The following is a 92,030-nucleotide window of genomic DNA, read 5'->3' on the forward strand; positions in this document are numbered from 1 at the left end:
GGTAAATGACTTGATTTTCGGGCTGGGTTTAGTTTGGTGCTGTCATTTTCCCTGACTCCCTTGCTTTACGGCCAAGAAAATTTCCAATTCTCAAGAATCAGGGACTTGACATCTTACCGCTGGACTTCACAAGGTTTACCGCGCCGTTCTGGTTTTGCTGAACAGATCGTCCAAGCAAGTGATTCTTGCGATAGCAGTAGATATAGAAGTTGTAATCGCCAAGATGGGGGACGCAGCGAATATAATAGCGATAGTGAGTGGTTTGTAAACAGAAACCACAAACATCGGAATGCCATGCGCCGGGGATACGTGCTTCCGGGTGCCGTCTGCAATAGGCTCGCATCTCATTCAAATTGAGCAAAATTCCTTGCCATTGCAAATGTTGCACAAGTGCCGCCAATTCCTCGCGAAAGGCAAGCGTCCTCCGTTCCCCGGCATGATCCGACCATGACATCCAAAACTGATCGTCATCAGTGCCGAAATCTCCTCGCAAATGACCGATATAGCTGAGTTCCTTGCTTTGAGTCGCGATCGCTGAATAGAAGTAAGGTGTCTCTTCCGATGCTAACGGTTGAAGTTCGCCAAACATCGCCCGAACCTCCGTTTCCACTAACGTTGCTGTTCCGTTTTTTTTCTTCCTCCCGGCTGGTGAATTTAATGGGTACCTCCTGTTCCAAAGTCATCATAAGAAGACAGGTCGGCATGATAGAACACCACATCGCCGTCCTGCAAACTAAACGTTGCTCCATACGGGTCGACAAAGCGATGCTGAAACCCTTCTCGTCGCCATTGATTGCTGAGCGGTGCGTGGATATACTGCAAATGTGGTTGATTCACCTGCTGATTGCGAATCGTTTCAATATTGAAATTGACAATGATGTACCCGTCCCGCAAAAAAATAGGCGACTTATCGTCCAGCCGATTGGTGCGTCCGTACTCGGCCAAGTTGAATCCTTTGGGGACGACATACGGTGCGGCAGGTAGACTGTATTCGCCGACCCAGCGCTGCACTGACGCATGAGCACGCGAAACGTCGATGCCGGAAGGAACTTCCATACTGCCGATAAATGTCCGAAGCCGTGGCGGGAGCAACATGACATCATATCCGCCCACGTAAACGGGCTGCTGTGCATCTTTCAAAAACTGCTGAATAAACGTTTGCCGGTTGACAGACGCACCGTTCAGCGACCAAAGGGAAGATGCCGTGTTCGTCAGTTCCTGTTGGGACATATTGCGCAAGCGGGTGTCCAGCGTCACATGACGTCGCTCCACATCTGCACTGGAGCCAATACGAATAAACCGTTTATTCCCCGAATGATAGTACAAGTCCACCTCTTGCCGGTTCTTACCCTTGCTGTCGACAAAATAGAAGGTTGGCGTAATCTTGATCCCGTCGCCCGAACCAAACATATTGCCCATACTCTTCAATTCAAATTTAATATGATAGCCCGTTTTGACAGCCACGTTTTTCTTACCGGCATCCGGATGGCTCCCCGGTCGAATCGGCAACACGTAAGGAGGCTGATTACCCCGTGCTGCGCCGTCGATGCCCTTCGTCCCCACCCAATAAGCGTTGCCAGTCGGCGTTGCACTTCCTCGTTCTCTGCGAAATACGGTCTCCCAATTAAAGTCGGCAATGTCTGTGATGCGGAAATCATAGACACGGCCGATCACTTCAACCGGCACAACCTGTGTGGCCACATGGTGCGTCAAGTCTAAATTGGCGTTCATTTGTGACGTAAAGGAGGGAGGACTGTTTTCAGCAATGGTTCGGAATAGTACATCATAATTGCCCTCGTCCACCCAAACAGGTAAATAAAACGTTGTCTGAATCTGGCCGACCGGGATCGACGTCCATGTTTCTTTCGGGATCAGCGTTTTCCGATCCGCTTTGTACACGTCAAACGGAAACCATACTTGCTTGTCGCGCATATACTTGCCATAGTCGCGATTGCCGTAACCCTTTATATCCCGATGTGCTCCATTGGTTGGGATGATGACCGTAAATGGACGATCCAGAATAAGCGCGGCTCTCCCTGTGGTCGGCAGCGTTTTTTGATTATGCGCCTGATCGTCAGATACGGAAGCCTGATTGACGACCGGTGTATGCACCGTCACCGGATTAATGCCATCAATGGGATAGCTTTGGTTCTGGCCGCCTCCAATTCCTTCGATGAGCGTATAGAAGATCGTGCCGGAGCTTGGCTGTTCGGCCTTGTTGCTTTTGCTGGCATCGATCAACAAACCGCTGCTATACAGAACTTTTTGTCCGACCTCGGGCGGAGTCGGTATCTCCCTCGGGGGCGGGGCGGTTTCTTCCGTGATCCGGTTGTCCATGATCGTTTGCCCGTTAAAGATCAGTGAGTCATTTTTCACTTTGATTTTTCCGACAGCCTGTTCCGCTGCGTTGGTCCAATCCTCATTAGGAACGGACGGGCGACTGGAACCTCCTTGAATTGTCTGCCCAGGCAACGATACATTTTGATAGACAGGATCGGTGATGTGGGCCTCACGGGAAGTGTCGTGAGAAACCGAGACCCTCGGCGGGGTGTAGCTATTCGGCTGCAAGGCAACTTGTCCGCTAGGCAATGCGTAGTTGGAAACCTCTGCTTTTTGCAAGCCGTATACCTCCAGACGGTCAATGAGCCAGTAGCTGTACTTGCGCTCCACGGTATAGCTTTTCGTTACGGTTTGCGTATCCGAGCGTGAAACAGGCACTCTGGTCGGATTGCCTTCGCTGTCAAGGGGACCGGAAACGTATTCCGTCCAGCGCAGCGTGTATGTTCGGCTAACGGTAATCGGGTACGTCTTCGTCCCTTTGATTTCCGTAAATTTGTTTCGGTACAGATATGCTTTGGCATTCGCTTGAACATAGAGACTCTCCGATGTCGGGATGCCTTGAAGCACGTCGAAGCGTTCCGCACCGCGAGTATCCGCCCGGATCACAGCCGAAGCATCGGGATTCATCACTTCGTTTCCCTTGACAGCTCCAGGCTCTGTTTCGTCATCCGTATCGCCATTTCCCCCTTTGTATATGCTGATAAAATTGGAGCCTCCAGAACCGACAAAGATGGACCGATCCAGCAACTTGCTATCTCCTTTTTCCTGAATAAATAATTTCTCGTCGGGTTTGTTGTTGTTCGTGATATAAGACCGGATGATTTCATACGTCTGCCCGTCTTTGGTGAGCGTGGCTTCAAACGTGTGATTCACTTCATCTCCAGTCGCATGTTCGCCTTTATCCACCTCTTTCAGAACTTGGCCGCCTTCTGTCATATAAATCGCCTTCACCGTATTTTTCTCAGAGTATTCGGCGATTAGATTCGTTCCGCCAAGCGCGACCGTAAAGCTGCGAATGCGCACTTTTTCGTTCGTTTCCGGGTTTTCCTGCACCCATGTTTTTCGTGACGGGTCTTGCTTCGGTGATATATAGGAGCGAGCGATGGTATACGTTTTTCCATTGTCTTCGATCACCGCCGGAAATTCATGAATGATCGTTTCCCCGATCTCGAACTTTCCTTTTTCAAATGTCACATCCGGTCGGTCAATCACCCGTCCGTCTACTGTTTTAGCGATAACGTCCACCGGGAATTCCGCACTACGATATGGAATATGCAAGCCAAAGTAATCATCCAGATCGTCCGGAAATCTCCAGCCTTCCGCTTGTTTGATCCCGGACAACGTATAAAACGGACCTTTCCGCACCGAGCCGTCCGCATTGACCGATACCATCACAGCATAAAAGTAAAGATCGTCATTGTTCTGAATGCCTTCCATTCCTGCTTGCCAGAGGCGCTGCGTCACGATTTCTTCGGGGATTTCGTAGTATGATGTCAACGGTTGCCCCGGTACAGGAGGATCGGGATGCTGCCCGATTTGTCGTACTTCCTGATTCATAAACAAGGCATGCGGCCTGCTGCGCGAGTCAGCGCATTGTTTGGGCGATGTTGTGCTGCAAACTTGCTCCCGGGTCACCACCCAGCCCACCGTCCGATACCGAATCGAAGTGCTCGCCGCCGTGCTGGTAATTTCGAATTGAATCTTGCCGTCACGGATAATCACTTGAGGCGGTCCAGCCTTCGCTTCCTGAACTGCAAATATAGGCATAAAAAAAATGCATGCCAGCAGCATGCACAGTACTCGTTGATAAAGTTTTCTATTGTTCACCGATCATTCCACCTTTGAAATCGTGTGGTTGAAAAACAAGCTGGCCGTTGGCGAGACTTTCAACGTGCTTCCCCAATTGCCGCCGACATTGGTGACCATTTTGATGTCGGCGTACCCTTCATACCACACATTCTTCTCAAAATCTGTTTCCTGCGGAAACCAGTTATCATAAATCAACCGTTCATGTTGTTTAAACGAGAGGAATTGAACCCGAAACTTGACGCGAATATAATCCGCTCCAAACCCGTCATAAAAAATCATGGACGGTTCCGGGTCCAGATAACCCATAATGTGAATTTGGTTTTCCTTCACCCAATCCACGTATTCACGAATATATCTCAATTCTGCGTTCGAGTTTTGCATCTTCGTTGCAAACATCCCCTGCGCCCACGTATCATCAATCGTGCGGTAATCCACATTTAACAACAAAGCGCCAAACGCTTTTAAGTGTCCCATCCAGATGTCTACGTTCTTCTTGTTGTATTCGGGAATCGTTGCGTATAGTTCGGAAGACACTTTGCTGCCATCTGGACGCGCATAAGGATATTTCATCTCGTACATCTCATTAGGAACATCGGCCAAAATGTAGGGATAGTCCGCCGCATTTTTCGGAAGATCCGTCGTGCGGAGCAAGCGGCCCCATTTATCCGTGTCGCTCTCAGAGATGTCCTTCGTGTGAATTGTCACCGTTGACGTACTGCCGTCCCATTCCACCTCTGCGCCCAGCACCTCGCTGACAAAACGCAGCGGCACAAACGTCCGGCCGTCCTTGGTTACCACTTGCGTATCTAAAGCGACCTCTTGTCCATTGACAAGCGCAATATTTGAACCGATTTGCAGTCGAATCTGCTGGCCGTCCCGTTCAATCGGTACCGATTGGCTCGGAGCTTCCCAGCCAACCTTGGCACCGAGCGACTCTGTGACAAAGCGAACCGGCACTAATGTCCGCTGGTTCTCATCAACATAAGCTTGGGCATCGGGAAACCATATTTTCTTGCCGTCCAGCACCACGCTTACAAACGTAGGAGGAAGACTGGCAGCACTTGCCGTAACCCCGAACAAGCTGCTAACCAGGACGGCAATCGTCATGGCCATAAATCATTTCTTCACTCATTTCACCTCTTATTCAAGTAATCCTGACTGGACTGGTTGTACGTTACTACTAGCATAATGTGCATGAATCAGACTGTCCACCCTTAGAAAGAAGAACAAGAAAGCGGCATATAGCCCTGTTGCGCAGCCGCTTTTTCACTTGCGAACGTTTCTTCTATCGGATAGGAGTACGGACAGCTTCTGCGATAATATACTTTCATATTGTCTTTCATCGCTCCTACAATCTCCGTTTGCTTCATTACGCGGCTGCCGCCCAGTGCGTAGTTGTTATATTCCTTGCGTCCCATCGGAATTCCCTGCATAAAAGCCACAACGCCCACATCGGCAATCGTGTTGTGCCATTCCTCTAGCGGGATGGACGGCAGTGTAAACGTATAGGAAAGACCATTTCGAAGGGCGACCTCGTTATGCTTGTTGATCCGATAGGACAGCTCATCTTGTATTGCGCCCACGATGGTGCTGCGCCGCACTTCATTAAATAACGCCGCATCTCGTAACAACGGAATGTTGGCCTCCGCCTGAATGTCCCTGCGAAAACCTTCATGCCAACTGCGAGTCGCCGCGGCATACACCAGCACTTGTTCGTCCAACGTAAAGGAATAGCTGTTGCCGCTTGAATCGGTATACGCATACGGCCGTTTGGTTCCCCAAGCCGGTGCCATGACCGTTTGGCCGTTACGATCTGTCCATTCATCCTCGGCATAAACATAAAACCCATCGTATCCAATGACGACAATCACCGGAATGTAACGGTTCAAAACCCCTTGCGCAACCGGATCGCCGGATATGCCGAAATTGGCGTACAACGTCCGGTAAAACGCCGTGAGCGCTTCCTCCCTGTTGACCGCCACTCGCTTGACCGACTCGTAGCGTGACTCATGCTGCTGATCAGCATTGGTGATGAGTGCTTGTGCCGCCGCATCCACCGCTGCATCCAAGGCAGCGTCATAACGCAGCTCGAGCAGCATCGTTTGACGCATTAGTTCCACGTCAATCTGATTGATCGTGGCAAACGGGAAAAAGATCAGCACGCCGACGACAGCCCATTCAATCCACTTCATTGCGTACCACCCCGCCATAAGGAATGAATATTTTATCGTTCGGGCTGACGGTGCTGTTCAGAAAATCAAACAAGACCGTGCCGGGCGTACGGCTCACGTTATTGACCGTGACGGTGAACGTATCGCCCACCCGCAGTTTGTACCTTCTTGACGGGTCGTCTCTGGGGGCAGAGCTACCGGGAAACAGCACCGGCAAGATTTGAGCGTTGTAAAACGCATCGTAATGCACTTCATACGTGCCCTGGAACGTTTCCGGCCTGGTCGGATCGTCATATACCGGCACATATTTCTTGCTTTCATGTTCCATCTGCACATCGAAATCAAGGCCCGTCGCCTCAATGGCCTGTCTGAAATCGGTGTACATGGTCGGTGAAATATATCCTTTGTCACGTACCGCATCCACAAAAGCCGTTGTCGCCCGCAGGACGACTAATTCTGAAATATCATCCTGCTGCTGGAACGCTGTGTAAATCGGGTAGATGTAAAGCAGCAGTACGGCAAGCAGTATCGCAAACACTTTGATATAACTGTTCATGGCATTCTCCTCAACGTGTGACGACTACCAGGCGCAACAGCCGCCCGTCCGTGTCACGTTCGTACGAGACGCTGTAGCGGCCATGGAGTTGGATTCTGTCTGAAAACCATTGCTCCCGGTTCACCGGTGATGCGTATCGGACGCCATCCACCACGATTTCCGCTTCTCCTTCTTCCAACCGCGCGATGGCCTGAAACATTTCGGTTCCCGACATACTGCCATCACCGGACAAGGGAGACAACGTTTGCCGGATGGTCCGGTCCTGCGTCATACCGGAGAAATAAGCCGAATCGGCAAGCGTCGCGCCGTTTTGAAACAGCCATAGCCCGCTAACCACGGCGATCAAAAACAGGAGACAGGATGCACTCATCTCCAACATCGTTCGAGTCGTGTAATCCAATGGCTTCCTCCTTTCAGCAAAAGGGGGCGCCAGCTAGACGGACACCCCTTGGCTTCATTTCGTTTTCGTGCCTTATTGTTGGCGGAACACGATCCCGCGAATGACGTTGCTGCGATCCAGCACCAATTTCGCCTGAAACTTTCCGCTTGGATTGACATAGTTCACATTGGCTTCATCGACGGTATGCTCCAGACGTCCAGGCGCATCGCCAACGACCGATCCATATGTGATGCTGTCCATTGGAACGCCAATGTTGATGACTTTGCCATACCACTGTCCGGTCGGGTTTTTCCCGGTGATAATTTGAATGCCAAACTGCTCCTGATCCGAAAACTTGCGCAGAGCATTGACGACTTGGCTGCCCGAAAGTGTGGTGTTGTCATACACCGTAAAGGCCGTCTGAGATAATTCCGTTTGGATATTGCTAAAATTGCTTTGAGCTGCTTTTGTTGAATCTTGTGCGGAAATAAACAACACGACGGCGAGGGTAATGAGCGCAATTGCGAGGAAAATGCCCGCCGCCATTACCAGCGCCTTTTGTGCATTGGACATGGTCGATCTCTCCTTTAAATGTAGAAATAAAAAACGGTCCTTTCCAACATGGAAAGCACCGCTAAGGGTGAATCATTGAATGCGTTGCAATTGCTCGTAGTACACCGACATTTGGTTCAAGCTGACAACAATGAGCGGAATGACCAGATAACCGAAAATGAGCGCCATCATTGGTGCGAACCCGATCATTCTGCCCCAGCCCGCCTTGTGCTCAATCAATCGTTCGTACTCCTGCTTGCGTTCTTCCTGTGCATACACGTACTCGGACTCCAAATCATCAAACGCTTTTCGAATCGGCAGCGTGCTTGCCGCCAGTTCCAGCTTTTCCACCATGCGCACGAATGGCTGAAAAGGCGCATCCTCCTTGAGCTGCTCCAGCGCCTGTTCAGCGCCTTGATCAAAATGGAGCAGGCATGTTTGCAGCGGCTCTTCGAACACGCGGGCGAACTGCTCCATCCAAATTAGCAAATGCTCTACCGACATGCGATCCATATCGGCCAGCATCGCAATGACCGCCTGCAATTGATCCACTTCATGCTTCATTTCCATTTGCCGCATCTTGCGCTGAAACAGGCGAATGCCGACCGGCGCCCAGTAGCCGACCCAGCCCGCCAAAACGGTCAATAGTGCTTGCCACCATTTGACGTATTGCCTGTCGAGTTTCTCCAACTTGCCCATAATGCGCTGTGTATCCGCGCGAAGCGCTTCATCCGAACGTTCTCCTCCAGTCTCCTTTCGCAACAGCTCCAAGAGCGACTCCTCTGTAGGCCTCACCCCCTTTACTTTATCGATGATTCTCCGATCCAGCACGGCTGCTTCAAGCGCTTTTTCCTGCTCCTCAGGCGTCGCTTGACCAAACAGCGTATCAGCATACACCGGCGCGTACAGCACTTGATGCCGATCCGCATAATGCAAAGCTATGAATAGTCCCATTGCTGCAAGAAAAGCCATGCTTCCCGCCACGATTCGCTGGACATAAAACCATTCCAACCGCAAAGGAGAAGCCGTTTCTTTCAGCAGCTTCACCATCCGTTCCGCTTCCCTTGAGCCAGGAGCAGGACCCAAACGGTGAACGAGCCAACGCATCCAGCCCCGGCCGTGCGCCCATTTTTCCCATCTCTTTCGGCTGGTGATTTTCGGTGAGGTCTCCAAGTTCTGAATATGACGAAGCAGAACATAGGAGAGCCAAACGCCCCCCATCAAGCCGAGCTTTATGCTCCAACCCATCACACTGCTGTAAAAGGCGTCCATCGCCGAAAAATAATAGCTGGCCCATGCTTCAATCGGACGGGTAAACAAGAGCGGAAGCAGGGCAATAACGGACAGCCCATGCAACAAAAAACCAAGGCGTTCCCGGCGCAACAGTTCAAAGTTTAATTCACCGGCCAATTTTCCCAATGCCTTCAAATACAATGATCCGCTATCCGTTTGTTTGTCTCCGTATTCCTTCACCAGATACGACAATCCGGCCAAACCTTTCAAATAACGGTTCGGAGCCGCTTCCAAGTATTGTTCCAGTCGTTCTTCCGCGTGGCTGTCGGTCAACACTTCAACGATTTCCTGGCCGTGCAAAGTCATTTCATACGGCGCTTCATCCGTCGCTTCGTAAATCGCTTCTTCTACCATTCCGTGTCGGTGATAATGATGACGGACATCCCCGAAAAACTGGCGTAGCTGACGCAACAATCGCATTTCCAACCGTTGTACGAATACGTCTGTTAACATGCCGTGGCAAACCCAACCGCCAATCATCAGCATGACAAGTGTAAATACATCGCGCACCCAAAGCGTGATCGGCACAGCCGCTGCAAGCAACATGCCCCAGAGCCAAAGCGCCGTCCGCATCGTCTCCAGACGCAGCTTCCACTCATCGCCCAAGTGGAGAATGACCATGCGACGGCGGATGAAGTGCAGGTAGGTACGCAAGAGCGGCACACGAGAGCAGAGGGTATAGAGTTGCTGCATGCCGTTGTGCAATGCCTGCTTGTTGCTCGTTTTGGCAGGTTGACGCAAGGCTTCATATTTTCGTGCTGCCCCGGCTTCCCCATAGCGGGACAAAAATTGAAACGCTATGACCGCTGCTAGAAACAACAGCGTCACTCCGCCAAGCAACAGGGAAAGCCACTCAAGATTCATCGCTATCCCCCCAATTACACAAAAACGCCTCGAAAGCTGCCTGGTCCGGACCGGCAAGCCGCTCGGCAATCTCTTTGCGGCTTTGTTCGGACAACGGATGAACCGCAACATAACGGCCGTCCCGATATTCAATGACATTTCGCGCTTCATACAGTTTCCGATCCGTGGAGCGATGGAAGTAGTCCGTCACCGTCTCCATAAACGCATCCATCTTCTCATCCAGCGTCTTTTTCTCGCGAAAGTCTGTCCGGTAAGGCATTTCCTGTGCAAGCGGTACGCATTCCGTGATGCGCTCGATATAGCGGCGACCGTCCGCATCCCGTTTTAAATGAATATCAAAGTTGATGACGCTGACCACTTGCTGTTCTGCCACCTGTTCATTGGTAAACACGCCGGTTTTGAGCAATGAATTGCGCAAGGACAACACCAAATCGCGAAACGTTTTGGCGTGGTGGGTAAACAATGTAAAAAACGAAGCCACTTGCGCCATTTGGATCATCCAGGCCGCTACCGGATCGGTCGCCACCTCACCCAAAATGTTGACCGAGCCGTCCGTTTTTTTCTGTATGTCCAGCCCAGCCTGACCGGAGATCGTTTCGGTTTCCCGAAGGCTGAGAATATTGCGATTCGGATAAATTTTACGCAGTTGCAGTTCAAAGCTCATCTCCTGAACGCGAATCGGGAGCAGGGCGGATATATGACGAACCATGGCCATAAGCAGCGTCGTTTTCCCGCTGCCTTGCGCGCCAGTTATCGCCGTAATGCGCTCTCCCATCACAAGATAGCGAATCAGGGCAATCGGCAGTTCCGCATGTTCATCGCGAATCAGCTGTTCCAAAGTGGCATTTTGCACATCAAACTTGCGCACAAAAAAAGCCCACGACTCGGCAAATCGGGGGCGCAGCACCACGACACGAGAACCGTCGGCCATTTCATTCACCTTGTATCCGGTCGTTTCGGACAACTGGCCGGGAAAATTATGCTTGTAGATGTTTTGGCATACGCGCCGCAGTTCCAGTTCCGATCCAAAGGAGAGGAAACTAAGGTGGATGGATTTCCCTTCATAAAAAACCCACACACTGTCATGCGCGCGCGGCACTTCGCCGAGTTGAACATCCCCGTCCCAATCCCAAGTTTCTTCCCATACGGAAGGCGGCAAACCGGAAACTCCGCCGGACACGCCGTCAATGCGCATATCGCGCAGTTCGTCCACGACACTAAAGCCTTTGTAGTGCTGGTAAATGCGCTGCACCACGATTTGCAGTTTATCCTCTTCCGATAGCTGGACGTCCTCTTGTTCATAAATCTCGCCGATCTCCTCAGACGTAATACGGTAAGACAGCTCCTGTTCTTCATGGGCATCCGGCTTGGGCCGATCCAGATCATAGCGGCGTATGAGTTCGCTAAGCGCATGATAGCCGTGACGTTTTTTGTATACATGAAGCAAGATGTCAAACCGATCCTGATGCGACAACGATTCAGGGCAATCAAACGGGATCAACCGGTTCAGATGTTCATGATCCAACGTATAGTGCTGTGCAAGCAAATCGGTTATATATTGCTTGACATACATTTTGTCACGCAGATCGCCAGACGTGCATCCACGCAGCGCTTTTTTCATCTCGGCCCGCTTGTTTTTCCGTCGCCGGTACTCTTCTTCTGATAGACCGTAATCCGTCAGGTTGGCGCTTATCACGCCATGCAGTGCTCTTTTGACGTATTCTTCCATCGCCTTCAACGTGTACACCGGCGCTTCCTGCTGGCGTTCCGGCAAGGTTCGGCTCATGCGCAAATACAGGAACAATACGCCTATTAAGACAATGCCTCCGATCAACAGACCATGTAACGCGCCCATCATATCGGGGTCTCCTTCCCACCGAAAAAGGCATTGTGCAAGCCCGTTTGTTCAATCAACGCAAGTGCCAACGCTCGCACGTCTCGCATGAACAGATAGTTTTCATGTTCCCGCGGCACTTGCCGATTGCGATACATGTAAGAAATCGCCTGCCCGTTTTGTCCATCATCCAACCACCGTGTATTGTAACTGACCAAATATACTCGCAAATGCCGTCCATAAGGACGCAACAAATTTTTATGGGTCAAAGATGAGTACCGATCATATTTTCCGAACACGAGCACATGCTTTTTAGTTGCGAGCATCGCTTGAAGTTCATCCATCCGAAAAAAACGATGGACAGCCAACCGATTTTGCGGGAGGCACACCACCAGCACATCCGCCAGCCGCAGTAAACCGTTGGTCCATTCCGATGAATTTCCGCTGCCGCCATCCACAAACACAAGATCATACATCCGTTTCGCCATGCTTAGCAGCGGTTCCATCCAAGGCGTGGCCATGTCAATAAAACGATCATCCGGCTTGCTTGAACCCGGCAGCAAGTCGAGCCTGTCCTTTAACAAAGGCAGCGTGTAATCCCGAATCATGTTGGGTTGCAATTTTCGGTTTTGCAGCAGTCGCAATAACGCATCTACACCCATATTGACTGAGACATCCATGTCCATCTCCCGAGAGGCATGCGTTTGATAAAAGCATTGCTTCAAGGCGATATCGTGACTTTCACAATGACCCAGCAGCAACATATGTGCCGAACACTCCAGTCCCATGACCGAGGCAGTCGCTGCCAGATTGCTCGTTGTCCCGGTTCCCGATACCGGACTCCAAAACACGATTGTATGTCCCGTCACCGTGTCCCCTCCTTTTCTCAATCATTTTGATCAGCTTGATTAGCGACGGAAGGTAGCGCGTTCTTGGCGAAGTCGCTTCCATGCCTTGCGAACGGTTTTGTCGTCCCAATCAAACAACTGTTGTGCCATCTCCCATATCGTGCGGCGGTACGTTCCCGATAGTCCCTTCACATCGATGCGGCCATGATGCTGGTTTTCCAGCTCGGCGGATACATCATGCTCATCCAGCGGAAAACGAAAAACCGCTTCCTCCCAGCGAATGGTCTGCTGAGCAAAGGCGGAATCGAGATACGCCTCGGTGACAGTCAGAGGAACAACGGATAGCATCATCTTGTAAAACGATACCGGTTGATTCTGTGCTTCATGCAAGCATAACCGCTGCATCAATTCGACATTTCGCTGCATGGTCAATCGGTTGAAATTGCTGCACCAGATCCGCTTGTCGTAATGGGGTAACTCCCACCCTTTGACCATTTCGGTATGGTCGGTGTCCATCAGCATCACATCGTAATCCATGCCACTTGCTTTTTGATACAAGTATCGTTCCAACTGCGAAAACAAGATAAAACCACAGGCCACGTCTATGCCTTCAAACTCGTAGAGCGGAGCGCGTAATTCTTCCTGCGGCAAATATCCCTGTGTCGTTTGCGCGAGAGTAGAGTCCACCACCAGCACCTTGTAATCCATTGCGGCCAGGAGTTTGCCTAGCAATAACAGCACATGGCTTTTATCCGGCGCTCCTAAAAACACAATCTTTTTCATGGTTCCTCCTTATTGATTGAAGATTTCTGAATAATCCGGGTCCGTTTCTGACTCTGGCTCGGACGCTGGCGGTGGATCGGGCAACGTCGCTTCGGGCGATTCTTCTTCTACCACGACCGGAAGGGAAGAAGGCGGCTGTTCATCTTCTCCTTGCACCGACTCTTGGTCATCCTGCTCCGGGAAACTAGGGGGCTGTGGCATTTGCTGAGCGGCATTGCTTTGCTGTGTTGCGGCCCGTTCATTCATGAGTTGTTGCTGAACGGTGACATTGCCGTACATCACCCGCATCTTGTCCGCTTCACTCATTTCATTTAAGTTACTTTCCAACCTTTCGCGTTGCTGACGAGCCAGTTCAGTAGAAACCTGCTCAACTAGGTTCGGGTTTTGCTCCAATAAATCCAACACCATCGGATTGGCCGGATAAGTCGCCGTCGCTGCCTCTTGCAGTCCCGGTTCGATATAGGGCACCGCGTATAATCTTGCGCCTTGCAAATAGGCATCGATGATCGCGCTTGATGTGAGCAGCAGGTCGGTTTCATTCATCTCCAGCCAAATGACGGTTCCCTCGCGATCAAGCACCTGCTTTTTGGCAAGCACAACGAAATCTTCGCCAGTCGGGAAGTTGATCCTCACATCGATATACTGTGATTTTCCGAGATGCGACGGAAGCTGGATGATTTGAAACTCTTGTGTCCGCACATCCTTGGCAATTGGGTTGCCCTCATACAACACAGAAGCAAGAAGCGGCATTCCCGGGCGAAGTTCAACTTTGGCATGTTTACCGACCGCCTCTTCTTCCTTAACGATCATTTCGGGCGAAACCAATGCGGTCGGCAGGGTCATTGCTGTGACGTCTTCAGGTTCGATCTGGTCACCGGCCGGAATGGTTCGAGCCACGGTCCATACCGTTTGCAGCGATTCTTCTTTAATCGCTGTTAACTGTTCTATTTGCCTCTCATAATGGGCGATCACTTCCTGATGTTCCTGCTGTTGTTCAGCTTGTCTCATCAAGTGAAAAATGACAGCCGACACGAGCAAAAGAATGCCGAACAAAATGGCAGCGATCACCAGCATCTTGCGATGACGATAGATCCAAGACATGCTCACGACTCCTTTCTATACCAAATGAATTTCAACTTTCTTCCTTCTCATTGCTTTTCCGCTTTTCTCGCCTTCGTTTTCTCCGTTCCCCTTTAGCTGTGTTGGAACGTTCCGATTCATCTTCCGGTTCTCTGCGGTCGAAGCCGGGCCTTTCTTTCATTAATCGTTCGTATTTCCTCCGTTTACCTTCCGTAAAGAGCATCTCCGTCACCTCCTTGTAGGCACAAAAAAACTCCCCGGCAATGGAGAGTAAGGAATGGCTATTTTTGTTCATGTTGCTTAAGATTATCGTTCATGTTCGCGTTGCCGCTTGCGATACCAGCTTTCCAACAGTTGAACAATAAGGTCCTCCTTTTGTTTTTCAGTGAAATTCTTAGGGAAAAAGCGATCAATGCGCTCCCGCTGAATGTGCATTTTTTCCCTCTGATTGGGCTTTTCCTCCGTCAAAATAGAGAAGATAACATCCATATTGAGCCGTCCGCCCTGACTCAGTTTCTTCATACGCAGCGCCTGCGACAAAGAGGGCGTACAGTCTTCGGACTGTATCGTTTCATAAAGGTCTTGTTGCTCTTTTTCGGCCAAATAAGACAACTCGACAGCCGGATTAAACGCGATCCGTTTTTCATCTACCATTTCAAGAATGGATGGGATCAAATGAGTCAAGCGAATATACCGCTGAATTTGATTGCGACTTTCTCCAACTTGATCTGCTAGCAGTTCATCGGAACGTTTTTGTGTCCCAACTTGGGACACATTTTCTTTACTTGGTCTGCCTGCCTGTCTTTTCATCGCCTCCAGCTTCATCTTATAAGCAAACGCCTTCTCGCTAGGCGCGATATGCTCCCTTTGCAGGTTGCTGTCCACCATAATAATGGTCGCTTGATCGTCGTCCAGTTCGCGGACGATGCAAGGCATCGTTTCCATACCCACCAGCTCGCTCGCCTTTTTCCGCCGATGTCCGGCGACCATCTCATAACCGCCATCTGCCTTCGGACGTACTAGTCCAGGAACCAATACGCCGTATTGCTTCACACTATCTGCCATTTCCAGCATCGCTTCATCCGCCTTTACTTTGAATGGATGATCGGGGAAATCGCTGATCTCTGACAACGGGATGTCCATCACTTTTTCCCGCTGTGCATCGGCGCGGCTCTCATCGGTCGAAAACAAATCATCGACTGTGGTCAGCTTGATGCTGGCGCGTCTGTCGTCTTTCTTTGCCAATACCCTTCACCTCCTTTGTAAATGCCGCATACGCTTCGGCTACTTGTCCGTTCGGATCATGCTTATAAATGCTCTTCCCCTTGGCGCTCGTTTCCGCCGCACGGATGGAAAGCGGAATTTCCGTTTGAAACACACGCAGCTTGTCTCCATAATCACGCCGAAGAACAAAGGAAATATCCTTGGCAAAGTTGGTCCGGCTGTCCACCATCGTCAGCAGCACGCCATCTACCAGCAACTTCGGGTTGATTTGGCGTCGGACACGGGAAACGGTTTGCAAAAGCTGCGTCATTCCTTTCGCCGGTAAATAATGCGCCTGAACCGGAATGATGACGCTATCAGCGGCCGCCAGTGCATTGATGGTCAACATGCCCAAGCTGGGCATACAGTCAATAAGGACATAATCATAGTCCTTTTTCACCTTGTCTATATAGGAGCGCAAGATCGTTTCCCTGCTCATTGTATTGACAAGCGAGACTTCAACAGCAGACAATTCGATGTTACCGGGCATTAGGTCAATCCCTTCGGGATGGTGCAAAATGCCTTTTTGGGGCGGATACGATTCTTCCAACATATTTTTAACGAGCAGTGTAGCCAAAGAAATTGACAAATTATCCGGTTCGCGGTAACCCAACGCATCTGTCAAATTGCCTTGTGCATCCGCATCCACTAGAAGAACCTTTTTACCTTCAGTCGCCAAGCCAATACCCAAATTAACAGCCGTAGTCGTTTTGCCGACACCGCCTTTCTGATTGGCAAGAGCAATCACCTTCGTCATTCGCTGTTCCTCCTTTCATGAAAAATGCCGGCTGCCTGAGAGGGACAACCGGCTCTTTGAAGAAATATCTATATAAAAAGAGAACGCCCCGATAAGGACGCTCTCTTGGATATTCTTGTTTTCAATTAAAAATCACTAGGTGTATCTATCCATTCCAAGTCGAGAACAATAGAAACCTCGATTTTATCGTTTAACACCTTATTCCTGTAGTCCTTTCCATTAGTCGTAAACGAAGCATACTTTGCAGAATACTGATAATTCAGCACTTCTACGTATCGTCTCGACATATTCCTATTACGCACTCCACATGCACCGTATGCGGAAACATATCCACCGGCTGCGCCTCGGCGACGCGGTAGCCGCCGTCGGCGAGGGCGCGCAGGTCGCGCGCGAGCGTCGCGGGGTTGCACGAGACGTACACGATGCGCTCCGGGCGCATCGCCAGCAGCGTCTCGAGCAGGCGCGCGTCGCAGCCTTTGCGCGGCGGGTCGACGACGACGACGTCGGGCGACACGCCCTGCGCCTGCCAGCGCGGCATGACGTCCTCCGCCGCGCCCGCCGCGAACTCGGCGTTGACGATGCCGTTCAACGCCGCATTCGCGCGCGCGTCCTCGATCGCCTCCGGCACGATCTCGACGCCGTACACCTTCCCCGCGTACCGCGCGAGGAAGAGCGAGATCGTCCCGATGCCGCAATAGGCATCGATGACGGTTTCCGCGCCGGTCAATCCGGCGTACTCGACCGCCTTGCGGTACAGGATCTCCGTTTGCACCGGATTGACCTGGTAGAACGAACGCGCCGAGATCGCGAAACGCACGTCCCCGATCGAATCGTAGATGACGTCGCGCCCCCACAGCACTTTCGTCGTATCGCCAAAAATAACGTTCGTCCGCTTCGTGTTGACGTTCTGGCAGATGCTGGCCACGCCCGGCACCCGCTCCCGAATTCGCGCCACCCACTCGTCGGCGCGCGGGATGCGCTCTCCGTTCGTGACGAGCACGATCATCAGCTCGCCGGTGCGGAAGCCGATCTTGACGACGACATGGCGCAGCAGCCCGGTTCCGGACTCCTCGTCGTATGCCGCAATCCCGAGTTCGCGCCCGATCGCCTTCACCTGACGCACGACCTCGTCGTTATGTTCGTGTTGAATCAAACATGCTTCCATATCGATAATCCGATGGCTGCCGCGCGCGTAGAAACCGCCCACCAGACCGCCGTCCACGACGCCCACCGGCACTTGAGCCTTATTGCGGTAACGCCACGGATCGCTCATGCCGATCGTCGGATGCACGACAACGGCATCCGGAGCCGTGTCCCGATCCGTCCTGAATGCCGCATTCTCGCCAGGGCCGCTGATCTCCTGCAGACCGGCCGTTCCCTGATCCGAAACCGAACCGTCCGCTACCGCGAACTTCCCGATTCGCTCCAGCGTATCGACGACATGCTGCCGCTTCCAATCCAGCTGCGCCTCGTACGACATATGCTGCAGCTGGCATCCGCCGCATTGGCGGTATATCGGGCATGGAGCTTCGACCCGGTCCGCGCTTGCCCGCAGCACTTCAAGCAGCTTGGCGTAGCCGTACTGCTTCTTCACCTTCAACACTTTCGCGCGCACCTGTTCGCCCGGCAGCGCGCCCTGAATAAAAAGGGTATAGCCGTCCGTACGGCCTACCCCTTCCCCGTCATGCGTGAGGCCGACAATGTCGACCGTCACTTCCTCGTTTTTGGCGACAGGCACCCCGGACAAATCCGCAGCCCCGCCTCGTTGGCGCTTCCCGCGCGCGCCTTGCTTTCCATTCTTCCCGTTCATACGTTTATATCCGCTCCAACTGCTCTCGTAAGCTAATATCAATCACGATCATACTGTCGCCATGCAGCGACACATGAATTAATCCTCGGAAGCTCTGTCCGCATAGATCCGAATATGCGAAGGCAGCATCGTGAACGTGCAAGGCAGCGTGCCGCCCATCTCGCCGTCCAAATTCAACTGGACATGGCCCGGCGTTGAGACTTCCAACCGATTCGTCTGAAAATAAAGCAAATTCGGATCGCTGAAATGCTCTCCGCGCAGCGCCATGCCGGCGATGCGGATAAACTCGGCCAAATTGCATTTCTTGAGCATTAATACGTCGAACATCCCATCATCCACCCGCGCCTCGGGCGCAAGCCGCTCGAAACCGCCGACCGAGTTCGTGTTGGCGATCAGGAAGATCATAAACTCTTCCTCGAATTCCCCTACGCCGGCAGCGCGCACTTTCAGCTCGAACGGACGCAGATGCGTCATTTTCTCCAAGCCTTTCATATAATAAGCCAACTGGCCGATCATCGTTTTCAGCTTGCTCGGCACCTCGTACGTCAATTCCGTGAGCGACCCGCCCCCGGCAATATTAATAAAATATTTGTCGTTCGCCTTGCCGAGATCGATCGCCCGCGTCTCCTGGCGAATAATGAGATCGCAAGCATCGCTCCAATGGCGCGGAATCCCGAGCGCACGCGCGAAATCGTTCGTCGTCCCGAGCGGAAAAATGCCGAGCGGCGGCCGGTTCTCCCGTTCCGCCATCCCGTTGATCACTTCATATAACGTTCCGTCTCCGCCTCCGGCGAGTATCAAATCGAAGCCGCGGTCCACCGCATCGGCGGCCGCGCGGGTCGCATCGCCTTCGCCCATCGTCGCGAAGCAGGACGTCTCAATCCCGGCCATATCGAGCCGTTGCAAAATATCGGCGAGCCGTCTTTTTATTTCTTCCCTGCCGGAAGTTGGATTATAAATGAACCGTGCTCTTTTGATCATCCGAACGTCTCCGTTTACATATTATTCAACTTCAACAAAGCCGCCGCCTGCCGTTCGATCCACCGCGGTATGAGCGGATGGGGCAGCAGCGCGTTGCCGTCGTATCGATAAGCCGCGCCTTGCAGCCGCTCCGGAATGACATGGCCCGTAAAATATCCCGGACTTAAAAAAAGCGGCATAACAATGGGCGCAAGGGCCGTACTCTCCTTCCACAACCGCGCTTTCTCCCTGACTTGATCGGGCAGCAGCAGCGCATACCCGGCCGCGGCGAATCCGCCGCGTTCGGCAACATAGGCCGCCACGCGCCGCAGTCCTTCCTCCCATCTTGCCCGGAACAGAGGCAGATCGCTGCCATGCGCAACGATCAGTATCTCCTCCCGTTCGGCATGCACCGACAACGCCCGCGCCTTATCGACGATAATGTTCGCGAGCAAATCCGGATCCCCGTCCATCGGCTGCCCGAAATGAACGTTCGCGTCCACCCGAAACGGCGGCAAATCCGTCGGCGCGTCCGGAGCTTCCTTCGCCCCGAGAGCGTATGCAATTTCATCGACATGCGTGCTGCCGGAGGAGACGAAGAACGGAATGACGAACAAGTCGGTAACGCCTTGCGCTTCCAACCGATCGATGCCGTCCTGAATGAAGCGGCCTTCCACGATCTCAAGAAAAGAAACTTCGAAGGGTACTTCAAACGAAGAATTCCCCGCTTCCTCCCGGCGCTCCGCATCCGCCATAGCTTCAGATAGACGGACGTTGCGCGTTATCGCTGCCCAATTCACCTGGCGCACAGCCTCGTCGACGAGCCGAACCCAGCCCGGATCGCGGGAGCCGTGAGCGATAATAAGGAAGCCCGCTTTCATGATTACTGCTCCAATCGTTCTAATGCCATTCTATACCCGTCGTTGCCGTAATTCAAACAACGCTTCACGCGGGAAATCGTTGCCGTGCTCGCGCCGGTCTCCGCCTCGATCTGGTTATACGTGCAGCCTTTCCCGAGCATGCGGGCCACTTCGAGCCGTTGGGACAAAGATTGGATTTCGTTCACCGTACATAAATCGTCAAAAAATATGTAGCATTCCTCAACGCTTTGCAATGTCAATATCGCTTCAAACAATTGATCGACCGTTTTATCGTTTAATTTTTTCAATTGCATCGTCTTAGCCCCCTGCCGATTCTACTATCACTTGTAATTTAATTGTACTTAGTTTACAAGCCCTTTTCAAGCTGTAAAGTTTTCATGCTTTACAGAATTGAAAGGTGAACTTCACCGCAGCGAACCGGGCATACGTCCAATCCTTATGTTAGCCTACCACATAGGATAGAGCAAGAAAACTAATCGGGAAGGAAAGTGATCCCATGCCCCAAGAAGGAAATGCGATGAATCATTATCGCGAAACGCCTTATCAGGGCGTTTACAATCCATATAATGCAGTGAATACGACCGGTCTCGTTCCCTATGCTCCACCCCAGGAGTTGGGGCTTGTGCCATATGCGAACCCCGCTCCCGTTCAGGCTCCCGCTGCGGCTGCTCCGAAAGCCGGAGGTTTCCCCAATCTGGGGGACTTGAAGGGCATTATCGACCGGATGGGAGGAATCGAAGGAATCGTCTCCACGATGGGCAAAGTGCAAAAAATTATGTCCAGCGTACAACAAATGGCTCCCGTAATGCGACTGATGATGGATATGTTTCTCCCCGGCAAAGCCAAAGTCAAAAAAACGATAGATCCCGAAGTGGACAAATGGAGGCCGCGCCGCCGCAGACGCCGCCGCGCCGGCAGTTCGACGCGCCGCCGCACGGCCGGACGCAACGGCAGACAAGGACAGGGCGCGAAATACCATGGCACGAGCGTGAAGAAAACGAACGGCGCAAGCCGGAAACCGACAAAAAACGCCGGTGTGCGGCGCCGCAAATAAGCGGCCGCATACCGGCATTGCAGCACGTCGTATATGGCATAAAGCCAATGCGGCGTGTTTTTATGTTTTGCGTTCGCTCACAAAAAAAGCCCGCCCTTCGGCGAAGCTTCATCCTTATCTATATGAAAAACACGTCGATCAATTTAAATATAATCATGGCCAACGCGGCGGAAATAGGAATCGTAATGATCCATGAGGCGACGATTTTCCCGGCCATCGACCACCGTACCGCCGAGAAGCGCTTCGCCGAACCGACCCCCAAGATGGCCGAAGTAATCGCATGCGTTGTACTGACAGGCAAGTGGGTGAGCGTTGCGGTCAAAATAACGGAAGCCGCGCTGATATCGGCCGCGAATCCGTTAATCGGCTCGATTTTGAATATTTTCGTCCCCATCGTTTTAATAATTTTCCAGCCTCCGAGCGACGTTCCGAGCGCCATCGCCGTAGCTGCGGATAACTTGACCCATAATGGCACTTCCAGATGGTCCTGCACTTCCGCCGCCACCAAAGCGAACGTAATAATCCCCATCGCCTTCTGCGCGTCGTTCGTTCCATGCGTAAACGATTGGAACGCAGCCGTTATGATTTGCCCCGTTCGAAAGCCTTTATTCACCGTATGCGGACTATGCCGTCCGAATGTCCACTTGAATATCGTCATGACGATAAAGCCGACGGCAAACGCGATGAGCGGCGAAAAAATAAGCCCCTGCACGATCGTCTTGAAGCCGCCCAAATTCAAACCCGACATTCCCGCTCCCGCAAATACCGCGCCGGCGAGCGCGCCGATCAACGCATGCGACGAAGATGACGGAATGCCGAACCACCAAGTGACCAAATTCCATATAATCGCGGCGATCAAAGTCGCGATGACGATCTCGACCCCGTTGTCGAGCTTGGCCGGGTCGGCGACGCTTCCCCCTATCGTTTTGGCAACCCCGGTAAAGGTCAACGCGCCGACGAAGTTCATCACGGCGGCCAGCAGTACGGCTACGCGCGGCGGAAGGGCCCGGGTCGAGACCGATGTCGCAATGGCATTGGCCGTATCGTGAAATCCGTTTATAAAGTCGAAAGCTAACGCCAAAAATATAACGATACCTAAAACGATCATCATCGAATCCATAATGTATGTATTGCACAGAACGTTGTCAGGTCTTTCCGCGCAATTCTATCCTCCTCGCTTCGAAAGCATTCCTTGGGTTTCCTTACGAATTACGCATTATGATGGACTCCAACGTATTGGCAACATCTTCGCAGTAGTCGGTCGTTTGTTCCAAACGTTCGTAAATTTCCTTCCGCTTGATCAATTCGATCGGATCGGTTACCGTGGCGAACAGGCTTTTAATGCATGTGCGCAAAATTTCGTCGCCTTCGTTCTCCAGCTCGTTGACGCGAATCGTATGCTCGCGGATGGCCAGCAATTTTTTTTGCGACAAAAGGCGGATCGAATCCTGAATCTCGACGGCGCAACGCTGCAAAATACCGGCAAAAACGACGACTTGCTTATCGTGATCTTTCATTTGATACATATCGAAACGGGACACGCATGCTTCCACGCCGTCCATCACATCGTCCAGCGATGTGGCGAGCTCCATAATATCGTCCCGTTCGATCGGCGTAATAAACGTTTTGTTCAGTTCGGTTACGATCTTATGAACGTATCCGTCGCATTTGGATTCGTATTCTTTCATCACTTTGGCGAATGTCGGCAAATCGCCCGGATTTGCGACGCCTTTCGCAAAATGATCGATCGCTTGCACAATGGTGTCCGACATATTTTGCAACGTTTCAAAAAAGATATCGTTTCTCTTGAACATAGTTTGTCCCCTTCGCTCAAAATGCCTTTATGCCTGATTTTTTCCCTTAGTTATCTTATCACAATTGCCGAAAGTTGTGTAAAGGAAATGTAATGCTTTTTTTGAATTTCTTATAAAGTTTGCCGTAAAACGAACCGATCTATGTACCCGATTGTTCCTCATTGTCGGATGACGGAATAACGATATGGCTGTCGAATGTCGGCGAATTGGGAACGATGTGATAGTACGTTTTGCCCGGATAGAAAGGCAGTTCCCTGCCGTCTCTGCTAATGCGAATTATATCGCCCGGAGCGCGCGACCACCGGCATTCGATCATTTTGCCGCGCTGGAACAGAACGGCTTCGCCGCCTTGCTCCAAATTAATAGCCAGTCGCCCGATATCGTCCAACGTTTTATGATCCGCGCCGAGAACGACCAAATTCGTCGCCGTCAACTGCTCCTCCGTCTCCAAATCGATATGCGGCTTGCCGTCGATATAACGTTTGTACAGCTTCGTCTCCTCGTCGTATTCATAGGAAACGCGGTAGTTTTTCAATAGAAATTGCAGTTCGATCCGCTTTGCTTCCTCGCCTGACGGCAACGAATCTTCTTCCAGGAACGGATAGGCGGGGATCGCTGCGTCTTGTGCGTATTTCTTCTTCTCCGCCCCTTCTTTCAGTTTCGCGAGATCGGAATATAAGTTATGCGGCGCTTTGCGGGATTTATCCCGCCAATAATAATTCCCGGCATTCGTAATTTCATCCATATAATCTTTGCGCTGCTTCTGCAATATCGCATAAGCGTCGGGGCTGCCCCCCGCGTGCACCAATACGCCGTTGTAGCTCTCTCCGATATCGATCAAATACGGGCGGATGCTGCGAATCGGACCGATCTTGCCTTCGAATTGCTCCTCGCTTTGATAAATCGCGATAAGACGGGTAATGCCGCCTTCAGCCAACACTTCGTAAACGATATCCGCATGCGTCAATCCGGACTGCGGCCTTGCCTTGGACATATTGTTGATCATAACGGCGAACGGACGGCCGGTTGCGGGTTCCTCGAGCGGCATTCCCGTCAACGGCGCGACATGCTCCGGCTTCTCGACCTGCTGTTCGATTTCAGGCAATTCAGGCGCGACAGGAACCTCTTCCTGCAGCGTCTTCCCTTGTCCGCAAGCCGTTAGTAGAATCGTTACGATCATAATAAGCAGAGTGGCGTGATACCGCGCACTTGTTTTCTTCATGGAATGCCTCCCTCAAGCGTCTAGTAAATCCAAAGAAAATTATACCACGAAATGATAGATTTGCAGAAGGGACTTGAGCAAACGCGGGAAGGCGGGACTTTGTGAAAATGTGAACATTGTATGGAAACCGTCCGCAAAACATCAAAACTCGGGTGACTTTGTGATAAAAATCACATTGTAAGTATGATCTTCGTCATACAATAAAGACATAAAGAAACACCAAAGATTAAAAGAAACGGAGATGAGCGAGATGATCGTAAAATGGCTGAGAGAGAACGTTGTAGCATCGTGGTTACTGTTGGTGCTTCGATTATATCTTGGATACGAATGGATGACGGCAGGTTGGGGGAAAATTACGGGCGGGTTCGACGCCGGCGGATTCTTGACGGGAGCGATCGCCAAGGCGGGCGGCGACCATCCGGCAGTACAAGGGTGGTGGGCGGCCTTCCTGGAAAACTTCGCCATGCCGAACGTAGGTCTCTTTAACTTCCTCGTTCCTTGGGGCGAATTCCTGGTCGGGCTAGGATTGATTCTAGGCACATTCACTTGGTTCGCAGTATTGATGGGCATGGTTATGAACTTCGCCTTCTTGTTCTCGGGCACAGTCAGCACGAACGCCTTAATGCTCGCGCTTGAAATTTTCATCGTCGTCGCCGGTACGAATGCAGGCCGCATCGGTCTCGACCGCTACCTTATCCCTTATCTTCGCCGCTTATTCGGCAAGAAAGGCGAGAAGGGCGACCCATTCGTCAATCATACCCCTGCCGGTCAAATGTAATTTGCCGGCAGACCATCGAATATTCGCTGTTCCCCCCGCAACGAGCCGGTCGTCACGACCGGCTCGTTGCCTGTTCACCTCATGAAGGAAAATCGTCGGGATCGTCTTCCCGAATGTCGTACAACCCGTAGCTCTGCAAGAACAATTTGCGCGTCATGTAATTTTCCCCTTCATGGCCGGCATCCGCCACGGACTTCCCCGCATTCGGCACTGCGATATCGCCCGGTTCAAGATCGTCCACGTAACCGGGAGAATGGCTGTTGAACAATAGAGCTTTGGTCAATGCGTTTCCATGCTCGTCGTCTTGCGGCATATGCACCCTCCTAACCTGATTGGTACCGTAAAACCCGACTCTCGCTAAGAGTCTGTTCCTCGTCGATTTTACATTACCGTTAGTGTAGGGACATACGGCCGTTTTTTATGCAGCGCCGAGCGGACCTATATCGTCCAATGCTGCCAATCTTCCTGGCGCTGCTCGAGCCGGTTGAGCCACGACTTCGTCTTCTCGATCAATAGGCGCTGGTGGGGACCGGAAGAATACGTATGATCCGCTTGAAAAATAATTTCCTGATCGCAATGCCCTTCGCTGTATTGCCAGAATATTTTTTGATACAAATGGCAGTAGTCGACGGGAATGACGTCGTCGGAAGTTCCGTGCGCGAGCAGGACGTCTCCGCCGAACTTCCGCGCCTCGACGAACGGTTGATGCCGCGCCAGCGATTCGAAGAATCCCGCGCCGAACGAATACCCCAAATAATCCGCCACGCCTTGCATCGTCGCTTGATCGTAATTTTCCCGGCCGATAATTTTGACGATATCGTTGAACGGATACGCAACCGCCGACCAGAGGGCCAGCCGTTTTACCCTTTTATCCTTCACCGCAGTCAACAGCGCTATCGCGCCGCCCAAGCTGTGCCCGATCAACGTGACGCGAGTCGCATCGACGTTGCCGCAGCTAAGCGCATAGTCGATTACCGCACGCGTTTGGGCGATCATCGAATCCAAGCCGAGATAGCCGTATTCCCCCGTACTTTCCCCGCAGCCCGCATAGTCGAACCGTATCGTCAAATGCCCGGCTTCGGCCAATGCGCGCGCCGTCTTGACGAACAGACGGTCTACTCCGATGCGGTTGCCCGCGAACCCGTGGCAAATAATCGTAAGCGGAACGCGCGACGCCTGTCCATCCTGCGATGCCGCCCCTTTCGGATAATGGATTGCAGCCGCAAGCTCCAACGTTTCATGGCGAATTACGATTTGCCGTTCCATCGCCCATCCCTCCTGATTGCATCTATTTTAACTCGTTCGCCCTTAATCTGATAATTCCTATAAATTTACTATGTTTTATTTATACATCATTTTACCCGTCGGAGTCAATAGAGCGGTTAAGCAAAAATAACAATCGGTATGAACAGATTCGCGCAAGGGAAAAGTAAGCACAAAATACCGGACTTCGATCCGGACACGGAGGGGAAATTCCATGCTCCAAAATGCGCTGCAATTGCTTAAGACGTATTGGCTGCCTATTGTATTGATATGCGGCGTTGCGGTTGCAATGATTTATGTCTATGTGAAGCGCGAGCGGATTTTTTACAAGGAATAGCGATTCGGTTACGAATACCGGACATATACTTCGTCGTAGCTTTCGCCGGGCAGCTTCGGAATTTTGATTTGCAAATACGGCTCTTTATACAGCGCTCTGCTCTCCATCGATACGACAGGGGCGGGCAGTTTAATCATTTGCTCCCTGCCCCCCGGCAATCCTTCGATTTTGACCTGAAACGTATTGAGAAAGATGCGCAAGCTTTTGGGATTGATCTGCTTGGGAATCCGAATCCGGACGAATACAAAATGATGCGTTTCAAATACTTCGCAAGACAGCTGCGTTTCGCCGCTCCCGATATTCATCGTTGATACGCGGTTCAACACATCCTTCACATAATTTTCGATAGAGGACATATCCAATGAAAAATTATCGCCAAGCCCGTTGAAGGGGACGTTGTTTTTAAAAAACGGATCTTGGCCCGCCCACTCGAAACCGTCCGATTTTCGCCGCTTCATTCCGTTCATCTCCCTGTTTCGTCATCCATATATGATATGGAAAGGAGGCATTTGAAGTGAATGTTCAAAACATCAACTTTTGTAAAGGAGATTTTGAACAACCTTTTGAAGTGACAAATGGGCGGATATCCTCATACAATAAACATTGACTACGCAGACGACGGGTGGGATGTTAACAATGCCGGCAATTATCGGAAATATAAAAATCGTTAACGTCGGCCCCAGTTCCAACGTTCAAATGGGAGATACGGCTGCGATTGTACTCACAAGCAATTCCAAATCATATGCGGGCGCCAACTCCTTTACAACCGGCGATTCCATCGGAACCAACATCGCCAATAACCAAGGCAGCGGCACGAATACGAACGATCCGGATGTAGTTGACAACTCTACTGCGAAGGGTGTCTGACATGAATTTAACCGTGCATCAATGTATCACCATACAGCAGATTCGCATCGACTCCATTACGAATTCGTCTCACTTTCAAATCGGCACGGCAGGCGTCATCAAATCATTATCCAATTTGTATAATACCGGAGGATTTCCCGGTCCCGCCCCGCAACTTGGCCAGCCGCCGCCGTCGGGCGAGCCTCTGGTGCCATTGCCGTCCCCTGTAGTAAGATCGCAAAAAACGGCATAACGCATTAACAAGCCCTGCCCTGCATAGGATTGGAAGGGAAAGGGGGCGACACGATGCACCCGCATCTCTACGGACAAATGGCAAATCATCTCCATTGGCAGACGGAACAGCTCCGCCGGATGGAGCAAAGGGTTCAACATTTGGAACGTACGGTCAAACAGTTGAATGAGACCGTTTCGAACTTGGAACAGACGGTACGGCAATCGCAGGCGGATATCGATTCGTTGAAACAGCGCAGCCATACGACGATCGAACGAATCGAATACAAATTCGATCAATTGAAAATCGAAACGCTGGAAGGAACGTTAAACATCGGCATTGCGCCGGAAGGCGGAAAATCGATCGAAGAGTTCGAAGTAAACGGCCAATCGCTGGATCAACTGACGGGGCCGCAACAAACGGACCTATTCGACGGCGTTCAACAACAAGTTGTTCGATATTTGCACGAGGAAGTGCCGAGACAACTCGCCTTGGCTCAGCAGCGACACGCTCTTGCGCTTGAAGCGAACTATGCCGATACGGTCATTGAAGATATTCGCAAACAGATTGACGGGCGCATCCGTTATTATATATCCGGATCGGATTATGAAGCGGAGGGCGGCAATCCGGACGAAGAGATGTCGATGATCGCCGAGAAAGTCAAGCGCGACATTGACGAAGGATTGTCCCGACACATTCAGTCACTATTAGATCGGAAAGGTTGACGATTGATGAATATGACGGTAGTAAACAAAGAAATTTGCGTCAAACAGATTCGGGTGATCGGCGTGGCTGCTTCTTCCGTTTTTTTGATCGGGGATACGAAAGTCATTACTTCATCCACCGTATTCGACACTCCGCCGGAAGCCGTTCTAACCGGGCCGTTGGTTCCGCTGTCACCGACTCGTTAAGCAGGTGGCGCTCATGGGCAGAATCTCTTGTGTCGCCAATATTTATATCGGAACCGTCTCGGACGCATCGACCTTTCTCGGCGGGGATGCGATTGCGCTTCGCGCGCAGACCAACGCTTTGGCGATTCAGCGGGAAGTGTCCGTCTTCTTCGAGGATGAAGGCAATTTCGCGGATTGGCCCGCCTTTACAAGACCGATTCCGCAACCGGGGATCGAAGAAGATCTAAATCTTACGATATATGACGAATGCCCGTTGATTAAGGTCGGCGCGATCAAGCTGACGGCCGTGTCAACCGCCTCGGCGTTTCAGGTGGGGTCGAATGCGCGAATGGATTTGGAATCCAGGCGCAAACATATCCGGCATTTCGTCACAGGCGTCCCGGAGGAGGCAAAAAGGCGCAAAGAGACGATCGTCATTTAACGACGAATCGTCTCTTTGTTATGCCGTATTATGATTGATTATACCAACGCTTTATTGGCAATATCCGACCGTTGATGCTTGCCTTCGAAGCGAATCCGTTCCGCATCGGCATACGCCTTCGCTCTCGCTTCGGCAATATCTTTGCCAAGCCCGACGACACCCAGCACGCGTCCGCCGTTCGTGACGTAACGCCCTTCCCCGTCGCGGGCCGTTCCCGCATGGAACACGAGGCTATCCTGCACTTCATCGAGTCCGTCGATCGGAAGCCCTTTCGGATAGGAAGCCGGATAGCCCCCGGAAGCGAGAATGACGCAAACGGCCGCTTCGTCGCTCCATTCGATTTTCAACTGGTCGAGACGGCCTTCGGCGACCGCGAGGAAAATATCGGCGAGATCGGTCCTTAGCCGCGGCAGCACGACCTGCGTCTCCGGATCGCCGAAGCGCGCGTTGAACTCGATCGTTTTCGGCTTGCCGTCAGGCGCGATCATCAATCCCGCGAAGAGAACGCCGCGAAACGGGCGGCCTTCGGCTGCCATCGCTTTGGCCGTCGGCTTGACGATCGTCTCCACCGCTTCGTCGATTACCGATTGCGGAATATGCGGCAGCGGCGTATACGTGCCCATGCCGCCGGTATTCGGACCTTTGTCGCCGTCATAGACCGGCTTATGGTCTTGCGCCGCGACCATCGGGCGTACGACTTCCCCATCGACGAAAGACAGGATGGACATTTCCTGCCCTTGCAAAAATTCCTCGATCACAACTTGATTGCCCGCCGAGCCGAACACTTTGCCGACCATCGTATCATGCAGCGCCCGCTCAGCTTCTTCCATCGAATAAGCGACGGCAACCCCTTTGCCTGCCGCGAGGCCGTCCGCTTTAATCACGATCGGAACCTGCTGCTTCCGCAAATAAGCGAGCGCTTCTTCGTAATTGTCGAACTTCTCGTAGGCTGCTGTCGGAATGCCGTATTTCTGAAGCAAATCTTTCATAAACGTTTTGCTGCCTTCGATCAGGGCCGCATTTTTGCGGGGCCCGAACACCTTGAGATCCTTGGCTTCAAGGTAATCCACAATTCCGTCCGCAAGCGGATCGTCCGGACCGACGACCACCAGATCGATCGCATGATCCGAGGCAAACTGCGCCAGCTCTTCAAACCGATGTTCCGCAATATCGACGCATTCGGCGATTTGCGCAATGCCCGCATTCCCCGGCGCGCAATAGAGTTGCTTCACTTTGTCGCTTTTGGAGAGCGACCATACGATCGCATGCTCTCTTCCGCCGCGACCGACGACCAAAATACGCATCTGCTATGCCTCCCAATGCTTCCTTAATGTTTGAAATGGCGGACGCCCGTAAATACCATCGCGATTCCATGTTCGTTCGCCACATGAATCGACTCCTCGTCCCGGATCGAACCGCCCGGCTGAATGACCGCGGTCACGCCGGCTTGCACCGCAAGCTCAAGCGTATCGCCCATCGGGAAGTACGCGTCCGAAGCAAGCACCGAGCCTTTGGCTTTGCCGCCGGCCTGCTCGATCGCGATTCGCGCCGCGCCGACGCGGTTCATTTGGCCGGCGCCGACGCCGATCGTCATATTGTCCTTCGCCAGCACGATCGCATTCGATTTGACATGCTTGACGACTTTCCAGCCGAACAGCAGCTGTTTCAGTTCCTCTTCGGTCGGTTTGCGATTTGTCGCGACTTTCAATTTCGAGACGTCGAGGCTGTGCACATCCGTTTCCTGGATCAGCATGCCCCCGTCCACGGAAGTGACGGCGAAATCCGGTTTGCGTTCCGCCGCCGCGGCAAGCTCGCCCAGCTTCAGCAAACGGATGTTTTTCTTCTTCGTCAAAATATCCAGCGCTTCTTGCGTAAACTCCGGCGCCAAGACGATTTCGAGAAAAATGCCGTTCAACAGTTTGGCCGTTTCCTCGCCAATCGGGCGATTTGCGGCGACGATCCCGCCGAAGATCGATGTCGGATCGGCTGCGTACGCCTTCCGGTAAGCTTCGTGGATCGTAGTGCCGATGCCGACGCCGCATGGATTCATATGTTTGACCGCGACGACGGCCGGCTCGTCGAATTCTTTCACGATGGCAAGCGCCGCGTTCGCGTCGTTAATATTGTTATAGGACAGCTCTTTGCCGTGCAACTGCTCCGCCGTCGTAATATTGCCCGCGGAAGCGAGCGGCTTGCGGTAGAATGCGGCTTTCTGATGAGGATTTTCGCCGTAGCGAAGGTCTTGCACCTTCTCATAAGTAACGGTGTACGTTTCCGGTAGCGGCTCTCCGGTTTGCTTGGACAAATAATCGGAGATGAGCGCATCGTATGCCGCGGTATGGCGGAACACTTTGGCTGCGAGCCGTTTGCGCGTTTCCAGCGTCGTATCCCCGCCTGCGCGAATCTCTTCAAGCACATGCACATAATCGGCCGCGTCGACGACGACGGACACGAACGCATGGTTTTTCGCCGCCGAACGGAGCATGGTCGGGCCGCCGATATCGATATTCTCGATCGCGTCTTCATACGCTACATCCGGTTTCGCAATCGTTTGTTTGAACGGATACAGGTTGACGATGACCAGATCGATATAATCCAGGCCGAGTTCCTTCATTTGCGCTTGATGCTCCGCGCTGTCGCGCACGGCGAGCAGTCCGCTGTGAACGGCGGGGTGGAGCGTCTTGACGCGCCCGTCCAAAATTTCCGGAAAGCCCGTCACCTCGGATATTCCGATGACCGGTACGTTCTCGGATTCCAGCAAGCTTTTCGTGCCGCCGGTAGAGATGAGCTCTACGCCAAGGTTTGCCAGTTCGCGCGAAAACTCCACGATCCCCGATTTGTCGGACACGCTGATTAATGCTCTGCGTATTGCCATAATGGTTTGTTCCTCCTTATTTGCTCAAATCATGATTTATTTTAAATGCGTGTTCAAAAAGTCGGCTTTTCAGCACCGAGAAGGTTGCGAGAACCCGAAGAAAGAGGAGCGCAGTGTAGGCAAAACCTACATGAGCACCTGAAATGTTTCCGGAGGAAACATACTACGTAAGCATATGCTCTTCGAGGGTGAACGCGAGATTCGATGTCGAATCTGCCACCAGTCACGCTTCGTGATCAAAAGTTGATTTTTTGAACAACCTCTTGAAGATCGTTACTTTCCGGTCCGTCAACTTTATTTTGCCTTCGCAATACCATTGCACGACTTGCGGATAAACCTCCTGCTCGGTACGTTGGATGCGCGCGGCGAGCGATTCCGCCGTATCGCCCTCCTCGACCGCAACCGGGCGCTGCGCGATAATCGGTCCCGTATCCATGCCTCCGTCCACGAAATGCACGGTAACGCCCGTTATTTTCACTCCGTAATCCAATGCTTGTCCGATGGCGTCCTTGCCCGGGAACGCCGGGAGGAGCGACGGGTGGATGTTGATCATTTTGCCGTAGTAAGGTTTCACAAGCGTATCCGTAATAAGGCGCATATAGCCTGCGAGCACGATCAGATCGATCCGTTTCTCCCGAAGCAGCGCCAATATTTCCTCTTCGTACGCTTCGCGCGATTCGTACTCCTTGGGCACGAACGCAAAGACCGGTACGCCTGCGCCGCGCGCGCGTTCCGTCACCTTTGCCTGCGGTTTGTCGCAAACAAGAAGCTCGATCGTTCCATCGAGCTTGCCTGCCTGCGCCGCATCGGCGATCGCTTGAAAATTGCTGCCGTTCCCGGACGCGAACACGGCGATGCGGCAGCCGCCCATTATACATCCGCCCCCGTGAACGTAACGGCTTTACCGCCAGGCGTCACGGTGCCGAGACGATACGCCTTCTCCCCGCATTCTTCGGCAATGCGCAGCGCTTCGTCCGCTTGCTCGGCAGGCACGACGACGACCATTCCGATCCCCATATTGAAGGTGGTGAACATATCGCGATGCGAAATGCCGCCTTTCGATTGCATAAGCGCAAAGATCGGCAAAATCGGCCAAGATCCGTATTCGATCTCGACGTTGACGTTCGCCGGAAGCATGCGCGGAATATTCTCGATAAAACCGCCGCCGGTAATATGGGCCATTCCTTTCACATTGACGCTCTCGATCAGCTTGAGCGCCGTTTTCACGTAAATTTTCGTCGGTTCAAGCAATGCGGCTCCGAGCGTTAGCCCGTCCAGTTCCGGGAGTTCGTCCGCGAGCTTATAGCCATGCTGTTCCAGCAAGAGCTTGCGCACGAGCGAAAACCCGTTGCTGTGTACGCCGCTGGATGCCAGCCCGATGACAGCGTCGCCGGCTTGAATCGTCGAGCCGTCGATGATTTTGGCGCGGTCCACGATGCCGACGGTAAAGCCGGCGATATCGTACTCGCCGTCCGCGTACATGCCCGGCATTTCCGCCGTCTCCCCGCCGATCAGCGCGCAGCCCGACTGGCGGCATCCGTCGGCGATGCCCGCCACGATCGCTTCGATTTTCTCCGGCACGACTTTGTCGCAGGCCAAGTAATCGAGGAAAAACAGCGGCTCCGCCCCTTGAACGACAATATCGTTCACGCACATCGCTACCGCGTCGATCCCGATCGTATCGTGCTTATCCATCGCGAACGCAATTTTCAGCTTCGTGCCGACGCCGTCCGTCCCCGATACGAGCACCGGCTCCTCGTACTTGTCTTTGTTCAAGCCGAACAATGCGCCGAAACCGCCCAGATCGGTGAGCACTTCCGGCCTGAACGTCGTTTTTACATGCCGCTTCATGCGTTCCACCGCTTCGTTCCCCGCGGCAATGTCGACGCCGGCGTTTTTGTACGCTTCTGACATCCTGGCACACTCCTAATCAACAATAGTATTTATAGCGCTTACCCGCTGTTTGACACCTTTCTCTATCCCTTCGCCTTTGGCTCTGGGAAGCGAATTCCTGCTATTCGAGTCAACTTCATAATTCGCCACCGTTGATGAAACCGGCTTGATTGCGGATGGCGCTCTTGTTTGACGCTAACGAAACTGACAATCCTTATTGGGCTCAAAATGAAGACGGGTCCCATTTTAACGAAAGCACATATCGTTATTCATTGGAAATCGGCAGTTTTATCGCCTTTTCCCCCTCAATAGCGTGTTGTAGTTTCGTTACACCGGCAACAAGGCAATTTACAGGCAATTAGCGTGTCTACGTTTCGTTAGCCCGCCCGGTCGTCAGCCGCTGCGGTATTGTGAGATTGGCTCGCTTCCGCATCTTTCTCCGCCGAAACGGGATGCTCCGCCGCCCTGGCTCCCCAATTCGCGGACACAGGAGACCGCTAATTGTGACAAACAGCCCGATTTCGGACATTTCGCGGACACACGATCCTTTATTCGTGGAAAAAGCGTAAAAACAAGCCTTCCAACGAGTGGATAACGGAACCAATGTCCGCCTAAACAGCAAATAAGCGATTTTAACGCAAAATAACGGCCGTACGGTCCGGATAACAATTTCTCGTTGCAACGCTATTGCGATTCTACAGCAATTTTGCAAGACCCGGCAAACCCTCTTCGCCGCGCTGACCGCCCTTTAGCAACCGCCGCAGCCCGGCTTCGCATCGTCTTCAAACTCGACCACCGTCGGGTAATCGTTGTCGAAGCAGGCGAGGCACATGCCGCCGTTCGGCTCGTGCGCCGCATGGCCGCCGATCGCCTCGATCAAGCCTTCTCTGCTCAAGAAGGATAGCGAGTCCGCGTTAATCTCCTTGCAAATCTCCTCCATCGTTTTGGACGAGGCGATCAGCTCTTTGCGGCTCGGCGTATCGATCCCGTAAAAGCACGGGTTCGCGAACGGCGGCGACGTGATGCGCACATGCACTTCCGTCGCTCCGGCTTCGCGCAGCAAATTGACGATGCGGCGCGAAGTCGTGCCGCGCACGATCGAATCGTCGATCATAACGACACGCTTCCCTTCGACGACGCCTCGCACCGCGCTCAGCTTCATCTTCACGCCCTGTTCGCGCAGTTCCTGGCTCGGCTGGATAAATGTCCGTCCGGTATATTTATTCTTAATCAACCCGAGCTCGTACGGGATTCCCGTTTCCTCCGCGTATCCGATCGCCGCCGATATGCTGGAATCGGGCACGCCTGTCACGACGTCCGCGTCCACGAACGATTCTTGCGCCATCTTGCGGCCCATCCGTTTGCGGGCGGAGTGCAAGTTTGATCCGTTATAATCCGAATCCGGCCGGGAGAAATAAACGTATTCCATCGCGCAAATCGCGCGCCGTTTCATATCCGTATAACGGTCTTCCGTCAATCCGTTCTCGTCCAGCACGAGCAATTCGCCCGGCTGGATATCCCGGATCAATTCCGCTCCTACCGTTTCGAACGCGCATGTTTCCGAAGCGAATAAATACGCGTCCCCGAGCCGTCCCATCGTTAGCGGGCGCAATCCGTGCGGGTCGGTCGCGACGAGCATTTTGTCGTTCGTCATCATGAGGAACGCGAATCCGCCGACCAAGCGGCGCAGCGCTTCTTTGGCCGCCGTGACAAAATCATGCGGCGACCGCGCGATCAGATGCGCGATCACTTCCGTATCGCTCGTCGTTTGAAAGATCGAGCCCGACTGTTCCAACTCGCGGCGAATGGACGGTTCGTTGACGATGTTGCCGTTCGTCGCGATCGCCAAATCGCCGTCGCGATATTTGAACACGAGCGGCTGCGCATTCGCAAGCCTGCTGTCGCCCGAGGTCGAATAGCGGACGTGGCCGATCGCGCATGAGCCAGAGAGCGAGGCGAGGCGGTCCTTGTCGAACACTTCCTTCACCAAGCCCATCTCGCGGTGATAACGGAACCGGGTTCCGTCCGTCACGCAAATGCCGGCGCTCTCTTCGCCCCGATGCTGCAGCGCATGCAGGCCGTAATACGATAATGTGGCCGCTTCGGGATGACCGAACACCCCGAAGATACCGCATTCTTCTTTTAATTTATCAAAGACGTCGTCCCGTCCCATGCCTTCGTTATAGTAGTCGCCCGTCCATAGCCGTCCCTTTATTTCATGAGACATGGGATCGCATCCTTCCACACCTTCTCAAGTTCTTCGACGGATGCGCGAACGGCCGGAACGCCGTTCACGGCAACCTTAAGCTCTCGGCCTTTCACTTCGCCCAATCGCTGCACGGCAATGCCTTGGCCGCGCACATAATCCATCAATGCTTCGGCCTTCTCCGGCGACGCCGACAGCAAAATGCGCGATTGGCTTTCGCTGAACAGCGCCAAGTCCGGGCGCAAATCCCCTGCGGCAAAGTTCACGTCCGCGCCCGCTTCCCCGCTTATGCAAGCTTCGGCAAGCGCGACCGCCAAACCGCCTTCCGACAAATCATGCGCCGAAGCGACCAGGCCTTGCCGGATCGCGCCGAGCACCGTGCCGAGCAATTTATTCTCCTCCGCCAAATCCAGCTGCGGCGGTCTGCCTTCCGTGACGCCATGCATCACATATTGAAATTCGCTGCCGCCAAGCTCCGCTTTCGTCTCGCCGAGCAGCAAAATAACGTCGCCTTCCTTTTTGAACCCTTGCGTCGTAATATGATCCGTATCCTGCACGAGCCCTACCATGCCGACAACCGGCGTCGGGTAGATCGCGCCTTTCGCGTTCTCGTTGTACAAGCTGACGTTGCCGCCGATGACCGGCGTGTTCAAGACGCGGCAAGCTTCCGCCATGCCGTCGACCGCCCTTTCCATTTGCCAGAAAATATCCGGCTTCTCCGGACTGCCGAAGTTAAGGTTATCCGTTATGGCGAGCGGTTCTCCGCCGGAACATACGATGTTCCGCGCCGCTTCGGCGACCGCGATCCGTCCGCCCACTTCGGGATCGAGATACACGAAGCGCCCGTTGCAATCGGTCGTCATCGCCAGCGCCTTGCGCGTGCCGCGGATCGTGACGACGGCCGCATCCGAACCCGGCTGCACCGCCGTGCTCGTACGAACCATATAGTCGTATTGGTTGTAGACCCATTCCTTGCTCGCCACCGTCGGCGATGCAAGCACCTTCTGCAAAGCGCCGTTCAAATCCGTCACTTCCGGATACGATGCGAAATCGATAGCCGCATGTTCCGCATAATAAGCCGGTTCCGCCGAAGGCTTGTTGTAGACCGGACATTCGTCCACGAGCGCCGTGACCGGCATATCGCCGACAATTTCGCCTTTATGGAACAAGCGCAGACGCCCGTCGTCGGTCACTTTGCCCACTTTGGCGCAGACGACGCCCCAACGTTCGAAAATTTCCCGCGCCTGCGCTTCATGCTGCGGCTCGACGACGAACAGCATGCGCTCCTGCGATTCGGACAGCATCATCTCGTACGGCGTCATGCCTTCTTCGCGCTGCGGAACTTCGTCCAAATACAATTCCAGCCCGTTGCCGGCTTTGCTCGCCATCTCGGCGCTGGAGCAAGTAAGCCCCGCCGCGCCCATATCTTGAATGCCGAGAACGATGCCCGAATCGATGAGCTCGAGGCAAGCTTCCATTACCAGTTTCTCCATGAACGGATCGCCGACTTGCACCGCCGGACGCTTCGATTCCGATTCCTCCGTCAATTCTTCCGACGCGAACGTCGCGCCGTGAATGCCGTCGCGGCCTGTCGGCGGTCCCGCGTAGAATACCGGGTTGCCTACGCCTTTGGCTACGCCGCGCTGAATTTTGTCGTGGTCGATCAAGCCGACGCACATCGCATTGACGAGCGGATTGCCCTCATAGCTCTCGTCAAACATCACTTCGCCGCCGACCGTCGGGATGCCGATGCAGTTGCCGTAGCCCGCAATGCCGGATACGACATGCTCGAACAAGTAACGTACGCGGTCGCTTTCCAGCTTGCCGAAACGAAGGGAGTTAAGCAGAGCCACAGGCCGCGCGCCCATCGAGAAAATATCGCGGATAATGCCGCCCACGCCCGTCGCCGCCCCTTGGTACGGCTCGATCGCCGAAGGATGGTTATGGCTTTCGATTTTGAACACGACCGCCTGATTGTCGCCGATATCGACGATGCCGGCGCCTTCGCCCGGCCCCATCAGTACCCGCTCGCCCGTCGTCGGAAAACGGCGCAGCAGCGGCTTCGAGTTTTTGTACGCGCAATGCTCCGACCACATGACGCTAAATACGCCGATTTCCGTATAATTCGGCTTCCGACCCAGAAATCCGCAGATCAATTCGTACTCGCTGTCCGAAACGCCCATTTGCTTGTAAATTTGCTGTTCGGCGATTTGTTCCGCCGTCGGTTCTTTAGCCGATACTTGCTGCGCCATGCCGTTCCCTCCATGCATTCAAAATCGATGTGAACATTTTTTTGCCGTCCTCGGAGCCGAGCAGTTGATGCACTGCGCGCTCCGGATGAGGCATCATGCCGACGACGTTGCCCTGTTCGTTGCACACGCCCGCGATATCGTCGATCGATCCGTTCGGATTCTCGCCCGCGTAACGGAATACGATTTGATTGTTCTTTTTCATCCGGTTTAACGTCTCTTCGTCGCAATAATAATTGCCTTCCCCATGCGCAATCGGAATATCGATCAGTTCGCCCTGTTCGTATTGGTTCGTAAAAGGCGTGCCGTTGTTCTCCACCCGCAGCGTTGCGGGATGGCAGCGGAATTTGAGCGTCGTATTCCGGCGCAGCGCGCCCGGCAGCAATCCGGCTTCCGTCAAAATTTGAAACCCGTTGCAGATGCCGATCACATATTTGCCCGCCGCGGCCGCCTTCGCCACTTCGGCCATTACCGGAGCGAAACGCGCGATCGCGCCGCTGCGCAAGTAGTCGCCGTAGGAGAATCCGCCGGGAACGATGATGCAATCGTACTTGGACAAATCCGTAGCCGTATGCCAAACGTAGTCGACCGGTTGCCCGACCGTATCTTCCACCGCTTTGTAGCAGTCAATGTCACAGTTCGAGCCCGGAAAAACGAGAACCGCAAAATTCATGCTTAACCCTCCAACTCGTAACGATAGTCTTCGACGACCGTATTCGCGAGCAGTTTTTCGCACATTTCTTTCACGCGCTGTTCCGCTTCCGCACGATCCGCCGTATCCAGTTCAAGCTCCATATATTTGCCGATTCGCACTTTCCCAACTTCGCCGAACCCCATCGAATGCAGCGCTCCTTGCACCGCTACGCCCTGCGGGTCCAATACGTTTTGCTTTACCGTTACGTACACCGTCGCCTTAAACATGATTTGTGATCCTCCTAAAAGTTTTGTGAGCGTTACTTCTTTGAACTATCTACGAACAAAACTTGCTTCGAAAGCATACGCTCCGTTTTGTGAGCGTTGCTTCTTTGAACTATCTACGAACAAAACTCGCTTCGAAAGCATACGCTCCGTTTTGTGAGCTTTACTTCACTGAACGAGCTACGAACAAAACTTGCCTCGAAAGCATGCGCTTCGTTTTGTGAGCGATACTCCTTCGAACAACCTACAATCGTTGCGGCCCGGGAACTTAAGGAACAAGAATGCCTTAGTAAGGACCTCTTGTGCCTTAATCCACCCGGCAAACGAAGATTTCAAGGTTTATGGAACGACTTTACCTTATTTGCGTTCGCAAAAGCCTGCTTTTAACAAAATATAACCCAAAACTTGACTCCAAAAGCACTAGCGTTGCACCGAATGTTTTACTGCGTTTCAAACCGATGATTGCGATAGGGATGAACAAGGTTAACGGATTTTGGAGGCCTTATTTGATCCAATAACGCAATTTTGGCGGTGTTAGCGGATTTTGAGGGCTCTATTTTTGTCGAAACTTCACAAAACCAAGGATCCTCAGCCGATCGCGACATGTTAACGGTTCGAAAATCCGTTAATTCCAAATATTCGACTGGAATTCAAAAAATAAGACCTCGGAAATCCGTTATATTTCCATGGTACCGCATCCCAGCTAGAAGATTTAATGCAACGCCGGTGCTCCAAAAGGGGTTAATTAAGGTACTTTAGTTCCTATTCCAGCCACTCGTGCCAAACCGGCCATGGCCAATCACTCGCCTACCCCTCGCTTGAAAACTCTCACCTAGCCCAAGGCCGAGCCTGCAATCAATCCCCCGCCCAGCCGTTAACGCCCCGAGCAAAGGACCGCCCGCCGCCCGCCGCCCGCCTCCCCTCTCCGGATCGCCGGGCTTTCACTCGGTCAGCCGCGCGTAAATATCCCGATAACGGCGGGTCGTTTCCGCCACAACTTCTTGCGGCAGCGGATCGGGCTTGCTGTCGCGGTCCCAATCGGAGCCCGCCAAGTACGTGCGCACCGGCTCTTTGTCCATGCTGTCGATTTCGATATCCAGCGCGTAATTTTCCCGGGCCCAGAATCTGGAGCAATCCGGCGTGAACATCTCGTCAATCCCAATGACCCGGCCGTCCAGGAGGCCGAACTCGAACTTGCAATCCGCCAAAATAATGCCGCGCTCCGCGCAATACGCATGCGCGTATTCGTACAGCTTCACGCTCAGCTCCTGCAGCTCTGCCGTCAGTTCCGCACCGACCAGCTCGCGCATCCGCTCGATCGAGATATCCTCGTCATGGCCGACATCGTTCTTGGACGCGGGGGTGAACAACGGCGCTGCAAAACGCTCGTTCTTGCGCATGCCCGCCGGCAGCTTGATGCCGTTAATTTCCTGCGTCTTCTCGTACTGTCTCCAACCGCCGCCGGTAATATAACCGCGCACGACGCACTCGATATCGATGCGTTCCGCCTTGCGCACGACCATGATCCGGTCCTTGAGCGCTTCCTTGTCCGTCACGATCTCGCCGAGCCGCTCCACATCGGTATGCACCATATGGTTCGGCAGCATCCCGGCCGTCCGCTCGAACCAGAACGCGCTCAGCCGGTTCAGGACGTTTCCTTTCTCCGGCACCGCGGGTTCCAGCACATAATCGAAGGCGGAAATCCGGTCGGTCACGACGATCAAATAATGCTCGCCAAGATCGTACAATTCGCGCACTTTGCCTTTGTACAGCAGCGGCGCCTTTACTAGCTCCACAGCGGATGAAATCGCTTTGCCCACGTTCGTCCTCCCTCTCTATGCGTTAAGTTCTTATATCAATCCCAAACGTTTGAAAATCGTATCCACATGCTTCAAATGCCAGCTCGGGTTGAACGCGTCCGCAATTTCCTCCGCGCCGAGCACATTGGCAATTTCCGGCGTCGCTTCGATAATTTCGCGGAAGCTGCGCTGCTCCTCCCATGCCTGCATCGCGCGCGGCTGCACCGTATCGTACGCCTGTTCGCGGCTGTAGCCTTTGTCGATCAGCTTCGTCATGACGCGGCCGGAGAACGGCACGCCATACGTTCTTTCCATGTTGCGCTTCATATTGTCTGGGAATACCGTCAAGTTTTTCACGATATTGCCGAAACGGTTCAACATATAGTTAAGCAGCATCGTCGCATCCGGCAAAATAACGCGTTCCACCGAAGAATGCGAAATATCGCGCTCATGCCATAGCGGCACGTTCTCGTAAGCCGATACCATAAAGCCGCGCACGACGCGGGCGAGACCGGAAATATTCTCGCAGCCGATCGGATTGCGCTTATGCGGCATCGCCGAGGAGCCTTTCTGCCCTTTGCGGAACGCTTCCTCGACTTCGCGGAATTCGCTCTTTTGCAAGGCGCGAATTTCCGTCGCGAACTTGTCGAGCGATGTCGCGATCAGCGCCAGCGTCGCCATATATTCCGCGTGGCGGTCGCGCTGCAGCGTCTGCGTGGAGATCGGCGCAGGCTTCGTGCCGAGCTTGCGGCAAACGAACTCTTCCACGAAAGGATCGATGTTGGCGTACGTTCCGACCGCGCCGGAAATTTTGCCGTATTGCACGCGGTCGGCCGCATTCCGGAAACGCTCCAAATTCCGCTTCATTTCCTCGTACCATAGCGCCATTTTCAAACCGAATGTCGTCGGTTCGGCATGAACCCCGTGCGTACGCCCCATCATCGGCGTATCTTTATACGCGATCGCTTTCTCCTTCAAGATGTCGATGAAATTAACGATGTCCCGCTCCAAAATTTCGTTCGCCTGGCGCAGCAAATAGCCGAGCGCCGTATCCACCACATCGGTTGACGTCAGCCCGTAATGCACCCATTTGCGCTCCGGCCCGAGCGTCTCCGACACAGCGCGCGTAAATGCGATGACATCATGGCGCGTTTCCTGTTCGATTTCATAGATGCGGTCGATATCGAACCCTGCGTTTTTGCGCAGTTCGGCCGCATCTTCCTTCGGAATGACGCCAAGCTCCGCCCATGCCTCGCATGCGCAAAGCTCCACTTCCAGCCAAGCTTTGAATTTGTTTTCCTCCGTCCAAATCGCCGTCATTTCCGGTCTGCTGTATCGTTCAATCATCGTTTTGGCTCCTCCAAATATTCGTTTGCTCCACCCAGGCGAGCGCTGCCTGGACGTCTTTCGTCAACAAGTTGATATGTCCCATTTTCCGTTTCGATTTCGCTTCATGTTTGCCGTATAAATGAACTTTCGGCGTTACGCCCAGCTTCTTCGCCGCTTCGTCGTCCCCGCCCATGCGCGCAAGCAGCGGCTCCGCATGCTCTCCGAGCACATTGACCATGACGACCGGCGTCAGCAGCTCCGTATCGCCCAAAGGCAGGTTGCATATCGCGCGCACATGCTGTTCGAATTGCGAAGTGCGGCACGCCTCCATCGTATAATGCCCCGAATTGTGCGGACGCGGTGCCAGTTCGTTGACGAACAGCTCGCCATTCTCCGCCATGAACATCTCCACCGCAATCAAGCCGACAACCTGCAGCGATTCGGCGATGCGAATCGCCAGCCGCTCCGCCTCCGCCTGCACCTCCTGCGGAATGCGCGCCGGTACGATCGACAGATGCAGGATGTTGTCCGCATGAACGTTCTCGCTCACCGGGAATGCCTTCACTTCCCCGCGCGGACTGCGGGCGGCAATGACCGACAGCTCCTTCTCAAAATGAATGAACTGCTCGAGCACAAGCTCCGTTCCCGCCGCGCTCAGCGTCTTATACGCTTCGGCCAACTCCTCGTCGCTGCCGGAGCGAACGACCCATTGGCCTTTGCCGTCGTATCCGCCGGTGGCCGTCTTCAAGACGCACGGCACGCCGAACCGGCCGACCGCCGCCCGCAGGTCGGCCTCGCTGCCGATGGCCGCGTAGGGCGCCACCCGGGCGCCGGCCGCTTCAACGGCGCGCTTCTCGCGCAGGCGATGCTGCGTCGTATACAGCAGCTCGCTCCCTTGCGGCACGTACGATTCGCCGGAGAGCGCCGCCGCCACCCCGGCGTCGACGTTCTCGAACTCGTACGTGATCACGTCGGCCTGCGCGGCCAATTGCCGCGCCGCCTCGATATCGCCGTAGCCGGCCGTAATCTGCCGCGCTACTTGGCCGCATGGCGCATCCGGCGTCGGGTCAAGCGTGACGAACCGGTAACCGAGGTTCGTGCCGGCCAGCGCCATCATGCGCCCCAACTGCCCGCCGCCGAGTACGCCGATCGTCGCGCCGGGCAGAACCGTTCTCGCGCCGCTCATAACCGCTCACTGCTTTCCAGCACTTGATCGCGGATCGCGTCGCGGCGGCTTTGCACGCGGGCCCGCACTTCCGGATCGAACGCTCCGATGATTTGCGCCGCGAGCAGGCCCGCGTTCGTCGCGCCCGCCTTGCCGATCGCCACCGTCGCAACCGGGATTCCGCCCGGCATTTGCACAATGGACAACAAAGAGTCCAACCCGTTCAAGTTGGACGATTTCACCGGCACGCCGATCACGGGCAGCACCGTTTTGGCCGCTACCATGCCCGGCAAATGCGCCGCGCCGCCGGCGCCTGCGATAATGACGGCAAGCCCGCGCTCCGCCGCGCTTTCCGCGTATTCAAACATCAAGTCCGGCGTACGATGCGCCGATACGACTTTCTTCTCATAAGGAATTTGCAGCTCGTCCAAAACGTCGCAAGCCAGCTTCATCGTCTCCCAATCGGATTGACTACCCATAATGACGCCTACTCTCGCCGACATCTTTCAACCTACTTTCTAAATAGAGGTTGTTCAAAAAGTCCTCTTTTGATCACGAAGTATATCTAGAAGCAGAGTCGGCATCGAATCTTGCGTTCACCCTCGAAGAGCATATGCTTACGAAGTATATTTCCTCCGGAAACATTTCAGGTGCTCATGTAGGTTTTGCCTACACTCCGCTCCTCCTGTAAATTTTGCTGCGCAAAACTCGCTTCGGAAGCATGGGCCAAGGGTTCTCGCAACCTTCTCGGTGCTGAAAAGTTGACTTTTTGAACTCACATTAATATAGAACTCTTTTTCCACAAACATACAATATTCGGAGAAAAAAAACAAAGGCAGCCGCTATTCGCTTCTACCTTCGCATCATCCATTCAACGATTCATGAAAATGCCCTACCAGGGAGGCCGTTCAAGAAAAATCATTCGACCCCAAAGATCGCAGAGCAAACTAGATGCGGAATCCGAATATTCGAATCCGGCACAAACGCATCCTGTCGCCGCAGCGCAGCCCCATGTTCGTCCATGTTCCACGAACCGTCGAACTGGCGACATTGGGCCGTTTCGAGCAAGGCATTTTCTCGTAGTCCGAAAATTTACGGTCTTCGGGTAGAAACTTCCGGCCATATTCCCGGAATTATACGAGGCAATCTATTATATTTCGTCATTTGTAATTTCTATTCTTAGTTTAACAGGCTCTAACAACGGATGTCAACTCGTAAAGACGAACATTATATCCGGAAAAATAATATAAAGTTCGTTTTTTGTCATTTTTCCTTCTGTTCCATCGCGGCCCTGAGCAAGTCACCCAAATTCGTGCCGGCCGGCTCTTTCCTTTCGTATTTTTTCACGAGCTGCTGTTGTTCGCGTTTATTGATCCGCCCCTTGCCGTCTTCCAGCATTTCAATCACGTTGCAGCCCAAGCATTGCACATATTTCCCCGCTTTGCCGGTCTTGAGCTCCATCTTTTTATGGCATTGCGGACAGCGGCGGTTCGACAATTGTTTCTCCGAGGAACGGCGGTATCCGCACTCCTTCCCGGAGCAGACGAGCACTTTGCCCTGTTTCCCCTTCCGTTCCATTAGCCGCTCGCCGCATTCCGGGCAATGGCTGTTCGTCAAATTATGCGGTCTATATTCGGCGTCGCTGCCCTTGACCGTTTGCACCAGCTGCGCCGCCATATTGCGGATGCCTTGCATAAACGGCTCGGTGCGTCCTTGTCCCCGCGCGATTTTCTCCAGCTCCCGCTCCCACTCGGCGGTCAAATCCGGCGTCTTCAATTCGTCGGCGACCAGCTCGATCAGTTGCTTGCCTTTGCCTGTCGGATGCAGGGAGGCGCCCTGGCGCTCAATCGTATCGGTGCTGATCAGCTTCTCGATGATATCGGCGCGCGTAGCCGGCGTGCCGAGGCCGTACTTCTCCATCTTCGCCAGCAGCGCCGCTTCCGTATAACGTTTCGGCGGCTGCGTGCGGTCGTTCTTGATCGCGCAGCGTTTCAACGCCACCCGATCCCCCTGATTCAGGTCAGGCAACGTTTGCCCCGTATCGCGGGACTCGAAGTCGTCTTCCCGCTCGTCGTCATCGTCATCCATGAGCGATTCCTGGCCGTACACTTCGCGCCAGCCGAGCTTGCGCACCGTCTTGCCTTTGGCGTGAAACGACTCCCCTTCGACTTCGACGGTCAGAGCGGTAAGCGCGTATTGAGCCGCCGGGTAGAACAAGGCGATGAAACGGCGCACGATCAAATCGTACAGCTTCCGTTCTTCGTTCGACAACGCCGACAGGTTCACCCGCTCGTCGGTCGGAATAATCGCATGATGATCGCTTACCTTCGAGTCGTCCACGATCCGCTTCGTAATCGGCAGCGACGCGCCGAGCAGCGGCCGGACGAGCGGCGCATACGGGCCGATCGCCACCGACTTGAGCCGTTCCTTGAGCGTGCCGGTCATATCGGACGACAAGTAACGGGAATCCGTGCGCGGATACGTGACAAGCTTATGCTGCTCGTACAGCCGCTGCAGCACGTTCGACGTCTGTTTCGCCGAGAAGCCGTACCGTTTGTTGGCGTCCCGCTGCAGCTCCGTCAAATCGTAAGCGAGCGGATGCGGTTCGGATTTCTCCGTCTTTTTCACCGATACGACTTTGCCGCTCTTCCCCTCCAGCTTCGAACGGAGCGTCTGCAGCCGGCTCTCTTCGAACACGCGGCCGTCGTTCTTGCCCGCCTCGCGCCACATCGCCTGGAACGAGCCGAAGTCGCCCTGCATCGTATAAAATTCCACGGAACGGAAATCGCGAATTTCCCGCTCCCGATCCATAATCATGCCGAGCGTCGGCGTTTGCACCCGTCCCGCGGACAATTGCGCATTAAATTTGCATGTCAGGGCGCGCGTCACATTCAGGCCGATTAGCCAGTCCGCTTCGGCGCGGCAGCGGGCCGATTCGTACAGCCGGTTGTAATGCGACCCCGGCTTCAAATTCGCGAATCCTTCGCGAATCGCTTTGTCGGTCTGGGAAGAAATCCATAGCCGTTGGAACGGCTTCTTCCATTTCACCATCTCCATCACCCAACGCGCGAGCAATTCGCCTTCCCGCGCCGCGTCGGTGGCGATGATCAGTTCCCCGATATCGTCGCGTTTCATCAAATGCTGCACCGCCTTGAACTGATGCGACGTTTCGCGCAGCACTTTCAGCTTCATCCGCCCCGGCATAATCGGCAAATCTTCCAGCTTCCACGTTTTATATTGCTGATCGTAATCTTCCGGCTCCGCCAGCCCTACCAGATGGCCAAGCGCCCATGTAACCACATATTTAGGACCTTCATAATGGCTTTTATGTTTGTGGTGGCTGCCCATCACGCGGGCGATTTCTTTTGCCACCGAAGGTTTCTCCGCTAACACTAACGATTTCATGGTATGCTCCTTTGCTATCAATGTCGTTTCTTCATTATACCATGTTCGCTGGTTGGCTTCCGAATTTACAAATAATCTAAACTGTGAAATATCAAAATGAGTCCAACGATGCACATGATCCATGAAATCGCCGATCCCGAATGTTTCGCCAGCTTGCCGCGCAGCTTTTCCAACGGTCTGCGCATCGCCCGGCCCAGCAGCAAATGCAACAGAAATACGATCAGCGGGGGCAGCACCATAATCAGGTTATATCCGGCCAACATCGGAAGCCACTGATATAACGCCAAATTCGAAGCGGTCATGAGGCCGATCGCAGCGAAATAAGGAAACGCCGTGCCCACCTCAATCAACGATGTCGTAAACCCGAGCGCAACCATGGAGGCTTTACTTTTGGACTTCGGCCTCGGCAATTCCGATTGTTTACTTTTCGGATAGTAAAAGCTTGCTACAAACAGTATCCCGCCGACGATCAGCATGATCCAACTGACGGTCCGATTTTGGAAGAGGGAAGAGAATGCGGACAGTATCGCATCCAGGCCGAACATGAAAGCGACGCCCACCAAAAAGTAAAACGCCGCGACGGTCGATAAATAAACGAGCAAGCGCGAGCTTAGCCGCTCTTTTTCCGTTAACAGCAAATATACCGTTACCCCCAGCGTCGCCGGGCTGAGCGTATCCAGCAGGGCCAATCCCCCTACCGAAAGCAGCAATTCGAGACTCACGATTCTCCTCCTTGCGCGGCGGAAGCGCCCTGTACGGAAGAAATGTAAATTTCATACCCCCGCTCCATGTAATCAAGAACTTCTTTTTCTATAGGATAGAGCCCGAGCTCTTCGGATTGCGCCGAAGACTTCCTTGCGTCCCATAATTTATCCAGAAACTCGTCTTCGCCTTCGAACTGTTCCGTCAGCTTTTCCATCATGCGCCGGATGATGTTCTGCACTTTCGGGGACGCGGGATCCTCCGTCATAAGCCGTTTGATTTGACCTAGCAAGGCTATCCACTCCAAAGAACTAGGGTCTTCTCCCCCCAACTTGGGAAGCTTGGCCCAAAGCTCCCGGTCCTTCGCCGTAAATCCGCTTTCCGTAAAGCGCTGCAACCTTTTTTTATTTTGATTCGACAGTTGAATCAGTTTCTGTATTGCCAGACGGTCGTTCCCGCCCTCGAACGCGATGCCGTTGATCAGTTCCCGCAGCGACAATTCCATGCTTTTCAACCTTTCCTGCTCCTCCATGATGTAAACCAACTGGCTCTTCAAACTATCCGACCAGTTCCATTTCGCGTCGGACAGCATTTCTTTAATATCTTGCAAACGATAGCCCATGCCTTTCAAAAATTGAATTTGCTGCAGCTTCTTCAAATCTTCTTCCGAATAGAGGCGATGCCCTCCTTCCGTTTTGGACGAGGACGCCAACAGTCCGATCTGATCGTAGTACCGCAGCGTTCGGACCGTGATTTTGGTCTGTTTCGCAACTTCTTTTATATGGATCAAGCGTGTGACACCTCCCACGTTCATCAGCGTTCTTTTTCCTTATCTTTATATAATGCGTGTTTAATTAAATATCCTAGCCCCAGCCCGACCAACACTCCGGGCAATGCTTGATCGAGCGTGAGTCCAATCCCCGCTCCTATAATAACGCATCCGTAAATAATGATATCCCCTTGTTTCATAACCAACATCCCCTTTATGCAAAATTTCCTCTATTCGGCCGATTTGACGGGCATCCCTCACGACGGACTTCAACATCGGCTCCATTATACAAAATAACGCTACGTCACTTTCAAGCTTTGTTTCGGCAAGGACTTGAAACTGACGCAACGTCATCGAATATAATCGGTTTCACAATCGTTAAGAGGTGATGAAATGAAGAAAGTCTGCGTTTGTCTTCTTATGCTGGGGATGCTTGTATTAAGCGCCTGCAGTTTTGGCGAAGAAGATTTGCAAATGGTATCGCTCGAGGGGATAGAGAACGTCCGCATTGACCATCGCAGCACGACCGTCCATGTCGAATCGGCGGATATCGAGGAGCTTGAAGCGGCGATGATGTATAGCTTCGGATCGGGAATCGTAATCGATAAGAGGAAACAAAGAGTCGATATTCGGCTAAAAAGCGATAACATGCGCATCTTGAAGCTCGGCAAGCAGCCTCGGCTCGTCGTTCGCGTTCCAACCGATTATAAGGGGAGTGTAACGATTAACGGCAATTCCGGCAACGTCAACGTAAGCAATCTGCAAGCGCAATCTGTCGACATTCAAGGCAACAGCGGAAATGTGTCGCTTGATTATGCGAGAATAAACAGCGACGTGAATGTGTCTGTCAACAGCGGCAACGTTGTGCTGAATTTGGAGGACAAGGAGCCGGATATCCGGTGGCTGCTCGAATCCGGCAGCGGCAGACGTTCGATCGCTCTCCCTCTGAACAATAGCCGGCAGAGCGGCAAAAAGACGCAGGGACAAACGGGAGACGGCTCGTTTCAAGTGCGGATCCGAACCACTTCCGGAAGTATAACCGTTAAGAACGATTAAACGAATGGCACAAGCTTTTCAAGAAGCTGAAGGGCGGCCGCCTCCCTGACGGAGGCCTAGAATGCACGAAACTGCTGGGGGTTGGGACGAGTTCTCACCGTGCTATTCCTACACATTTCTACCGCCCTGCTCCTCAAGTTCGCGGACACAGGAGCCGCTAATTGTGACAAAACGCCCAATTTCGGACAGTTCGCGGACATACGATCCTTTATTCGTGGCAAACGCGTAAAAATAAGCCCTCCGACGAACGGATAACGGAACCAATGTCCGCTTAAACAGTGAAAAAGCGATTTTGACGCAAAATAACGGCCGTACGGTCCGGATAGCAATTTCTCAATGCATCACCATAGGTTCAGCGCCGATCTTATTCAACAGCAACTGCAAAAATCCATCTATTTCTTGGCCAAACCGCCTTTTGAAGCGAAGTAACTGCGAAAATCCATCTATTCAAGCTCGTTTTCCTCATTTTGCGGCCATTCGGGCGGGAGCAACTGGAAAATTGCAGTTAGTAGGGCAAAATTGCTCCAAATCGCGCGATGCAACTGGATTTTTGCAGTTACATAACGGGGCGGGACGGCGCGAGCGTTCGCGTCTACGCGCCGTATGCCTACAACCGCCGTACCGGCCTGCTTACCGCATGTAGGACGCATGCCCGACCCGATGCCTGTGCCACTCCCGTCCACACACCGCATGCCACCCGACGGCCGTGCCACTCCCGTCCACGCATCGCATGCCAACCCGACGGCTGCGCCACTCCCATCCACGCACCGGATGACAACTCCACTCCTACTTTGCCGGGCGTCCGTACGCCCTGCAAGCTTACATCGCATGCCGCCCCCTATCCCCACACTTGCCGGGATCAAGCCCGGCCGGCAAGCTTACGTTGCGGGCCACGCTCTTCCCTACACTTCCAACCAGCCGACTTCCGCTATTTTCTTATACCAATAATAGCTGTCCTTCTTCGTTCGTTCGAGTGTCCGGAAGTCGACGTGAACGAGCCCGAACCGTTTGCTGTAGCCCCATGCCCATTCGAAATTGTCCATCAGCGACCACAGCATATAGCCTTTGACGTTGACGCCGGATTCGATCGCCCGGTTCAATTGGATGAGATGCTTCTTGATGTAATCGATCCGTTTCGCGTCGCGGATGCCGCCTTCCGCTTTGACATCGTCGTAACAGGCGCCGTTCTCCGTAATATAGATCGGAATGCCGCCGTACTCGTTCCGAATCCAGTTCAGCACGTTCAACAAACCTTGAGGATATATGTTCCATCCGATATCGGTTTTGTCAAATCCGACGTCCACCGCTTCGAAGCCGAGCGGATCGTCGTCGCCCTTGCGCCCGACGCCCCCGGTATAATAATTGATTCCCAGGAAGTCGATCGGCTGCCGAATCGTTTCCATATCGCCATTCCGGACCGGCGGCTCGAAGCCCGCCTTCTTGTACCAGTCCGAGGCGATCGCCGGGTATTCCCCTTTGAACAACGGCTCGATAAACCATCCGTTGAAATACGCGTTGCGTCTGTCGCATGCCGCCGCATCTTCCGGCTTCGCGCTGTACGGCTCGAACCATTCGGTATTCGGCGCAATGCCGATCTCGCCTTCCACTCCCAATGCCCGGAACCGCTTCACCGTCTCCCCATGCGCGACAAGCACGTGATGGCCCACATTCAAAGCCAACTGAAAATCCCGATAGCCGGGCGCGTGTTCCCCGAGCAGATTCGATAGAATCGAAATGCACCAAGGCTCGTTGAACGTAATCCACTTTTTGATTTTGCCCGCAAACGACCGGAACATCGTCTCCGCATAGTCCACATAGGCGTCAATCGTCGCCCGGTTGTCCCAACCGCCCTCATCCTGCAGCGCCTGCGGCAAGTCCCAATGGTACAAGGTGCACATCGGTTCGATGCCGTTCGCAAGCAGCCGATCGACAAACTTATGGTAGAACTCCAGCCCTTTCGGGTTGATCTCTCCTCTCCCTTGCGGATAAATACGCGGCCAAGCGACGGAGAAGCGGTAAGCGCGGACCCCTAAATCCTTCAGCAGTTCCACATCCTCCTCATACCTATGGTAACTGTCGCAAGCGATATTCCCGTTATCTCCGTTATATACTTTGCCGGGCGTGCCTGAGAATGTGTCCCATATGGACATGCCTCTGCCGTCTTCATTGTGGGCGCCTTCGATTTGGTAGGCGGCCGTCGCCGCTCCCCATACAAAATCTTTCGGAAATTGAACCAATGCCATTTCAAATTCCCCTCTCGCAAAATATCGATGATTTATGCGATCCGCCATGATGTTCGTACCTAACTTTACGCGATCCCGGCTCAGCTTATCAAGACGCAATTTGCGTTTCGAAAAAATTTCAACCTGAAATCGAAGATTTGCCTCCTCAAAAAAATCTCTGCCGTCTTTTACAGTAAAAATGTAGCAAAAATCAATAAAAACGAAAGGGGTTACAACATGAAAAAATGGCTCACAGTGCTGCTGTCCGTTGTACTCGTCATTTCCTTGGCGGCGTGCGGAGGCGGGAGCAGCGGCACAAGCGGAAACGGCAGCAGCGGCAATGCGGAAAGCGGCGGCAACGAATCGGGAGGCGGTACGACGTCCGGCTCCGGCGGCGGCGAGGAAACGCAGAAGCCCGCCGAGAAGGTCTCGCTCAACTTCTGGACGCTCGGCAATAACGGTTATGACAAGCTGGCGGAGGAATGGAACGCCGCCCATCCCGACATCCAGGTCAAAATCCAAAATACGGGCGATCAAACGGAGCATCACAACAACTTGCTTACCGCTCTGTCGGCCGGATCGGGAGCGCCGGACATTTTCATGCTGGAAATCGCGTTTATGGAGAAATTTATCGTGCATGAAGACAAGTTTCAAAATTTATACGATTTAGGCGCCAAAGATATCGAGGGCGATTATCTCGATTGGAAATGGAAGCAAGCGTCGTCCAAAGACGGTTCGTTCCAAATCGGATTGCCGACCGATATCGGACCCTTGGTCACTTATTACCGCACCGACTTGTTGGAACAGGCCGGTTTGCCGACCGATCCGGCCGAATTCGGCGAAGCGATCAGCACTTGGGATAAATTCGCCGCCGTAGGCAAACAGTTCACGGACAAAACGGGCATCGCGTTCGTCGATCTGACCGACCTGCTCTTCAATGCGTTGCGCGACCAAAGCAAAGACGAAATATACTTCAGCAAAGCGGACAATTCCTTCATCGGCGACCAAAATCCGCAAATCAAGAAAGCGTACGATATGACCGTCAAGGCGATTCAGGAAGGCTGGATGGGCAAAACGGCGCTCTGGTCGCCCGAATGGGGCGCCGCGACGAACGAAGGGAAGTTCGCGGTGATGCTGGCTCCCGCCTGGATGAAAGGAACGATTACCGGCAATGCGCCCGATACCGCAGGCAAGTGGAAAGTGACCCAAGTGCCGGAAGGATCGGGCAACTGGGGCGGTTCCTTCATCACCTTGCCGAAGGAAGGCAAGCATCCGAAGGAAGCCTATCAATTTATCAGTTGGCTCGTAAGTAAGGAAAATCAGTTAAAATCCTTCAAAACAAACGGGCTGATGCCTTCCATTCCGGCACTGTATACCGACGAAGCGTTCAATGAGCCGGACGAGTTCTTCAGCGGTCAAGCGATCGCGGCCGAATACGCCAAAGCGGCGCAAAATGTCAAACCGGTATATTACGGACCGCTGCATGACACGACGGACTCCTATTACAAGAACGCGCTGCGCAACATTTTAGAGAGAAAAGCGGATCCGCAAGCGGAATGGGATTCCGTCATCAAGCAAGCGAAGGATCTGGCTAAACGCAGCTAAACCGCAGCCGTCCGCACCGGGGCGGGGCAAACGTCAAAGTCCATGGAAGTTATGCGTCCGTGGACTTTGGCTTGCCGCAACCGGTTATGGCAACGCATGACATATTGATAAGGAGGTGCGGCATGAACCAACCGAATGTCGCCATACGGAGCCGCAACAAAACGCCGCGAACGTACTGGACGGAGAAAAGACGAAGCAACGGCATCGCCTATCTGTTCATCTCTCCCTTTTTCCTGTTGTTCGCGATATTCGGCATTTATCCGATCTTTTTCACATTTTATCTATCGTTCTTTAAATGGGACGCGCTAGGGCCGATGCAATACGTCGGAGTTCAAAATTATCAATTCGTGCTCGAAGACTCCGCCTTCTGGACCTCGTTCGCCAATACGCTCATTATGGGATTGATGGGCACAGTGCCGCAATTGATTGTCGCCTTGCTGCTCGCGGTCGTGCTCAACTCTTCCATGATCCGGTTTAAACAGGGCTTCCGGATTCTGTATTTTCTGCCCAACATTACGTCCATCGTCGCCGTAACGCTCGTATTCAGCTCGTTCTTCGGCAGCGAAGGGATCGCGAACTGGATGGTCGGCTTGTTCGGGCTTGATCCGGTCCCATGGAACACGGGATGGTGGGGCGTCAAGATCGCCATTTCGCTTATGATTTTCTGGCGCTGGCTCGGATACAACACCGTCATCTATTTGGCAGGGATGCAAAGCATTCCCGCCGACTTGTACGAAGCCGCGCTCATCGACGGGGCGAACCGCAGACAGCAATTGCTGCATATTACGTTGCCGCTCCTGAAACCGTTCGTCATCTTTACGGTGCTTATGTCCACCATCGGCAGCTTGCAGTTGTTTACGGAACCGTTCGTATTCCTCGGCCAGTCCGGGACCGGTTCTACGCGCCTGGAAGGGATTACGATGGTCATTTACTTGTACAGCGAAGCGTTCCGCAATTCGTTCTTCGGAACGGCTGCCGCGTCGGCCGTCATCCTGTTTATTTTCACCATATTGTTCTCTATCGGCAATTATATTTTCAGCAATCGCTTGGGCGGAGAGGAGGAAAGCGGCATATGAGCAAAACATTCGCCTCGCGCAAGCCGGGGTACCTGTTAAAGACCGTTTCCTATTTGCTGTTGATCGCGGGGGCGTTCGTCTCGATCTTCCCTTTCCTCTGGATGTTCGTCATCTCGACCAATGACCGCAGCGCCGTCTTCCGCGTTCCGCCCACCCTCGCGTTCGGGGATCAGTTTTTCGTCAATTTCCGGCGGGTGCTGGACCGGATCGAATTTTTCCAGGCATTGTTCAATTCGTTTTTCGTCTCGACCGTCACGACGGTGCTTGTCTTGTTCTTCTGCACGCTGGCGGGATACGCCTTCGCCAAATACGATTTTCCGGGCAAAAGAGTGTTGTTCGTCTTCGTGCTCGCCACGTTGTTCGTGCCGCAGCAGCTTAGCGTATTGCCGAATTACGTCATTATGGCAAAGCTGAAATGGATCGATACGTACCAGGCCATCATCGTGCCCGGGATGGTGAGCGCGTTCGGCATTTTCTGGATGAGGCAATATATATCGTCCGCTATTCATAAAGAATTGCTGGAAGCGGCGCGGATCGACGGCAGCGGGCATTTCCGCACCTTCCGCAGCGTCGTCGTCCCGCTCGTGCTGCCGGCCCTGGCTACGCTCGGCATCTTTACGTTCATGAACGTATGGAACGATTTCTTCTGGCCGCTCGTCGTACTCAAGAATGCGGAACATTTCACGATTCAAATCGTGCTGCAGCAGCTTTTCTCGAACCGGGACGGCCTCGATTACGGGATGATCATGTCCGCTACGTTCTGCGCGACGCTGCCGCTTTTGATCGTATTTCTTTTCTTCAGCCGCTGGTTTATTTCCGGACTCACGAGCGGAGCGATTAAAAGCTAGTTTTGGGCGGCCGCCATGTAGGAAATCGATTGACGAATCGCGAAATGATTAGGAAAGCGCTAACGAAAGGGTGGCCGGTATGCATTTGCAGCTGAAATTCCGAATCGCGATTATACTGCTCGTCTTCATACCGGTCATTATTATGGGGACCGTTTCCTATTCCATTTACTCGCGCACGATCGAGAACAAAACGGACAATTTCTATACGGTATCGCTGCAGGATACCGACCGCAAGCTTGACTACGCACTGAACGAGATTAGCGCGGTCTCGGATATGGCGATCATTCAGCCGGATTTGCAGCAATTGCTGAAGCAGCCGCCGGACCGCGTCGAAAGCGAACTCGCCCAGAAACTGAACAATCTGATTATGGCGCATCCGAAAATCACCTCCTTTCAGCTGTATTCCAACAAACGGCTCATATACAGCACGACCGGCCATACCGATCCCTCTCCCCTCTCGGACGCCCCGTGGTACCCGCGGATGCTCGATCTCCAAGGCCGGCCGTTATGGCTCGGCCCCGGCGAGAACGGAACGTACCGGACAGGCAGCCCGGTATTGATCCATGCCCGCGTCGTCAAAGAATTTTATTCGCTCGAAGATATCGGAGCGATCGTCATTACGGTCAAGCCGGATGTGTTGGAGCAGGCGCTATGGGGGACGAATACGGTGGCGGGCAGCGATATTTTGCTGTTGAACCGGACTGGGCACGTCGTATTCGACAAGTCGGGCAACAATACCGGCAGCGTCATTTCGGCCTCCTTGGCAAGCCCTTTCGTCGGGCATAGCGATATCATTACCGGCTTCGACGGAGAGAAATCGATGCTCACGACCGTTCCCTCCGCCCATGAGAACTGGGTGCTTGCGGCGGTAACTCCGCTGAAGGAACTGCAGCGCGAACCGCGGACGATCCGCAATATCGCCGTCGGGCTGATTTTGTTTTCCTTGCTGACGGGCTTCTTGTTCGAACGGAAATTTATCCGGCCGTTAATCAATACGATAATTATTAGCGCCAGAGGCATGAAGAAAGTGGAGCAGGGCCATTATATCCAACTGCGCTCCCCGACCCGCTGGAAAGACGAGAGCAAATTGCTGATCGACGGGTTCAATCAAATGATCGTGCAAATCCACGACTTGCTGCGCGAGGTCGAGACGGAGCAGCGGCGCAAGAAGGAAGCGGAAATGCAGGCTCTGGTCGCCCAGATCAACCCGCATTTCATCTACAACTCGCTGGAATCGATCAATTCGATGGCGGTGCTGGCGGGCAACCGCGATATTAGCCGCATGGTCATATCGCTCGGCAAGCTGCTGCGGATCAGCATTAGCGAGAATGTGGAGAGCATTCCGCTCAAGATGGAGTTGGAGCATGTCAAGCATTACTTGAATATTCAAAAGATGCGGTTTCGCGATAAATTCGATTATACGATCGCGTGCCCGCCGTCTCTCGAACATCTGTTAACGCTGCGGCTGATCGTTCAGCCGCTTGTGGAGAACGCCTTATATCACGGCATCGAAACGATGGAGCATTCCGGTTTCATCCGCATCGAAGCGTTTGATCTCGGACAGGATCTCGCTATCGAAGTAGCCGATACCGGGCTCGGATTCGATCTTGCGCAATTCGAGCGCGACCGGTTCTCTCCGGCTGCGGGAACGAAATATAAAAATAGCGGCGTCGGCCTGAAGAACGTTTACGAACGAATCCGCATGCAATACGGTCCGCCTTACGGATTGATCGTATGTTCGGCCGAAGGGTGCGGGACGGTCATCCGCATCCGGATTCCGAAGGTCGAGCACGCGGGGAGGGATCAAGTATGAACCGCCGCCGTATTCGAATCAGGCTTATCGCGATCTTAACGGGCGTGGTCATGGCGCTGCTCGCGTTGGCGGGATGCGGCGTATTGCCCGGCAGCTCCCAGACGTCGGCCGTCGAGGAGAAAGTAACGCTAACTTTCCGGCATTTCTGGGTCGGGGAGCACGATAAACCGGTGGAGCGGATTTTCCGTCAAGTCATCGACGAATTCGAAGCCGAGCATCCTTGGATCAAGATCGACTTTGAAGGTCTGGATCAGACGATTCACCGGGAGCAGAAATTGAAGAGCGAGATGGTTACCGGGCGTCCGCCCGATATTTTCTCCCTGTTCGGCGGCGCCGAAATCGAGCCTTATGTCCGAGCCGGGCGCCTGCTAGATTTGACCGGATTTATCGAGGAACGGGGAATGAAGGATCAATTTTCGGATTTAAGCTTATGGACGTTTGACGGAAAAGTATACGGGCTGCCGTTCGAAGGGAATGCCGAACCGCTGTTTTACAACAAAACGATGTTCGAAAGATTCGGGCTGTCCCCGCCGCGCACCGTCGACGAACTGATGGAACTGATTCCCGCCCTGAAACGGCAGCGAATCATTCCGTTTGCGCTCGGCAACGAAGCGCAATGGCCCGCCGGCATTTATGCGCATTATTTGATGGATCGGCAGGTAGGTTCGAAACGGTTCGAAAGCGTTCTGAAAGGGGAAGCTTCCTTCGATAACCCGGACTATCTGCTCGCACTGGAATCCTTGTACGAAATGGCCGGATTGGGAGCCTTTCCGGCCAATCCCAATCTCATCGATACGGAGGAAGCCGTCGATTTGTTTACCGAAGGCAAGGCGGCGATGTATGTAAACGGAAATTGGGATATTACGCTGTTTCCGCAACATTTCATGGACGACGTGGGCGTGATCCCCTTCCCCGTCATCCGGCCTGGAGATCCGCAAGCGCTCGCGGGAGGATATACGGTCGGCATCGGACTGTCCTCCGCTTTGAACGAGAGCAAGCAAGAAGCGGCGCTAGCCTTCCTCGCCGAAATGTATCGCCCGGACGTTCAGCGAAGGCTGATGAACGAAGCATACCGGATTCCGGCGATGTCGGGCCTTGCGGATATGCAAACGGCGGGTCCCGTCTTCAGCCAGGTCATCCGGCTGACGGAACAAACCGAAGCCAAATTCGTTCCTTACGACAATATGCTGCCGCCGGAAGTGAAACAGAAGTTTCTGCATATCGTTGCCGATATCGTCGATCGGCGATTGCAGCCGGACGAAGGACTAAAGAAGCTTGAGCAAGCGGCGCAAAATTACTGGAGATTGAGGAGCAGCCGGTAAGCCAAGGCGGCTTGCGGAAGAGAAAGGAGGGTGCGGCATGGAGCGTACGTATCGCGTACTGCTCGTGGACGACGAGCCGATCATTATCGAAAGTTTGAAGATCGCGATCCCTTGGGCGGACTGGGGAATGGAAATCGTCGGCGAAGCGCGCAACGGCAAGGAAGCATTGGACGCGGCGCGGCAACTTGCGCCTGATCTGATCGTTAGCGATATCCGGATGCCGATCGTCGACGGCATCGCCTTTATGCGAGAGACGATGAAGAATCATAAAGGGAAAGAACCGATTTTCATCGTGGTGAGCGGCTACGGGGAATTCGAATATGCCAGGGAGGCTTTGCGCTTCGGCGCGTTCGATTATATCCTCAAGCCGATCGACCATGAAGAGTTGGAGAATATCGTTCGGAAAGCGAAGCTCGAGTTGGACGAATACCATATCCACAGGATGCGGCAAGAACAGCTTCGCCATTCCTTAAAACGGCTGTCCGCCATCGCCCAGGAGCGGCTGTATACGGAAATGATGGACGGCCAGGCGCCTTCGCCGATTTTGGAGGAAGGGGCGAACCTGGATATGCTGGAGACCCCTTTCTTTCTCGCGTTGGTGCAGTTGGACCGGATGCAATCGGTATCGGGCCGATGGAAAGCGGAAGAAAAGCGGTTATGGTATTTCGCGGCGGACAACATTTTGAAGGAATTGGGGTCGCAAAAAGGTTGTTTCACCGTATTTCCGTATTATAGCGGGGAATGGGTGCTGTTGTTTCCGGAGATGCCGTTGAACGAAAAGCGCGAGCTGGGGCGGGATATCGTCCAGGCGATGCAGACCAATGCCAAATTAACCTGCTCCGTCGGCATGAGCCGCGCCCATACCGGTTTCCAACAATTGCGAACTTGCTACCGGCAAGCCGTACACGCATTATACCGGCAATTTATCGACGGTATGCAGCAGGTTTTCGTCCATGAGGCCGACAACCCGGGCGGGGCGATCGCGCCGGCCTATCCGGCGGCCGAGGAGAAGCGTTTAACCGATGCGGTCAAACTATTGGACGAAGCCGGAGCCAAACGCGCGTTGCACAATGTGTACGATCATTTGATCCGCTCGGAAGCGACGAAGGAAACGGCGAAACGAATATTGTTCGAAATAGCCGTCATCGCGCAGCGGCAGTTCGCGCTCATTCCATCCGTCCCCAACGACGTATTGTACGAAGCTTATATCGACTTGGAACAGGCGTCAACGCTGCAAGAGATGATTCGCATCTTGGAGAAGAGCCTCTCCGTTTGGATCGGCCTTGCGGCGGCATCCCGCTCCAAGGAAGACGGAGCCGCCATGATCGGGAAAGCCAAGCGGTATATCGAGACCCATTACCAGCAGGATATCGGCATCGAAGAGGTGGCCGAACTGGCGCAGATGAGCTGCAGTTATTTTTGCACCTTATTCAAACAGGCGACAGGCTGCACCTTCCTGGAATATGTAACGCGGGTTCGCATGGACAAAGCTTGTTTTATTTTGCTCCATTCGGAAGTGAAGGTGTTTCAGGTCGCACCGCTCGTCGGGTATCAAGACCCGCGCTATTTTACCCAAGTGTTCAAGAAGCTCGTCGGCATGACGCCCTCCGAATATCGGGAGAAGCATGCGGGGGCGAAACGTTCGAACGGCAGCGAAACCGGGCCGAACCGCCCGGGCGCTTGAAACAAAGAACCGTCAGGCAGCGCGCGCTGCAGGGCGGTTCTTTTGCTTCGGTTGATTTCGAATCTGCACGAACATCTCCTATGCGCAAAAAAATTACAACATAGTTGTCGATATTATCATTATGATCTGTTAGCATATTATGATGTAAAACGAACTGATGAGGCTGTTCAAGCAAGTATGCCGCAAAATTGACCTTGGGAAAGGATTCCCACCAATACATAGGAGTGTTCAACATGGGATTCGTCAAAAAATGGTATGTCCGGTTGGGACAGCGTTATTTTCGCAAAAAGAAGATCGAATTGGCCGCAAAATATTACTTGAAGGGGGAATCGGAGGCGACAGCCCTTTGGCAAAAGCTTGAGATCGCGGAAATTTTGCATAATCTCGATCGCCCCGAAGAGGCGCTGCAAAGAATCGGAGCCGTCATCGAGCAAACGAACGCCATATCGGCTTACGAGAGAAGAGCGCATATTCTCCGCGAAATGGGGCGGAAAGAGGAAGCGCTGCTCGATTTGGACGAAGTGATCAAGCGGGAACCGGATTCGTATTTGCCCTGGTATACCCGCGGCATTACGTACCGCGATTTGGCCAGATACGACGAAGCGGTCCGCGATTTGCACGAAAGCATCAAGCGGGAAGACGAGGATACGGTCGTCACGACGTACTACGAATTGGCGATGGTCTATTACGAGAGCGGCAAGTTTCATGAAGCGGTCGACGCCTTCCGCCAAACCTTGTCGTATGCCGGAAGGGATATTCCCGTTTATTATTTGGGGATGGCCAGAGCGCTTGACGCCACCGGAGAAGTGGACGAAGCGATCCGCTATTTGCTCCAAGGAATCGAAATGGCGGATGTATTCGAATCCAAGCCCGATCACGGCCTCTCCTTGCTCATCCAAAAAACGAATTACAGCTACGGCGCGTTCCAAACTTTTCGGCAGCAAATCCGCAATTCCTATTCATTCCGAATGGATTTATCCGATCTATACGCGCAAAAGAAGGAATTCGATCTGGCGGCCGACGCGATCAGCCAAGCGCTCCGGCTTTACCCGGGCGTGGCGGAGTTGTACTTGAAGCGTGGAATTTTCCATCGGCTGAGCGACAAATGGAACGAGGCCGAGCAGGACTTGAATCGGGCGCTGGAAGCGGACCCCGGCTTGCTCAAGGCTTACTATGAAAAAGCGCTGCTATACCGTCGACAGGAGCAAGAGGAGCGTTCCTTGCAGGTGCTGCTCGAATTGAACGGCAAATTCGAGGAATCCCCGGTCGCTTGCTACTGGCTGGCGGATTCGTATTGCCGCTTGGAGCGATACGAAGAAGCCTTGCCTGTGAACCAAAGGCTGCTGGAACTGGAGGATGACGACCCGCTGAATTATGTCCAGCAAGGCGAAATCTATCATGCGTTGGAACGGGAATCTCAAGCCGTCGCCTCCTATACGCGGGCATTAGAGCTATCGGCCGATGCGGAAGTTTTCATGAAAAGAAGCTATCTGTATTATAAGCTCGATAAATATGACGAAGCCTGGGTCGACTTGCAGGAAGCCGCCGCGGCGGATGCCGAATTGCCGGAGACGGCTTATTACCGGAAGGCGATGGGATACGTATTGAAAGCGATGGAGCGATGGGATTTTGCCGCAGAGGCGTTTACGAAAGCGATCGAGCTGAATCCCGGCGATCCGGCTCTCTATGAAGCACGCGCCGAATGCCGTCTTGAATTGAACGAGCTTGACCAGGCGGCCGAAGATTGCACCGCCGGCTTGAAGGCGGATCCTTCCTATTCGATTCTGTACAGTCTTCGCGGATATATTCACTACTTGTCGGACCGGTACGAGGAAGCGAAGTCGGACGCCGAAGACTTCATTCGCATGCATCCCGATTCGATCGGCGGCTATTATAACTTGGGGCTCATTTATTACAGCATGGCGGAAGAAGATCTCGCGCTCAAAATGTTCAATCGCGTACTGTCGATCGATTCCTTCCATGCCCGGACATATCTCTATAAAGCTTATATCCATTTCAACCGGATCGAATTCGAAGCGTGCATCGATTGTCTCGTGCAATGGGGGCTATACCTCGACGCCGCAACGCCGCTTGAGCGGAAGCTGGAGCAACTGCGCGAGTTGAACGGGCTGGACGAAGACGTCATTGAGACGGCCTCGGTCCGGTTATCCGAAATGTACAGCCAAACCGGACGGTATTTGAACTAGTTTTATACATCATCATTCACTACGAGGTACGAGGTGTCTCCCATGAACATTACGATCGGCATGTTCGCCCATGTGGACGCAGGCAAAACGACGTTGGCCGAGCAGTTGCTCTTTCATACGAACAGCATTCGAACCCGGGGACGGGTAGACGACCGCCAATCTTTCCTGGACGGACACGAACTCGAGAAGGAACGCGGCATTACGATCTTTGCGGATCAGGCCGAAATGCGCTATAAAGGCAAAACCTATACGCTGATCGACACGCCGGGACATGTCGACTTCTCCGCGGAAATGGAGCGGGCCGTCCAAGTGATGGATTACGCGATCGTTGTCGTAAGCGCGGTCGAAGGCGTGCAGGGCCATACGGAGACGGTTTGGCATTTGTTAAGCAAGCATAAGGTGCCGACTTTGTTCTTTATTAACAAGACGGATCGGATCGGGGCGGATGTCCGGCGGGTGACGGATGAGATCCGGTTGAACTTGACCCCGGATGTGTGCGATGTCGCCTCCTTGAACGATGATGGACGCATGGACGACGAATTGATCGCATTCATCGCCGAGCGCGACGACAAGCTGCTGGAGCTATATATGGAAGAGGCTTATGACCGGGATGCCTGGTTGGAAGCGATGAAGAGCATGGTAAACGAACGGCGGCTGTTTCCTTGCGCCTGCGGCTCCGCTTTGCTGGATATCGGCATTGCGGAGTTTCTGGAGCAGCTCGACCGTTGGACGGTATGCCATTATTCGAATCAGGGCGATTTTGCGGGCTTGGTCTACAAAATCCGCCACGACGAACAAGGCGCCCGCATTGCTTTTATTAAAGCGCTGCGCGGCACGCTGCACATCCGGGATGAAATCGTCAGCGCCGCAGGAACGGAGCAGGCGATCGCGGAGAAAGTGACTTCCATTCGAATCTATAACGGCCATAAATATGACAACACGGATCGGGTGGAAGCCGGACAGCTATTCGCGGTCACCGGATTGTCGGCCGTCTCGATCGGCGACGGGATTGGCGCGCTGCGGCAACAGGCGGTGTACGAGATCGTACCGACGCTTGTCTCGAAAGTCGTCTATCCTCCTTCCTTGCACCCGAAGGAAGTGCTGCGATGCTTCCGTCTGCTGGATGCCGAGGATCCTTCCCTCCGTGTCGTATGGGACGAGCATTTGCAGGAAATTCACCTTCATGTCATGGGCGTCATTCAGCTCGAGGTGCTGGAGCAGGTGGTCAAGGAGCGGTTTCATATCGACGTGTCGTTCGATACGCCGGAAATATTGTATAAGGAAACGATCGCATCCGCTGTGACCGGCTGCGGCCATTTCGAACCGCTGGGCCATTACGCCGAGGTGCATCTAAGGCTGGAGCCCGCTTCGCCCGGCAGCGGAATCGTATTCGAGAACAACTGCCACCCCGACGTGTTGACGGTCAATTATCAGCATGCGGTCGAGCAGCATGTGCATGAGCGCGATCATCACGGGCTGCTTACGGGAGCGCCGGTCACGGACATGCGCATTACGTTGTTGAAAGGCCGGGCGCATAACAAGCACACGAGCGGGGGCGATTTCCGGGAGGCGACGTTCCGCGCGCTGCGGCAAGGGCTGGAGCAAGCGGACAACGTACTGCTCGAACCCTATTACGATGTGAAAATACGAGTCGACGCCGACGATATGGGAAGGGTCATGACAGATATGCAGAAGGCGCACGGCACGTTCGATCCGCCCGAGTTCTCCGGCGGCAAAGCCGTCATTACCGGGAAAGTTCCGGTCGCCACGTTTATCCGTTATAGCGCCGAGCTCGCTTCGTTTACGCAAGGGAAGGGCTCGATCCGGCTGGCGTTCGGAGGTTACGGCAAGTGCCATAACCCGGAGGAAGTGATCGCGAGGAAAGCGTACAACAAAGACGCCGACCCGGCGTACACGTCCTCGTCCATCTTCTGCTCGAAGGGACAAGGGTATGTCGTGCCGTGGGACGAAGCGGAGCGCCATATGCACTGTTAGCGCGCTTCGGGGAGCGGGCGGCGTTGCGGCAAGGGTGGAGGCACCATTGCCGCTTATAGGAGGCACTTGCTCGATGTTATGCTAATGCGCTCACATACTCGATGTTACGCTAATGTATGCACATGCTCAGTGTTGCTCTAATGTACACATGTTCGCTATAATTGTTAATCCACGCACATGCTCGGTGTTACGATAATGGACGTACACGTTCGACGTTACTCTAATATACATTATGCTCGACGCCAGCACTATTGGTCGCACCACACCCAGTAGCTGCAATTTTCCATCTATTTTTCCGGATCGGGACAATTTCGAGCGAAATTACTGCAAATATCCATTTGCTACCCTCGCTAAATCGACAAAATGGCACAAACGCCCGGAAATAACTGGATTTTTGCAGTTACTACCACGTTGGCCCCCTATTTTTATAAATTTAAATGGATAATTGCAGCTACTCCCGAACGAGAGCTCGAACCTGCGGCGCTTCGCGGCACTCTGCCCACGCGTCCAACGTCCCGCACCACACCTCGCCGCTAGTCCTGCCCAGCCTGCGATCCACGTATCACACGCACGCCTACGCGCTGAGCCTTCAACCCGCCACGCAGTTCCCCCCACGCACAACATCCCGTGCCACATGCCCTCGCGGCACAGACCGCCCATAGCAAAGAGGCTGCCCCCTAAAAGGAACAGCCCCTCCCTTCGCCGTCACGGCGCTCGCCTCTTGCGGCAAACAGCGCTCAAGCCTTCTGTTCGAACAGTTTCGCGATTTCGATAATGACATTCGTCGCCTTGACCATATTATCGACCGACACATATTCGAACTTGCCGTGATAATTTTCGCCGCCGGTGAAAATATTCGGTGTCGGCAGCCCCATAAACGAAAGCTGCGAACCGTCCGTGCCGCCGCGAATCGGGTTAACGATCGGGCGAATGCCCAGATTTTGCATCGCTTCATAAGCGATGTCGACGATTTCCTTGACCGGTTCTATCTTTTCCCGCATGTTATAATATTGATCTTTCATGTCCAAGATGATATTTTCCGCACCGTAAGCCGTTTGCAGGTCTGCGACGATCTTTTCCATAAAAGATTTGCGGCCGTTGAACTTTTCCCTGTCGAAGTCGCGAATAATATAGCGCATCTGCGTCACTTCTACATTCCCGCTAATGGAGACTAGATGATAGAAGCCTTCATAGCCTTCCGTATATTCCGGCGCTTCCTGCGCAGGCAATTTGCCGTGCAGTTCCATGGCGATTTTGGCGGCGTTTACCATTTTGCCTTTCGCCGTTCCGGGATGCACGTTTTTCCCTTTGACCGTAATTTTGGCTTCGGCGGCATTGAAGCTTTCATATTCCAGTTCCCCGAGCGGTCCCCCGTCCATCGTATAGGCGTAACGGGCGCCGAAAGCGGCCACGTCGAAGCGATGCGGACCTCTTCCGATCTCCTCGTCCGGCGTGAAGCCGACCCTAATCTTGCCATGCTTGATCTCGGGATGCCGTATCAGATGCGCCATCGCGGTCATAATCTCGGCGATCCCCGCTTTATCGTCCGCTCCGAGCAGCGTTGTTCCGTCGGTCGTAATGAGCGTATGGCCTATGTACCCTGCCAATTCCGGGAAATCTTGCGGCGACAGCACCACATTGAGCGCCTTGTTCAGAACGATATCGTTTCCGTCATAGTTCTCGACGATTTGCGGATTCACGCCCGCCCCGGTAAAATCGGTCGCCGTATCCATATGGGCCAGAAACCCGATCGTAGGCACATCTTTCTCCGTATTCGAGGGCAAGGTGGCCATAACGTATCCGTTCTCGTCCATTGTCACCTCTTCCATGCCGATCTCTTGCAATTCATCCACAAGCATGCGCGCCAGTTCAAGCTGCCCGAGCGTAGTCGGACAAGCATCGCTCTCGTCATTGGACTGCGTGTCGACTTTGACATAGGTCGTAAACCGTTGAATGATCTCGTTTTTCAATGCATCATCACTCCAGTCGCTTTTTATCTCTTTATATATTAACACGAACGATGCTGCAATACTCCACCGGATCCTAAGCGGAACCATTTCGATCTATTCAATTAGACCTGCGTCATGCCGATATGTAAGCATAGCTGATACGGAAGGAGATTGATCGAAAATGAACAAATGGATATCACAATGTTTTGCCTTGGCGCTATCTATACTGTTGGTTCTGCCAGCCGCCGGTCAAACCGTTCACGCCACCCTACCCGGAGATACGGAAGAGATCGCCATCGAAGTGCCGGCTTCATCGGGGCAATGGCAGCCTGCATCCTACTCGCAGTTATGGAACTTGCAGCAATCGGAAATCTATTATTTATTGGGCTGGTTTAAAGACCCGTCCGGCAAGCTGCTCATCGTTGCCTATGAAACCGAAGCGGAGGAGCTCCTCTTCAAAGCGGTGGAGATCGACACAGGCCAAACGAAATGGCGTACCTCGTTCGGTACCAAATATAATATCAAGAGAACGCCCGTAAAAGTGGAGGCGAACGGCGAAATTTTGCTGGAAACGGAAACGAAAGACAAGAAGACGATGAGTCTGCATACCGTCGACGCGCAGACCGGCGCCATTACGCGGCATGTTACTCACCCCTTGCCCACCAAAGGCACCTTCTTCGCATGGAACTATTGGATCATGCCGAACGGAACGCTGCTCGTCGCTTACAGTACTGGCGGTTCTTCCAAGCTGAGCTATTACGATTCGGAAGGAAAGCTCGCCCAGTCCAAAACCGCTTCCGGGACATTGCAGCAATTCGGCCATAACAAATACGTCTACGTTACTTCCAAAAACGCAAAAGGCGGATTCGAAGTCACTGTCAGCTTGAAAAACGAACAGAACAAATTGATCGCCCAAGCCAAATATCCGAACGAGTCGTATTGGGACACGTTCTTCCTAGAGGACGGCTCGTATGCGGTGATGATGTCCAAACGGTTGAACGGCGCGGAATGGTTCAAGCTCTATTCTTACTCCCCGCAAGGCAAGCAGCAGTGGGTGGCGAAATCCGAAGGTTTCACGCCTTATAAGGCGACGGGAAGCCATCTGTTCGACTACGATTACAAGCAACAAGCGGTATATAAAATCGAGAACGGCAAAAAAGTTCAATCGCTTGTCGATCGGGACCAGCGGTATATGAGTCTGGAGGCCGACGGCTATTTCTATTCCTGGTTGGACAAAAACAACGGATTCCGGATCGCCGCTGCCGATCCGCTGGAGTGGATCGTTGGCGTGTCGGGTCCCCAAGATATCCGGGCATTATGGTTGGGGAACGGCCGTTTAGCGGTTTTCAACGGCACAACGAAGGAATTGCAAACGATCGAATGGAATGAATAAGAGAAGCCGCTAGTATTAGCGGCATGCGGGAGGCCGATGAGCCTCCCTTTTTTTGCCTCGCCATGACCGCCGATACTTAACGAATAAAGGCTCGTTCACAATGCGCAAGCGCATCCTCCAACCATCTAGGATGCATATTCAGCAGCCCTGAAGGCAAATCGGTTACAGGGAAAAATGCGACGTCCAGCGATTCCGCAGAGTTGCAGCGAAGCTCTCCCCCTACGATATCGGCTAAAAAACATGTCGTTACAAAATGTACCGTTCTCCCGTTCGGATAAACAAACACTTGAGAACTCGGTTCGGAGTAAACGCCTATTAGCTTCAAAATACGTATATGCAAATTCGTTTCTTCGCGGACTTCCCGCACCGCGGCTTCGGCCACCGTTTCTCCCGGCTCCACATGACCCGACGGGATTCCCCATAACCCAACGTCGGAACGTTTTTGCAGCAATACCCGATTGTTCCCGTCCATCACGATCACGGCCACGCCCGGCCGAATTTCATCGATTTTCATACCTCTCCTGCCTCCTCTAAAATAACAAAAATCCGAGAAGAAAGATTTCAACGCATCACAAATACGCTGAACCTTTCCCCTCGGACCTTTTATGTCAATAGGTGCCTTTTGCATGGCGCAAAAGATGCAGCCCTCGGTCGCAGACCCGCAAGCAACAACGGCGGAACCCTAGCTGCAGTTTTCCAGTTCATGTTTTATATTACCGAAAAGGCAACCGAAATTCAACCTATGGCATGAATACCCGGTAAACCATTTTAAAACCCTCTACTTTCTTTCACTCTACCCGCCTGGTACAAGTATCAAAAGTCGACTGTTACTTTCCGATATATTGTAGAAGCATCTTTACCATCCAAATATGATGATGATTATGAAAGGCGGAATCTCGTGTACAACAAGGTAATGACACTTATTGCTTTATTATCTTTATTAGTAGGCTGTGGCTCATCTCCCGCCACTACCGGCGACAGCAGCAATTCCGGTTCGGCTGCTTCGGAAAAACCCGTAACGCTTGTCCAGATGGAAGAAACGAAGGCTGAACCAGAAGACGGATATGTGACCATTCCGGGAACATCCTTGAGCTTTGCTCCAGTGGGTGATTTTCAGCAAGCAAGCGGATTTGTCGGTTATGAGAGCCTAACCCACCAAACCAGTATTTTGGTCATGGAACTTCCCGTACCTGATGGAACGCAAGCCATTAACTATTTTGACAATCTGTTCACCGCAGACACGCTGCAAACCAAAGGGTTAGAGCTCGTTTCAAAAGAGATATTACATACTGCCAAGAAAGCCCGGGCGCTTCTCCTCAAATGCAGTCTCGTTAAGGATGGGTTCTCGTATACGCAATGGATTTATCTACTGGAAAGTGAGGAGCAAAAAATAGGACAAATCCAGGTAGCCGCTCCGGAAGAGCAATTTACCCTCATTGAAGATCAAATTACTAACATGCTGGCCTCCTTCCGATGGGTGGGTACATCCTCCGAATCGGATACATACTATTCGCTTGACTTGCCAACCGATTGGAAGCTGTCAAAACAATACGGCTTATTGGAGCTATACAGTAAAGGCGGTGTGTTCCCTGTTCCTGCAGGCGAACCTGCTCTAGGTGTCACGAATCTTCAACAAACCGTTCTTGCCGAAGATAGGCAGGCGTTCTTGGACAAGATGAATTTGCAGCGAAATTATTATTCCGAATTAAAGGTTATAGATTCGAAGGATGTTGAGATACATGGCCATCCCGCCAACATCTCGTATGTATCCGGTATCGAAACAGAAACATCGAAATCGGTAATCAAACAATATTGCTACATTTTTTTGGACGAAACCGTTATTTTCATCGAAGCCGATCAGTCTGATGAACTAAACGAAAATGAATTCGAGAAAATAGTCCTATCCTGGAAATTAAAATAAGAAAGGAGAGCATCGATTGCAAACTATGATTTAAATCAAGCTATTCCCCTCGTGGTTGAAGAGAACAACCGTCTCGGACGGTTGTTTTTTGCCGCGCTAACTCAAATGTTAGTCTAAAACTCTATGGTTATCATGCGAAGGGAACTCAATCGGATGTAATGGCTTCCTTGGATCAAGTCCTCATGTCTGGCGCGAGCGGTTCAAATATTCGGTCAAAAGCTCCGGGGAATACCGTTTGTCCCCCGGGTTGTCCCGTACGTGCTTCCATAATTCCGCCGCAATCCGCATCCGGTTATGGCCGATCTGTCTCGACTGCGGATCCCGATTGAAATCCTGCACGAAACGGTTCCATTGGTAGCTTGACTCGTCAGGATTGTCGACGCGCCTCTTTCCTTCATAGACCGCGATCAGATCGGCAACCGTCATGTCGTGATCGTCATTGCGTTCGGCTTCACGCAGCGCTGCCGCCATTTCTTTCGTAAACGAAAACTTGTCCCGCTTGAAATAAGCGGCAAAAAACTCCCTCGCCTGACGATTAAACTTGAATCCTTCGGGAATGAGCCTGGTCTCCGGCGTGATTTCTTGCAATTGCCGGCTTTGCCGTCGGGTTGCGGCCGCTCGGCGGGCATCGTCGACTCGTTCCCCCTTCAGCAAATTGCGAATTCTCGCTTCCAGCTCTCCCTTTGTTCCCGAAACAGGGAGACGGCAGCGGCGACAAATATCAATCAATTCCGTCTTGTACCAATAGTGATTGTCGAACTCTTGTACCGTTATATTCAGCGAAAAAACAGGACGATTGCTGTCGTTCATTACTGTATACCTCCGTACAAAGTCTTCATCTCGAATCAAATGAAGTCATTAACTTCCATTAAGCATACATTTTCGAGCGGCTTCAATGCAAATTGTATTCTCTTGTTTCGTCTCGAATAAATAGTCCATTAGTCCCATATCTCATTCCGATCGTTTCATTGTATGATGAAGATATGATTTTGTCTAAATTGTGAACGGGTTCGAGATATGGAGAAAGCCCGGGTACCGGATATCCTATGGATGTTCGGAGCCCAGGGCTTTTTTTCATATATTTTAGATTACATGACAAGGAGGAGAACAAAATTGCTGAGAAAATGGAAAAAAGCGATTGCGCTGCCTTTGCTGCTCGCCTTGGCGGTGGCGCAGCCCTTCGGCTTCGCGCCGACGGGACAGGCTTATGCGGAAACGCCCGCTCCGGAGTTGATGATTACGGAGATCGTGCCCGCATCCAGCGGGACCGGACAGCCTTATGAGTATGTGGAAATTTACAACAATACGTCTCATGCGATCGATTTGAAAGGCTATCGCTTGCAGTACTTTACGAAGGCTGCAGACAACTTTACATCTGTAACCAATAATTGGGCGCTCCCGAGCAAAACGATCGACGCCAAAGGAGTCATGGTGCTGTGGCTGAAGAAGTTCGATTATCCGGACGTCCCCTTCTGGGATTTCAATGCAAATTACGGCGTACGCCTCACGCCGGAGCAGGTCATCGAAGTGAAGCTGACCACCTCGGCCCAAGGATTGCATGATACCGACAAACGGAAGGTGGGCATTGCGGATCCCGCAGGCCGATTGATCAGCTCCGCCTATATCAATGACGGCGCCCAAAACGGCAAAGGAAATTTGGATAAAAGCGTCATTTACCGGCATCCCGCCGGCGGCGGAGTTGAAATGGAGAGAATCGGCAACGGCCAAGCCGCAACCCCGGGCGTCGTTCTTGACGGACAAGCACCCGGCCCTGCCGCTCCCGCAGCGGTCTCGGCACAACCCGGCGATCGAACCGTAACAATCTCCTGGAACGCTGTGGACCAAGCGGCTCATTACATCATCTATCAAAGCGGCATCCGATTGCCGCAATCGGTAACGGGCATAACATACGCCATCGAAGCGCTCGACAACGATGAAGAGTACGTCTTCCGCGTTACGGCCGTCGACGATAACGGAGACGAATCTCCCGCATCCGCGGCTGTAAAGGCTACGCCTCAAGCCGTTGTCGACAACGATCCGCCGCATGCGCCTCAAGGGCTCAAAGCAGCCTCCGCGCCGGACAGCGTCACCTTGAGTTGGAGCGCAAACGCCGAACCGGATATGCGGAATTACAATGTGTACGTGAACGATACGATATTCGCCGCGGTTCCGGCAACCGTCTATTCGGCTAAGGTGGCGCCGCTCGTGCCGGAGCGGCAGTACGAATTTAAAGTAACGGCTCTCGACCGAGCCGGCAACGAATCGGTTCCCGCCGCGATTACGGCAGGTCCTTCGACCCTCCCGCCGGTTCGTTCCGATCTGCTCATTACGGAACTGGTACCCGATACGGACAACTATGCAAGTTACGATGCTTTCGAGTATGTCGAACTGTACAATGCGGGCGATGATGCGGTTGATTTGCAAGGATATGCGTTAAAATCGTCAAGCTGGACAAAGACGATCGACCGTTCCGTCGTCGTCCCTCCCGGCGGGACGATCGTCGTGTGGACGAGAAGAGCGGAAATTAGCCCGCTGACGCTGGAAGGATTTAATCATTATTATTACGCTTCGTATCCGAGCAAATTTATTGCCGAGGACCAGTTGTATATCGCCGAAGATATCGGCGGGCTGGTCAATGGCGGAGCGACGGTCACGCTGCTGGATGCGGAAGGCAATGAAATTCGCAAAGCCGAATACGCCCAGGACGATGTCGCTCTCGGCAAAAGCGTCGTGTATGCCTATCCGGAGGATGGCGGTGTAACGATGCGCAAGGTGGCGGGCAAACAGCCGCCGACGCCCGGAACGATCGTCCAAGGGCAAGCGCCGCTCAAGGATGGCGACCATGAGCCACCCGCCGCGCCGACAGGCTTGACGGCCGAGGGCGGAGACGGGACCGTCCTGCTCCGTTGGACCCCGAATGGCGAAGCGGATGTCGCCCGTTACAATATATACAAGAACGGACGCTTGGAGCATACGGTTAGCGCGGATATTCACGAGTTTAGCGTCTATCTGTTGACCGGCAACGAAACGTATACGTTCGAATTGACCGCGGAAGACGCGGCGGGCAACGAGTCGATGAAGTCTGCGGCGGCAACGGCCGAGCCCGGACATCAAATGATTACCCAGGAACAACGGGCCGATCACCCGAAAGATCCCGCTTACCAAGCGATGTGGGATGTGAGCGCGGAAGGGCCGGTCATTCCGGGTCTGAAGCAGGATTTGGTTCCGCAAGGCCTCGCGTACGATCAAGAACATCATTGGCTGCTCGTCGTGGCGTACTTGAACGACGGCAGGCCGGCTACCCTCTCGATTATGGATGCAGGCAGCGGTTCGTTACTCAAATCCGTCGTTTTATACGAAGAGAACGGGCAACCTTACACCGGGCATGCCGGCGGCGTAGCCGTCAGCCGGAAGCATGTATGGATCGCTTCTGAGCAATATCTGTACCGGCTTGACAAGAACGATATCGTCGCTGCCGGGGACAGCGGTCAGGTTCAATTTCAAGGCCGAATTCCGGTCGTGACGGAAGCCGCCTTCGTGACGTATGCCGACGATACGTTGTGGGTCGGGGAATTTTACGAGAGCGCAAGCTATCCGACAGACCCGAGCCATCATCTGACGAACCGCGACGGCGATCTCCATTACGCTTGGATGGCGGCATACCGTCTCGATCCGGCAACGGATGAGCTGCCTGCGGGCAAATGGGACGGGAATGTAAACAACGCTGTCGTGCCCGATTCGATTCTTTCCATCAGGGAAAAAGTGCAGGGCGCTGTCATTCGCGACGACAGCATCATTCTGAGCACTTCTTACGGACGCAATAAAGACAGCGATCTGTTCCGTTACAACAATCCGTTAAGCGAAGACCCGCATACGACGGCGGTCTTCGGCGGGCAATCGGTTCCCGTATGGTTTCTGGACGGCGAATCGGCCAAACCAAACAACAGCCGATTGACGATATTGCCGATGTCGGAAGGCATTGTCGGTATCGGCGACGATCTGTATGTCGTCTTCGAATCCGGGGCGACGAAATACCGATTTACGACCACTTACGTGATGGACCGCATGCTCAAATTGAATTTGGAGCATTGGGACGCCTACGGTACCGATTCTATCCGCGGCATTCCTTCTGAGATGAAAGTCGGCGAAACGGCCCAGGCGAACGTAACGCGCGCACAGGGCAGCGCCCAACCGATCGATGCTACGGAATCGTACACGTTCGCCAGCAGCGATCCCGCGGTTGCGGAAGCGAGTCCAACCGGAGCGATCCAAGCGAAAGCCGTCGGCCGAACCGTCATCTCCGCCACCGACGGCGATCATGTCTTGACGTTTGCGCTTACCGTAACCTCGAAGCCGTCCGGCGGCGACCGTCCGGGCTCCGGGGGATCCGGTACGTCCTCGTCGTCAAGTTCGCAGCCATCGTCCGGCGCTTCGAAGCCGGGCACGGCCGAGGAGCAACCCGGTCAAATCGTGCTGGGACCGGATGACTTCAAGCAGGGCGACCAAACAGTACGCATCGAGCTGACGGATCGAATCCATCAGGTCGTCATGCCTGCAAACGCCTATGAATTGCTGGGCGAACGATCGCTTGAAATCTCCGGCGGAAACGGTACGTTCCAACTTGCGAGCAAATTATTGCAGTCGGCGTTCCAATCGATCCCCGGAAATGAGCGGAACGATGCGCAAATTGCGGTTTCCGTCCCTACGGTGTCGGGGGAACGGCAAAAAGCGCTGCTCGCGGGCGCTGCCCGTAACGAGCGCGCCAATCTGAGCGCGGCAAGCGAAATGTTCGAGCTCGGTCTTGCCGTCACGACGGCGAGCGGCACGCGCGCGTTAGCCGCATTCGATCCGCCCATTGCCGTTTCGCTTCCGGCGAGTCCGGCGGCGAATCCGGAGCTGGTCGGCTTGTATGCCGTCCGGGACGACGGAACGCTCGCTTATGTCGGCGGGAAATGGGACGGCAGCTCCATGACGGCGGAAATCGGCCGCCCGGGCCAATACATCCTGCTGGAATATAAGAAAACATTCGGGGATATGCCCGCTCATCATTGGAGCACACATGCCGTGCAAGTCTTGAGCGCGAAACAAATTGCAACCGGCCTATCCGCGGAGGAATTCGCTCCGGCTCGCAACATAACCCGTGCGGAGTTCGCCGCATTGCTCGTTCGCGCGCTCCATCTGGAAGGGAATGATCGGACTGGCTTCTCCGACGTGCCTTCGAATGCCTGGTATGCGGAGCCGGTTGCCGCGGCTGCGGCTAACGGCGTCGCACTCGGATTCGAAGACGGCACGTTCGCTCCGAACGAGCCGATCACCCGCGAGCAAATGGCGCTAATGCTCGTTCGCGCGATGCAAGCGGCGGGGGAGGGCGAGCGTGACAACGGCAACACGCATCGCGGCGAGGAAAACATTTTTGCCGACGAATCGGCCATTAGCGGCTGGGCGAAACCATCGGTCAACCTTGCCCGAGCGAACGGCCTCATTGCAGGCAAAAGCGACAACCGTTTCGATCCGCAAAGTTTGACCACTCGCGCCGAGAGCGCGCAAGCCGTCTACAACTTGCTGCAGCGTTTAGAGTTGTTGAACGGCGTCTCGAACTCTTAAGTGAAACTCCTGAGTCCCCGGGATTGCCGGCAGGCAATTCCGGGAACTTCCCAGAGCCATGATTGCTCGGATAGACCGCTATTCCTTCACATTTCCTGGCAGTTCACTTGAAGGGACTTGAGGCTGCGTTCAGTCAATGCCAATTGTAACATATCACTTTGATTTCACGAGCTTAACTATATGTACAATGCTCAGAAGGCGCTTGGCCTCGGCATACTTCCCTTGTTCGATACGAAGGTGCCTTATGAGGAACTTACCAAGGCAGCTCAGGAGATCGGTTCACCGAGCATCCTCCAAAATCTGGCGTTTAATTTGCGGCGTTATCGCCGTTTGCGATACTGCCAGTAAAATCTTTAATTTGCGATGTCATCGCCGCTTGCGCTCACTAACGGTAAAATCTGGCGTTAATTTGCGGCGTTGTCGCCGTTTGCCGCTCACTACCGGTAAAAACTACCGCTAATTTATGGCAATTCAACGTATTCGTCTGTCCGCCTCAAAATTAACTCCGCAAAATACCGCTAAAATCCCATTTTCCGCTTCACAAGAAAAAATAGCTCCAGGTTTTACCGCTAATTGGCCCGCCTGCCCGCACCCCCGCACGACGCCGTTTCCACCGCACCGGCACCAATACCGTCATCAAACGCTCTCGCTCTCGACAACGGTACGGTCGGCATAGGAAAAACTCCACACGACTCGGCCTTCCCGATCCGTTCCATAACAAAAAGACCCGAAGGCTCTTCCAAACAAACGCCTCCAGGTCCTCTCCCTTTATTCCCTACTTAATCACAAGCACCGGCACTTTGGCGTGCTGCACAACGTTATGGCTGACGCTGCCCAGCACAAATTCGCGGATCGCGCCAAGTCCCCGGCTGCCGAGCACGATCAGATCGCTGTTCATCTCCGCCGCATGCTCCAAAATCGTCTTGGCCGGCGGGCCTTGCTTCATTTCGACATGATGCTTGTTGGCGAGCGAGGCGACGGCTTCTTTTGCCTCTTCGACCGTCTTGTCGGCTAATTCGAACAGGTGGTTATCCGGCCTCACCGGCGCTGTGACGAGCGCATCCGCAAAATAATAACGCGGGAAATCGAATACATGCAGCACTTCGAGCGAAGCGAACGGATTCGCTTTCGTTAACTGAATCGCTTTGTCCAACGCTTTCTTCGATTGATTCGAACCGTCGTAAGCTACCAAAATTCTTGAGAACAACATGTACATCCCTCTCTTCACATAAAATAACCGTAAACCAGTACGTTTACCACGAGAAGAAGCGGCATTCCAAGCCGAAAACTCCAATGCTTCGTCTTATGCCTCTTGCGCACCATCGCCGCAATCGAGCCAAGCGCCCCTCCGAGCGCCGCCAGGATGAACAGAGTTCGCTCCGGCACCCTTCGCCCGCGGCGGACGGCTCTGCGCTTATCGACGGACATCGCAACATAGCTAATGACATTCATGACCAAAAAGATGACGACCAATACGATTTGCAATGCGCCCATTTCTTCCCCCAAGCATCGTGAATCGACTTTCTCTTATTATAGTTCATTTGCGGAGATTCAACAATTGCAACCGTTACACCGTTTCCCGCATTATGCGCCGCAAATACGTTTTGCGCGCCGTCCAAAAGTATAAAGTTTGCATGGCCAGAAAAGCGACGAAGACGACGATCGCATAATTTCTGACATCGATCGCCAGCAAATTGCTAAGCGATTTCATAGAAAAAATCGTATGAATAATGCCAACAATGCAAGGAACAAAGAAAATGATGCCGATCTGCGCCGTGACGACCCGCCTGATCTCCTTAGACGTCATGCCGATGCGCGTCAACGCTTTGAATTGCTCCCGGTCTCCCTCGATTTCCGTAAACAGCTTGAAGTAGATCATGCTTCCGGATGCGATGAAAAACAGGACGCTAACGAAAATGCCGATAAAAAGCGTAAGCGAGCTAAACTGTTTCAGTTCGATATACGGCTCGACGCGGGAGCTGAAGTTGACCTGTTCGTCTTCGGGCACCTTAGCCTTTAATTTTTCGATCGTTGGAGCCATGTTCTCCCAATGCTTCACTTCATAACCGTAGATGACGATTTTGTTCTCGTCGGGCACGGAGCGGATCGTTTCCTCGTACTTCCCTTCGCTTACGAGCATCAGGAAGGACCATTCGAAACGGGGACCGATCGCAGTGCCGCTAATTTCGCGATCGACGATCATTTCGATCGGCCTTCCGTTAACGGAACCTTGCACCGTCTTCTCAAGAGGAGTCGATCCTCCGCCTCCTGCGATATAAGGGTATATTTGTATCGCATGTCCCGGCTCGACCTCCAGCTTCGGCTGCCCTATTTTCGCCAATGCATCGTTATAGTCGTTGATCGAAACGATCAGAAACTTCCGCTCGCGGAACTTCTCCTGCACAACCATCGGCACGCCGACGATCGCGATCTCATATTGAATTTGCAAGCCGTCCCGGCGCAACACTTCTTTCATCCATTCGGGATCGATGACGCGATGGGCATGAAGCCCCTTCTCCATGACGTTGATCGTCTGCGGAAAGTTCAAACGCATTTGCTGTTTCGTGCTCTGATCGAACACATAGAACGTGCCGGAAGCCGTTAAAATGACCGCGCTTAAAATCGACACCATAAACAATATTCGCGCGTTATCCTTCATTTTGAAGACGAGCTGCGACACCGTAATCAGGTTGGTCCGCTTGTAATAGATCCCTTTGTTGCGCTGCAATGCTTTCAAAATCGCGACGCTTGCCTGAGTAAACAAAAAATACGTTCCGACGATGACCGTTCCCAATATGGGAAAGAAAAAGAGAACGAAACTGTACATCGTCATGGTATAAGCCATGTAATAACATAAAGCCAAACAAACCGCCGTTAAGACGACCAGCCATTTCGAATGGAGCGGCCAACGTTTCGGCTCTTTGGACGCTTTGAGCAAATCTACGATTTCGACCCGGCGGATCCGGAATACGGCGAGCAGCGTAATGAACAGGAACAATGCGAAAAACCCGACCGCTGTCAGCAGCAGCGCGTGGCCCGAAATGTGAAACGGAATCGGCCGCTGCAGCCGCAAGATCGCACCGATCGCCATAAAGAACAGCTTGCTGAACAGAAGGCCGCAGCCGATGCCTACTCCGATCGCCACAACGGATACGATCATATTTTCATAAAATACCATTCGCTTCATTTGGCCTCTCGTCATCCCGAACAAAGTCAGCAGGCCGAACTCTTTTTTGCGGGAATTAATAAAAGCGGAGGTGGAATACCAAATGAACAGGAACGAGAAAATAAGGATGATAAATTCGCAAGCGATAAGGCCCATGCGAACCCCGTCCCCCGCTTCGATATGTCCGTTGATAATATCCGGATGGAAAATGAACGCCGCATAGATGTAGAAGATCATGACCGAAAAGACGCTGCTCAGGAAAAAGGCGCCGTACTGATGCCAGTTCCCCCGCATATTATTGAATGCCAGCCGACGAAAGGTCATCGAAATTGCCTCCCAACAAGCTTAGCGCATCCAAAATTTGCTGGAAAAAGGCTTGCCGGTTCGAGCCCCGCCGAATTTCCGCAAAAAATTTGCCGTCTTTAATAAAAATAATCCGCCGGCAATAGCTTGCCGCAAACGGATCATGCGTCACCATCATTATCGTGGCATGCATATGCTCGTTCAAATTTCGCAACGCTTCCATCACGTCTTTGGCCGCTTTGGAGTCCAGATTGCCCGTTAATTCGTCGGCGAACAAAATGGCGGGATCATGAATGATCGCCCGCGCGATCGCCGTCCGCTGTTTCTGCCCGCCCGACACTTCGTACGTCCGTTTATGGAGAATGTCCCGAATGCCGAGCAATTCCGCCGTTTTCAGCAAACGTTGTTCGATTTCGCTCACGGCCATTCCTTCCAGAACAAGCGGCAATATAATATTGTCTTTCAAGGTAAGCGAATCAAGCAGGTTGAAATCCTGGAAAATAAATCCGAGCTTCCGCCGCCGAAACAAGGCGAGCTGCTTATTGTTCAATTGAGCCGGGTTCGTGCCGTTAATTTCCACATAGCCGGACGTCGGCTTGTCGATCGTCGCGAGTAGATTGAGCAAAGTCGTTTTGCCGCTGCCCGACGGGCCCATGACGCCGACGAATTCTCCCGCCTCGATCGTCAGCCCGATGTTGTCGAGCGCTTTATAGTACATATTGCTTTTCGAACCGTATATTTTGCATAACTGTTCCGTTTTTAATACAGTCATGTCTTCCCTCCGCGATTGAATACTTTCCTATATTATATCCCGGACCGTCATGGTCAACGTATCGAATTGTCTTTCATTGCGCGGCTCGAATCTTTCATTTCTGTCACAAACGCCTTATTCTACCGGCCACTCACGGCGAACAGCGTATCCGTCTGAAAGATGATATGAACGACGGTCCCTTTCTTGTACGCCGATTCGATCTCGATGCGGTGGCCGAGCCTGGAGACGACTTGTTTCGACAGGAATAGCCCCATCCCCGTCGACTCCGCCGTAATGCGGCCGTTCTCGCCGGTAAAGAACGGGTCGAACACGCGCGGCAAATCATGCTCCGCGATGCCGATTCCTTCGTCCGCCACCGAGAGGCGCACCTTCTTGTCCAACGGATCGCGCTGCAGCGTAATCGTGAGCGATTTATCCCCAGGCTTCACTTTGGAATATTTAATGGCATTGGTCACCAGTTGATTGACGACGAATGAGATCCACTTCTCGTCCGTCTCCGCGATCATGTCCGGCTCGTCGCATTCGATCTTCGGAAAGATCGACCAGCGGATGCATGCTTTTTTATGCTGATTGACGACTTGGCGCGCGACTTTCAGCAGATCGGTCTTGCGAACATGCAGATCGAACTCGAACTTGTCCAATCTGGCCGTATGAAGCATCATTTCCAGCCCTTGCGCCAGCCGTTCGTTTTCCTCCTGAATGCTGTTCAGCAGTTCGCGCGCTTCGTCTACGCCCCGTACATCTTTCGCTTGCTGATTCAGGAGATCGATGACCGAAACCGGCGTCTTCATATGATGCACCCATTGATTCGTAAAATGATGATGCTGCTCCTGCTGCAACTGATATGCCGTCAGTTGATCGGAATACGTGCGGAATTGCTTCTCCATGACGCTATGCATAAATTTCTGCTCGTCGGTGACGCCCGGATGCATCCCGACAAACGTATAAAGCCCGAGCTTATGATCCTCGAAGCGCCGCAAACTGATAAAAAACATCCGTTGCCGCATATAGTCGAACGCGAGTCCTGCCGCCAGCACGGCGGTAGCCAGCACAATCAAATAGATCGTACTGTTGCCGCTGATCGCGGTAACTTTGCCGAGCCCGAGCAGATCGAGCCAAACGACGAGCAAGACGAGCAGAATCGCGATATAAAAGATAACGATGTAAATCAATCGATCCTTCAAAAACGTACCGATCCGCGGCGCTCTCCATTCATCCATTGCCGCTTCCCCCCTCCGGCGCCAAGAAGCGGTAGCCTTGCCCGCGCACCGTTTCAATCGCCTTGACAAGGCCGATCTCCTCCAGCTTTTTGCGGACCCGCGTAATATTGACGGACAACGTATTGTCATCGACGAATTGAACGTCGTCCCACAGCAGTTCCAGCAATTCCTCGCGCGGCACAATGACGCCCGGCTTCATGACGAGGCATTGGAGCAATAAACATTCGTTCTTCGTCAATTCCGTCTTATGCCCCTGCCATTGCAGCGTATTGCGGGACGGATCCAGCTTCAAGCCGGGCACGCCCGTCTGGTCCGCCTGTTCCGCCGCCGGCGCCGCATATTCTCCGTAAGCTCTGCGCAGCGCGCTTTTCACTTTCGCTACAATCACATCCAGATGAAACGGCTTCGTAATATAATCGTCGCCGCCGTTCTCGATCGCCATCACTTGGTCCATGTTGCCGACCCGCGCCGATACGAAAATGATCGGGACATTCGAGAAGGTCCGAATTTGCCTGCACCAATAATACCCGTCGAAATAGGGCAAATTAATGTCTAGCAGCACAATGTGCGGATTTTTCATCTCCACTTCCTTTTTAATGTCGGCAAAATTGTCGGCCCGCACGACTTCATAACCGTATTTCTCCAACGTTTGGGCTAAAATCGCAGCGATTTTGCCGTCGTCTTCGACGATAAGTACTCGATACATATTGCCGGTCCTCCTATGATGCCGGTTCCTCTAACGGTAAGCTAGAAGCTTACGAGAACCAAACCGAAACATGCCGCATTAAGCAAGAAAACGATCGCCGCGGCGATGATTGTCGTATGCATCATAATTTTCAGTTTCTTTATATAATATACGATACATAAGGGAATGACGTATACAAGCTGAACGGCTCCAATAAATAACAGCCCCCACAACGAAGTAATCGATGCCGCCACGATATGGCATCCGATCAATAGAAGCAATGCGTACGCGATTTGTTTGTTTTTCGATAACTCCACAGGCTACCTCCATTCCCGGTCGGCAGACCGGCTTATCGCAGCGCCTTGCTGCGGATTTCCTGCAATCGCTCTTCCTTCCCGTCGCGGTAAAATATATTGTACGTATCGAACGGGATGATTCTCAAGTCGGGATGAACGATATGTACGCATGACTTTTTGACGGAACGCACGTCGAAATTGTAAGGATCGAGAAACTGCATAATGATCACGCGGAAAATATTGTCGTAACCGATATGTTCCGGTACTTTGACGAACGGCAAGCAGCACAGCAATTCCCGCAGCTTGAATCCGGAGGTAAGCGGTGTCTGGTTTAACGAGAACAGCTCGAACACTTTGCCCCGCAGCACTTCGTCCTGCTCGTACACGATCGTATTGCCGCCTGACTCGAGCAGCACCTGCGGATCGATCAGCCTTGTCAGGGGCACCGTCCGTCCCCCGAGCTTGAGGGCATATCCCATAGCCAGGCAATCCGAATGGCAGGGCACGGGAATGATGTCTTCCGCCGCGAACAGTTCGGACTGCTCGATAATGCCGCGCCGAACCTCCGACAAGGTCAGCCGATCGGTCGCCGGATCGAATTGCTCGGTGCGGCCCGCCGCCTGGATCGGTTGGAACGTCACGCCGCGCACCGCTCTTTGCTTCAGAGCGTATTGAATGATTTTGCCGATTTCATGGTCGTTCAAGCCCTTTTTCAACGTGACGACGAGCGTCGTGGATAAATTCAATTCGTTCAAATGCGCAATCGCCTGTTCCCGGATGTTTCTCAAATCTTGGCCGCGCAATTCCAACAGCGTTTCCTGCTCGAACGAATCGAATTGCAAGTACAGCTCGATTCCCGGCATGTAAGCCGCGAGACGGCGCGCAAATTCCTTGTCGCGCGCGATTCGGATTCCGTTCGTATTAATCATGAGATGACGAATCGGCTTCCTCTTGGCCAGATCCAGAATTTCGAAAAATTGCGGGTGAATCGTCGGTTCTCCCCCGCTAATCTGCACGATATCCGGCGTCCCTTCGTTGCGGACGACCGCGTCGAGCATGGCTTCGATCTGTTCCAGGCTGCGCCACGATTTGCGGTGAGGCGAAGATTCGGCGTAACAAATGGGGCATTGCAAATTGCATTGGTCCGTCACCTCGACAAGCGTCAGGCAGCTATGCTGCTCATGGTCGGGGCAAAGCCCGCAATCGTAAGGGCAGCCGTACTTGATCGGCGTGTTCCAAACGAGCGGCATTTCGGACGGTTTCGTAAAGTCGCGGCATTTTTTGTAATATTCGATATCGTCGGAGATGAGCACTTTTTCGCGTCCGTGCTTCATGCAGGTCTTGAGAAGATAAACGCGGCCGTTCTCGAATATCACTTTTGCCTCTACTTTTTCCAAACATGTGGAACAAATGCTAAGCGTAAGATCGTGAAACAGGTAAGGGCGGTTCGGCATCATTAGATCTCCTTTTGCAGTAGGGATGGTTTGTTGCGCCAAAATAACAATCCGTAATAGATTATACCCAGCAACGCCGCGACTTGAACATTGTTCAGCATGATGTACGGATGCGGAGTCGGTTTGATAAAATCGATCCAGAAACGAAACAGCAAATACATAAACATAAAGCATTGGAAGGAAAGGCCTGAAAATGGATAGTTTCGTCTAAGCCGGACCAAGACGGGCAGCAAGGCGATGAGAAAGGCGATTTCATAGATTTGCGTAGGATGACGCAGCACTCCGTCGCCGAAATCGACCCCTGTGATCCAGGTCGTCTCGATGCCGTACGTATGGTCGGACAAGCCTGTCAGGAAACAGCCGATGCGTCCGATCGCGATGCCGATACAGAGAGGGATGGCAAAATCGTCTCCGGTCGAATGAGGCCACTTTACGATTTTCTTTGCGATCTCTACGCCGATCAGTCCGCCAAGCAATCCCCCGACGATCGTTTTCCCTTCCATGAGATAGGTGAGATCGTTCCATTTCTGCAACGTTTGCAGCGGATCTTCAAACCAGTACAGAATTTTGGAGCCTGCGGCGGCCCCGGCAATGGCGCCGGACAGAACCCCAAGCCCCTTCTCCAGCGGGATCGGGTTCGCGGTACGGTACCGCTTCCGTTGGTATAGATACAACCGGAACCCGATAAAATACGAAAGCGCCTCGAATAGAAAATGCGGATGAATATTGAGCCCGAACAAATGAATATAAACTGGAAATTCCATGGATCACCTCTATGCGCGGCTATCAGTCTTTGAACTTTATTATAGAGATAGCTCCAGCAATGCGCCAACCATTTTTTCCCTCAAACGGAACAAAGATCATTCGCTTGCACGTCAAAGAGGCGGCCCCGTATGCACGGAACCGCCTTGCTTATCGATTGATTATTGCTGACCGATTTTATCGAATACATTTTCCTGCACAAATTTCGCAGCCTCGTCCAATAGCTTTTTGGAATCCGTATCTTTCTTCGAGAACGTTTCCTGTACGACGTTAGACATAGCCGCATAATAGTCTTGCGTGCCGGATTGCGCCTCCGGCTTGCCCTCCAACAAATCGAAGAGCTGCGGATCGTATTGGTACACATTGTCGTATTTCTCGTAAATCGCTTTTACTTTGGTCGCATATTCCGAATCGTCGCTGAAATATTCAAGCGGAGTCGGGACGTAATATTTTCCTTCGGCTTTACGCGCCTGGATGGTGTCTTCCACCGATTTCAGCGCTTCGTCGGTAAAATAATCGAAAGTAATATAGCGGAACGCCATTTCCTGCTCTTCTTTCGTCGCGTTCGGGTTAATGACGAGATAGTTGCCGCCCAGAATACCGTAATGCTTGCCGCCCTTCTCCGCGGCCGGCATCGGATAAGCAACCACATCTTCCGGCTTCATGCCGCCTTCATTCAAAGCCGCATGCAGCACGTCGAACGCTCCGGCGATCACCATCCCCGTCCGGCCTTGCTGGAACGAGTTGACCGCATCGCCCCATCCGAGCGCCCAGTCCTGCGGAATTGCATTCGCTTCCCATCTTAGCTTCTTGTAGAAATCCAGCGCTTTGACGCCCGCTTCGGAATTGAAGACGGCCGTTATTTTACCGTTATCGACGGTCTCGATATCGCCGCCGGCTTCAAACAAGAAGTTGGTCCAGTTCCAGCCCGCTTCGTTCCCTTTGCCCATCGGCGCAATGCCGGAAATGCCTTTTTTCGGATCCGCGATGTCTTTCGCCGCATTGTACATGTCATCCCAGGTCCAATCGAGGCCGGGAAGCGTGACGCCTTTGGCTTCGGCCAGTTTTTTGTTCACAACCGTCGATGTCACGTACCCGTTCTGGGTAATTCCATAGACTTTGCCGTCCACGATAAATTGTTCTTGCAGGACAGGATTCATTTGATCTTTATACTCCCAGTTGTTCCACAGATCCGTAATATCGGCGACCCATCCGCGTTCTACGAGAAAATTCGCCTCGGTGGCCCAAGTATTGTAGAATGTCGGAGCTTCGTTGGAAGCCATCTTCACGCCGATCTCGTTTACGTCGTAATCCCAATCGTCTTTAATAATGGTCACGTTCGGATACTTCGCCTGAAAGCGAGCGATTTTATCGTCTTCCTGCTGTCTGAGCGTAGTCTCGTCGGGCAGCGGGTAATGAACCTTGATCGTTATTTTTTTCTGCGTAATATCGTCCGCCGAACCCTGAGCCTGCGTCTGGTTGTTTCCGCCATTGTCGCTCGGAGCCCCTTCATTGCTTTTGACTTCCGGCTCGTTCTTGCCGCCGCAAGCCGCAAGAAGCGAACCCAATAGCAGAAGGCAAGTCAATAATAGTGAGAACTTTCGCATTGATACTCCCCTTTTCCATGTATAGTTAATGACTTACATCTCTATCTTAAAAGAGAGACGATAAACAGACGATGTGCATTCGTATGGCGATCATGTGCAAGGCTACGCAAAAGAACTGCGTTATCCTTTGACCGCCGTTAAGCTGACGCTGCGTATAATAAACTTCTGGAAAGCGAGAAACACGAAAATCGGCGGAACCATAACCATGAACAAAATGGCGAATTTGACGCTGCTGTCGAGCGATCTGGCGCCGATGACATACTTATAAATCGCGGTGGCAAGCGTATATTTATCTTCCGTATGCATGACGAGCGACGGCCAAAACCAATCGTTCCAAGCGGTGGAAAAAATGAAGATGGCCAATGTGGCGAATATCGGGACGGACAGCGGCAGCGCAATGCGTATATAGCTGGTAAATTCCGAAGCGCCGTCGATGCGCGCCGATTCGAAAATTTCCGGATGAATGCCGTCGAAGAAGTTTTTGATCAGCAGGAAATAATATGCGCTCGCGCCCGCCGGCAGCCAGAAAGCCCAGTACGTATTCAACAGCCCCAATTCCTTCAAGTTGACGAAATTCGGAATCATATAACTCGACGCCGGAATGAACAACGTCATTAGAATGAAAAAATAAATCGCCCGGCTGTACGGTACGCGAATCCGCGATATGCTGAAGGCGGCCAGCCCAAGCACCAATATCGTCATCAGCAGATTGCCCGCGAAGATGAGCAACGTATTTTTAAGAAACATCGGCAGATCGATATAATTCCAGCCTTTCGGGAAGTTGTCCCAATGCCATTCCGTCGGGAAAAAGCGCGGCGGGAACGTATTAATCTCCTGATTGCTTTTCAAGCCGTTGAACATCGTCATCGCGATCGGATACAACATCGTGAAAGCCATGACGGCGATGCACAGCACCATAAACCCGTATACGACTTTATGAAACGGCTTCCGCAAATCGGCTGCCGACAATATGCCTCTCTCTTGCATTTTAGTAGTCCTCCCTGTTCAGCTTGTATTGAATGATCCCAAGGACGCTCAGCACGAGGAACATCAGTACGCCAAGCGCCGTGCCCGCCCCGTAATCCAGTTTGGTGAACGCATATTTCACCGTGAGAAGGGCGTAAGTTAACGTGGCCTTGTTCGGCCCGCCGTCGAGCATGGCAAGCTGGGATTGATAAGCCTGAGAGGTGCCGATCAGTTGCAAGATAAGCATCAATACGATTAAATTCCGCATCGAAGGAAGCGTAATATGTTTGATCCGGGCCCAGACGCCCGCTCCGTCAATTTCCGCCGCCTCGTACCAATCTTTCGGAATGCTGAGGACGCCGGCCAGGTAGATCAGCATCGCGGAACCGAACTGCTGCCATGTTTCCATGACGACGAGCGACACCATGGACCATCTTCCGTCCGAAATGAACGAGATCGGCTCCGCCCCGAACAAACCGAGCAGCGCATTGATCGGCCCGACGGGATCGTACATCCATCTCCACATGCCGTAGAGGACGACGCCCGGCACGACAAAGGGCAAGTAAGCGGCAATCCGCGCAAAGCCCTGGAAAAACTTCAGTTCCGATATGGCAATGGACGCCGCGATCGGCACCCAAAAGCCGATAATTAATGTCAGCAGCATAAAATACAAGGTGTTTCGAACGGATAGCAAAACATCGGGATTTTTGAAAATAGTAATATAGTTGGCAAATCCGACGAACGTATTTCCTTTTACAAAATCGATATTGTAAAAGCTGTAGACGATTCCTTTAATAATTGGTACCCATAAAAAAACGATAAAAATAGCGATCGCCGGAACAAGAAACAGATAACCCCATATATACTTCTTCCAGTTCGATATCTTCTTCGATTTGTTCCGCCTTCCCTTCGCCGTTTCCTGCACCATGTTGCCTGGAGAAATCATCGTTTCTTCCATAAGACCCCCTCATTCCTCTCCAATGTCTATCCTCCATTGTAAAAAAAGGCGGCGCTTCCGAACATGTGCAAAACTATGTGAATGATAACCGTTTTTACTTCTTCCAATCGCTTGGGCTGACGCCGAAATATTTTTTGAATATTTTGCTGAAATGTTCCGGGGATTCGTAACCGACGCGCTCGGCGATTTCGTAGCGGCGCATATCGGTGTTTAGCAGCAAGGATTTGCTTTCTTCCATTCTTAATTGAATGACGTATTCCCATAAATTGAAGCCGGTGATCTTTTTGAACAGATAGCTGAGATAGTTGGGACTGACGTGGTTTTTTCTCGCCACTTCGTGAATGGTAAGCCCCTTCTGCCTGTAGTTCTCCTCGATATATCGTTTCGCGTTGGCAACAATCCGGTTGCTCTGCGTCGTCAATTCCTCCGCGGAAGGATCGTGAGCGTAGTTATGCCAATTGAAATCGCCGTAATAAAACACATGATAATCCCCCTGCTTCTCGCCCCATTGGATCGCTTTATCCGCTTGCCGGCTTAGCACGGGCACGAATTCCGTCCCCTTCAAAATTTGGCTGATTCCGATCGTCGCGTTAATTCCCACATATTGATGGACATGGTGATGGAGGCTGCGGCCGATCATCTCCAATTGATTGATCTTGTTGGCGCTCAGCTCGGCGTATTCCTCCTCGTTCCATTGCAGCACGATACTGATTTCCCGCTTTGCGGAATAGCAAGGCAGCGCGTTCCATTCCCCGAACAAGAGCTCCTGGGCGATATTAAGCGCCGCATAACGGTACAATCGGCTATCCTTGTCGGTCGTAGCGGCGGCTTCGCCGTCTTTGCCGGGATCCAGCTTCATTTTTATAACGGAAAAATAAGGCCCCAGAAGCTTCAATTCCCGCTCGGCTTCTTCCGACATGGCATCCGCGGCTCCGATCAGGAGCCGGTTCAGACGCTCGTTATGTTCCGGCATCGGTTCCTCCATATAAAAGCGCTCATTATCCCGCATCTTCACCATATCGATTTGCGGTACCGGCTTATCCATTTTGAGCAAGGCGTTGCGAACCGAATCAAGAAATTGTTCGCTGTTCAGCGGCTTGATCAAATAATCCTTCGCCCCGAGCCGGAGCGCCATTTGCGCATATTGGAACGTTTCATGCGCCGAGATGATAATCGTCTGCATCCAAGGCTTGACCAATTTCGCCTGATGCATCAGTTCGATCCCGCTCATTTCTCCCATCTGAATATCCGTCACAAGCAGATCGATCTCTTCCATCCGAATATAATCCAACGCTTCGTGTCCGCTATAGGCGGTAAAGATGCCGCCGATCTCCAGCCCCGACTTCGTAAGCAATCCTTCCAGACCTTTGCAAATCAACGGTTCATCGTCAACGATCAAAATATTGTACATATGAACTCCCCCTGTAAGCTTATTCAGGCAGTTGAACGGATTTAGGCAGATGAAGCGTCGCCTTGGTCCCGCCTTCCGTACGTCTCTCATACGCCAGCCCGTAATCCGGTCCGAAATGGAGCCTGATGCGTTGTTGAATATTGCGGATCCCGTAGCCGAAATCCGGGTTCGTGCTTTCATCGCGCAGCAGCCGATTGATCGTTTCGTAATCCACCGCTTTATATCCGTTGTCCTCGATGAAGATCAATATATTGGCATCGTCTCCGGCGGCGCCGATCGAAATTCGGCCGTCTTCCCCCATATGCTTCACTCCGTGAATAATCGCGTTTTCAATAAGCGGCTGCAGCGTAATCTTGGGAATAGCGACCGATAGGAGTTCCTCGGGTATATCGATGGAAACTTGAAACAAGTAATCATATCTGTGCTGCTGCAATTTGATATAAGCCGACGCATGTTCCAGCTCTTCCTGCAGCGTAATTAGCTCCCTGCCCCGGCTCAGGCTGATTTTCATCAACTTGGACAATTCCTTGATCATCTCGGCGGAAGCGGTCTTACCCTCCATCTCGCTTTTCCAATAAATGCTCTCTAGCGTGTTGTATAGCAAATGCGGATTGATTTGCTGGTAGAGCAGTTGCAATTGGCTTTCCTTTTGTTTCAAATCCATTGTGTACTTATAATGAACCATCGCATTCAAACGGCGTGCCATATCATAAATCGTATTAATCAAAACGCTGATTTCGTCGTACCGATCGCGGCGCGGCGTCTCCGGCACGACCTTCCCCGGCTCATACCTTCTGACGAAATATACAAGCTTCTGCAGCGGCGTCATTAACGAACGCCAAAAATAAAGCATGATAAAAAGGCCGATGATCAAATAGGCGATCGAAATAAGCTGAATGACTTGCTTGATTTCGTTTTGCTGTTGAAGCAGCGCTTGCACCGGAACTTTGTATACTAGCTTCTGCTGAAGAACCTCATTGTAATTGATAACATAGATGAATTCGTCGGTAATGAGATCCTTCACTCCGATCGCCGAAGCGCCGGGGTCCGCCTCCGGCGGCAATTGCAGCACAGCGCCATGATCGGGCGAACTTGCGGTCAATATGCGGTTGTCCCAATCGGTAAAATATAGCTCTCCTTCCGGAAGCGATACCGTTTGCAGCGACTCGTTAATGCGGGCGTCCAAATTCGTGACGACAAGCACGCCGATCGTTCCGTTATTGTAAATGCTGTTAATGGCCCGGATGTAGGCCAATGTTTTTTGATTGCCCTGGCCTTTGGAAGGAGGCGATAAGCGCTCGACTTGTCTCAGATAGCCTTTTCCCTTTTTATCGACGGCCTCATCGAACCACTCCGGTTTTTCATCGTCCGCGAAAAAATAAACGCCCGATTTCTTCGGAGACGGATAAAACGGCGCAAAAAAATAAGTATTCAAGGGATCGTATATGTACAGAGAATAATATAGCGGCTCGCGTTCATCGGTTTCCTGGGAATAAACGATCAGCAGGTTTTCCAATTCCTCGTAATTTTTCACTCGTTCGAGCACCGTTTCCTCCGTAGAAAGCGGATTCAATTGTTGAATCAGCGTGTTCTTGAATACGGTGGAAGTCACCTTGTTGATGGCCTCGATATCGCGATTGATCAGCCTGAAATTTTGCTTGTTCAGCTCGATATAAGCATTGGTGACATGCCGCTTCAATATTTGCCCGGCTTTGTTGTTGCCGTAGGCGTTTAATATAATGATCGGTATGACCATGACAAGAAACAGCAAAATAAGCTGCTGCTTCACATTCATTTTGTTGAGCGGATTTTTCAGTATGCGGTTCACAATCGCCTCACACCCCCGGCACTTTAACTATATCAATTATGAAAACCGGCAAATATGCGCGTTTCTACGCACATCGTGAGCGTTTCTCCGCTTCGACTCGCTTCGCGCTCCTACTGTCTGCCTGCCGATACACCTTAGTGTAAAACAAATTGTTCTGCTTGTCAGAAAAAAATACCACTTGCCGATTATTGAGCTCTTTTTCGACATACTGCGCTAAAGTGGGCATAGCTTTTTCCTGCTAATCTTTGCCAGCAGATTCCTTTGTTGGTGTCAACAATACCCAATGGCGTTGCATTGAGAAATTGCGATCCGGACCGTACGACCGTTATTTTGCGTCAAAACCGCTTATTCGCTGTTTCGGCGGACATTGGTTCCGTTATCCGTTCGTCGCAGGGCTTATTTTTACGCTTTTGCCGCAAATAAAGGATCGTCTGTCCGCAAACTGGTCGAATCGGGTCGTTTGTCACAATTATCGTCTCCTGTGTCCGCGAACTTGGGGAGCAGGGCGGTAGAAGTTAATGCAACGCCAGTGCCCTTCTGTCGAAATCCCTTTCGCTCAAAATAGGGAAAATGCGACTTGCGACAGTTCCATTCCCCGTTTCTTTTTTTGCACCTTTTGTCGAAATCCCTTTCGCTCAGAATAGGGAAAATGCGACCTGCGATAGTTCCATTCCCCGTTTCTTTTTTTGCACCTTTGTCGAAATCCCCTTCACTCAGGGCTAAGGGAAATTATTCTGTAATAGAGAAATAGCCCAATATTCAATTCTGTAGCAGGGATCACGAGCCCAGACCGGGGAGCCTGTTGCGACTATCTGAACCAAGGGGATTTCGACAGAAGGGCATGGAAAGCAATAGGTCGGTGGAAGGGAATGAAGAAATGTGAGGGGAATCGCATGAAAAATGCCACCAGTGAGTTGTTCTCGCCAGTTGCATTGTTCGTTCGACTCTCGCAAGACTTGACCTGCCTGGTCCCACACATATAAAAAATACCGCCATCGAGTTGACTCGATAACGGTATAAGCGTTCGACTCCCTCGGGACTCGACTACACGGTCCCATGCTCATAAAAAAACCACCGGCGAGGTGTTTCCTCGGGCAGTGGTCTTTGATCGCTTGGCAACGTCCTACTCTCCCAGGACCCTTCGGTCCAAGTACCATCGGCGCTGGAGGGCTTAACGGTCGTGTTCGGGATGGGTACGCGTGGAACCCCTCCGCCATCGCCACCAAACGGATTGCTTATTCAAGGAGTTGCTCCCTGAAAACTAGATGCGAAACAAACGCGAACTCATGTGTTATCCTTTATTCGGGGTCCCCCGAAAAGTAATGTCTAATCTTTTTATCGAAGTGGCACATGTTGAGCGACCGCGAATAGTGGTCAGATTAGACGCCGATTGAGTATACACTCAATGCGGACGGAATACGCTTCGAAGCATATCGTCACTTTTTGGGGTATGTTTTAGGATAAGCCCTCGACCGATTAGTATTGGTCAGCTGCACGCATTGCTGCGCTTCCACCTCCAACCTATCAACCTCGTCGTCT

General features: G+C 52.8%; 80 protein-coding genes, 2 rRNA genes and 1 riboswitch. Of the genes, 21 read left to right on the forward strand and 61 right to left on the reverse strand.

Features of this window, described 5'->3' with window-relative positions; translation table 11 throughout:
- Positions 1-97: 97 nt before the first annotated feature.
- The 19 genes from LQ229_RS15020 to LQ229_RS15110 form a co-directional block, all read right to left on the reverse strand.
- Positions 98-589 (reverse strand): hypothetical protein, encoded by a 492-nt coding sequence (locus tag LQ229_RS15020; protein WP_230192171.1) that lies wholly within the window; start codon positions 587-589, stop codon positions 98-100.
- A gap of 65 nt (positions 590-654) precedes the next feature.
- Positions 655-4,167 (reverse strand): DUF5704 domain-containing protein, encoded by a 3,513-nt coding sequence (locus tag LQ229_RS15025; RefSeq protein ID WP_230192172.1) that lies wholly within the window; start codon positions 4,165-4,167, stop codon positions 655-657.
- 3 nt (positions 4,168-4,170) lie between these two features.
- Positions 4,171-5,256: a copper amine oxidase N-terminal domain-containing protein gene (locus LQ229_RS15030; protein ID WP_230192173.1), complete on the reverse strand. Its 1,086-nt coding sequence runs from the start codon at positions 5,254-5,256 to the stop codon at positions 4,171-4,173.
- Positions 5,257-5,363: 107 nt separating this feature from the next.
- Positions 5,364-6,341, reverse strand: a complete 978-nt coding sequence (locus tag LQ229_RS15035; protein WP_230192174.1) for a hypothetical protein — start codon at positions 6,339-6,341, stop codon at positions 5,364-5,366.
- A complete protein-coding gene (locus tag LQ229_RS15040) occupies positions 6,328-6,876 on the reverse strand; it encodes a hypothetical protein (protein WP_216539278.1) in 549 nt (182 codons plus the stop codon). The genes LQ229_RS15035 and LQ229_RS15040 overlap by 14 nt, the downstream gene beginning before the upstream one ends.
- Positions 6,877-6,886: 10 nt before the next feature.
- Positions 6,887-7,276, reverse strand: coding sequence for a hypothetical protein (locus LQ229_RS15045; RefSeq protein ID WP_216539277.1), 390 nt, complete (start codon positions 7,274-7,276; stop codon positions 6,887-6,889).
- Between the two features lie 72 nt (positions 7,277-7,348).
- On the reverse strand, positions 7,349-7,828 hold the full coding sequence (locus LQ229_RS15050; protein WP_054819771.1) for a hypothetical protein: 480 nt from the start codon (positions 7,826-7,828) through the stop codon (positions 7,349-7,351).
- 72 nt (positions 7,829-7,900) lie between these two features.
- Positions 7,901-9,964, reverse strand: a complete 2,064-nt coding sequence (locus tag LQ229_RS15055; RefSeq protein ID WP_230192175.1) for a hypothetical protein — start codon at positions 9,962-9,964, stop codon at positions 7,901-7,903.
- Positions 9,954-11,822 (reverse strand): CpaF/VirB11 family protein, encoded by a 1,869-nt coding sequence (locus LQ229_RS15060; RefSeq protein WP_230192176.1) that lies wholly within the window; start codon positions 11,820-11,822, stop codon positions 9,954-9,956. Before LQ229_RS15060 ends, LQ229_RS15055 begins: the two co-directional genes overlap by 11 nt.
- Positions 11,819-12,667, reverse strand: a complete 849-nt coding sequence (locus LQ229_RS15065; RefSeq protein WP_216539274.1) for a hypothetical protein — start codon at positions 12,665-12,667, stop codon at positions 11,819-11,821. The genes LQ229_RS15060 and LQ229_RS15065 overlap by 4 nt, the downstream gene beginning before the upstream one ends.
- A gap of 39 nt (positions 12,668-12,706) precedes the next feature.
- Positions 12,707-13,429: a hypothetical protein gene (locus LQ229_RS15070; protein ID WP_230192177.1), complete on the reverse strand. Its 723-nt coding sequence runs from the start codon at positions 13,427-13,429 to the stop codon at positions 12,707-12,709.
- 9 nt (positions 13,430-13,438) lie between these two features.
- On the reverse strand, positions 13,439-14,530 hold the full coding sequence (locus LQ229_RS15075; RefSeq protein WP_230192178.1) for an SAF domain-containing protein: 1,092 nt from the start codon (positions 14,528-14,530) through the stop codon (positions 13,439-13,441).
- Between the two features lie 31 nt (positions 14,531-14,561).
- A complete protein-coding gene (locus tag LQ229_RS15080; RefSeq protein WP_230192179.1) occupies positions 14,562-14,732 on the reverse strand; it encodes a hypothetical protein in 171 nt (56 codons plus the stop codon).
- An 83-nt stretch (positions 14,733-14,815) separates the two neighbouring features.
- Positions 14,816-15,754, reverse strand: coding sequence for a ParB/RepB/Spo0J family partition protein (locus tag LQ229_RS15085; protein WP_230192180.1), 939 nt, complete (start codon positions 15,752-15,754; stop codon positions 14,816-14,818).
- Positions 15,702-16,529 (reverse strand): AAA family ATPase, encoded by an 828-nt coding sequence (locus LQ229_RS15090; RefSeq protein ID WP_230192181.1) that lies wholly within the window; start codon positions 16,527-16,529, stop codon positions 15,702-15,704. The genes LQ229_RS15085 and LQ229_RS15090 overlap by 53 nt, the downstream gene beginning before the upstream one ends.
- 268 nt (positions 16,530-16,797) lie before the next feature.
- Entirely contained in the window at positions 16,798-18,339 is a 1,542-nt protein-coding gene (gene rlmD, locus LQ229_RS15095) for a 23S rRNA (uracil(1939)-C(5))-methyltransferase RlmD (protein ID WP_230192182.1), read from the reverse strand.
- A 78-nt stretch (positions 18,340-18,417) separates the two neighbouring features.
- Complete coding sequence (locus tag LQ229_RS15100) at positions 18,418-19,320, reverse strand: diacylglycerol kinase (protein ID WP_216539257.1); 903 nt, start codon at positions 19,318-19,320, stop codon at positions 18,418-18,420.
- Positions 19,321-19,334: 14 nt separating this feature from the next.
- Positions 19,335-20,180, reverse strand: coding sequence for a CbiX/SirB N-terminal domain-containing protein (locus LQ229_RS15105; RefSeq protein ID WP_253298193.1), 846 nt, complete (start codon positions 20,178-20,180; stop codon positions 19,335-19,337).
- Positions 20,181-20,182: 2 nt separating this feature from the next.
- The gene (locus LQ229_RS15110) at positions 20,183-20,473 is read right to left on the reverse strand and encodes a YerC/YecD family TrpR-related protein (protein WP_216539256.1); all 291 of its coding nucleotides are present in this window, start codon (positions 20,471-20,473) and stop codon (positions 20,183-20,185) included.
- A gap of 224 nt (positions 20,474-20,697) precedes the next feature.
- Between LQ229_RS15110 and LQ229_RS15115 the strand changes: the two genes are divergently transcribed.
- Positions 20,698-21,234 carry a hypothetical protein gene (locus LQ229_RS15115; protein WP_216539255.1) on the forward strand — a complete coding sequence of 179 codons (537 nt, stop codon included), beginning with the start codon at positions 20,698-20,700 and terminating at the stop codon, positions 21,232-21,234.
- A 118-nt stretch (positions 21,235-21,352) separates the two neighbouring features.
- On the opposite strand, the gene LQ229_RS15120 is transcribed toward LQ229_RS15115, so the two are convergent.
- The 3 genes from LQ229_RS15120 to LQ229_RS15130 all read right to left on the reverse strand — a co-directional run bounded on the left by LQ229_RS15120 (position 21,353) and on the right by LQ229_RS15130 (position 24,270).
- Positions 21,353-22,354, reverse strand: coding sequence for an inorganic phosphate transporter (locus LQ229_RS15120; protein ID WP_230192183.1), 1,002 nt, complete (start codon positions 22,352-22,354; stop codon positions 21,353-21,355).
- An 82-nt stretch (positions 22,355-22,436) separates the two neighbouring features.
- A complete protein-coding gene (locus tag LQ229_RS15125; RefSeq protein WP_216539253.1) occupies positions 22,437-23,048 on the reverse strand; it encodes a DUF47 family protein in 612 nt (203 codons plus the stop codon).
- Between the two features lie 139 nt (positions 23,049-23,187).
- Entirely contained in the window at positions 23,188-24,270 is a 1,083-nt protein-coding gene (locus LQ229_RS15130; protein WP_216539252.1) for a DUF3048 domain-containing protein, read from the reverse strand.
- Between the two features lie 250 nt (positions 24,271-24,520).
- Between LQ229_RS15130 and LQ229_RS15135 the strand changes: the two genes are divergently transcribed.
- Positions 24,521-25,048 carry a DoxX family protein gene (locus LQ229_RS15135; RefSeq protein ID WP_216539251.1) on the forward strand — a complete coding sequence of 176 codons (528 nt, stop codon included), beginning with the start codon at positions 24,521-24,523 and terminating at the stop codon, positions 25,046-25,048.
- 79 nt (positions 25,049-25,127) lie between these two features.
- Here LQ229_RS15135 and LQ229_RS15140 read toward each other — a convergent pair whose 3' ends face one another.
- Entirely contained in the window at positions 25,128-25,361 is a 234-nt protein-coding gene (locus LQ229_RS15140) for a hypothetical protein (protein WP_216539250.1), read from the reverse strand.
- A gap of 125 nt (positions 25,362-25,486) precedes the next feature.
- Complete coding sequence (locus LQ229_RS15145) at positions 25,487-26,314, reverse strand: alpha/beta fold hydrolase (RefSeq protein ID WP_216539249.1); 828 nt, start codon at positions 26,312-26,314, stop codon at positions 25,487-25,489.
- 211 nt (positions 26,315-26,525) lie between these two features.
- Between LQ229_RS15145 and LQ229_RS27130 the strand changes: the two genes are divergently transcribed.
- Positions 26,526-26,648, forward strand: a complete 123-nt coding sequence (locus LQ229_RS27130; protein ID WP_290370038.1) for a hypothetical protein — start codon at positions 26,526-26,528, stop codon at positions 26,646-26,648.
- A gap of 8 nt (positions 26,649-26,656) precedes the next feature.
- Here LQ229_RS27130 and LQ229_RS15150 read toward each other — a convergent pair whose 3' ends face one another.
- Positions 26,657-27,106, reverse strand: a complete 450-nt coding sequence (locus tag LQ229_RS15150) for a hypothetical protein (protein WP_216539248.1) — start codon at positions 27,104-27,106, stop codon at positions 26,657-26,659.
- A gap of 178 nt (positions 27,107-27,284) precedes the next feature.
- Here LQ229_RS15150 and LQ229_RS15155 point away from each other — a divergent pair, with 178 nt between their 5' ends.
- From LQ229_RS15155 to LQ229_RS15175, 5 genes are read left to right on the forward strand one after another with little or no spacing between them, the layout of a single operon-like run.
- Complete coding sequence (locus LQ229_RS15155) at positions 27,285-27,515, forward strand: spore germination protein (RefSeq protein WP_216539247.1); 231 nt, start codon at positions 27,285-27,287, stop codon at positions 27,513-27,515.
- 1 nt (position 27,516) lies between these two features.
- The gene (locus LQ229_RS15160; protein ID WP_216539246.1) at positions 27,517-27,747 is read left to right on the forward strand and encodes a spore germination protein GerPB; all 231 of its coding nucleotides are present in this window, start codon (positions 27,517-27,519) and stop codon (positions 27,745-27,747) included.
- A 53-nt stretch (positions 27,748-27,800) separates the two neighbouring features.
- Entirely contained in the window at positions 27,801-28,451 is a 651-nt protein-coding gene (gene gerPC, locus LQ229_RS15165; protein WP_230192184.1) for a spore germination protein GerPC, read from the forward strand.
- A 6-nt stretch (positions 28,452-28,457) separates the two neighbouring features.
- Complete coding sequence (locus LQ229_RS15170; RefSeq protein WP_216539244.1) at positions 28,458-28,637, forward strand: spore gernimation protein GerPD; 180 nt, start codon at positions 28,458-28,460, stop codon at positions 28,635-28,637.
- Positions 28,638-28,650: 13 nt separating this feature from the next.
- On the forward strand, positions 28,651-29,058 hold the full coding sequence (locus LQ229_RS15175; RefSeq protein WP_216539243.1) for a spore germination protein GerPE: 408 nt from the start codon (positions 28,651-28,653) through the stop codon (positions 29,056-29,058).
- Positions 29,059-29,096: 38 nt separating this feature from the next.
- Here LQ229_RS15175 and purD read toward each other — a convergent pair whose 3' ends face one another.
- From purD to purE, 12 genes are all read right to left on the reverse strand, one after another.
- Positions 29,097-30,362 (reverse strand): phosphoribosylamine--glycine ligase, encoded by a 1,266-nt coding sequence (gene purD, locus LQ229_RS15180; RefSeq protein ID WP_216539242.1) that lies wholly within the window; start codon positions 30,360-30,362, stop codon positions 29,097-29,099.
- 23 nt (positions 30,363-30,385) lie between these two features.
- Positions 30,386-31,933: a bifunctional phosphoribosylaminoimidazolecarboxamide formyltransferase/IMP cyclohydrolase gene (gene purH, locus LQ229_RS15185; RefSeq protein WP_230192185.1), complete on the reverse strand. Its 1,548-nt coding sequence runs from the start codon at positions 31,931-31,933 to the stop codon at positions 30,386-30,388.
- A gap of 223 nt (positions 31,934-32,156) precedes the next feature.
- Entirely contained in the window at positions 32,157-32,804 is a 648-nt protein-coding gene (purN, locus tag LQ229_RS15190) for a phosphoribosylglycinamide formyltransferase (RefSeq protein WP_216539240.1), read from the reverse strand.
- On the reverse strand, positions 32,804-33,847 hold the full coding sequence (gene purM / locus LQ229_RS15195; protein WP_230192186.1) for a phosphoribosylformylglycinamidine cyclo-ligase: 1,044 nt from the start codon (positions 33,845-33,847) through the stop codon (positions 32,804-32,806). The genes purN and purM overlap by 1 nt, the downstream gene beginning before the upstream one ends.
- Positions 33,848-34,574: 727 nt before the next feature.
- Positions 34,575-36,053, reverse strand: a complete 1,479-nt coding sequence (gene purF, locus LQ229_RS15200) for an amidophosphoribosyltransferase (protein WP_230192187.1) — start codon at positions 36,051-36,053, stop codon at positions 34,575-34,577.
- Positions 36,038-38,284, reverse strand: coding sequence for a phosphoribosylformylglycinamidine synthase subunit PurL (gene purL, locus LQ229_RS15205; RefSeq protein WP_230192188.1), 2,247 nt, complete (start codon positions 38,282-38,284; stop codon positions 36,038-36,040). Before purL ends, purF begins: the two co-directional genes overlap by 16 nt.
- The gene (gene purQ / locus LQ229_RS15210; protein WP_216539236.1) at positions 38,262-38,954 is read right to left on the reverse strand and encodes a phosphoribosylformylglycinamidine synthase subunit PurQ; all 693 of its coding nucleotides are present in this window, start codon (positions 38,952-38,954) and stop codon (positions 38,262-38,264) included. Before purQ ends, purL begins: the two co-directional genes overlap by 23 nt.
- A 2-nt stretch (positions 38,955-38,956) precedes the next feature.
- On the reverse strand, positions 38,957-39,202 hold the full coding sequence (gene purS, locus LQ229_RS15215; RefSeq protein WP_216539235.1) for a phosphoribosylformylglycinamidine synthase subunit PurS: 246 nt from the start codon (positions 39,200-39,202) through the stop codon (positions 38,957-38,959).
- A gap of 938 nt (positions 39,203-40,140) precedes the next feature.
- Positions 40,141-41,019 carry a phosphoribosylaminoimidazolesuccinocarboxamide synthase gene (locus tag LQ229_RS15220; RefSeq protein WP_216539234.1) on the reverse strand — a complete coding sequence of 293 codons (879 nt, stop codon included), beginning with the start codon at positions 41,017-41,019 and terminating at the stop codon, positions 40,141-40,143.
- A gap of 30 nt (positions 41,020-41,049) precedes the next feature.
- A complete protein-coding gene (gene purB, locus LQ229_RS15225; protein ID WP_216539233.1) occupies positions 41,050-42,345 on the reverse strand; it encodes an adenylosuccinate lyase in 1,296 nt (431 codons plus the stop codon).
- The gene (gene purK, locus LQ229_RS15230) at positions 42,338-43,513 is read right to left on the reverse strand and encodes a 5-(carboxyamino)imidazole ribonucleotide synthase (protein WP_230192189.1); all 1,176 of its coding nucleotides are present in this window, start codon (positions 43,511-43,513) and stop codon (positions 42,338-42,340) included. Before purK ends, purB begins: the two co-directional genes overlap by 8 nt.
- Positions 43,510-43,995 carry a 5-(carboxyamino)imidazole ribonucleotide mutase gene (purE, locus tag LQ229_RS15235; RefSeq protein ID WP_230192190.1) on the reverse strand — a complete coding sequence of 162 codons (486 nt, stop codon included), beginning with the start codon at positions 43,993-43,995 and terminating at the stop codon, positions 43,510-43,512. Before purE ends, purK begins: the two co-directional genes overlap by 4 nt.
- 448 nt (positions 43,996-44,443) lie before the next feature.
- Here purE and LQ229_RS27135 point away from each other — a divergent pair, with 448 nt between their 5' ends.
- Positions 44,444-44,575, forward strand: a complete 132-nt coding sequence (locus LQ229_RS27135; protein WP_290370039.1) for a hypothetical protein — start codon at positions 44,444-44,446, stop codon at positions 44,573-44,575.
- Positions 44,553-44,653: riboswitch (purine riboswitch) on the reverse strand. Its footprint overlaps the gene before it by 23 nt.
- A gap of 102 nt (positions 44,654-44,755) precedes the next feature.
- Here the strand turns inward: LQ229_RS27135 and LQ229_RS15240 are convergent.
- The 4 genes from LQ229_RS15240 to LQ229_RS15255 all read right to left on the reverse strand — a co-directional run bounded on the left by LQ229_RS15240 (position 44,756) and on the right by LQ229_RS15255 (position 48,568).
- The gene (locus tag LQ229_RS15240; RefSeq protein ID WP_230192191.1) at positions 44,756-46,897 is read right to left on the reverse strand and encodes a DNA topoisomerase III; all 2,142 of its coding nucleotides are present in this window, start codon (positions 46,895-46,897) and stop codon (positions 44,756-44,758) included.
- Positions 46,898-46,962: 65 nt separating this feature from the next.
- A complete protein-coding gene (locus LQ229_RS15245; protein ID WP_230192192.1) occupies positions 46,963-47,619 on the reverse strand; it encodes a GAP family protein in 657 nt (218 codons plus the stop codon).
- Positions 47,616-48,389 (reverse strand): MerR family transcriptional regulator, encoded by a 774-nt coding sequence (locus LQ229_RS15250; protein WP_230192193.1) that lies wholly within the window; start codon positions 48,387-48,389, stop codon positions 47,616-47,618. Before LQ229_RS15250 ends, LQ229_RS15245 begins: the two co-directional genes overlap by 4 nt.
- Positions 48,390-48,412: 23 nt before the next feature.
- A complete protein-coding gene (locus LQ229_RS15255; protein WP_216539227.1) occupies positions 48,413-48,568 on the reverse strand; it encodes a hypothetical protein in 156 nt (51 codons plus the stop codon).
- Positions 48,569-48,761: 193 nt separating this feature from the next.
- Between LQ229_RS15255 and LQ229_RS15260 the strand changes: the two genes are divergently transcribed.
- Positions 48,762-49,424 (forward strand): DUF4097 family beta strand repeat-containing protein, encoded by a 663-nt coding sequence (locus LQ229_RS15260; RefSeq protein ID WP_230192194.1) that lies wholly within the window; start codon positions 48,762-48,764, stop codon positions 49,422-49,424.
- A gap of 902 nt (positions 49,425-50,326) precedes the next feature.
- Here the strand turns inward: LQ229_RS15260 and LQ229_RS15265 are convergent.
- Positions 50,327-51,667, reverse strand: coding sequence for a GH1 family beta-glucosidase (locus tag LQ229_RS15265; RefSeq protein ID WP_230192195.1), 1,341 nt, complete (start codon positions 51,665-51,667; stop codon positions 50,327-50,329).
- 216 nt (positions 51,668-51,883) lie between these two features.
- On the opposite strand from LQ229_RS15265, the gene LQ229_RS15270 reads away from it, so the two are divergent.
- The 8 genes from LQ229_RS15270 (at position 51,884) to LQ229_RS15305 (ending at position 64,196) form a co-directional block, all read left to right on the forward strand.
- Entirely contained in the window at positions 51,884-53,251 is a 1,368-nt protein-coding gene (locus tag LQ229_RS15270; RefSeq protein ID WP_216539223.1) for an extracellular solute-binding protein, read from the forward strand.
- Between the two features lie 122 nt (positions 53,252-53,373).
- Positions 53,374-54,327 carry a sugar ABC transporter permease gene (locus LQ229_RS15275; protein ID WP_230192196.1) on the forward strand — a complete coding sequence of 318 codons (954 nt, stop codon included), beginning with the start codon at positions 53,374-53,376 and terminating at the stop codon, positions 54,325-54,327.
- Positions 54,324-55,175 (forward strand): carbohydrate ABC transporter permease, encoded by an 852-nt coding sequence (locus LQ229_RS15280; RefSeq protein ID WP_230192197.1) that lies wholly within the window; start codon positions 54,324-54,326, stop codon positions 55,173-55,175. Before LQ229_RS15275 ends, LQ229_RS15280 begins: the two co-directional genes overlap by 4 nt.
- Positions 55,176-55,254: 79 nt before the next feature.
- Positions 55,255-56,988, forward strand: a complete 1,734-nt coding sequence (locus tag LQ229_RS15285; protein WP_230192198.1) for a sensor histidine kinase — start codon at positions 55,255-55,257, stop codon at positions 56,986-56,988.
- Positions 56,985-58,310 carry an extracellular solute-binding protein gene (locus LQ229_RS15290; protein WP_230192199.1) on the forward strand — a complete coding sequence of 442 codons (1,326 nt, stop codon included), beginning with the start codon at positions 56,985-56,987 and terminating at the stop codon, positions 58,308-58,310. The genes LQ229_RS15285 and LQ229_RS15290 overlap by 4 nt, the downstream gene beginning before the upstream one ends.
- A gap of 37 nt (positions 58,311-58,347) precedes the next feature.
- Positions 58,348-59,994, forward strand: coding sequence for a response regulator (locus LQ229_RS15295; protein WP_216539218.1), 1,647 nt, complete (start codon positions 58,348-58,350; stop codon positions 59,992-59,994).
- 233 nt (positions 59,995-60,227) lie between these two features.
- Complete coding sequence (locus tag LQ229_RS15300) at positions 60,228-62,201, forward strand: tetratricopeptide repeat protein (protein ID WP_230192200.1); 1,974 nt, start codon at positions 60,228-60,230, stop codon at positions 62,199-62,201.
- A 42-nt stretch (positions 62,202-62,243) separates the two neighbouring features.
- The gene (locus LQ229_RS15305) at positions 62,244-64,196 is read left to right on the forward strand and encodes a TetM/TetW/TetO/TetS family tetracycline resistance ribosomal protection protein (RefSeq protein ID WP_230192201.1); all 1,953 of its coding nucleotides are present in this window, start codon (positions 62,244-62,246) and stop codon (positions 64,194-64,196) included.
- 737 nt (positions 64,197-64,933) lie between these two features.
- Here LQ229_RS15305 and pepT read toward each other — a convergent pair.
- Entirely contained in the window at positions 64,934-66,166 is a 1,233-nt protein-coding gene (gene pepT / locus LQ229_RS15310) for a peptidase T (RefSeq protein ID WP_230192202.1), read from the reverse strand.
- A 160-nt stretch (positions 66,167-66,326) separates the two neighbouring features.
- On the opposite strand from pepT, the gene LQ229_RS15315 reads away from it, so the two are divergent.
- A complete protein-coding gene (locus LQ229_RS15315) occupies positions 66,327-67,538 on the forward strand; it encodes a hypothetical protein (RefSeq protein ID WP_230192203.1) in 1,212 nt (403 codons plus the stop codon).
- 76 nt (positions 67,539-67,614) lie between these two features.
- On the opposite strand, the gene LQ229_RS15320 is transcribed toward LQ229_RS15315, so the two are convergent.
- Positions 67,615-68,052 (reverse strand): NUDIX domain-containing protein, encoded by a 438-nt coding sequence (locus tag LQ229_RS15320; protein WP_216539213.1) that lies wholly within the window; start codon positions 68,050-68,052, stop codon positions 67,615-67,617.
- 384 nt (positions 68,053-68,436) lie between these two features.
- Between LQ229_RS15320 and LQ229_RS15325 the strand changes: the two genes are divergently transcribed.
- Positions 68,437-69,459 carry a hypothetical protein gene (locus LQ229_RS15325; protein ID WP_230192204.1) on the forward strand — a complete coding sequence of 341 codons (1,023 nt, stop codon included), beginning with the start codon at positions 68,437-68,439 and terminating at the stop codon, positions 69,457-69,459.
- 180 nt (positions 69,460-69,639) lie between these two features.
- Here LQ229_RS15325 and LQ229_RS15330 read toward each other — a convergent pair whose 3' ends face one another.
- Positions 69,640-70,269, reverse strand: a complete 630-nt coding sequence (locus LQ229_RS15330) for an SAP domain-containing protein (protein WP_230192205.1) — start codon at positions 70,267-70,269, stop codon at positions 69,640-69,642.
- Positions 70,270-70,572: 303 nt separating this feature from the next.
- Here LQ229_RS15330 and LQ229_RS15335 point away from each other — a divergent pair, with 303 nt between their 5' ends.
- Positions 70,573-75,063: an S-layer homology domain-containing protein gene (locus tag LQ229_RS15335; protein ID WP_230192206.1), complete on the forward strand. Its 4,491-nt coding sequence runs from the start codon at positions 70,573-70,575 to the stop codon at positions 75,061-75,063.
- Positions 75,064-75,838: 775 nt separating this feature from the next.
- On the opposite strand, the gene LQ229_RS15340 is transcribed toward LQ229_RS15335, so the two are convergent.
- From LQ229_RS15340 to LQ229_RS15415, 16 genes are all read right to left on the reverse strand, one after another.
- Positions 75,839-76,273, reverse strand: a complete 435-nt coding sequence (locus LQ229_RS15340; protein WP_230192207.1) for a universal stress protein — start codon at positions 76,271-76,273, stop codon at positions 75,839-75,841.
- Between the two features lie 14 nt (positions 76,274-76,287).
- Positions 76,288-76,548, reverse strand: coding sequence for a DUF1294 domain-containing protein (locus LQ229_RS15345; protein ID WP_216541127.1), 261 nt, complete (start codon positions 76,546-76,548; stop codon positions 76,288-76,290).
- Positions 76,549-76,630: 82 nt separating this feature from the next.
- The gene (locus LQ229_RS15350; protein ID WP_230192208.1) at positions 76,631-78,553 is read right to left on the reverse strand and encodes an ABC transporter permease; all 1,923 of its coding nucleotides are present in this window, start codon (positions 78,551-78,553) and stop codon (positions 76,631-76,633) included.
- Positions 78,525-79,304 carry an ABC transporter ATP-binding protein gene (locus LQ229_RS15355; RefSeq protein ID WP_216541118.1) on the reverse strand — a complete coding sequence of 260 codons (780 nt, stop codon included), beginning with the start codon at positions 79,302-79,304 and terminating at the stop codon, positions 78,525-78,527. Before LQ229_RS15355 ends, LQ229_RS15350 begins: the two co-directional genes overlap by 29 nt.
- Positions 79,305-79,423: 119 nt before the next feature.
- Positions 79,424-80,524, reverse strand: a complete 1,101-nt coding sequence (locus tag LQ229_RS15360) for a sensor histidine kinase (protein ID WP_230192209.1) — start codon at positions 80,522-80,524, stop codon at positions 79,424-79,426.
- On the reverse strand, positions 80,517-81,230 hold the full coding sequence (locus LQ229_RS15365; RefSeq protein WP_216541120.1) for a response regulator transcription factor: 714 nt from the start codon (positions 81,228-81,230) through the stop codon (positions 80,517-80,519). Before LQ229_RS15365 ends, LQ229_RS15360 begins: the two co-directional genes overlap by 8 nt.
- Before the next feature lie 41 nt (positions 81,231-81,271).
- Positions 81,272-81,526, reverse strand: a complete 255-nt coding sequence (locus LQ229_RS15370) for a hypothetical protein (protein WP_216541121.1) — start codon at positions 81,524-81,526, stop codon at positions 81,272-81,274.
- Positions 81,527-81,558: 32 nt separating this feature from the next.
- On the reverse strand, positions 81,559-82,959 hold the full coding sequence (locus tag LQ229_RS15375; protein WP_230192210.1) for a radical SAM protein: 1,401 nt from the start codon (positions 82,957-82,959) through the stop codon (positions 81,559-81,561).
- Between the two features lie 2 nt (positions 82,960-82,961).
- Positions 82,962-83,723, reverse strand: coding sequence for a prolipoprotein diacylglyceryl transferase family protein (locus LQ229_RS15380; RefSeq protein WP_230192211.1), 762 nt, complete (start codon positions 83,721-83,723; stop codon positions 82,962-82,964).
- Between the two features lie 159 nt (positions 83,724-83,882).
- Entirely contained in the window at positions 83,883-85,328 is a 1,446-nt protein-coding gene (locus LQ229_RS15385) for an extracellular solute-binding protein (protein ID WP_216541123.1), read from the reverse strand.
- Positions 85,329-85,448: 120 nt separating this feature from the next.
- Positions 85,449-86,315 carry a carbohydrate ABC transporter permease gene (locus LQ229_RS15390; protein WP_216541124.1) on the reverse strand — a complete coding sequence of 289 codons (867 nt, stop codon included), beginning with the start codon at positions 86,313-86,315 and terminating at the stop codon, positions 85,449-85,451.
- A gap of 1 nt (position 86,316) precedes the next feature.
- Entirely contained in the window at positions 86,317-87,252 is a 936-nt protein-coding gene (locus LQ229_RS15395) for a sugar ABC transporter permease (RefSeq protein WP_216541125.1), read from the reverse strand.
- Between the two features lie 94 nt (positions 87,253-87,346).
- The gene (locus LQ229_RS15400; protein ID WP_230192212.1) at positions 87,347-88,663 is read right to left on the reverse strand and encodes a response regulator; all 1,317 of its coding nucleotides are present in this window, start codon (positions 88,661-88,663) and stop codon (positions 87,347-87,349) included.
- Between the two features lie 19 nt (positions 88,664-88,682).
- On the reverse strand, positions 88,683-90,458 hold the full coding sequence (locus LQ229_RS15405; protein WP_230192213.1) for a sensor histidine kinase: 1,776 nt from the start codon (positions 90,456-90,458) through the stop codon (positions 88,683-88,685).
- A gap of 1,143 nt (positions 90,459-91,601) precedes the next feature.
- A 5S ribosomal RNA gene (rrf, locus tag LQ229_RS15410) occupies positions 91,602-91,718 on the reverse strand.
- A gap of 229 nt (positions 91,719-91,947) precedes the next feature.
- A 23S ribosomal RNA gene (locus LQ229_RS15415) occupies positions 91,948-92,030 on the reverse strand; the annotation flags it as partial.

Source organism: Paenibacillus sp. CECT 9249 (assembly GCF_918697855.1).
Taxonomy (GTDB): Bacteria; Bacillota; Bacilli; order Paenibacillales; family Paenibacillaceae; genus MSJ-34.

Coding starts and splice junctions, on each gene's coding strand:
- purK (WP_230192189.1), bottom strand. CDS start 43,513: ATGAGCGGCGCGAGAACGGTTCTGCCCGGCGCGACGATCGGCGTACTC.
- LQ229_RS15350 (WP_230192208.1), bottom strand. CDS start 78,553: ATGACCTTTCGTCGGCTGGCATTCAATAATATGCGGGGGAACTGGCAT.
- LQ229_RS15355 (WP_216541118.1), bottom strand. CDS start 79,304: ATGACTGTATTAAAAACGGAACAGTTATGCAAAATATACGGTTCGAAA.
- LQ229_RS15100 (WP_216539257.1), bottom strand. CDS start 19,320: ATGATCAAAAGAGCACGGTTCATTTATAATCCAACTTCCGGCAGGGAA.
- LQ229_RS15255 (WP_216539227.1), bottom strand. CDS start 48,568: ATGAAACAAGGGGATATCATTATTTACGGATGCGTTATTATAGGAGCG.
- LQ229_RS15305 (WP_230192201.1), top strand. CDS start 62,244: ATGAACATTACGATCGGCATGTTCGCCCATGTGGACGCAGGCAAAACG.
- purQ (WP_216539236.1), bottom strand. CDS start 38,954: ATGAATTTTGCGGTTCTCGTTTTTCCGGGCTCGAACTGTGACATTGAC.
- LQ229_RS15135 (WP_216539251.1), top strand. CDS start 24,521: ATGATCGTAAAATGGCTGAGAGAGAACGTTGTAGCATCGTGGTTACTG.
- LQ229_RS15365 (WP_216541120.1), bottom strand. CDS start 81,230: ATGTATCGAGTACTTATCGTCGAAGACGACGGCAAAATCGCTGCGATT.
- LQ229_RS15050 (WP_054819771.1), bottom strand. CDS start 7,828: ATGTCCAATGCACAAAAGGCGCTGGTAATGGCGGCGGGCATTTTCCTC.
- LQ229_RS15380 (WP_230192211.1), bottom strand. CDS start 83,723: ATGGAATTTCCAGTTTATATTCATTTGTTCGGGCTCAATATTCATCCG.
- purF (WP_230192187.1), bottom strand. CDS start 36,053: ATGTCTCATGAAATAAAGGGACGGCTATGGACGGGCGACTACTATAAC.
- LQ229_RS15155 (WP_216539247.1), top strand. CDS start 27,285: ATGCCGGCAATTATCGGAAATATAAAAATCGTTAACGTCGGCCCCAGT.
- LQ229_RS15150 (WP_216539248.1), bottom strand. CDS start 27,106: ATGAAGCGGCGAAAATCGGACGGTTTCGAGTGGGCGGGCCAAGATCCG.
- LQ229_RS15130 (WP_216539252.1), bottom strand. CDS start 24,270: ATGAAGAAAACAAGTGCGCGGTATCACGCCACTCTGCTTATTATGATC.
- LQ229_RS15300 (WP_230192200.1), top strand. CDS start 60,228: ATGGGATTCGTCAAAAAATGGTATGTCCGGTTGGGACAGCGTTATTTT.
- LQ229_RS15175 (WP_216539243.1), top strand. CDS start 28,651: ATGGGCAGAATCTCTTGTGTCGCCAATATTTATATCGGAACCGTCTCG.
- LQ229_RS15020 (WP_230192171.1), bottom strand. CDS start 589: ATGTTTGGCGAACTTCAACCGTTAGCATCGGAAGAGACACCTTACTTC.
- LQ229_RS15340 (WP_230192207.1), bottom strand. CDS start 76,273: ATGTTGTTCTCAAGAATTTTGGTAGCTTACGACGGTTCGAATCAATCG.
- LQ229_RS15145 (WP_216539249.1), bottom strand. CDS start 26,314: ATGGAACGGCAAATCGTAATTCGCCATGAAACGTTGGAGCTTGCGGCT.
- LQ229_RS15330 (WP_230192205.1), bottom strand. CDS start 70,269: ATGAACGACAGCAATCGTCCTGTTTTTTCGCTGAATATAACGGTACAA.
- LQ229_RS27130 (WP_290370038.1), top strand. CDS start 26,526: ATGCTCCAAAATGCGCTGCAATTGCTTAAGACGTATTGGCTGCCTATT.
- LQ229_RS15120 (WP_230192183.1), bottom strand. CDS start 22,354: ATGGATTCGATGATGATCGTTTTAGGTATCGTTATATTTTTGGCGTTA.
- gerPC (WP_230192184.1), top strand. CDS start 27,801: ATGCACCCGCATCTCTACGGACAAATGGCAAATCATCTCCATTGGCAG.
- LQ229_RS15170 (WP_216539244.1), top strand. CDS start 28,458: ATGAATATGACGGTAGTAAACAAAGAAATTTGCGTCAAACAGATTCGG.
- LQ229_RS15160 (WP_216539246.1), top strand. CDS start 27,517: ATGAATTTAACCGTGCATCAATGTATCACCATACAGCAGATTCGCATC.
- LQ229_RS15400 (WP_230192212.1), bottom strand. CDS start 88,663: ATGTACAATATTTTGATCGTTGACGATGAACCGTTGATTTGCAAAGGT.
- LQ229_RS15395 (WP_216541125.1), bottom strand. CDS start 87,252: ATGGAAGAAACGATGATTTCTCCAGGCAACATGGTGCAGGAAACGGCG.
- LQ229_RS15140 (WP_216539250.1), bottom strand. CDS start 25,361: ATGCCGCAAGACGACGAGCATGGAAACGCATTGACCAAAGCTCTATTG.
- LQ229_RS15280 (WP_230192197.1), top strand. CDS start 54,324: ATGAGCAAAACATTCGCCTCGCGCAAGCCGGGGTACCTGTTAAAGACC.
- LQ229_RS15075 (WP_230192178.1), bottom strand. CDS start 14,530: ATGTCTTGGATCTATCGTCATCGCAAGATGCTGGTGATCGCTGCCATT.
- purM (WP_230192186.1), bottom strand. CDS start 33,847: ATGTCAGAAGCGTACAAAAACGCCGGCGTCGACATTGCCGCGGGGAAC.
- LQ229_RS15275 (WP_230192196.1), top strand. CDS start 53,374: ATGAACCAACCGAATGTCGCCATACGGAGCCGCAACAAAACGCCGCGA.
- LQ229_RS15080 (WP_230192179.1), bottom strand. CDS start 14,732: ATGCTCTTTACGGAAGGTAAACGGAGGAAATACGAACGATTAATGAAA.
- LQ229_RS15240 (WP_230192191.1), bottom strand. CDS start 46,897: ATGAAATCGTTAGTGTTAGCGGAGAAACCTTCGGTGGCAAAAGAAATC.
- purE (WP_230192190.1), bottom strand. CDS start 43,995: ATGTCGGCGAGAGTAGGCGTCATTATGGGTAGTCAATCCGATTGGGAG.
- LQ229_RS15390 (WP_216541124.1), bottom strand. CDS start 86,315: ATGCAAGAGAGAGGCATATTGTCGGCAGCCGATTTGCGGAAGCCGTTT.
- LQ229_RS15295 (WP_216539218.1), top strand. CDS start 58,348: ATGGAGCGTACGTATCGCGTACTGCTCGTGGACGACGAGCCGATCATT.
- LQ229_RS15375 (WP_230192210.1), bottom strand. CDS start 82,959: ATGCCGAACCGCCCTTACCTGTTTCACGATCTTACGCTTAGCATTTGT.
- LQ229_RS15040 (WP_216539278.1), bottom strand. CDS start 6,876: ATGAACAGTTATATCAAAGTGTTTGCGATACTGCTTGCCGTACTGCTG.
- LQ229_RS15115 (WP_216539255.1), top strand. CDS start 20,698: ATGAATCATTATCGCGAAACGCCTTATCAGGGCGTTTACAATCCATAT.
- LQ229_RS15090 (WP_230192181.1), bottom strand. CDS start 16,529: ATGACGAAGGTGATTGCTCTTGCCAATCAGAAAGGCGGTGTCGGCAAA.
- purN (WP_216539240.1), bottom strand. CDS start 32,804: ATGGGCGGCTGCCGCATCGCCGTGTTCGCGTCCGGGAACGGCAGCAAT.
- LQ229_RS15060 (WP_230192176.1), bottom strand. CDS start 11,822: ATGATGGGCGCGTTACATGGTCTGTTGATCGGAGGCATTGTCTTAATA.
- LQ229_RS15360 (WP_230192209.1), bottom strand. CDS start 80,524: ATGGATGAATGGAGAGCGCCGCGGATCGGTACGTTTTTGAAGGATCGA.
- purD (WP_216539242.1), bottom strand. CDS start 30,362: ATGCGTATTTTGGTCGTCGGTCGCGGCGGAAGAGAGCATGCGATCGTA.
- rlmD (WP_230192182.1), bottom strand. CDS start 18,339: ATGAACGGGAAGAATGGAAAGCAAGGCGCGCGCGGGAAGCGCCAACGA.
- purB (WP_216539233.1), bottom strand. CDS start 42,345: ATGATTGAACGATACAGCAGACCGGAAATGACGGCGATTTGGACGGAG.
- LQ229_RS15125 (WP_216539253.1), bottom strand. CDS start 23,048: ATGTTCAAGAGAAACGATATCTTTTTTGAAACGTTGCAAAATATGTCG.
- LQ229_RS15105 (WP_253298193.1), bottom strand. CDS start 20,180: ATGAAAGCGGGCTTCCTTATTATCGCTCACGGCTCCCGCGATCCGGGC.
- purH (WP_230192185.1), bottom strand. CDS start 31,933: ATGGCAATACGCAGAGCATTAATCAGCGTGTCCGACAAATCGGGGATC.
- LQ229_RS27135 (WP_290370039.1), top strand. CDS start 44,444: ATGCGGAATCCGAATATTCGAATCCGGCACAAACGCATCCTGTCGCCG.
- purS (WP_216539235.1), bottom strand. CDS start 39,202: ATGTTTAAGGCGACGGTGTACGTAACGGTAAAGCAAAACGTATTGGAC.
- LQ229_RS15055 (WP_230192175.1), bottom strand. CDS start 9,964: ATGAATCTTGAGTGGCTTTCCCTGTTGCTTGGCGGAGTGACGCTGTTG.
- LQ229_RS15070 (WP_230192177.1), bottom strand. CDS start 13,429: ATGAAAAAGATTGTGTTTTTAGGAGCGCCGGATAAAAGCCATGTGCTG.
- LQ229_RS15270 (WP_216539223.1), top strand. CDS start 51,884: ATGAAAAAATGGCTCACAGTGCTGCTGTCCGTTGTACTCGTCATTTCC.
- LQ229_RS15405 (WP_230192213.1), bottom strand. CDS start 90,458: ATGAATGTGAAGCAGCAGCTTATTTTGCTGTTTCTTGTCATGGTCATA.
- LQ229_RS15035 (WP_230192174.1), bottom strand. CDS start 6,341: ATGAAGTGGATTGAATGGGCTGTCGTCGGCGTGCTGATCTTTTTCCCG.
- LQ229_RS15290 (WP_230192199.1), top strand. CDS start 56,985: ATGAACCGCCGCCGTATTCGAATCAGGCTTATCGCGATCTTAACGGGC.
- LQ229_RS15265 (WP_230192195.1), bottom strand. CDS start 51,667: ATGGCATTGGTTCAATTTCCGAAAGATTTTGTATGGGGAGCGGCGACG.
- LQ229_RS15030 (WP_230192173.1), bottom strand. CDS start 5,256: ATGACGATTGCCGTCCTGGTTAGCAGCTTGTTCGGGGTTACGGCAAGT.
- LQ229_RS15385 (WP_216541123.1), bottom strand. CDS start 85,328: ATGCGAAAGTTCTCACTATTATTGACTTGCCTTCTGCTATTGGGTTCG.
- LQ229_RS15320 (WP_216539213.1), bottom strand. CDS start 68,052: ATGAAAATCGATGAAATTCGGCCGGGCGTGGCCGTGATCGTGATGGAC.
- purL (WP_230192188.1), bottom strand. CDS start 38,284: ATGGCGCAGCAAGTATCGGCTAAAGAACCGACGGCGGAACAAATCGCC.
- LQ229_RS15315 (WP_230192203.1), top strand. CDS start 66,327: ATGAACAAATGGATATCACAATGTTTTGCCTTGGCGCTATCTATACTG.
- LQ229_RS15260 (WP_230192194.1), top strand. CDS start 48,762: ATGAAGAAAGTCTGCGTTTGTCTTCTTATGCTGGGGATGCTTGTATTA.
- LQ229_RS15110 (WP_216539256.1), bottom strand. CDS start 20,473: ATGCAATTGAAAAAATTAAACGATAAAACGGTCGATCAATTGTTTGAA.
- LQ229_RS15285 (WP_230192198.1), top strand. CDS start 55,255: ATGCATTTGCAGCTGAAATTCCGAATCGCGATTATACTGCTCGTCTTC.